Below are 108,743 nucleotides of genomic sequence, written 5' to 3'. Positions count from 1 at the left end.
CTCTCCAACAATGCTGTTGAAACAATCCCAGCAGACACTCACACAAACCCGAAAGTTTGGAGCGTCATACTCAAAGAAACCACCAACCAAAACCCTAAAGCTTTGGTCGGGGGCATAAAAGAACACTAACCAAAACAGTCCGCTGTTGAGTTCTCAAAGAACACACCCACACCATCACCCACAACCATTTTCAGGCCGTGAAGCTCCGGGGAGCATTTTCTTTCGCTTTCTTGTGTCGGTAACTCTAGCAGGCCCTGTTTTCGGGGTTTCAGGGGGGTGCCCCTCGCTGATCTCTCCGAAGATCGAGCCTTGCTTCAGTTATCAACGCGCCTGGTTTCCTATCGGATCCCTGGCAACTGCTTTACGTTACCCGGTGCGCTTCGCGGTGTCAAACCCGCGCGTCCCGGCCGGTGTGCGCTCCTCGGAGATCGTTTCCGTCCTCCGGGGCGCTCCCGCTGCCGTCCTCGCCGGGCTCTTGCGTCCCGGTCCGTTCGGCTTTCCGTGCGGCGAAGAGAAAGTTACGCACACTCTGCGTCAAAGTCAAATCGCCTGGTCAGCCGCTTGACTTCACTCGGACAGCGGATTACCGCTACTTGCTTTTCGGGCGCAGCCAGAGCTTCACGGTGCTCGCCGATCCGGCCGCGTTAATGGCTTCTAGCAGGTCAGACGCCTCGACCGGGCGGGTTCGACCGACCGGGATCAGCTCGTAGCCCCAGGTTCCGAACTCGCGGAGCGCCGCCGCAGGATCGTCCCCCAGTTGGCTGATCGCCGCCGGTGTGAAGGAGCACACGATCGATGGGCGATCCCTGCGGAGCAGGCGGACCAGACCGCCGAGCACCCGGTGCACCCGGGCACCGACGTCGACGTGCACCACGGACAGCTTCATGTCGCGCAGGGCTGCGTGGCCTTCCAGCTCTCGGTCCAGGCGGATGCCTCGCACTGAGGCTTCCTCGCCGTCTTCCGCCGGCGCGACCGAGAGGCCTCCGGCCAGCGAGGCTTCGGAAGTCATGTCGCACGGGGCGTCCCAGGCCGCGCCTTCCAGGAGCACCATGCGGTGGCCCCAGGCTGCCGGGACGTTGACCTCGACGTTGCGCTTGAGCAGTTCTGCACTGCGCGAGCACGGTTCCACCGCGACCACCGCCCCGCTGTTTCCGAGGCGGCTGAGCACTCGCACCGTTTGGTAGCCGACGTAGGCACCGATGTCGAGGAAGATGCCGTCCGGTTCCAGCAATGAGTCGATCAGCGCGGAGGCGTCGGTGTCCCAGGTCGGGTGCGAGGACAGCCACGGGAGCATGAAGCTGTCGTCGGTCGGCAAGCGCAGCAGGCCTGCGTCGCAAAGCACCGGTGTTGTGGTGCCGTCCCCGCCTCCGGTGTTGCGCTCGTGCTCGCGGAGCAGGATGCGCTGCAGGACGTCGGTGCGCTGCAGGGCGTTCGCGGCGTCGGTCGATGCGGCGCGCACGGAGGTTTCGACGCTCTGGCCGGAGGAGTGGCGCTTTTCCAGCGCGTCCATGCGGTCGAGGATCCGCTCGACCGCGCTGGTCAGGCTGTCCATGCGCTCGGCGAGAGCGTTCACCCTGGAGTCGTCGACCGTGCCGGTTTCGAGCTCCCGCAGCCGGCGGTGCTGCTCAGCCAGGTCGGCGCGGGCTCGGACCACTCCGTCCTCGGTGACCATGAGCTGGGCGCCGAGCTGGTCCTGGCGCTGGGAGAACTGGGCGAGCTCGGCGCGCATCGCTTCCACGTCGCCGTCGCCGTCCGCCTCGTACTGGCGGCGCAGGAGTTCCGACGCGGTCTGCTCGACGCCGTCGACCATCGAGCGCATGACGTCGCGGATGTGCTCGTCGTAGTGGCTCAGCGCCTTGAGCACCGCCTTGCGCAGGGCCGGGGCCATCGAATTGCGGCTGCCGACTCCCGTGTCCGGGGCGCGGTGCAGCGCGTGGCGGGCCACCAGGAGGGGGCGCAGCGGATCGTCGAACTGGCCGTGGCTGTCGGTCGACCATTTCGTCCGCCAGTTCCGGTAGGCGTGCTCGACCCGCTCGCGCAGGCGGGCACCGGCTCGGGCCACGGTGTGCGTGGCTAGCAGGTTCTCCCTCGCTGCCACGCCGAAAGCCGCGGTTGCCTCGGCATCGTCGGCGGCTTGGCGGAGCAGTTCTGCCGCCGCGTCGATGTCGGGCTCACCAGGGCCCTGGCAGGGAACGAGGCGGGCCGCTTCCGCTCCGAAGATCTCGGCGACCGCGCCGTGGTCCCCGGCGATCACCGGGATGCCGTGCGCGGCGACTTCGAGCAGCCTCAGCACGTGGTCGTCGGTTGCTCCGGCACGGTGCAGCGACGTGAAGCAGTCCGAGGCGGACAGCAGGGCTTGGAGGTCGAACTCGTCCTCGACGAGCTGGATGCGCGGGTCGGCCGCAGTGGCCAGGCGCAGGCGTTCGGCCGCTTCGGGGAACTTGTCCGCGCCGACCACACCGATCAGCAACCGCACGTCGTCGCGTTCCGGGAACGCGGCGAGGAATGCGCTGACCACGCCCAATGCGTTGTCCGCGCGCTCGGCTGCGTGATCCGCGCAGGAGGCGATGACGAACTCGTCGGACAGCTCGAACCGGGCGCGCGTGCCCTTGCGCGTCGGCAGGTCCACGAGCTCCCGCTCGGGTGCGGGCAGCGTGACCACTCGGGTTTTCGCACCGCTGCGGCGGGCCGCGGCCCGGCTGTTCTCGGAGAGCACCCAGGTTTCGGCGACGTCGTCGGAGCCGACCGTGCCGGTGTGCACGTCGATCACGTATCGGCCGACCGGCACCGGCAGATCGGGGTCGCAGCGCAGGACTACCGGGTAGTAGGCGGTGTCCGCGGACGGCAGGCCCGATGTGCCGACCGCGTCCCGCAGCAGTTCCGCGAGCGGTCCTTGGCCCAGGACCGCTACGCCGAGCTGGTCCACGAGGGCTGCGCGGTTGCCGGTCCTGCGGTGCACCGCCTCGGCCGGGACGCGGCCGCTGGCCACCCCGACTCCGACGCACCACTCGTGGAAGGCCTCCGCGTCGGCGCCGAACGGGTCCGGGTAGTCGCGGCGCAGGACCGGGTCGTCCGTCCACACCGCCGCTGTCCAGCGGGAACCGCCCGCGACGCGCTGCTGGTCGTCGGCCGGGGAGCAGGCCCACTCCTGGAACTCCGGCAGCGCGTCCTGCTCGAACGGGCTCGGCGGGGCTTCGCCGTCGAGCCAGGCACCGAGGTATTCGCGGCGAAGGGTGTTCGGGAGCACCGCGCCGTCCGGCAGAGCGTCGAACGGGTGCGGCTCCTCGCGCGTGTAGCCCGCCTCGACCAGCGCGTTCCGGTAGCCGGCGCACAATCCGGCGAGCGTCTGGTACTCGGAGAGCAGGATGCGCGGGCGGTCGGCGTAGGTCGTGGAGAGCAGCCAGGGCCGCTGCGGTTGGAAACCGTCGAAGTGCACGCTGCGCAGCACTGCGCCGTCGACCGTGTGCTTGCCTTCGCTGGAGACCGCGAGTTCGCGCTGCGCCGCGTTCCACACCGACAGGCCGACGCCGGGGTCGCGGATCACCTTGTGGTCGACGAGCGCCGGGGCGTCGTCGAGGACCGGCGTGACCATCGTCGGGTCGCTGCGCAGCTGTTCCACCCAGGTCTCGAGCAGCTGCTCGGCACCGGGCCGGACCGCGAACACGCTCGGATCGAAGGTTCCCGATTCGGCGAGGTCAGCCGGGCTGGGGCGCAGGCCGTCCACCGCGAGCGGGCGCAGCACGCGCGGCACCAGCGCGACCGGGCGATCCGGGGTCAGACCGGTCAGCAGGTCGTCGAAGCGGCCGAAGACCTGCACGGACGGCTCGAAGTACAGAGTCGTGTGACCGGTCTTGAGCAGGTGCTGCAGGAACCGCGGGCGCAGGACGTTGCGCAGCTGCTCCGCGGTGCACCCGGTGGCCAACCGGGCGAACTCCTGCGGGTCGAGGCCGATGTCGGTGACCGACAGCGCGTCCGCCTCCGCCTGGCCCAGCTGGTCCACCAGCAGAAGCGCGAACCTCGCGTCCGGGTGGTGGCGGCGGAAGGTGTCCCGCAGGACCCTGGCGGCCGGGAGCTGGTCCGGGCAGGCCAGGGTGCACCCGAGCAGCGTGCCCGCGGCCGGTTCTCCTGGCGTTTCCGCCGGCCACTCCGGTTCGAACAGCTCCGCCGACTGCTCCAGCACACCGGACTGCAGGGAGGACTCCTCGGAGCTGATCGGGTCATGCTTCGCCTGCGAATCAGTCACGGCCGCAACCTATCGCTACCCGAGCACCGATCAGAAGCCCAACCCCACGAGCCCCAGCGCCGGTGCCGAACTCCGTCCGCACGACGGCACTGGGACCTCGATGACCTCGGCAGATCCCGCCCGCTCCCCGATCGTTCCGACACGCCCCGGTGTGTCGGGCCTCAGAGCATCGGCATCAGGGTGCGGAGCTCGTAGGGCGTGACGTGGCTGCGGTAGGCGTTCCACTCCTCGCGCTTGTTGCGCAGGAAGAAGTCGAAGACGTGCTCGCCGAGGGTTTCGGCGACCAGCTCGGAGGACTCCAGCTCGCTCAGCGCCTCGTTGAGGTTCTGCGGCAGGTTGGCGTAGCCGGCGGCCTTGCGCTCGCGCTCGGTCAGCACCCACACGTCGTCCTCGGTGGCGGGCGGCAGCTCGTAGCCCTTGTCCACGCCGCGCAGGCCAGCCGCGAGGATCACCGCGTAAGCCAGGTACGGGTTGCAGGCCGAGTCCAGGTTGCGGACCTCGACGCGGCGCGAGGACGCTTTGCCCGGCGAGTACATCGGCACCCGGACCAGCGCCGAGCGGTTCGCGTGGCCCCAGCACACCGCGGTCGGGGCCTCGCCGCCGACGATCAGGCGCTTGTAGGAGTTGACCCACTGGTTGGTCACCGCGCTGATCTCACGGGCGTGGTGCAGGATGCCGGCCACGAACGCGCGGCCGACGTCGGAGAGCTCGAACGGGTTCTCCGGGTGGTAGAAGGCGTTCTGGTCGCCCTCGAAGAGGCTGAAGTGGGTGTGCATGCCCGAACCCGGCTGGGCGCTGAAGGGCTTCGGCATGAACGAGGCGTGCACGCCCTGAGTGATCGCGACCTCCTTGACCACGTACCGGAAGGTCATCACGTTGTCGGCCATGGTCAGCGCGTCGGCGTAGCGGAGGTCGATCTCCTGCTGGCCGGGCGCGCCCTCGTGATGGCTGAACTCCACCGAGATGCCCATCGCCTCGAGCGTTTCGATGGCGTTGCGCCGGAAGTGCGGGGCGGCGTCGTGGCTGGCCTGGTCGAAGTAGCCGCCGGAGTCGGCCGGCACCGGCTCGGAACCGTCGTCGGGCAGGTTCTTGAGCAGGAAGAACTCGATCTCGGGGTGCACGTAGCAGGTGAAGCCCGACTCGGTGGCCCGAGCCAGGGTGCGGCGCAGGACGTGCCGCGGGTCCGACCAGCACGGTGAGCCGTCGGGCATGTGGATGTCGCAGAACATCCGGGCCGAGTAGTGCTCGCCGTCGGGGGTCTCCCAGGGCAGCACCTGGAAGGTGGCCGGGTCTGGCTTGGCGACCATGTCCGATTCGTAGATCCGGGCGAAGCCCTCGATGGCCGAGCCGTCGAACCCGATGCCCTCGGCGAAGGCGCCTTCCAACTCGGCGGGCGAGATCGCTACCGACTTGAGCATGCCGAGGACGTCGGTGAACCACAGCCGCACGAAGCGGATGTCACGTTCCTCCAAGGTGCGGAGCACGAACTCCTGCTGGCGGTTCATGCTCGCAGCCTAAGAGTTCCAGCGCCGAATCGCGTAACTGGTCCATGAATGTCCGGCTACCCGGAGGTGGTGATCGTCCGCGCGGCGCTGCGACGGATCCTCGCTCAGACGTGAAGGAGGGCGCCTCCTCGGTCGGGAGACGCCCTTCTTAACGTTGGTCACTTCGCTGAGCAGCGAGCTCCTTCTGCTGGGACCTTCAGGTCGACCAGGTATCGCGTGCCCGCGTCGTCGACGCAGGAGGCGCCCTGCAGGAACACCGTGTGCTGGGTGCCCTCGTACGTGAGCAGGCGGCCGTGCAGCGCGGCGGCGAGCTTGACGCCCGCGTCGTAGGGCGTTGCCGGGTCACCGGTCGTGGAGATCACCAGCGTCGGGGGCAGCGCACCGACCTCGGGTTCGGTCGGTTCGCCGGTGACCGGGACTGGCCAGAAGGCGCACATGTCGCGCGCCGCGCTCGGCGGGTTGCCGTCGTCGAGGAACGGCGCGGCCTGGCGGTAGCGGAAGTCGGCTTCGCGGCGCTGGTTCGGATCCATCACGCGCTGGTCGTCGACGCAGTGCACGGCGTCGAAGGCGTCGTTGGTGTTGGAGTAGCGGCCGTCCTGCTCGCGGGTGAAGTAGCTGTCCGCGAGCGAGAGCAGGGTCCGGCCGCTGCCCTGGCGCAGCTCGGCGAGCCCGCCGTCCAGCTGGTTCCAGAGGCTGGGTGTGTAGAGCGCCTGGATCGCCCCCATCGTGGCGTCCTTGTAGGACAGCTCGCGGCCGTCACCGGCGCGCGCCGGTTGCTCCACCAGAGGGCGGGTGATCTGCTGGAACTGCGCCACCGCGGCCTTCGGGTCGCGCCCCAGCGAGCACTGCTGGCGCGCCGTGCACCAGGCCGCGAAGTCGTTGAAGGCGCGCTGGAACCCAGCGCCCTGCGCCACCAGCTGGTCGATGACCGACTGACCCGGGTCGATCGCTCCGTCGAGCACCATCGCCCGCACGTTGCCGGGGAACTGCTCGGCGAACTCCGCGCCGATTAGGGTGCCGTAGGAGTAGCCGACGTAGGTGAGCTTCTCGTCGCCGAGCGCCGAGCGGAGCACGTCCATGTCCCGAGCGACGTCGCGGGTGCCGACGTTGGCCAGCAGCTTGGGGTTGGTGCGCTCGGCGCACTTGTTCACGTAGTCACGCTCCTCGCTCTCGGTCTGCGCGATCCCGCTCGGCGAGGTGTCCGCGTCGGAGTCCAACCGCTCGGCGTCGCGCTCCTGGTCGGTCAGGCAGCGCACCGCCGGCTCTGAGGCGCCGATGCCTCGGGGGTCGAAGCCGATCAGGTCGAACCGCTCCCCCAGCTCGGTGTTGCGCAGCGATCCGGCCAAGCTCGCCGCCGTGCTCATCCCGGATGCACCCGGGCCACCGGGGTTGATCTGCAGCGAACCGATCTTCTGCTGCTGATCGGTGGCCGGGCTGCGCAGGACACCGATGGTGATCACCTCGCCCTGCGGGGCGGCGTAGTCCATCGGGACCTGCAGGCGCGCGCACTCGAGCCCGGGGCTGGCGTAAGCGGACCGATCGCTGTCAGTCCGGGTGTAAGGCGCGCAGGGCCCCCACGACAGCTCCTGGCCGTAGAAGCGCTCCAAGCCCGGCGGAACCGGTCCGACCGGCCCCTTCCTCTCGGTGTGCGGCTGCAGCGGTTGGGGGCTCTGCGTCGGCAGGCTGCACGCGGCGGCGCCCAGCACGACGACTGCGGAGAGCGCTGTCAGTAGGCGGTTCACCACTGGATCGTGACATGCATGAGGAGGTGTGAGCCGCGCCGGGCGGGACGACACCGCCCGGTCGGGTGCGCGAAGATGGGCGCATGCCCCAGTTGCGCATCGCACTCGCACAGGTCAACGCATGCGTCGGCGACATCGCCGGGAACAGCTCGATGGTCCTGGAGTGGACCCGTCGCGCCGTGCAGGAGGGCGCCCACCTGGTGGCGTTCCCCGAGATGGTGCTGTCCGGCTACCCGGTCGAGGACCTCGCGCTGCGCAAGTCGTTCGCGGCGGCCAACCTCTCCGAGGTCGAGCAGCTCGCCCGCCGGTTGCAGGAAGCCGGTTGCGGGGACGCGCTGGTGATCGTCGGGCACCTCGGCCGCGACGACCAGGGACCGCGCAACTCCGCGTCGCTGCTCTACGGCGGCGAGGTCGTGGCGACCTACCACAAGCACCACCTGCCGAACTACGGCGTGTTCGACGAGGCCCGCTACTTCGCGCCCGGCTTCGACCTGCCGATCGTGCGGTTCCACGGACTGGACGTCGGCGTGGTGATCTGCGAGGACATCTGGCAGAACGGCGGCCCGGTGGCCGCGCTGGGCCAGGTCGGCGTGGACCTCGTGGTGTGCCTCAACGGCTCGCCCTACGAGCGCGCCAAGGATGACGCCCGCACCCCGCTGGTCGTGCGGCGGGCAGCCGAAGCCGGGGCGCCGGTGGCCTACGTCAACCTGGTCGGCGCGCAGGACGAGCTGGTCTTCGACGGCGATTCGATGATCGCCGCGGTGGACGGCGAGATCACCGCACGGGCGCCGCAGTTCGCCGAGCACTTGCTGCTGCAGGACCTGGAGCTGACCGCCGGCGGCCACACCTCGACTACGGTGCCCGCCGAGCCTGGCCCGATTCGGATGCCGGCCTTCGACGTGCAGCGGATCGTGGTGCAGCCCGAGCCGCTGCCGAGCTACGAGCCGTTGCCGTCCGATCCCCCGGCCGAGCCGCTGGACGACGAGGCCGAGGTGTGGGGCGCGTTGGTCACCGGGTTGCGCGACTACGTGCACAAGAACGGTTTCCGGACGGTGACCTTCGGGTTCTCCGGCGGCATCGACTCGGCGGTCGTCGCGGCGCTGGCCGCTGACGCGCTCGGCGCGGACTCGGTGCACGGCGTTTCGATGCCGTCGAACTACTCCTCCGAGCACTCCCGGTCCGACGCCGCCGAGCTGGCCGAGCGCATCGGCTGCCACTTCGAGGTGCACCCGATCGCCGACATGGTCGACGTGTACGTGCGGCAGCTGGAGCTGGCCGGGCTGGCCGAGGAGAACGTGCAGGCGCGCGCCCGCGGCGTGCTGCTGATGGCGCTGTCCAACCAGCGCGGGCACCTGGTGCTGGCGACCGGGAACAAGACCGAGCTGGCGGTGGGCTACTCCACCATGTACGGCGACGCGGTGGGCGCCTTCGCGCCGATCAAGGACGTGCCGAAGACGCTGGTGTGGAAGCTGGCGCAGTGGCGCAACGCGGATGCGGAGAAGCGCGGCGAGGTGCCGCCGATCCCGGAGAACTCGATCATCAAGCCGCCGTCGGCGGAGCTGCGGCCGGACCAGGTGGACCAGGACTCGCTGCCCGAGTACGACGTGCTCGACGTGGTGCTGGACGGCTACGTGGAGAGCGACCGCAGCTACGCGGACCTGATCGCCGAGGGCTTCGACGCCGAGCTGGTCGAGCGGGTGCTGCAGATGGTGGACCGCGCTGAGTACAAGCGGCGGCAGTACCCGCCGGGGACCAAGATCACGTTCAAGGCGTTCGGCCGGGACCGGCGGCTGCCGCTGACCAACCGGTGGCGCGAGATCGCGCCGTGAACCCGAGTCGGCTGTAAGACGACAAACACCGTGCACGGGTTCCGGGTCGTGAGTGCGTAACAGTGTTCGAACACTGTTACGCACTCGCGATCCGCACTCATCGAAGGAGGATCATCCGGTGTGGGCCGTGCACGCGTTGTGCACTGTGGACGGACGTCTGGTGCTGTGGGCGGAGGATTCCGAGCTCCCGGCGCGGATTGCGGGGCGCGCACCCCGCGGTCCGCTGGCGCATCCGTTCGCGGTTTCCGGTGAGGCGTTGCGGGATGCTTTGTCCAACGAGCAGTTCAAGGTCGACTCCATCCCGATCCAGCTGCCGTCCTACGCTTCCGCGCCGGTCGCCTCGCCGGAACTGGTCCGGGATCCGCTGACCGCCGGGCCCGCGCCGCGCGGGAAGCTGCGGCTGCGGGAATGGCTGGTCCCCGCCGTGTCGTGCAATCCGGCGACGGTGGCCGAGCTGCTGGACGAGGGCGTGCCCGGCTGCCGGTTGGGGGTCTCGGCGCACTTCCTGCGCAGCCTCGCCGAGTGGGCGGAGCAGCTGGTGTCGCAGGGACGGGTGCTGCCCGCGCTGGTCGATGTCGCCGAGTGGCCGACCGCGCGGTGGCGACCGGCGTTGTCCAGCACGGATTCTGCGCACTTCGTGGCGCTGCGCGACGCCATGCCACCGGCGTTCCGCTGCGAGCGCGGCGATGCACCGGCCGATGTCCTGCGCAACGCGCTGAACGTGCTGGTCGACGGCATCGTGCGCAGTCGGGTCGCGGATCTCGAGCTGGCCGGAGGCCGAACCGCAGTGGCGGCGTGGCTGAAGGCGTTGACCGGCGAGCCGCGTTTCGACAGCGCCGAGAACCAGGTCCGCAAACTCGCGCGACAGCTGGAGACCTGGCGGGCCAGCGGCGGCCGGGAGAACCCGGTGCGGACCTGCTTCCGGTTGCACGCACCCGAGGACGACGAGGACTGGCGCCTGGAGTTCCTGCTGCAGGCAGTGGACGATCCGAGCGTGCTGGTGTCGGCCAACGAGGTGTGGCGCGCGGACAGCATGGTCCTGCAGCGCTGGACCGACGAGCCGGAGGAGCTGCTGCTCACCGATCTCGGCGAGGCCAGCCGGATCTTCCCCGCGCTGGACGCGGCGCTGCGCGTGCCGCACCCGAGCGAGCTGCTGCTGGACGCCACCGGCGCGTACGAATTCCTCACCAGCGCTGCGCTGCTGGATCAGGCGGGTTTCGGCGTCCTGCTGCCGTCCTGGTGGGGACGCACCGAGCAGCTCGGGTTGAAGCTGACCGCGTCGAGCACCGGGACCGCCGGTGCAGTGGCCAAGGAGTCCGGCGTCGGACTGGCCGACCTGGTCGACTACCGCTGGGACCTGGCGCTCGGCAACGAGCAGCTGACCGAGTCGGAGCTCGAAGAGCTTGCCGCCGCGAAGGTTCCGCTGGTTCGGTTGCGCGGCCGGTGGGTCCGGATCGATCGCAAGCGGCTCGCGGCCGGGCTGGCGTTCCTGGAGCAGTCCGGGTCCGGCCAGATGACCGCCGGTGAGGTGCTGCTGCAGGCTGGGCGCCCCGGGGAGGACGACGAACGGCCGATGCCGGTCGTGGAGGTCAGCGGGCGCGGTTGGGTCGGCGACCTGCTGTCCGGTCAGCTCGAGCAGCACTTGGAACCGGTGGAGCCGCCCGAGGGGTTCAACACGACCTTGCGCCCGTACCAGCGACGTGGTTTGGCCTGGTTGGCGTTCCTCGACCGGCTCGGCCTGGGCGCCTGCCTCGCCGACGACATGGGTCTGGGCAAGACCGTGCAGTTGCTGGCGCTGGAAGCGCTGGCGCGCGCCGACGGTTCGCGTGGGCCGACGCTGCTGGTCTGCCCGATGTCGCTCGTCGGCAACTGGCAGCGAGAGGCCGCGAAGTTCGCGCCGTCGCTGGACGTCCACATCCACCACGGTTCCGACCGGCTCACCGGCGAGGACTTGATGGAGGAGGTCGGCGGGCACGACCTGGTCATCACCACCTATCCCCTGGCGGCGCGGGATTCCGCCGTGCTGCGGGAGATCCGCTGGGAGCGGGTGGTGCTCGACGAGGCGCAGAACGTCAAGAACAGCAACTCCCGGCAGTCGCGGGCGGTGCGCGGGCTGTCCGCGCGGCAGCGGATCGCGCTGACCGGCACGCCGGTGGAGAACCGGCTCGCCGAGCTCTGGTCCATCATGGACTTCGCCAACCCGGGCGTCCTCGGCTCGCTGAGCACGTTCCGGGCGCGGTTCGCGGTGCCGATCGAGCGCGACGGCGACACCGAAGCCGCGGCGCGCTTGCGGCAGGTCACCGGGCCTTTCGTGCTGCGGCGGGTGAAGACCGATCCGGCGATCATCGACGACCTGCCGGACAAGATCGAGATGAAGCAGCTGTGCAACCTCACCGCCGAGCAGGCCTCGCTCTACCAGGCGGTGGTGGACGACATGCTGGCGCGCATCGCCGACAGCGAGGGCATGGAGCGGCGCGGCCTGGTGCTGGCGACCATGTCGAAGCTCAAGCAGGTGTGCAACCACCCGGCGCAGCTGCTCGGCGACGGCTCCCCGCTGCCCGACCGGTCCGGGAAGGTGGCGCGGCTGGAGGAGATCCTCGAATCGGTGCTGGCCGACGGCGACAAGGCGCTGTGCTTCACGCAGTTCGCGGGCTTCGCCGGGATGCTCGTGCCGCACCTGGCCGCCCGGTTCGACACCGAAGTGCTGTTCCTGCACGGCGGCACGTCGAAGAAGGCCCGCGACGAGATGGTCCGGCGGTTCCAGGAGACCGACGGGCCGGCGATCTTCCTGCTGTCGCTCAAGGCCGGCGGTACCGGGTTGACGCTGACCGCCGCCAACCACGTCATCCACCTCGACCGCTGGTGGAACCCGGCGGTCGAGGATCAGGCCACCGACCGGGCGTTCCGCATCGGGCAGCGCCGGGACGTGCAGGTCCGCAAGCTGACCTGCATCGGCACCCTGGAGGAGAAGATCGACCGGATGATGGCGGACAAGAAGGCGTTGGCGCAGCTGGTGGTCGGGTCCGGTGAGAACTGGCTGACCGAGCTGTCCACCAGCCAGCTGCGCGAGCTGGTCGCGCTGGAATCGGAGGCCATCGGTGAGTGACTGGTACGGAGGTTTTCCCAAGCCCAGCAAGCCGATTCGGGTCGAGGGCGGCATCAAGGCGCGCAGCAAGCGCGGCGAGATCGCGCAGACCTGGTGGTCGCGCCGGTTCATCGAAGTGCTGGAGTCGTTCGGCATGGGCGGACGGCTGCAGCGCGGCAAGAACTACGCGCGCGCAGGCCAGGTGCTGAACCTGTCGCTGTCGACGAGCGTGGTGGTCGGCCTGGTCCAGGGCTCCCGGCCCCAGCCGTACCGGGCGCGCATCGCCATCAAGGCGCTCTCGTCGGCGGAGTGGGACCAGGTCGAGCGGACGCTGGCCGGGCAGGCGCTGTACGCGGCGAAACTGCTGGCCGGGGAGATGCCGCAGGACATCGAGGACATCTTCGCCGAGCTCGGCCTGGAGCTGTTCCCGACGACCATGCGCGAGCTGACCATGGATTGCTCCTGCCCGGACTGGGAAATCCCGTGCAAGCACCTGGCGGCGACCTGCTACCTCCTGGCGGAGTCTTTCGACGCGGACCCGTTCCAAATCCTCGCCTGGCGAGGCCGCTCCCGCGAAGAACTCCTCGACCGCCTCCGCGCCCTCCGAGGCACGACCACCGGCCCCGCGACGGAAGAACCCACCGGCCCGGAACCGCTGTCGGCCTCCCTGGAAACCTTCTGGACAGCCCCGGAACCCCCAGCTCCCCCGCCGACCACGGGAACCACGGCGCCGGACGCAGTCCTCGACGAACTCGACCCGCTACCGGTGCAGATCGGCGGTACCTCCGCGGTGGACCTCCTCCGCCCCGCCTACCGAGCGATGGCCGCACCAACCACGACCGAACGCTGAGCGCTCCACGTGCCGCGAGCGGTGCGCAGATCTCTCCGACGTTCGCAGCGGGAACTACCGCAGTGGCCGTTACCAGGGAAAACGAATGGCCGGGTGTTCGGGTGCGTTGATAGCGTCGACCGCATGGCTCCTCCCGCACGTGATGCGTTTTCCGACGACCTCGAGGCTGCCGCGGACACCCTTGCCGCTGCCTTCGCCGACTACCCATTCACCCGGCACACGATCTCGGCCGACGACCACCTCGGTCGGGTCAGGCGCACCCAACGCATGTACCTGGAGCGGATCGGGCTCCCGCACGGTCAGGTGCACGTGTGCGGGGACGCCGAGGCCGTAGCCGTCTGGACCACTCCGGCCACCGACTTGGCCGCTTTCGCCGACCTGGCGGCGGAAGCCCAGGAGATCGCTGGAGACCGCGCCGAAGCGGCCGACGCCACCGAGCAGGCGATGCAACCGCACCGACCGACCGAACCCGTGTGGTTCCTCGCCACTGTCGGTGTCCGACCCGACCGGCAGGGCCGGGGACTCGGTCGTGCCGTCCTGGAGCCGGGCCTGCACGCGGCGGACGCCGCCGACGTCCCCTGCTTCCTCGAAACCTCGCTCGAGTCGAACCTGCACTTCTACCGCAAACTGGGCTTCGAAGTGACCGCAGAGGTCGACCTCCCCGATGGCGGCCCCCGAACCTGGGCGATGCGCCGCCCATCACCCACCGAACGCCAGTAAGCGTCCGACTTGACCTTGTCGCAGCGTCAACGTTTCTACTGTCGGCATGCGAATCGGTGAAATCGCCGCACTGGTCGGAGTGTCCACGCGGACCGTGCGCTACTACCACCACCAGGGTCTGCTCCCCGAACCGGAACGCCGGTCCAACGGCTACCGCCACTACGGCCTGCGCGACGCGATCACGCTGGCGCGCATCCGCCGCCTCACCGAACTCGGGCTTAGCCTCCAGGAGGTCCGCGACGCACTGACCGACGACAGCGGACGCGATCTGCGCGAGATCCTGGTCGACCTGGACCGCGAACTCGCTGAGCAGGAACAGCAGATCCGCGATCGCCGCGCCCGGCTGGGGAAGCTCATCGAACGCGCCGAACGTGGTGAGCTGGACGTGGACGGCACCGTTTCGCCGGAAACCGCTGAACTGCTGGCGGCGCTGAACCACGCCGAGCCCGAACCGCCGTCACCGATAGCCGCCCTGGAGCGGGAATTGTTCGCCCTGATGGACACCACCAACGGGGACCAGCGCGACCAGGTTCTCGCGGCAGTCCTCCCCGCCACCGCCCCGGACGCCCTCGCTCGCGGCCGTGAACTGCAACACCGGCTCGACGAACTGGCCGAAGCAGCCCCGGACGATGCCCGGGTGGTGCCGCTGGCCCAGGCGATGGCGGACAGCATGCCGGCCGAGGCCCTGGCGCTGGTCCGGGACAGCGGCGCCGAGCTCGCCCTCGAGCACGCCTTCAGCAAGGCGTTGTTCGACTCGATCGGGCCGGCTCAGGCGGAAGTGCTGCGCAGGGCGATCCGGCTGGCGTCCCACCGACCACGCGATCCCGGTGGTGCGCGGTGAGAAAGGTCCTGCGGCGGCTGGCGGTCGAACGCCGGGCCGCGAGCTTGTGGGCGTTCCTGCGGCGGCGGCGGATCGGCATCGGTCCGGACGACACCGAGCTGGGTTACGCCCGTGAGCAGGTTCCGCTGATGCTGACGCTGGCGTTCGTGCTGGCGCTGGAGACCGCAGTGGTCGGGCTCCTCGTGCCGTGGCCGATCGTGCACGTGCTGGACGTCTGCGCGGTGCTGCAAGTCGTGGTCGCGCTGGCCGCCCTGGTCACCCGACCCCACTTCGTGGGCCGGGGTCGGCTGGTGCTCCGCAACGGAGCCCGGTTCGAGCTGCAGCTGCCCCTACCGTCGATCACCGGCGTGTCGTCCGCCCGGAAGTCCCACGGGGGAGCCACATTCCAGTTCCACGACCAGGGTGGTGCCCCGGAACTGGCCATCGTGGTGGGAAACCAGACCAACGTGTGCGTGACGCTCTCCGAGCCGGTTCCCATCGTCCTGCCGAACGGCACGACCCATGAGGTCGAGCAGGTGCGGTTCCGAGCCGACGAACCAGCGCTCTCGGTGTCCGCGATCCGCAAGGCGATCGCCGAGGCGGCATCCGATCAGCCGAGGTCTGAGGCGATGCGGGGCGCGGGGTGCGGGAGGGAGGTACCCCCAGACCCCTCCCTCCCGCGTCCCACGCACTCCCCACCCCATTAGACGTTGAGATGGGGTTTTGGTTGCATCCTGTTTTTCACCGTTTTTCCCAAGGTGAAAATCGCAGGTAAGAGACGTTCTAGAAGACGGACGACGACCTCGTCGCCGGCCTGCTTGCCGATGAACAGGCGAGCCTCGACGCGCTGGCATCCCGCGAACACCAATGCGGCCAGGGGAACCAGGAAGAGGTTCAGCAGGATCGTGACCGGCAGGACCCCCAAGGTCAACGAGACGCCCGTGCTGGAACCGCTCATCTCGCATTTGCGCCACAGCGCGCCGATCATCCGCATGCCGAAGACGATCACCAGCAGCGCCAGCGCGAAGACCGCCAACGCCGCGATTCCGGCCCAGATGAGGCGGATCTGTTCTTCGTTCTCTTGGAGGTGCGAGGCAGGCCGCAGTTGCGCTGAAAACGATCAGATCTGGATTTTGTCGGGTTGGCGGGTTATGCATGGTCGTCGAAGATCGAAAGGTGGGCGCCATGCGGTGGAAGCGGTTCGGGGTCGGGTTGGTCGTGGCCGGGGTTGTCGCGGTGAGCGCGTCGTGCACCTCGGCGCCGGAGCCCGAAGCTGCCGCCAACCGGTTGGACGAGGTCGTGCAGCGCGGGGAGCTCCGGGTGTGCAGCACCGGGGACTACCGGCCGTTCACCTACCGGGATCAGGCCGGTGAGTGGAGCGGGATCGACATCGACATGGCGCACGACCTGGCCGAGCAGCTCGGGGTTCGGGCCTCCATCGTGCCCACCACCTGGAAGACGCTGGTCGAGGACTTCACCGGCAAGTGCGACATCGCCGTCGGCGGGGTGTCGATCACGATGGAGCGCGCTCGCGAGGCGTTCTTCACCAAGGCCTACGCCGTGGACGGCAAGGCGCCGATCACCCGCTGCGAGAACGCCGCGCGGTTCCAGACGCTGGAGCAGATCGACCAGCCCGGGGTTCGGGCCGTCGTCAATCCCGGTGGGACGAACGAGAAGTTCGCCCGGGAGCACCTCAAGCAGGCCACGATCGTCGACCACCCGGACAACAACACGATCTTCCAGCAGATCATCGACGGCAAGGCCGACCTGATGATGACCGACGCCGCCGAGACCCGCTGGCAGGCCAAGCAGCACCCCGAGCTGTGCTCGCTGCACCCGGACCAGCCGTTCACCTTCAGCGAGAAGGCCTACCTGCTACCGCAGGGCGACGTGGTGTTCCAGCAGTACGTCGACCAGTGGCTCAACCTCGCGATGCACGACGGCACCTACCAGCGCATCGCCGAGCCCTGGATCGGTTGACCGCTCACGCGCGGCGGGCTGTGACCTGCTCGAGCAGGCCCAGCTGGGCGAGCAAGGTCAACTGGTCGTAGTAGACCTCGCCGCCGATGACCCGGCCGTGCTCGTCGTAGCGCAGCGTCTCGCAGAAGGCCATGTCCATTTGGCGGCCGGTCGCCGCGTGTCGGCGGAATCGGCCGTCGTTCTGACCGCGGCCGTGGAAGTAGGCCACCGAGAAGCCGGGGCCGTCGACGTAGGACGCGCCGATCACCTGCGCATCCGAGAATGCGCTGATCCACTCCCCCAGCCACTCCTTGAACTGGGCCAGCGTGTGCATGGTGCCGCGCCGCGGATGGTCGATGTAGGCGAAATCGGCACCGATGTAGTGGTCGATCTCGTCGAGTTCGCGCTCGTTGAACAGCTCGTGCAGCTTGATATGGGTGTCCTGGTTGCGCATCGCCGATCCCTCCCGTCCCGAATGCTCCGCTCACACCGGGCAGCGGCCAGAGGAAAAAGCCTCCCGGTGTGACGTTGCTCCGACGGGTATCGGCGAAGCCGCCGGATCGTGCGACGCTTTCGGTGCAACCATCCGCAACGACCCGGGGACCTGCTCAGCAGGCCTCGAGGGAACAGGACGGTCAACGATGACTGCTGCCCAGAACCAGGGCGAAACGGCTGCCCCGTACGGCTCGACCCCCACCAAGCGCCGGGTCCGCATCCACCACCTGCAGCAGATGAAGGAGCGCGGCGAAGCCTGGCCGATGCTCACCTCCTACGACATGTACACGGCGCGGATCTTCGACGAAGCCGGGATCCCCGTGCTGCTGGTCGGCGACTCGGCGGCGAACAACGTCTACGGCTACGAGTCCTCGCTGCCGGTGACCGTGGACGAACTGCTGCCGCTGGTCCGCGCCGTAACCCGCTCCGCCGAGCACTCGCTGGTGGTGGCCGACCTGCCGTTCGGCTCCTACCAGGCCTCGCCGGAGCAGGCGCTGGCCACCGCGACGCGGTTCATGAAGGAAGGTCGCGCGCACGCGGTCAAGCTGGAGGGCGGGCGGCGCTACGCCCCGCAGATCGAAGCGCTGGTATCCGCCGGTATTCCGGTCATGGCGCACATCGGCTTCACGCCGCAGAGCGAGCACGGGCTCGGCGGGTACCGGGTGCAGGGACGCGGCGACAAGGCCGAGGAACTGATGGCCGACGCGCTGGCCGTACAGGAGGCCGGGGCGTTCGCCGTCGTGCTGGAGATGGTGGCCGCTGCTGCGGCCAAGCAGGTCACCGGTGAGCTGCGCATCCCGACGGTCGGCATCGGCGCCGGTCCGGACTGCGACGCGCAGGTGCTGGTGTGGACCGACATGTCGGGCATGAACACCGGTCGCACGGCGCGGTTCGTCAAGCGCTACGCCGATGTGGGCGGCATCCTCGCCGACGCCGCCACCCGCTTCGCAGAGGACGTGCGCGGGCACTCCTTCCCCACCGCGGAGCACTCCTTCAACTGATGCCCTGATTCCTGGGTGGCGATGGTGGCTCTAGCGACCATCGCCGCTCAGGCAGGCGGGGTTCCGTCGCCGAAGGGCTTGCCGCCCAAGGATTCCCGGCCGCGCGGGGTGCGCCAACCAGACGGATCCGGGCCCAGCGGAACGACGCCCGTCGGGTTGATCTGGTGGTGCGTGACGTAGTAGTGGCGCTTGATGTGGTCGAAGTCGACCGTGTCGCCGAAACCCGGGGTCTGGAACAGGTCTCGGGCGTAGGCCCACAGCGCCGGGAGCTCGGACAGCTTCTGCCGGTTGCACTTGAAGTGGCCGTGGTAGACCGCGTCGAAGCGGACCAACGTGGTGAACAGCCGGACGTCGGCCTCGGTGATCGTGTCTCCGACCAGGTAGCGGCGGTCGGTCAGCCGCTCGGAGAGCCAGTCCAGGCGGGCGAACAGCCGCTCGAAGGCTTGCTCGTAGGCCTGCTGAGAGGTGGCGAAGCCGCAGCGGTACACGCCGTTGTTGACGTCGGCGTAGACCAGGGCGTTGACCTCGTCGATCTCCGCGCGCAGGTGTTCGGGGTACAGCTGCGGGGCACCTTCGCGGTGGTAGGCGCGCCACTGCGTGGACAGGTCCAGGGTGATCTGCGGGTAGTCGTTGGTGACGACCTTGTGCTCGGCGAGGTCGAGGATGGCCGGGACCGTGTACCGCCCGGCGAACTCCGGGTCGGCGGCCAGGTACGCCTCGGATAGGTAGGAGATCCCAGTTGCCGGGTCGCGGCCGTCCGGGTCGAGGCTGAACCGCCAGCCGCGCCCGTCGCGGATCGGGTCCACGATGCCCAGTGACAGGACGTCCTCCAGGCCCAGCAGGCGGCGCACGATCACCGACCGGTGCGCCCACGGGCAGGCCAGGCTCACCACCAGCCGGTACCGGTCCGGCTCCACCGGCCACCCGGAGGAGCCGTCGGCGGTGATCCGGTCGGTGAACCGGTTCGCCTGCCGCACCCACTCGCCTCGCTTCGACGTCTCCGCCCCGAACTGCGCCTCAGGCATGTCCCCACGGTATGCCCCGGGCGGCCGGGATCACAGTTTCAATTGAAACTGTGGTCCGCCGTGGGTGGGATTTACAGCTTCAATTGAAACTGTGGTCTGGTGACCGTGCTGGGTTCCGGTGGCGGCCGCAGCTGCTTAGGGTTCCGGGCATGGATTTGGATCTTTCCGGGCGCTGCTTCATCGTCACCGGCGCCAGCAAGGGGCTCGGCTTCGCCACCGCTCGGACGTTGGCGGACGAGGGCGCCAACGTCGTCGTCTCGTCCTCGTCGGCGGAGAACACCTCGAAGGCGGTCGATGAGCTCGGCGACCGGGCACGTGGGCTCGCCGCGGACCTGACCGACCCCGGCGCGCCTCGTCGGCTGATCGACTACGCGCGGGAGCAGTTCGGGCGGCTGGACGGGCTCTTCGTCAGTCACGGCGGTCCGCCGGCCGGGATGCCGAGTGGGCTGGACGACGACATGCTGCGGCGGGGCCTGGAGATCGCCACCATCGCGCCGATCCGCATGGCGCGCGAAGTCGCCGCTGAACTCGGCGACGGCGGTTCTGTGGTCGTGCTGACCTCTACATCGGGTGCGGAGCCGCTGACCGGGCTGGCCAGCTCGAACGTCGCGCGCCCGGCCACCCAGGGTTTCGTCAAGGACCTGGCCAACGAGGTCGGTCCGCGCGGTGTCCGGATCAACGCGCTGCTGCCGGGTCGCTTCGACACCGAACGCGCCCGCGAGCTCGCCGCCGGGAACCCCAAGGCGCAGGAGGCCGCTGAGCAGGCGGCGGCGCTGCGCCGCTCCGGCGATCCGGCCGAACTCGCGGCCGTGGCGGCGTTCCTGCTCTCGCCCAAGGCCTCCTACGTCACTGGAGCCGCCTGGACGGTGGACGGCGGGCGTCGCGCCGAGATGTGACCGGCCCGGGCGCGATTTCGCGGGGCGGACTCCCGCGAAATCGCGCTCAGCCTGCTCGTTTGGCCAGGACGTCGGCGTGGCAGAGCTTCGGGGCGCACCAGCAGCCCAGAGCTCGGCCGGCGAGCTCGCCCTCGCGGAGCTTGGCCAGCAGGTTCGGTTGTTCGTCGAGCCACTGCTCGTAGTGCCGGACCATCGCCTCGCGGTCGACCTTGGCCTCCATGAGGAACGGGCTGGCGAACTCCGACTCCGGCCAGGAGTGCCGCGGGCCGGAGTGCCCCACGTAGGTCAGCAGGCCGGACTCCTCCAGCCACGGCACCAGGTGCTTGTGCGGACCGCCCTTGCGGACGTTGACCACGATGGCGTGGCCGTCGAGCAGGGCGTCGGCCCGCTCCCGCTCGTCGTCGCTCCAGGAACTCGCTTCCTCCGGCAGCACCGCCACCACCTCCGAAGCCCAGGGTCCCGCTCCCCCGACAACAACGCCCGTCACCCTAGGCCGTGCCAATTTCGCGAGAAATTGACGTTCACCCGAGTGACGGTCAATTTCTCGCGAAATTGACACCCCACCCTCCCTGACCAGGCGAGATCGCGTCGAGTCAGGGAGGGTTCCAAATTTAGGGAAATGTGGGTTCACCCAGGCGGGGGTCAGATGTCGGTGATGCGGAGGCCGGCGTGGGCCTTGTAGCGGCGGTTGATCGCGATGAGGTTCGCCGTGAACGCCTCCACCTGGTGGGCGTTGCGGAGGCGGCCGCCGTAGATGCCGCGCACGCCGGGGATCGTGTCCGCCAGGGCGCGGACCACGTCGGTGGCTTCGCGGTCGTCGCCGAGGACGAGGACGTCGAGGTCCACGTCGTTGACGGTCAGGTCCGCCAGGGTCACCGCCGAGACGTGGTGGAACGCCGCGGTCACCCGCGACTCCGGCAGCAGCTGCTCGGCCTGCTGCGCCGCGCTGCCCTCCTCCACCGGAAGCGCGTACGGGCCCTTCTTGTCGAAGCCCAGCGGGTTGACGCAGTCGATCACGATCTTGCCCGCCAGCTGCGCCTCCAGGGACTTCAGCGTTTCCGCGTGCCCCTCCCACGGCAGCGCCGCCAGCACGATGTCCGAGGCCGCCGCGCAGCCCGCGTTGTCCTGGCCGGTGACGTCACCGCCCGCGATCTCGACGATCTCCTTCGCCGCCTGCTCGGCGCGTTCGGCGTTGCGCGAGCCGATGACGACCTTCAGCCCTGCCTTCGCCCACCGGATCGCCAGCCCGCGACCCTGCGCCCCAGTCCCGCCGAGGACTCCGATGGTCATCTCCCGCACCTCAGCCACCTCTGGCCCCTTTCGTCACCATCGACCCTACTGTTGGGTCAACGATCGACCGGTGCGGCGGAATCCGCCACGGGGTGTGCGTCAGGCCACTTCGAACGCGACCTCCCGGCGTGTCGGATCGGCCACCACGAGCCGCACCCGAACCTTCTGCCCTTCGCCGAGACCATCACCGGTGCAGCGGGCGATGACCGGCGGATCCGCCACGAACACCTCGCCCGCCACGCCGTTGGCGGCGCGCAGCACGGTGGCCGGGAACTCCTCCCCGACCCGCGAGACCAGCGACCACGCCTGCGCCTGCGCGATGCAGGCCCGCTCCACCTGGCCCGCGATCCGGTCGGAGCTGCCCATCGCCGAGGGCAGCGCGGCCAACGCCTCCGCCACCCACCCGGGCACCTGGCGATCATCGGCCACCGCCAGGCACACCTCCGCGCTGTAGCGGTCAACCAGCCGTCGCAGCGGGGCTGTGACGTGCGCGTACGACGCGCCGATGCCTGCGTGGTTGGCCTTCGCGGGCGCGCCGTCGCCGAAGGCGGTGTAACCGGCTCCGCGCAGCAGTCGCGTCGCCGCGACGTGCACGGCGAGCGCTTCCGGCCGGATCGGGTCCAGTTCGGCCAGCGCCACCGCGGGCGGCAGGTCCACCGGCCAGTCCACGCCGAGCCGAGTCGCCGAACGACGCAGTCCCGCAACGGTTTCCGGCTCCGGATCAGGCACCGTGCGCAGCACCCCGATCCCGGCGGACAGCATCATCTCCGCCGCGCACATGCCGGTGAGCAGCGAGATCTCCGCGTTCCACGCCTCGATCATCAGTCGCGGCCGCAGCACCAGCTGCCAGCCGCCCGCGCCGTCGGACTCCACCTGCTGCTCGGGCAATCCGAGCTCGATCGCCCCACGCCGCATCGCCTGCTCCCGGCGCAACCGCCCGACGTCGGGCAGCAGTGCGATCGACGGGTGCGGAACGCCCTGCTCCAGCGACCGGTGCACCCCGTCGTAGTCCAGCTGCGCCACCGACCGGACCAGCGCGCGGCGGACGTCAACGCGCACCGGCAGCCCGTCCGAGTCGAGATCGATGGTCCACAGCACGGCCGCCCGCACTTGGCCCGGTAACAGGCTCGCGGCGTCCTCGGACAGCCGCGTCGGGTGCAGCGGAACGTTGCCGTCGGGCAGGTAGAGGGTCTGGCCGCGGCGCCGCGCCTCGACGTCGAGAGCACCGCCGGGGAGCACGAACGCCGCCACGTCGGCGATCGCGTAGTGGATCCGGTATCCGGTGTGACGGCGGTTGATCAGCACCGCCTGGTCGAGGTCCTTGGCGCCCTGCGGATCGACGGTGACCAGCGGCAGATCAGTCGCATCGGTCCGGATGCCGGTGGACACCGGCTGCGCCACGGTCTGCTCGACCTCCGCCAGCGCAGCGGGCGGGTAGTCCACGGGCAGGCCCAGCTCGGTCCGGACGGCCGAGAAGTCCATCGCGGCAGCGGCGACCCCGATGCCACCAGGTGGACCGCCCGCCGCCGCCACGAGGATCAGTCCTCGTCGTCTTTCCAGCGCGACTCGGCCTCATCGGCCGCCTTCGTGCGCTCCTGGGCTATCTCCAACGCTCGGGCCGCGGTCTCCTGGTCCGGGTACGGCCCCAAGCGCTCAGCAGCTCGGCAGCCGGCCTTGGGCTCGACCTGCCGGTGCTTCAAACAGAAGTACCAACCTCCGCGGGGCATGTTCCGAGCCTCGCACGACTGCGCGCACCTGTCACGCGCCCGGCTCCGACTCAACCGGGATGTCCGAACGCCGTCACCACGCGGGCGGTGGCGGGGCGGCCGGGGTCGGCTGCCAGCCGCCCGGGTCCTGCTTCGGAATCGGATCCAGGCACGACACCAGGACCTGGTGGGTCTCCGGGTTGTCGACCCGGCGCCCGTCGCGCATCCGGTACTCGAGCTCACCGTTGTCGTCGACTTCCACGGTGCAGCCGACCTCGGCGAGCTGGTCGTCGTCGAGGTCCACCAGCCGCTCGTAGCGCGACGGCACGACCCGGTAGACCGGCCACTGCAGGTGCCCGAAGGCCTGGTGGAACTCGGCGAGCAGGTTCTTCATCTGCTGCTGCCACGGCAGCGGCATCGCCTCGGCCAGCGACCGCGGCAGCACCGCGTAACCGGGGTCCGCCCCCGGACGCGGCTGAGCGAGGTAGTCGGCGAGCGGTGTGCTCGACGCGGGCGGACCGGACGGCCGCGGAATCGGATCTGGCGTGAACATCGTGCACCCTTTCCGAGAAGTCGCGCGGGCGGGTGGCGCCCCGACGGGTCCCCAGGCCCCCGCCGCGCCGACCATGCGCTCTCAACGTCAGCAGGCCGCCGTCATTCTTACCTAACGTTGACCATCTCCGGCAGGAACAGCGGCCTCCTGGGGTGGCGTGTCGGCCGCTGGGCGGACCACGTACGGCAGCAGTTCGCCGCCGTCCCACAGCTTCTCGATCTCGACCGCTTCGCCTGGTTGCGGCGCCTGCAGGACCTGCTCGTCGCCCAGGTACAGAGCCACGTGGTGGATGCCGTGCGGGTCCCGGCCGGTACCCCAGAAGACCAGGTCACCGGGCTGCGCCTGGTTCAGCGGCACGTGCACGCCGCCCTGGAAGTACTGCGTCTGCGAGTACTTCGGGATCTCCACCCCGGCGGCCTTCCACGCCTGCTGGGTCAGGCCCGAGCAGTCGAAGGAGTCCGGCCCGGCCGCGCCCCACACGTAGGGCTTGCCGAGCTGCGCGTTCGCGAACTGGATCGCCTGGCCGGCCAGCACGCCCGCGCTCGGCAGGTCGTCGCAGCCGCTGATGCCGGAGACGTCGCCCTGCACGCTGACCAGGTGCGCGGCCATCGGTTCCCACTTGTGGTAGCGCAGCGGGAACGCCGAGCGCTCCACCTTCTGGGCCGCGGTGCCAGGCCGCATGTCCTCCCAGCCGGGCACCTCCAGCAGCACGTCGTAGAACTTGTTGATCGCGTAGTCCACGTCGGTGACCTGCTGCGCGCTGCCCCAGCCCATCGACGGCCGCATCTGGAAGATGCCCAGCGAGTCCCGGTCGCCGTAGGAGACGTTGGTCAGGTTCGACTCGGTCTTGCCCGCCTGGATCGCGATCTGCCAGGCCCGCGGCGGCAGCCCGCGCTGCTGACCGATCTCGATGATGCGCTGGACGATCCCGATCGACTCCTGGGACAGCGTCGCGGCATCGCTCGCACCGCGCTCCGCGCCGTCGCCCCACGGACCGAGGTCCGAGCTGCAGCTGGACCAGTTCGCACGGCCGCCACCACCGGACAGCAGCATGGTCATCGCGCCAACGCCGATCAGACCTGCGAAACCCGCGAGCACGACGAACGCAACCACGAGCTTCCGCATGTCAACCTTCCTCGTCGTACTGGGCCACGCGCCAACCGGCGGCCGTCCGATTCACGGTTATCTGGAGCACTCCGATGTCGGTGGGCAGGCGCACCACCATCACGCCTTCGGTCGCGCTGATCGACGTGGGCGCACCGGTGATCACGTTGGCCGCGTTGGCCGGGTCCACCGATTCCATCTCGGTGATGAACTCGTCGGTGGTGAAGGGGCGCAGCTTGTCCAGCCACGCCTGCCGGTCGACGCCGACGGGGTGATCGACCCACGCCCTGCCCCACTCCTCGACGACGGCCAGCCCGGCCGGGTCAGGGGAGACCTGCGCGGGCGGGGCAGCGGGCACCGAGATCGTCGGCGGGGCCTTGGTGGGGCTCGGTGGCACCACCGCGGAATGCGCTGGCGGCCGGCTGGTGGACGTCTCCGCGACGTACTGGCTCGGCGGCGGTTTGGGGAGCAGGAAGCCGATCACCATCGCCACCGCGGCGACCGTGATCACCGCTGCAGCCAGGTGCTTGGGAGAGCGCAGCGGCCAGCCCCACAACCTGCGGTACACCGCGGCTCGTCCGCGGTGCGTCCGGATCGGCATCAGGCCCCCTTCTTCCGGCTGTCCTCGAAGCGGCGGTGCCCCTCACGAGTTCGGGACACCGTTGCCCTGTTGATCATCCCCTCATCCATCGGCGACTTCCAGGCCGCGGGAGGGGCGGTAGAGCACGTACACCGGGCGGCCCGCCACGACCTCCTTCTCGGCGCGGCGCGGACCTTGGGGTTCCGGCTGCCCGAAGATCGGGGAACCGGTCGTGCGGGACGGGATCAGCACCGGGTCCTCGTCGATGCCGTCCCACTTGGCTTCCGCCACCGGATTGGTGTCGACGACACGACTGGTGGTCCGGGCCTCGGGCAGCGCGGGCATTCCGCCAGGTCGGCGCGCCGCCGCGCCGCTGGGCAGCGCCGCGCTCGGCGGGCCCGCCACCGCGGGCGTCTCGCGGTCCAGCCGATGCGCGGTGGCCGCGACCGACGACGGGTGCTGCGCTTCTGGGCGAGCGCGCCAGCTCTGTCGCGGTGTCGCTCCGGACTCGGCGTACTCCGCGTCCGGATCCATGCCCCGCGCCCGCTCCCAGAAGTTGCCGGTCTCGTCGTCCTGAGGCCGCCCCCGCCGGAAGCGCGAGAAGATGCCCTGCGGTGGGCGCGGCACCGCTCGGCCGACGGTGCCCACCGACAGCTCGACCATCTGCCCGATCCGCCGGACCGGCTTGGCGACCATCAGGAACACGGCCGTCACCAGCGCGGCCAGCAGGATCTGGGTCAGCGCGGAGAACCCGCGCGGCGGGTCGAAGATCCAGGTCAGGATCAGGGTGTGCAGTCCGGCCATCGCCGCGATCATGACCACGTTGAGCACCGCCGCCCCGGCCACGCGGCCGATGGTGCGCAGCACCTGGTGGTAGAGCAACGCGACCAGACCGATCAGCGGCCCGGCCAGGATCAGCACCCGCAGCAGCACCTGCGCGAGCAGGATCGTCGCCTTGGCCAACAGCTGGAACGAGGCGTAGGCAAAGGCCTGCACCATGGCCAGCATCCCGGCGCCGACGCGGCTGCCGTCGATGCCCTGGAAGTAGCCGTAGGAGCTCGTGCCGCTCAGCCGACCTGCGACGTCCTGGAACTGCTGCTTCTTCGGCTCCGCCGAACCGGCGTCGGCCCCGTCGTTGACCTCCTGCCGGGTCCACGACTGGGCTCTCAGCAGGTCACGGCCGAGTTCGTTGGCCTGCGGCGAGTCGGGAGTGCCGAACTCCCCGCGTAGCCAGTTGCGGTAGATGACCTGGTCGTGCAGCAGCGTCGGCAGCGCATGTCGCTCGTCGACGCCCACTTCCTGCAAGAACCCAGCCTGCACCGCCGAAGTGCCGGTGATCAGGATGTCGTCGAGCGCGTGCGTGTAGACCAGCGGCGTCAGGTAGGTCGCGGAGGCGAACCAGAGACCGGCCAGCGCCCACATGGCTCGCTTGCCGATCGAGGCGAGGTCGCCCGTCCAGATGTAGCGGAACAGCACTATCGCCAGCACCAACGCGACCAGCCCGAACCACGGGGTGAACACGCTGTCGTAGAGCGCGATGGTGCCAGTGGCGACCAACTCGTCCAGCGGCGCGAGCAGGTTCCCGGTCAGCAGGGCGTAGTGCAGACCGTTGGTTGCGCCGACGAGGTTCTTGGCGACGTTGAACAGCTCGTTGCCGACCCAGGTGTCGACCACGGCGTTCGGGTTGGTCACGCCCTGCGGACCGCAGCCGAGGTCGTAGGTGTGCCAGACCAGACCCGAGTAGCCGACCTCGTTGTAGGGGCTGCCCGGGTAACCGGTGCCGAGCGAGCCGGGGTCCAGCGCGCCGACCATGCCGGAGCCTGGGCGCTCCGGGTTGGGTGCTTCCTTGCAGTCGAAGGGCTGGCCGAAGGCCGGGGCACCGATCAGCGCCTGGATCGCGATCAGTCCGGCGACCACCGCGAACGCCCGGCGCTTCGCGCTCCTAGGGCGCTTGCGGCGCCGCCGGAGCAGCACGACGAGCACCGCGGCCAGAGCGACCGCCAACAACGCGCCGCTCACCGGGCGTCTTCCCCACCCCGCTCGCCCACGGGGGTCGAGTGGTCGCTGCCGTCCTCGCCATATCCGATGCCGACGCTTTCGAGCTCGAACTCGTCGAAGGTCTCCTCGAGGTCTTCCGCGTAGTCCGCGGTAGGCCTCATCACGGGCGCGGCGGAATCGGAGTTCGCGCCGGCGGCCGGTTGCAGCGCCCGCGGTTTCACGGCCTCGTCCGCAGTCGGCGTGGTGTCCAGGACGTTGCGCAGGTGCTCCAGGTGCGGGCCGGAGAAGTCGATGCGGATCTTCTCCACACCGCCCGCGCCGTCGCCGAAGATGAACTGCCGCGGCGAGCGGTCCCGCTCCGTGCTGTTGCGCGCCGGACCGGGCCGGCGACCGAGGGCGGCCACCACCTGCTCGTACCCGGCGCCGACCGGCACCTTGAGCAGGCGCAGCGCGTCGGCCTGGGCGTTCTCGTCGTCCAGACGTCCGATGAACACCGAGTCCAGCAGCGACACGAAGCCCTGGATGCGCAGGAAGTCGTCCGGAATCTGGCTGGACAGCAGGACTCGGACGTTCCACTTGCGGGAGTCTCGGGCGAACCGGTTCATCAGCACGCGACCGGTCGGCACCTCGGAGAGGAAGAACGCCTCGTCGATCCAGACGCCCTTGCGCTCGTTCTTGGGCCGCTCGTAGATCGACCGCTGGGTCAACCAGGCAGCCAGGTTGAGCATCTCCACGCCGAGGGCTTCAGCGTCGGTCCAGTGCTCCCGCCCCACGCCGTCCTTGGGCAGCGCCAGCCCCGCCATGGTCAGCACGGTGAGCCGGTCCTCGCGGCGCTCGGAGTACGGGTCGGCGTTGGCCTCCGGGATCAGCAGCGACATCCGCTCCCGGATCTCGTCCAGGAAGTCGGCGACCACGACGGCGTGCTCGTGGTGCTCGCTGGCGTCGCGGCGCAGCGCCTCGAAGACCATGCCCGGGTGCGCATCGGGGCGACCACCGACCGCGCGGACCGCGCGCAGCAGCACGATCCGGGTCTGCGGCAGGCGCGCCACCTCGTAGGGCAGCAGGCCGGTCAGCACGTCGAGCACGAGGCGACGCCGGGTGGCGGCGGCCAGCGCGCGCTCGCGTCGCCAGCTGCGCTCCGGGTCGTCCTCGTCGACGAAGTGCTCGAGCTCCGGCTCGGCGACCACCCGGTACGGGTTGAGGATGCCGGGCTGGGCGTTGAGCAGGTTGATCGGTCGCGCGTAGGGCTTCAGCTCGGGCAGCTCGCACAGCGCGGCCAGCGGACCCGACGGGTCCAGCAGCGTCCAGTTGGCCCCGGACCGCAACGTCTTGTAGACGGTGCCGCCGCCCAGAAAGGACTTCCCGCCGCCCAAACCAGCGACGATGGCTGTCAGGCCGGAGGCGTCCCGGACTTCCTGCGCCATCCACGGGTCCCAGGCGACCGGGCGCCGGGTGGCGGTGCAGGTCTCGCCGAGCAGGATGCCGCGCCGGTCGCCGACCTCCGCGGTGGCCTGCGGAACCGCCGAAGCCGCCCACACCACCGATCCGCGGCGCAGGTAGGCGCTGTTGGCCAGCGGCTCGCCCGGGATGAACTCGCGGGCCATCGCGTACTGCGCTTCGGGGTGTTCGATGGCGATCTTCGGCTTGTACAGGTCGAGGATCTGCTGGGCCAGGCGCAGCGCGTCGCGCTCGGTCGGACCGGACACCGCGAGCCGCCACCAGGACTTGACGCGGGTGGCCAGCGCGGTGAACCCGGAGGTCATCTCGTCGTCGACCTCGAGCACCCGGTTGGCCTGGCGGGCCAGCGAGGTCGGCGGCTCGAGGCCGTGCTCCTCGGTGTAGTGCCGGACCTGCGAGCGCACCTTGTTCATCTGGCGCTGCAGCTCACCGCCCACGTCCTCGGGGCGGCGCACGTAGATCCGCGCGGACCACTCCACGGGCGCGGGCATCCGGTCGGAGTGCTGCATCCACGGGTCGTCGATCTCGGGGATCTGCAGGCCGTGGCTCTGCCCGACGGTGAGCACCGCGAGGTGTCGGGTGACGCCCGCGTTGGACCCGGTGCGGCCGCGGACGGTCACCGTCGGCGCGTACGGGTCCTGGTGCATGTCGGAGGCGTCGGTGAACGACGCGAGGTCCTCGGGCTCCCACGGCGCACCGGGCACCGCGGGCAGGTTGCGCGGCGCGGGCAGGCCCAGCGAGCACGAGCGGTGCATCAGCCAGGAGATCTCCTCGGCGGTCACCGGACGTCCGTCCAGCCCGGCCGAGCCGATGACCTGGTCGAGGTGCTCGATCTCGCTGTCCAGCGCGATGAGTTCGGCGTCCACCGCTTCCGGGAACACCTTGCGCAGCAGCGGGGCGGCGCGCTCGACGGCGCGGTCCACCACGTTGCGGGTCTGCACCTGGACCCCCAGGTAGACTTCCTTCTCCGCCATGGAGCGGCCCATCAGCTGCTGCTGCTCGCCGACCATGTAGTCGTCGAAGCTCAGCGCGCCGGGGGTGTCCGGGACGGGGTTGCGCGAGTTGTGCACGTGCGCTTCGGCCCACATCCGGATCGGGTAGGGCCGGTTGGTCACGCGCAGGTGCATCCAGCGGCCCTGCAGCTCGGCGTACTGGCCGGCGATCGCGGCGATCAGGTCCTGGCGCTGGGAGTCCGAGCGGAACGACCAGCGCTGCGGGGAGAGCCGGTACCAGGCGAACACGTCTTGACCGGTGCGCAGCAGGTGGCCGTCGATGGACCTCGCCGCGATGGACGGCGTGTAGGTCGGGATCGACTGCTCGGCACCCGGGGTCCGGCCGCGTTTGCCGGGATTGCCCTTGGCGCTGCGGACCTTGCCGTGCGAACCGCGGGGACCCGGAACTTGTTGCATGTTGCGCTCACGGCCTCGCCGGCGACCGAACACCGCGAACCTCCTTGCTACGCGCGCGCCTGCTGGGAACCGTGCTGCGGGCCGCCGGTTTCGACCGGGCGGTCCGCTGCTGCCGCTGGGGGTGGCCGCGTTGGGCCTGCTGCTTCGGGGCCTTGCGGCGTGGGGCCTTCTGCTTCGGGTGCGGACGCTCGGTGCGCACCCTGATCCGCGCGGCGCTGGCCGCACCGCCCTCCCCGGACGCCTTCTCCCGGGGGGCGGTGAGTTCGCGCATCCACATCGCCATCACCGCGCCCAGCGGTCGCTCGTGCCCGATCTTCGAGCAGACGATCTTGGTCACGACGATCGTGATGATTACCGCCCACGCAGTGGAGAAGAAGCCGAAGCCGATGTTCATCCGGCGTTCGATGGCGAGCACGATCAGGAACACGACGATTCCCACGCCCCAGGCGACGTAGCGAGCCCGCCACGGGAAAGTCGCATTGGGCGGCCCGAGCCAGACCGCGTCAACCCGGTAGATCTCGTCGTCGGTGCGTATTCGCACTGGTCAGCCCCCAGTGCTGAACAGGCTGGCGATGAACGTGCCGATGTCCACACCTGCGTTGGTGACCGCGAGTCCGACTATGGCGAGCGCGACGACGACACCACCGAGACGACGCATCACGCCGGCGTTGTCACCCTTGCCGCCACCCAGCCAGAGCAGGAGGATCGCGACGGTCAGCAGCAGCAGTGGGAGCAGGTTGTCGAGGATCCAGCCCTGAATGCCTTCTGTGCCCAGTTCCGTCTGCTGCGCCAGTACGTTCATTTGCGCCAGTGTGTCCAGCGACGTGGCGATCATCTCTTTACCCCTGAGTGCGCGGAGTGTCGTCGGGCCGGTACCTCAGCGCGCCGGGAATGATCCGGCACGCAGGTACGAGTAGAACATGACATGGTCACCAGAAGTAGTGGTTGCGAGTTCCGGTGTGGCGGAAGCGGTGTTGCCGACGAAGCGCCGTCACGCCGCGAATAGGCCGTTCGGGGATGCCGCTTTCGGTTTACCACCGGGAAAAATGCGCTCACCTGGCCGGTTCCCAACTGGAATCTCGTGGCTGTTCACCCGCTTGCGAACCCCTTCGTAACGCACCGTGCACAACTCGGTCATCCAGTGGATTTCCGCACATCGCGTCATGATGCACCCGACCGGATCACGCGAATGTGAAGTCGTGGCCCAGATTCGGGATGAGTTGATCAAGACGCCCTGCCTCAGCGTAGCGGCTCGTGTACAGCGACCGACGGGCAGCCCCATCCTCGGAGCGAACCCCGAAGTACACAGTGGACGATCCACCAGCCACGATCGGACAGACCAACGAACGCCCCGACCACCGGCCGGGGCGTTCGTCGTGGGATCTCCGCAAATCAGGCGCTCACTGCACGGCCCAGTAGGTGTAGGACGAGTAGTCCGGGTACGGGCCGAGGAAATCCTGGAGCGGGCCGAGTTCGACGGTCAGCGTCGGCTCGGTGACCAGCTCCGCCGGGATGGTGAAGGTGGTCTCGGCCCAGCCCCGCGCGTCGGCGTCGAAGTGCCAGGTACCGACGAGCTCGTCGTTCGCCCGGACCTGCACAGCGCGGGATCCGGTCGGTTCGCCGTCTTGCGGTTCGGTCGGGTCGATCCGGCCGAGGATCGTCAGCTCCTGGTTCGGGACCAGATCGTGGAAGGTGAACGACTCGCCGCCGACGACGTGCCGACCGCTGTCCACCACGTCCCCGCCGTCCGGGCCGGTGACCGTGCGGAGATGGGTCCGCGGCTGGAATCCCTGGTGTGCCGGGATGACCTGGTAGTCGTGCCGTTCCTCGTCGCGCAGGTCGGCGATGTTGAGGCGGTCGCGGATCTGCCCGGTCGGCTGCTGCAGCGGCTGGTCGCCGGAGTCCAGCGAGTTCCAGTCGGCCTCGTAAACGGTCACCTTGTTGCAGGTCCGCGCCGCCTGGCAGGCGGACTCGCCGCCGAGCGTGGTGTGCGAGAACTGCGGCGACTTCAACTCGAAGGTGATCAGTTCGCGACCGAACAGGCCTCCTTCGCCGAGGCCGTGCACGCTCCACGAGTCGAAGATGACGAAGTAGTCCGGCCGGCGCTGCTCGGGCAGCCGCTTCAGCTCCTCGTAGAGGCTGCCGGGACCGTGTCGGCTCGGGGTGGTCAACCCGGTGGTGGCCAGGCCGATCAGGTCGACGACGTAGCGGTCGGAGAAGTAGGCGGGGGCTCCGACGTCGTTGACCGCGACCTTGGCATCCGGCGGCAGGTGGCCCTTGATCCAGTGGCTGATGGTGACCTGCTGGTCCCGGATGCCGGCGGCCTGCTGGGCCTGCCGCAGGCTCCAGGCCGGCAGCTGGGAGGCGCTGAACAGCAGCGCCACCACGACGCCGCCGACCAGCACGGCACGCCGCGCGGTCGGGAACAGCTGCGCCGCGGAGTGGATCCCGATGACGCTGAACAGCAGCAGGACCGGCAGCAGCGGCTGCACGTAACGCATGTGGTGGACGTCGGCGACCTCCTGCGTGGAGACCGACGCCAGCACCAGCACCACACCGATGCCAACGGCCAGCGCCAGGCCACGCCACTGCGGAGCGCGGCGGAACAGGCCGAACACGCCGAGGACCGCGAGCAGCAGCGCACCGGGGAAGACGTAGTCCTGCGTGGACAATCCGGTGAGCGCGGTCAGGAAGATGCGGAAATTGCTGAGCACCTTGTCCGCGACTTCCAGCGGGTACACCGCGGGCAGGTGCAGCAGCGACTTGGCCAGCACGCCGTTCTGCTCCGCCGAACCGGTCGCGATCCGGTAGAAGGCGAACTGAGCAGCGGCGGCGTACGCCGGCAGGCCGATCCACAGGATCCGGCCGAGCACGCGTGGCCACGGGGCGCGGGTGCCGCGCGCGTGCGCGACGACGTGCCAGATCATCGCCAGGCCGAGCACACAGGCGAACACCAGCAGTTCGGTCCGGGTCAGAGCCGCGGCCACCGCGACCACGGGAGTCCACCGGAAGCGGTTCTCCGCACGCTCACCGGTGAACACCAGCAGCAGGGCCACGAGCAGGAAGGCGACGAACGCGATCTCCATGCCGCTGGTGGCGCCCCAGGACAATGGACCGCTCAGCGCGACCAGCAGTCCGGCGCTGATACCGACGCCGCGGCCGGCCAGCCGGGTGCCGAGGCGGTAGGTCAGCGCGGCGGTCAGCGCCAGGCACAGCGCGCCGAAGAACATCGCGAACGGCAGGAAGGCCGAGCCCGTCACGCCCAGCGCGTAGACGCCGCCGAGGATCAGCACGTAGAGCAGGCTGCTCGCGCCGGTGCTGATCGGGTCGCCGGTGTTGTACTGCAGGAAGTGCCCGGAGCCGATCTGGCGCGCGTACTGCAGGTGGATGTAGGCGTCGTCGACCGGCGGGATGAAGTTCCACTGGTTGTAGGCCAGATTCACCACCAGGAACAACGTGGTGATCAGCAGTGAAAGCCCACCGATCAGCCATGCCATGGCGTCCCGGAACGGACGTCCGGCCGGTCGCGGACCGGCGGTGGTCCCGGCCGGTATCTCGTCGTGCTCCCCGGCGCTGGGCGCCGCGAATCTCGTCATGCTTGCTCCGAAAAAGAGGGGGATCAGCGCGCGTTCCGACCGCGCGCGAAAAGAGAGGTGCGCCTACGGGGTGGCGAAAAACCGGTGCGGCGTTGCAGGTTCGGCGAGGACGATGCGGCGGTCCGACATCGATCGCCCCGATGTCAAGAACCCAACGCCGCCACCTTCCGCATCCGAGCGAACACGATGAGGAAATTCACAAACCACCCACCGCGCGCAGCAACAGATTAACCCTTCCGAGCTAACCAAGATCCCCAGGGGCGACCAAGTTCGCAAACCCCGAAAACCGGGCCCCTACCCCGAAACCACCGATCCACCCCACCCGAACCCGTTCAGATCGGTTGATGCCCGTGAGTTCTTCGGCCTGCTATGACAGCCCAAAAAGACTCACGGGCCATGACCAGGCAAAACAATCCCCAGACCGAACCACGAGCAGCGAGACGAGCGGCCGCCGTGCATTGGGATGCATGAAGTTGGGCACCCGCAGTCCGGGCGGGCGCTGAGGTTCCGCTACCCGCACCGCCACAAGACAAACAAGAAGGGGCGGATGAGTCGGCCTTTAAGCCGGATTCTGTTCTTGGGGGCCTTGCGGCCTTCCCAGTCGGTGACCATCCATCTTGGCTCGCCGTTGCCGACGGGCTCGTGCGGCCTACCCGCGAACTCGGGCGGGCCGCCCTCGATCGTTCGCGCAGACGCCTGGTGGGGCGTCCTCTTGGCCTTGCTCCGGGTGGGGTTTACCTAGCCACCCCGGTCACCCGGGGTGCTGGTGGTCTCTTACACCACCGTTTCACCCTTACCCGGCGGTGTCCGCCGGGCGGTCTGCTTTCTGTGGCACTGTCCCGCGGGTCGCCCCGGGTTGCCGTTAGCAACCACCCTGCCCTGTGGAGTCCGGACTTTCCTCGACGGGATCGCTCCCGCCGCGGTCACCCAGCCGACTCATCCGCACCGTCAAGTCTAGAACGCTTCGGGCGCACGTCGAGGTCCGGCCCCGGCCAGGTCGGCTCGGCTCAGGCGGTCCCGCGCGGCTCGCTCGGCGCCGATGCGGTCCAGGCCGAGCAGCCCGGCGCCGATCACCGGGGGCGCTTCGACCAGGCGGACCTGCACTTCGGGGGCGACCTTCGCGCACCGGCGCCGGATGTCGGGCAGCAGCCGCCGCCCGGCTCCGGCCAGCACTCCGCCGCCGAGGACGACCGTCGGCGCGTTGAGGAGGTCCAGCCGACGCAGGGACACCGCGGCCAGCAGCCCGATCTCCTCGGCCTGCCGGTCGACGAGTTCGGTGGCGACCGCGTCCCCGGCCTCGGCGACCTCGAACAGCAGCGGGCACAGCTCGTGCAGCACGTCCCGGTGCAGTTCGCCGAAGTGCAGCGCCTCGACGACCTCGGCCGCGCTGCGCATCCCGAAGTGGGCCACGACGGCGGGCAGCAGTTCAGTCGGCACACCGCGGCCGTCTTCCGCCCGCACCGCCCACCACAGGGCTTCCTGACCGAGGAAGGCCCCGCCGCCCCAGTCCCCGGAGATCCGGCCGATCGCCGGGAAGCGGGAGGTGCGGCCGTCGGCGGCGACTCCGACGCTGTTGATCCCGGCTCCGCACACCACCGCCACCCCGACTCCGTCGTCGGTTCCGGCGCGCAGCAGCGCGAAGGTGTCGTTGTCCACCGACAGCGTCTCCGACCAGCCGCGTTCGGCCATGGCCCGGCGCAGCTCGTCCTCCTCGCGCGGCAGGTCCGCCCCGGCCAGGCAGGCCGCGGTGTGCTGGGCGAACGGCGGGCCCGAAGGCAGCCCGGCCCGGGCGGTGGCCTCGACGGCGAGTTCGGCGAGGGCGTCCATGCAGCGCTGGACGCCGACGTGCTGCGGCGACGCTCCGGCGCCGCGCACCGAGGCCAGCACCGAGCCGTCGGCGGCGATGAGCAGGACGTCGGTCTTGCTGTTGCCGCCGTCGATGGCCAGCACCGCGGGCTTCATCGGGCCCACGGCAGGAACTGGGCGTTGCGCTGCACGAGCTCGTCGGCCAGCCGGTCGGCGATCGCGTGCTGGCCGATCAGCGGGTGCGCGAGCAGCGCGTCGGCGACCCGGTCCCGGCCGCCGCGCAGCGCCGCGTCCAGCGCCAGCTGCTCGTAGCCCGCGACGTGGCCGATCAGCCCGGCCAGCGCAGGCTCCACCGGTCGCACCGGGAGCGGTCGGGCGCCGTCGGAGTCCACAGTGGAGTTCGTCTCGACCACCATGTCGTCCGGCAGGAACGGGAGCGCACCGTCGTTGCGCACGTTCACGACGTGCTCCTCCGGTCCCCCGGAGGTCAACGAGTGCACGAGCTGCACTGCCGCCTCCGAGTAGTAGGCGCCGCCGCGCTTGGACAGCTCCTCCGGCTTGGTCTTGAGCGCGGGATCGGCGTAGCGCTTGAGCAGGGCCCGTTCCACGTCGGCGACCACCGTTGCCCGAGGTGGCGATTTCCGTTGCTGGGCAAGCACTTCGTTGTGCGCGTAGAAGTACTTCAGGTAGTACGACGGCACCGCTCCCAGCCGCCGGAACAACTCCGGCGGCAGCCCGATGTGCTCCGACATCGCCTCGGCGTGCTCGCCGAGCAGATCCGGCAGGACGTCCCGGCCCTCGACCTGCACACCACGCACCCAGGTCAGGTGGTTGAGCCCGGTGTGCTCCAGCTGCACCGAATCCGGCATGGCGTCGAGGAGTTGCGCGACCCAGCGGCTGAAGGTGATCGCGACGTTGCACAGTCCCACCGCACGATGCCCTTCGCCGAGCAGCGCACGGGTCACGATGCCGACCGGGTTGGTGAAGTTGACGATCCACGCCTGCGGCGCGACCTCCCGCACGCGCTCGGCGATGTCGAGCACCACGGGCACCGTGCGCAGTGCCTTGGCCAAACCTCCCGCGCCAGTGGTCTCCTGGCCGATGCAGCCGCAGTCCAGCGGGAACGTCTCGTCGCCGTACCGCGCCTGCTGACCACCGACGCGCAGCTGCAGCAGGACCGCCGAAGCACCGGTCGCCGCCTCGACCACGTCGGACGTCGTGCGCAGCCGCGCCGGATGGCCGGCCTCACGCAGGAGTCGGCGGCTGAAGTCGGCCACCACGGCCAGCCGTTCGGCGTCCGGGTCGACCAGCACGATCTCCTCGATCGCCGGTTCGCGGCGCCGGGCCAGTCCGTCGATCAGTTCGGGCGTGTAGGTGGAGCCACCGCCCACCACCGTCAGTTTCATGGTCACCCCTTGACTCCGGTGAAGGTGATGCCGCGGACGAAAGCGCGTTGGGCGAACAGGAAGAGCACGATGACCGGCAGCATGACCAGGACCGTGGCGGCCATCGTCAGGTTCCACTCCACGCGGTGCATGCCGCGGAACGAGGCCAGCCCGACCGACAGCGTCCAGGACTGCTGGTTCTCCCCGGCGTAGAGCAGCGGGCCGAAGAAGTCGTTCCAGGTGTAGAGGAAGCAGAACATCGCCGCGGCCGCGATGCCCGGCCGGGCCATCGGCAGCACGATCCGCAGCATCGCGGTGAACTCCGAGCAGCCGTCCACCTTCGCTGCGTCCACATAGGACCTCGGGATCGTCAGGAAGAACTGCCGCAGCAGGAAGATGCTGAAGGCGTCGCCGAACAGGTTCGGGATGATCAGCGGCCACAACGTGCCGGTGAGCTCGAAGCGGGTCCACAGGATGTACAGCGGCACCGCGGTCACCTGCGGCGGCAGCATCATCGCCGCGATCACCAGCACGAACGACGCACCGCGACCGCGCCAGCGCAGCTTGGCCAGCGCGTAGGCCACCGGGATGCTGGAGATCAGCATGAACGCGGTGGCCAGCACCGAGTACAGCAGGCTGTTGAGCAGGAATCGCAGCATCGGCGCCTGGACGAAGACCTGGGCGAAGTTCTCCCAGTGCCACTCCTGCGGCCACAGGTTCGCGGTCAGCGCCTGCTGGTCGGACATCACCGCGGTGAGGAACACGAACACCAGCGGCAGCAGGAACATCACCCCGAGCGCGAGCCCGAGGCTGTGCACCGCGATCCAGTTCAACTGGTGATTTCGGCGGTACCGCACGAAATCAGCGCGATTGGGACTCAGCACGGCGGCCACTCAGCCCACCTCCTCGGCGTTGGTGCCGCCGCGCATCCGGCGGATCAGCAGGGCGGTGAAGCCGAGCGAGAACGCGAACAGCACGACGGCCATCGCCGCGGCGTAACCCATGTTGTAGTAGTGGAATCCCTGCTGGTAGAGCCAGGCCGGGAAGGTCAGCGTCGCGTTGTCCGGATAGCCCAGGACCCTGCTGCTGCCCACCACCTCGGCCTGCCCGGAGGCCACCGAGCCGGCCACCACCGCCTGTGTGAAGTACTGCAGCGAGAAGATGATCGAGTTGACCACGCCGAACAGCAGCACTGGCGCGATCGACGGGATCGTGACGTGGCGGAAGCGGCTGACCGGACCGGCGCCGTCCAGCGCCGCCGCCTCGTGCAGCTCCTGCGGCACGTCCAGCAGCGCGGCCAGCATGATGATCATCAGCTCGCCGCTGCCCCACAACGTCAGCAGCGTCAGCGCCGGTTTGGCCCACGCCGGGTCGTTGAACCACAGCGGCCCGTCGATGCCCAGCAGGCCGAGCAGCCCGTTCACCGGCCCGGTTCCGGGGTTGAACAGGAAGGTGAACGCGAGCGTGGCGGCGACCGGCGGGGCCAGTGCGGGCAGGTAGCACAGCGTGCGGACCAGTCCGACCCCGCGGCGCAGCCGGGCGATCACCGCCGCCACCCCGAGGGCGAACACCACGCGCAGCACGGTGAGGACCGCCACCAGCCACAGCGTGTTGGCGGCCGCGATGCGCACCACCGGGTCGCCGAACAGCAGGTAGGCGTAGTTGCGCAGGCCCACCCACTGCGGCGGGCTGAGCAGGTCGTACCCGGTGAACGAGAAGTAGCCGGTGGCCAGCAGCGGGTACGCGAAGAACACGGTGAACCCGATGATCCACGGCGACATGAAGGCCAGCACCTGCAAGCGGCGACGCGTTCTGCGGGCGCGGGCCGCGCGCTCGAGCGTCACGGACATCAGTTGCCGCCGAGCGCCTTGGCCGCGTCGATCTGGCCGTCCAGCTCCCGCAGCGCGGCACCCAGGTCGCCGACCTGACCGCTCTGCCACTTCACCGAGAAGTCCTCAGTGGACTTCATGTAGGCGCTGCCGTTCGGGCTCGGCGGGCTGGGCACCAGCTGCGGGTTGTCGAACAGGTCGAGGAAGGTCTGGTACTGCTCGGTGGTCTCCACCCGCGGGTCGTGCAGCGCTTCGGTCGTGGTCGGCACGTTCTTCAGACCGTTGGCCAGCTCCACCAGCGCATTCGTGTCGGTGGTCAGGTAGCGGACCAGTTCCCAGGCCGCGCCGGAGTTCTCCGCGCCGCGCGGGATGCCGATGATGGTGCCGGTGACGAATCCGGTCCCGTAGAGCTCGGGTTCGCCATCGGCGACCGGGAACGGCGCAGTGGCGTAGCGCAGGTCCGGCGAGGTTTCCTCGATGAAGCCGGTGCGGTACTCACCGTCGATCATCATCGCGATCTTGCCGCTCTGGAAGGCGTTGTCGGCGGAGTACTGCTGGCCGAGCCCGGAGGTGAACTGCACCAGCTTGTCCCAGCCGTAGAAGTCGACGAGCTCCTGCTGCCACCGGTACATCTCCTGCCAGGCCGGGTCCTGGCCCAGCGCCGACTTGCCCTGCTGGTCCATCCACTCCGCGCCGAAGTGCGGCGCCCAGTTCCACGGGTGGTTGGCCTGCGAGCCCAGCACCGGCAGGAAGCCGGCGACCTTGATCGAGCCGTCCGGGTTGAACTCGGTGAGGCGCTTGGCCATGTCTGTCAGCTCTGACATGGTCTTCGGCGGCTGGGTGATGCCCGCGCGGGCGAAGGCGTCGGTGTTGTAGAAGAGGCCGTAGACGTCGGCCAGCAGCGGCATCGCGCAGCGCTGGCCGTCGAACTCCGTGTACTTCTGGGACACCTCGACGATCTGGTTCAGATCGACCCGGTCGCGCTGCAGGTAGGGGCCGAGGTCCTGCCAGGCGCCGCTGGAGCAGAACTGGCCGAGGTTGATGGTCTCCGCCGAGATCGCCACGTCCGGCGGGTTGCCGCCGCGGATGGCCTGGGTGATCTTGTCGTCGTCCTGGTTGCCCTGGCTGTTGATGGTGATGTTGGGGTGCTGGGCGTGGAATCCGTCGAGGACCTGGTTGAGCACGTCCAGCTCGCGGTCGGTGAACTGGCTGGACACGGTGATGGTGACCTGCTCGTCGGGGCCCGGCGCGGGTTGCGGACCGTCCGATGTGGACCCCGCGGTGCAGGATGCGGCCACCAGGGCGGCCGCCGCGGTCGCGAGGGCTAACAGCCCGCGTCTGCTCGCGCGGGCGGGGAACCTCGATCTCATCGCGCCTCCTACTCGACTTGGTCGTGCGGGATAGACCGGACTCCCACCGCCGTGACGGGCAGTCCGAAGAGCTGCTCCCGAGCCATCCCGAGAGCGACTTGCAGCGCACCCGCGCGCACCGCGTCGTCGGTGCACTGCGCGAGTTCGACGGGGGTTCGCGGCACCACCAGGCGGTGCAGTTCCCCGGTCACCAAGTTCGTGAGTTCCGGGCCGCCGACCTTCGCGATCTCAGCGGTCAGCAGCACGAGTTCGGGGTCCAGGACGCTGACCACGCCAGCGACACCGGTGGCCACCCGGCGTGCCAGGTCCGCCAGGAACTCCTGTCCGGCAGGACCACCGGTGCGGGCTTCCTGGACCGCAGCGACGGCGTTGCGGGCATTGATCCCGTGCGCGCGGGCGAGCTTGTTGATCGAGCGGTAGCTGAGGAGCCGGCCCAGGCGGTCGCCGGTCCGGTCGACGCCGGTGTCCTGATGAGCCCGGTCGGGCACCCGGATCCAGTCGATCTCGCCGGCACCACCGGTGGCGCCGCGGTGCAGGACGCGGTCGATCACCACCGCCGCGCCGAGCCCGTCGCCGAACCAGACGAGCACGAAGTCGCGGACGTCACGAGCACGACCGGTGGTCATCTCCACCAGCGCAACGAGGTTGACGTCGTTGTCGACGAGGACATCGGTTCCCAGCGACTCGCGCAGCCTGCCAGGCACGTCGAAGCCCTCCCAACCGGGCAGGTGCGGGGCGAAACCGAGATGACCGGTCGCCGGGTCCACGCCACCCTGCGCGCCGACGACGACCTTGGCCAGCTGATCAGTGCGCAATCCGATGCGCCCGGCGGCCTCGACCATCGCCGCGGCGAAAGCCTCGGGCGCACCAGCACCGGACGGCAGAGCACCGCGGTGCTCCACGCGAACTTCGCCGGTGATGTCGGCGATCACCACGTCGACCTCATCAGGAGTCAGGCTGACGCCCGCGACATGCCCGAGATCGCCGTTGACCGACCACATCTGCGCAGCCGGACCGCGATTCCCACCGCGCATCTCGCCGCGCCGCACCATCCCGGCCTTCTCCAGCCGGGCCAGCAGCGAGACGGTAGCGGGCTTCGAAAGTCCAATGACAGCTTCGAGTTCGGCCCGGGTGAGCGCACCGCGCCGCAGCATCGCCTCGATCGCAGCCCGATCGTTGATCTCCCGCAGCAACCGAGGACTGCCGTCCCGCCCTGCGCCTGCGTCCCGAGCCACCAGCACCCCTAACCGTTAACTTCCCATACGGTTTCAGGGACGCTAGTAACCCAAGTCACAGGTGTCAATGGTCCATACCGGCGGTCCAGCACACGGATCACCGCAATTTCCATTGAAATCAGACGTGCGATTTCAATGGGGTTGTTTCATCCTGTCCGGCTGGTGACCGCGAAGCACGACCGCCACCGAGCGTCGCGGGTCGCATGCGCCGCAGGCGCATAGCCCACCCCCGCAACCGGCACCACCGCGGGTTCTCAGACGCCGCCTGGCGAGAACAGCCCGTTCGCCGTGTATTGGACATACATAAAAACGGGATCCCGCAGCCAGGCGACGTCTGAGGTTCCGCCACCCGCACCGCCACGCAAAACGAGCCTGGAAAGACCTCAATGGAAATTGCGGTGGAACGAGGGGGTCTACTGCCAGTGGGAGATGTCGTTGACCAGGCGGACGGAGGAGTGGCCGTCCGGGTAGAACTCCACGATGGACAGCGAGGCCAGGTCCAGGTGGAGGCTGTAGAACATCTCCGGTCCCACGCCCAGACCGAGGCGGAGCAGCGACTTGATCGGGGTCACGTGGCTGACCACGATGATCGTGCGGCCCGCGTAGCGCGTCACCAGGTCGTCGCGGGCCGCCTGAACCCGCTGGTAGACCGAGTTGAGGCTCTCCCCGCCGGGCGGCACGACGCTCGGGTCGCCGAGCCACTTGCCGTGCAGCTGCGGGAACTGCTCGGAGGCCTCCTTGAAGGACAGGCCCTCCCACTCGCCGAAATCGGTCTCCAGCAGACCATCGTGGAAGTGCAGCTCGCTGCCTGTCGCGTCGACGATCGCCTGCGCGGTCTGCCGGGTGCGGGTCAGCGGCGACGCGATCACCGGGGCCACGCCGTCCGGGGTGATCACCCCGTCCATCGCGGCCAGCCGCTTGCCCGCCGCGCGCACCTGCCGCTCCCCCAGCTCGGTCAGCGAGACATCGCCGCGCCCGGAGTAGCGCCGTTCCACCGACATCGGGGTCTGGCCGTGCCTGAGCAGTAACATCCGCGTGGGCGTGCCGTTGGCGCCGAGCCAGCCAGCCGGCCGGGTGCGAGCGCTCGACGCGGGTTCCTCGGACTTGGGCGAGCCGCCCTCCTGCTGGTCCATCGCCTCGTTTGCCAGCCGGTCCGCGTGCGAGTTCTCCGCGCGCGGGATCCACTCGAAGCTCACCCGCCCGAACCCGGCGACCAGGCCGCGAGCCTCCTCGGCAAGCGGCTGCAGGTTCGCGTGCTTGACCTTCCAGCGGCCGGCCATCTGCTCGATGACCAGCTTGGAGTCCATCCGCACGTCGACCTCGGCGGCGCCCAGCTCGGCCGCCGCGCGCAGCCCGGCGATCAGGCCCTGGTACTCGGCGACGTTGTTGGTCGTGACGCCCAGACCGATCGAGCGTTCCGCCAGCACCGCGCCGGAGGCGGCGTCGCGCACCACGGCCCCGCAGCCCGCGGGACCGGGGTTGCCGCGCGAACCGCCGTCCGCCTCGACCAGCACGGCCGAGATCACGCAGACTCCCCGGCGCGCACCATGATCGCGCCGCACTCCTCGCACCGGACCACGTCGTCGGCCGCCGCCTCGCGCACCTCGTTCAGCGCCGAGCGATCCAGCTCGATCCGGCACGCACCGCACCGGGCGCCCTGCAGCAGCCCGGCCGCGACACCGCCCTTCGCGCGGATGCGGTCGTAGAGCGCGAGGAGGTTCTCCGGCAGTCCCCTGGCGATCAGGTCGCGCTCGCCCTGGAGCCGGGCCTGCGAGGACTCGAACCCGGCGAGGGCTTCGTCGCGGCGCTCCTGCACCTCGCGCAGCTTGCCCTCGGCCTCGGTCAGCGCCTCGCGGGACTTGGTCACGTTGGTCTCGAGCGCTTCGCGCTGCTCCATGACCTCGAGCTGCTCGTCTTCCAGGACCCCCTGGCGACGGGCCAGGGTCTGCAGCTCGTGCTCGAGGTCCTCCAGCTGCTTGGCCGAGGCGCCCGCGGCCATCAGGTCGCGGTCGCGCTGCTCGCGCTTGCGGACCTGCTCGACCTCGTTCTCCAGGCGCTTGACCTCGCGGTCCAGGTCAGTGAACGCGGTCTCGGCAACCACCAGCTCGTCGCGCTTGGTCCGCACCTCGCGCTCGGCATCGCCGATCAGTTCCAGCTCGGGCAGCGACCGGCGGCGGTGCTGAACGCGGTTGAGCTCCGCGTCCGCGTCCGCGAGATCGAGCAGCCGTCGTTGCACGGCGGGGTCGGCTTTCACGCCAGCGCCCTCCCTGGGTCTGATGCCGCACCGGCGTGGAGCGTCCACGGGTCGGTTCGGCGGGTGGAAACGAGGACTTCGACTGTATCCGGCAGCGCGGCGGCCACGATGTCCGCGGCCTGCTGGCACCACGGCCACTCGCTGGCCCAGTGCGCCACGTCGACCAGCGCAGGCACCTCGGTGCCCGGCACGTCGGCGCGGGAGATGTGCTCACCGGCCGGGTGGTGCCGCAGGTCAGCGGTCACGTAGGCATCGACCCCGGCCGCCGCGGCGGTGGCCAGGTACGAGTCGCCGGCGCCGCCGCACACCGCCACGGTGCGGATCGGGCGCTCCGGGTCACCGGCGCCGCGCACGCCCCACGCCGTAGTCGGCAGGTTGTGGCCGACGCGGGCGACGAAGTCGCGGAACGGCTCGGCCTCGGGCAGCTCGCCGATGCGCCCCAGGCCGGTGTCCGCACCTTCGGCGTGCGGAGCCAGCGGGCGGGTCACGGTCAGGCCGATCGCTTCGGCCAGCGCGTCGGACACGCCCTGGACCGCGCTGTCGGCGTTGGTGTGCGCGCAGTACAGGCCGATGCCACCGCGGATCAGCCGGTGCACGATGCGGCCCTTGGGGTCGTTCGCGGGCACTCCGTGCACGCCGCGCAGCAGCAGCGGGTGGTGCGAAACCAGCAGCTGCGCACCGAAACCCACCGCTTCGTCCACAGTGGCCTCGACCGGGTCGACGCAGAACAGCACCCGCTGCACCACGGCGTCCGGGTCACCGCACGCCAGACCGACCGCGTCCCAGCTCTCCGCCAGACCGACCGGGTAGGCCGCTTCCAGGGCCTCGATCACATCCCGAATCCGAACCGCCACCGGTTCACCCCCATCCCAGAACATCACGAAAAGCCTTGACCAACAAGGCGTTCTGCTCCGGATCGCGCACCGCGACCCGGAGGTGGTCAGCAGTCAGGCCGGGGAAGGTGTCGCCGCGCCGCACGGCCACTCCCCGCGCCCGGAGCTCTTCCCGGACCTGCTCGCCACCGTCCACCCGCAGCAGCAGGAACGGCGCCCGCGCGGGCTCGGCGACCTGCAACCCCGGGATCGCGGCCAGCTCGGTCACCAGCCCGGCCCGGTGCTCCTCGAACTCGGCCGCGGCCCGCTCCGACTCGGCCAGCGCGGACGGCTCGCAGCAGGCGATCACCGCTTCCAGCACCAGCGAGTTGATCGGCCAGTGCGGGCGGGTCCGGCCCAGCTCGGCGAGCAGCTCCGGCGCGCCCAGCGCGTACCCGGCGCGCAGCCCGGGCAGGCCCCACATCTTGGTCAGACTGCGCAGCACCAGCAGCCCCGGTTCACAGCAGCCCGCCAGCGACTCCGGCTCGCCCGGCGTCGTGTCGGCGAACGCCTCGTCGACGACCACGATCCGGCCCGGCTGCAGCAGCCGCTTGATCTCCGCTGCCGGGTGCAGCACGGACGTCGGGTTGGTCGGATTGCCCAGCACCACCATGTCCGCCTGCTCGGGCACGGCGTCGGCGTCCAGCCGGTAGCCGTCGGCCGGATCCAGCTGGACCCGGGTGACCTCGACACCGGCCGTGCGCAGCGCCAGCTCCGGCTCGGTGAACGACGGATGCACCAGCGCGGCCAAGCGGGGGCGCAGCGACGGCAGGAGCGCGAAGCCCTCCGCGGCGCCCGCGAGCAGCAGGACCTCGTCCGCGTCGCGGCCGTGGCGGGCGGCGGCAGCCGCGCGAGCGGCGAGGTCGTCGGCGGCCGACGGGTAGCGGCCGAGGCCGTCCAGCGCCGCCGCGAGGCGTTGGCGGAGCCACGGCGGCGGGCGGTCCAGCCGGACGTTGACCGCGAAGTCGAGCAGCCCGCTCTCGGCGTCCACATCGCCGTGGTGGCGCAACAAATCCCGATCGTGCCCGCTGCTCATCGACGGCAGTCTAAGTGCCTGCCTTCGGACTCGTTCTGCGTGGCGGTGCAAGCGCCGAGGGTGGGCTAGGCGCCTGCCGGCGCATCAAAGACCAAAAAACCAGGATCAGGGACAGGCTCCAACCAGGACTCGACATCGACCGCGCGCCCTTCGCCCTCGCCACCCGAGCTGTCCGTACCCTCGGTGGACGTGCACATCTCCTTCATCTGCTCCGGCAACATCTGCCGGTCACCCATGGCCGAGCTGGTGTTCCGGGAACAGCTGCGCCGGGCCGGGTTGGACGGGCAGGTCGAGGTCTCCAGCGCCGGGACCGGACCGTGGCACGCCGGGGAACCGGCCGACCCGCGAACCGCGAAGGTGCTCGCGGACAACGGCTACCCCACCGAGCACGTCGCCGCGCAGATCGACGACCACCACCTGGACGCGGACCTGCTGCTGGCGATGGACGCCGGGCACCTGCGCGCGGTGCGGGGCCTGGCCGAGGACCCGTCGAAGGTGCGGTTGATGCGTTCGTTCGACCCCGCTTCCGAGGACGGTGCCGAGGTCCCGGACCCGTACTACGGCGGGCCGAACGGCTTCGACGACGTGCTGGCCATGGTCGAGGCCGCGATGCCCGGCCTGCTCGACTGGGTGCGCGAACGGCTGTGATGCGCGACGAAGCCAGGTCGGTGGTAGCGGCCATCACCGGCCGGGCACCGGTGGAGGTGCGGCAGCTCGGCGGCGGAGACACCGCGGCGGCGTTCGCGGTGCGCCTCGACGACGGCACGGCGGTGTTCGCCAAGACCGCGCCTGCGACGATGCCCGGCGCCATCGAGGCCGAGGCAGCATCGTTGGCCTGGCTCGCCGAACCCGGCGTGGTCGCGGTGCCCGAGGTGTTCGGGAGCACCGAGCGCTGGCTGGTCACCGAGCTCATCGCGGAGTCAGCACCGACGGCAGCAGCAGCCGAGCAGCTCGGGCGCGGACTCGCTGAGCTGCACGCAACCGGGGCACCGGCCTTCGGCTCCGCGCCACCGGGCGGCCCTGCGGACGCCTGGATCGGCCTCGCGCCGATGCGCAACGAGCCCGAGTCGGACTGGCCGACCTTCTACGCCCAGCACCGAATCGAGCCCTACCTCCGGAGGGCAGTGGACTCCGGCACGCTGAACGCGGCGGACGGCGCGGTGATCTCGCGGGTCTGCTCGAACATCGACCATCTGGCCGGGCCAGCCGAACCGCCCGCGCGCCTGCACGGCGACCTGTGGAGCGGCAACGTCCACTGGGCCGAGCAACAGGCGTGGCTCATCGACCCGGCGGCGCACGGCGGCCACCGCGAGACCGACCTGGCGATGCTGCACCTGTTCGGCTGCCCGCACCTGGACCGCGTCCTAGCGGCCTACCAGGAATCCCACCCGCTCGCGGACGGCTGGCGCGACCGAATCGCCCTCCACCAGCTGTTCCCCCTCCTGGTCCACGCGGTCCTCTTCGGCTCCGGCTACGCAGCCCAAGCCACCGGCGCAGCCCGCTCGACCCTCCGAGCAGGCTGAGCCCTTCGCAGGGTGACCTCCTGCCGGGGATTCTGGGCAGACAAGTGGTCGTGGAGATGCGGAGAACTACTGAATGCGTTCACGTGGGGACCAGCAGGCGCCTTCGAACATTTCGACCACAGCGGAATCGGGCACCGGCTGACCTGCTAGGACGCAGGCGCGAGCCGTCGTTCACCGCAGGGTGATGGCATCCGGAAACCGCAGGTCAGAGTAGCTCGGTTACCGTAGGGACGTGCGCCTGAAGTTCTTGTTGCGACCCGGCTGGCTCGGACTGATCGCGCTGGTCGCGGTCTTCACCACGCTGTGCCTGACCGTGCTGGCCCCCTGGCAGTTCAGCCGCAACGATGAGGCCAAGGCCCGGAACAACGCGATCTCCGAGTCCTTCGACTCCCCGCCGCGCCAGCTGGCCGAGGTACTGCCCGCCGGGCAGGCACCGGACCGGCGCACCGAGTGGTCGCAGGTGCTGCTGCACGGCCAGTACCTACCCGAAGGCGAAACGCTGGGCTGGCAGCGAACCGTGCTCGGCGAGCCCGCGTTCGAGGTGCTGACCCCGTTCCGACTGGACGACGGCACGGCAGTCCTGGTCAACCGTGGGTACATCCGCCCGGTCGACGGCACCCGGGCCCCGGCCTACGACGCGCCGCCGCCCGGCGAACAGACCCTTACCGCCCGGGTCCGCAGCGACGAGGTCGACAGCAAGGACCGACCGGTGTTCGACCACGACGGGCACCGCTGGGTGTACGCGGTGAACGCCGAGACCGTCTCCGAAGGCACCGGCATCGCCATCCGGCCCGGCTACTTCTCCCTCAACGAGAACCAGCCCGGCGTCCTCGAGCCCCTGCCTCTGCCCCGCCTGGAGTCCGGCCCGTACCTCTCCTACGCGCTGCAGTGGATCGCCTTCGGCATCATGGCGGTCATCGCGGTCGGCTACCTGATCTACTCGGAATTCCGCCCCAGCGCCCGCCCGGCCTGGCAAAACGCGGACAACGCAGACACCGCGGACGCCGAACCGGCCGAGAAGCCGACCCGCCGCAAGAAGAGGTCGGTCGCCGCGGCAATCGCCGAGGACGAACGTCGCGAACGAGAAGCAGCCGAACGCGAAGCAATGTCCTCAACCGAGGACACCGAGGACCACGCCACCAAGAGCTGACACCCTCGACCTGAGCCGTCCGTCGCCTGGTCTCACCACAGTTTCAATTGAAACTGTGATCCGCCGTGGGTGGGATTTACAGTTTCAATTGAAACTGTGTTCAGCCGTGACTGAAATCCACAGTTGCAATGAGCCTTTTCATCCTGCCCGGCCCGTGACTACGAAGCACGACCAGCGGTTGTACAGGGCGGACGGACGCCGGAGGGGTCAGCGGCGGTTTCGGCGGATTGCTCGGGCTAGGGCGAACCCGGCCGTCAGGACGCCCGTCACGGTGCCGATGACTCGGGACAGCTCGACGCTCCGGGTCACGTCGCCGGCGTCGGCCGTGCGGCCTTCGCCGAGGACCGGGCGCTGTTCCACGACGTAGCCGTAGACCGTCCGGCCGCCTAGGCGGATCTGGAGCGCTCCGGCGAAGGCCGCCTCGATCTGCCCGGCGTTCGGGCTCGGGTGCGCCGAGGCGTCGCGGCGCCAGGTGTGCCACGCGCCCTTGGCCGAGCCACCGACCACCGGCGCGCATGCCGAGGTCAGCACCGCCGCCAGGCGCGACGGCACCAGGTTGAGCAGGTCGTCCAGCCGCGCGGACGCCCAGCCGAAGTGGCGGTATCGGGCGGAGCGGTGACCCACCATCGCGTCCAGCGTGTTCGCCGCGCGGTAGGCGAGCAGCCCGGGGACACCCGCGATCGCGCCCCACACCAGCGGGGCGACTACGGCGTCGGAGGTGTTCTCCGCCACGGATTCGACGGTCGCGCGCGCCAGGCCTTGGCCGTCGAGCAAGGCCGAGTCGCGTCCGCACAGGTTGCCCAGCCGCTCGCGGGCCGCTTCGATCTCGCCCGCGTCGAGCAGGCGGGCCATCGCGGTGCCCTCGTCGGCCAGCGACGCGCCGCCGAGCACCACCCAGGTCGCCAGGCCGGTCGCCGCCGCCTCCAACACCGGGCTGCGCTGCGACAGTCGCTGCGCGACCACGCCGAGCCCGACGGTCCCGCCGACCAGCACGCCGGTGTAGATCACCCCGGCGAAGCGCTGGTCTCGGTGCAGGAGCCGCTCGGCGGCCTGCGCGGCCTTGCCGAAAGCGGCGACCGGATGTCCGCGCTTCGGGTCGCCGAGAGCCGCGTCCGCAGCCACGCCCAGCAGTAGTCCGACCGCCCGTCCCGCGCTCACCGGTGCCGTCCCCTCCAGATCGATCAGCCGGGGCCTCCCCCGCGCACAAAGCTGCCCCGAAACGCTACCCCGCGGCCGGTGCGCGCGATCACCGCATGGCAGGTGACCGGCCGTGTCCGCCCCACGGGATATCGTGGCGGACCGTGACGGCCCCGGACCACGAAGCCGATGTGCTGCGCGCGGGCGTCGCGGGTACCGCGGCGGACGTGCCTGCGCACGCTCTCGAGCAGACCCCCGACGACGGACAGCGCCTGCAGCTGTTCGCCTACCTGCAGGCGCCCGAGCATCGCACCTACCTGGCGATCATGCGGCTGTTCACCTCGACGCTGCTGGCAGACCTGTCCGCGGGCGAGGTGGGCGCGGCGCTGGCCGCTGCCGAGCGGGAGGGCCGGGTGGCGCCCGGCGAGTCCGATGTGGACACCGTCATCGACCGCCTCAAGCGGCTGGTGAAGTGGGGCAACCTGGTGGTGGGCCGGCGCGAGACGATCGCGTCGAGCATCGCCGAGTTCCAGCACGGCAGCGTGCGCTACCAGGTCAGCAAGCTCGCGGTCCGCGTGCAGCGGGACGTCGACGCGCTGCTGCGGGTGCCCGAGGGCGCGCGCGAGGTGTCCCGCGAGCTGCTGCCCGCCATCGACCGCGGGCTGGCCGGGATCGGCACCGCGCTGTCCGACGCGCTGACCGCAGAGAGCCGCGATCCGCGAGCGAAGGCCGCGCGGGTGGCTCGGGAGCGGCTCGCCGAGCAGGTCACCACGGTGTTCCTGCAGCACGCGGAGCTGGCCGCCACGGTTCGCGACTTCTACGCCTACCTGGGCCAGGTGGTGACCCGTCACCAGCTGGCGCCGGACGAGATCTCCGGATTCCGCAACCTGCTGGTCGAGTACATCCAGATGGTGGTCGAGGACGTGCTGCGGCACACCGAGACCATCGCCGGGTCGCTGGCCGGGCTGGCCGGGGTCCGCAGCGAGCTGCTGCGCCTGCTCGGACCGGCCGACCAGCTGGGCACCGACGTGGAGCGGGCGCGCGGGCGCACCGCGGCGGACTGGCAGGAGCTCACCGACTGGTTCGTGGACTCGCCCGGCCGCCCCAGCCAGGTCGCCGCGCTGCGCGAGGCCACCGCCCGCGCCATCGGCTCGCTGCTGGCCAGCGTGAAACGGGCCACCTCCGGCGGTGGGCTGGTTCCCGGTCGCCGGGGCGAGCTGCTGAAGCTGGCGAAGTGGTTCGACGGTGCCGACGAGGCCACCGCGCACCGGCTGTACTCGTCGGCGTTCGGGCTGCACTCGGCCCGCCACCTGCAGCCCGCACCGGACTACGACACCGACAACGACAAGGTCTCCTGGCGCGACGGCCCGGTGCTCGACGTCACGGTCAGCGTGCGCAGCCGCGGCGACCGCGGCGCCCGGGGCCGGACGTCGCGGGTCCTCGACGACCCGATGACCGAGGAAACCCTGCTGGCCCAGGCCCGCGAGGCCGACCAGAAGCGCAGCGCGGCGGTCGCCGAGCTCGCCTCGGCCGGTACGCGGCTGGCCGAGCAGCAGCTCTCCTCCGACGCGCTGGGCGTGCTGTGCGAGCTGCTGACGCTGGCGATGGCGCAGCGCGAAGGTTCCGACGAGCAGGGCACCGCGCTCGACCCGGTGCACCGGCTGCGCGTCACCGTGCGCCCGGTGGAGGGGCAGCACACCGAGATCACCAGTGCGTCCGGTGTGCTGGTGCTGCGCGACACGGTGCTGGAACTCGCCGGGGACGGCGCGATCCCGGAAGAGCAGGAGACCGCCCGATGAGCACGACGACCTTCGACGAGTTCCCGGACATCGACGCGGCGAACGTGGTCCGCTGCGCGCGCGTGCTGCTGCGCCGTCCGCTGCTGCGCGCCGACGGCACGGACGGCGCCCTGCTGCCGATGATCTACCGGCAGCGCGCGGTGCTCCAGGAGGTGTTCTCCTCGCTGCTGGGCTACCGGCTGGTGGTGGAGCGCCGCTTCGCCCGGCTGTACAAGACGGGCACCGGTGAGGACGCCACCCGCGGCGAGGCGTCGCTGACCCCGCGCGGCTACGCCTACCTGGCGCTGACGCTGGCCGCGCTGACCGGCATTGGCCGCCAGGTGCTGCTCTCGCGCCTGGTCAGCGATGTACGCGCCGCGGCGGCTGAGGCCGAGATCCCGGTCGTCGACGATCCGGCGGACCGGCGCGCGCTGACCGCAGCGCTGCGGCAGCTGGTGGCGCTGGGCGTGATCACCGAGACCGAGGGCTCGGTCACCGCCGAGTCGTCGGCGGAAGCGCTGATCACCATCGACACCGACATGCTCGGGCAGCTCGTCGCCGGCCCGCTGGCCGAGGCCGAGAGCCCCGAGCAGCTGATCGAGCTGGCCTGCGCGGCCGGGCCCCGCAACCTGGAGCACGCGGTGCGGCGGCGGCTGGTCGAGGACCCGGTCGTGCTCTACAGCGACCTCCCGCCCGAGCAGTCCAGCTGGTTGCGCGAGCGCGTGACCCGCGAATCCCGGCTGCTGGAGCGGTTCTTCGGGCTGGTCAGCGAGTGCCGCGCGGAAGGCGTGGTGGTCTGCGACCCGGAGGACTACCTGAGCGACCTGGCCTTCCCCGGCCCCGGCACGGTGGCCCGCATCGCGCTGCTGGCGCTGCCCGAGCTGCTGTCCACATCGGACCCGGACGCCGCAGGCAAGCACCCGGTGACCTGGCAGGACCTCACCGGCGTGTGCCGGGAGCTGATCGAGGCCTACCCGGCCGCGTGGTCCCGGCAGGCCACCGAGGACCACCAGGACCTGGTGCACTCGGTGGTCGGGCTGCTGCAGCGGCTCGGCCTGCTGCAGAAAGCCGACGGGAGCTGGCTGCTCAGCCCGGCCGCGCACCGATGGCTGCCGCAGCCGGACGCCACTCCGGCGACCAACCGGGAACCGGAGCCGCCACCCGCCCCCGAGCCGGAGGGCTGGTCCCTGTTTGACGAGATGTTCGACGAGATGCGAGGGGAACAGCGGTGAGCCACGAAAGCACGGAGCCCGCGGCGAACCGCTGGCGGCTGCACCGCGGCGGGATCGTCAACATCTGGCAGTACGCCGAGACGACCTTCGACCTCGACGGCGGGCGGGCGATCTTCCAGGGCACCAACGGTTCCGGCAAGTCCCGGACCCTGGAGCTGCTGCTGCCGCTGTGCCTGGATGGCGACCTGCGGCAGCTGGGTTCCAAGGGCTTCGACACGGTCAGCATCCGGCGGCTGATGCTCGACGAGTACCCGGGCGGGCCGAACCGGATCGGCTACGCCTGGATCGAGCTGCGCCGCGAAACCCCTTACGGCGGCGAGGAATTCCTGACCTGCGGGGTCGGAGTGAAGGCGTCCAAGACCTCGCAGTCGATCAGCGACTCGTGGCGGTTCATCACCAGCCGCCGGGTCGGCATCAACCTGTACCTGGTCGGCGCGGACCGGGTGCCGCTGGGTTCGGCACAGCTGCGCGACCTGCTCGGCGCCGACTGCGTGCTGGACGACCAGGCGTTCCGCGCCAAGGTCGCGGCCACCGTCTACGGCGTGCCCGCCGCCCGCTACGGCGACCTGCTGCACTTGCAGCGCACGCTGCGCAACCCCGACGTCGGGCTGAAGGTGCTGGAGGGGCAGCTGGAGCAGATCCTCTCCGACGCGCTGCCGCCGCTGGACCCGGGCCTGATCGAGCGGCTGGCCACCTCCTTCGACGATCTGGAGTCCATCCGGGAGAACATCGTCCGGCTCACCGGCGCGGACAAGGCGCTCACCGCGTTCCTGTCGACCTACTCCGGCTACGCGTTCGGCGCGCTGCGCGACCGGGCCGAGGCGATGCGCACCGCCCAGCAGAAGCTCCGGTCGCTGCGCAAGGAGCTGGCCACCCTGGAGAAGCAGGTCGCCGGCAAGCAGCACGACCGCGAGGTCGCGCAGCAGACGATCGCCGAGCTGGAGCAGCGCGAGGCCGAGCTGGAATCCAGCATCGACGCCCTGCGCTCGCATCCCGCCTACTCCGAGCTGCAGAACCTTCGCGACCGCGAGCAGCTGGTGGAAAGCGCCCGCAGCTCGGCGGTTTCCGCGCTGGACACCGCGGCCAAGCACCGCGCGCAGGAACACCGGTCGGCGGAGTCGGTCGTGGGTGTGCTGCGGCGGTTGTCCGCTGACACCGAAGCGGCCGGTCAGGCGGCGGCGCGGGCAGCTCAGCAGCTGTCCACCGCTGGTCTGGACGGTTCGCTGGTGCCGGGGCCGCCGACGATTCCGGCCGCGGAGGTGCGCGCCGAGCAGGCCGAGGTGCGCACCTCGCCGGAGCCCGACGCGGTGCCGCAGGCCGTGCAGCGCGCCGTCGCACCGCAGCTCGACGCCGATTCGCTGGCCGCGGAATTTCGCGCTGTGGTGGACAATTCGCAGCACATCGCCGCCGAATCCCGACAGCGTTCGGCGCTCACGCTGGCACTGCACCAGCAGGCCGTGGAGCTGGACACCGAACAGGACAAGGTCACCGAGCTGCAGCGGCAAGCCCGGCAGGCGCAGCTGACCTCGACCGAAGCGGCCGGGCGGCGCAACCAGGCCCAGCAGGAGCTCGCCGACGCGGCCGCGGTCTGGGTGGAGCGCGCGCAGAAGTGGACCGCCGAGTGGCCGTCCACTGTGGAGGAACCGGCGCCGGAACCGCCCGCCGCCGACGAACTCTCCGAAAACCGGACCGCGACCCGGCAGGCCCGCGAGGAGGCTCGACGCTGGGCGCGGCCGCAGCTGCACGAAGCGCGCCGTCAGGTCTCCGCCGTCGAGCAGGAGATCTCCCAACTGCGTGCGGATTCCCGCATCCGCGAGAAGGAACTGGCCGAGCTGCGCGCCGGTCACGAGCAGACCCCGACCCGCCCAGACTGGGCCGACGCCGATCGGGATCCGAGCCAGGGCCGCGCCTTCTACGAGCTGGTCGACTTCCAGCCGTCCGTGAGCGCCGACGACCGGGCCGGGCTGGAAGCAGCGCTGCAGTCCAGCGGCCTGCTCAACGCGTGGGTCACCGCCGACGGCGCGGTGCCCGGCCTGGCCGACCTGCTCGCCGAACCCGCGGACCCGAGCACCGGTGGCACCCTCGCCGACCTGCTCACCCCCGCCACCGTGACCGACTGCCCGATCCCGCCGGAGCGGGTCGCCGCGCTGCTGTCCTCGGTGTCGACCGATGGCAGCGCAGGACTGTCGGTGTCGGTCACCGGAACCTGGCGCACCGGTGTGCTGTCCGGCTCGTGGTGCAAGGACGCCGCCGAGTACGTCGGAGCGGGCGCCCGCGAAGCGGCCCGCGCGCGGCGCATCGCGGAGCTGGAGGAAGACCTGTCACGGCTGCGCGCCGAGGTCGGCGACGGCGAGCGGCGGCACCGCGAAGCGAGCGAGCACGCGGCGCAGCTGGAGCAGTACTTGGAGTCCTACCCGGAAGACGGCGACCTGCTCACCGCGCACGCGAAGCTGACCACCGCGATCGAGGCGGCAGCCGACAGCGAGCACAAGGTCGTGCAGCTGCGCGAACAACACGAAAGCGCCGACCAGCGCTGGCAGGCCGCGCACTCCGAGCTGGTTCGTTCGGCCGGCGAGGCCGACCTGCCCGCCGACACGCGGGCCCTCGACGCCGCGCACCGGGCGGCCATCGACGCCCGCAGCGGGATCGATGCGCTGCGCGATGCGATCGAGTCGCGCTGCCTGCCGACGTTGGCGGACCTGCAGGGCATCTCGCTGCACCACGACGTCGCCATCGCCGACCGGATGGAAGCCGAGACGCAGGCCGAGCAGCGCTGCGCCGTGTACGCCGAGCAGGCCACCGGCCTGGCCGAGCTGACCGAGGCCGTCGGCGGCGAGGCGCAGGAGATCTCCGACAAGGTGAGCGCGTTCGAGCGCGAACGTGCCGGGCTGCGAAAGCAGCTGCCGCAGGCGCGGGAGCAGATCAGCTCGCTGCGCGAGGCCGCGGCGCGGCTGGAAACCCAGCTGGAGAACAAGCAGTCCCAACTGTCGGGCCGCGAGCAGGACGCGTCCTCGGCCACCGAAATCTTCCAGCAGGCCCTGCGCATCCCCGGTCTGTGGTCGGCGGCCGAGGTCGCCGAGGAGATGCCGACCGACCTCGGCGAAGCCGCCGGGCTGCTCACCGACGCCGAGCGGCGCGGATCGTCGGAGGCCACTGTGCTCAACCGGCTGCAGACCCTGCAGCACTCGCTGAGCGGCAACTACGACATCACCGCCGCCGACCAGCACGGCCTGCTCACTGTGACCGTCACCGGCGAGGAAGGCCCGCAGCCGGTAGCGGAAGCGGCTCGCCGGGTCGGCGAACGGCTGGGCGAGCAGCGCGGCTACCTCAACGAGCGCTACCAGTCGATCTTCGCCGACTACCTGATCCGCGACCTGGCCGAACGCCTGCGCGGGCAGATGTCCATCGCCGAGGACCTGTGCAAGCGGATGAACGAGGTGCTCGACGGAGCCCGCTCGAGCCAGGGCGTGCACGTCCAGTTGGACTGGCAGCCGTCGGCGGCGCTGGGCGAGGACATCAAGCAGGCCATCGACCTGGTGCGCACCCCGTTCGCCGACCGCAGCGACGACCAGGACGCCCTGCTGCGGCGGGTGTTCACCAACCTCATCGAGGCCGAGCGGGACAGCACTTCAGGCGGCTACGCGGAAATCCTGGCCCGCGCGCTGGACTACCGCTCGTGGTTCGCGTTCACCGTGCGGGTCCGCGACACCGGCCCGGACGGCAAGCCGCGGGTGCGACGCCTGCGCCAGCTGTCCTCCGGTGAAACACGCCTGATCTCCTACGTGACGCTGTTCGCAGCCGCGGCGGCGTTCTACGACGCGGTCAGCGTGTCCTCCGACGGTCGAGGCCCGCTGCGCCTGGTCCTGCTGGACGAAGCGTTCGAGCGCCTGGACGACCCGACGATCGCGCGCATGCTGGGCCTGCTGGTGGACCTGGACATGGACTGGCTGATCACCTGGCCCAGCGGCTGGGGAGTCTCGCCGAAGATCCCGAAGATGCACATCTACGATGTCCTCCGCCCCCGAAGCGGCCACGGCATCGCCTGCACCCACACGACGTGGACCGGAACAACGTTGGACCGCAGCGACGTCTAGAAGAAGTCTCCGTTTCTGCAGGTCATTGCTCGTGAGTACTTTGGGGTGCTACAGCGCCTCGAAGTACTCACGTGCGTTTACCAGGGCGAACAGTGCTCTGAGCTAGATCGTAGGAGGATTTTCCGTGGGGGTTGCGGACGACGTTCGTGCTGTGTGGGGCGTCGATGCCTTGCGCGGGTTGTGGGAGCAGGCGCGGGAAGCGTTGGAGGCGCCGAAGCCTGCGGCGACGTTCCGGTTGGAACTGCCCGACGCTGAGGCGCAGCGGGCCGTGGGTGAGGTTTACGGGCGTCCGATGATGGGAATGGGCACCCGGATCAATGTGTCCAAATTGGACGCTGCTGTTCGACAGCGCGGATTCGGGTTGGGGCTCGAGGAAGTTCTGGAGATCTTGCACGGGCGGCCCGTGGTCCAGCGCGAGTCGAGCTCTCGGGATGAGCTGCAGGAGCAGACAGTCGGGACGCTGCGAGCCGCGCTGGACGAGCAGGGGCTTGCTGACGCGGATTGGGTTGCGCCGTGGATGCAGTGGATTCACCAGTACGGCCGGGTCGCCGCGGACGAACTGCCGACCGTCGCGCGGCACGCGGCCGGCGTGCTCGCCCGGATCTCCTTGGGCCGCGCGCCCGAGGTGTGGACTTCGCGCGGTGAACTCGCGGCGCGCGTCAATGCCGCATACCAGCTGGACAACGGCACGACCTTGAGCCGGGTCGTGCTCAAAGCCGCCGCGCTGGCGCACGGGGTCGAATCGCCGAGCAACGAGCGGGAACGGCGCGCGCTGTGGGAGCGCTGCGGCGTCACCCTCGACGCGGTGTCCTCGACCGTGCTCAGCTGGGCTTTGCCGCTGATCGGCCCGGATGCCTGGTCGAGCATCGTCCGGCAGCGGTCCGAGCTCGGCCTGCCGACGCACTTGACCCACCTCGACCTGCGCACCGCTCCGCCCCGGCTGGTCGAACCCGGTACCGCCGTCGCGGTGTGCGAGAACCCGCGAGTGCTGGAGTCCGCTGCGGCAGAACGCATCGAACACCCCGTGGTGTGCGTGTCGGGACACCCGTCGCCGGTCGCGCTGACCTTGCTGGGCCGGCTCATCTCCGACGGCGCGACGTTGCACCACCACGGCGACTTCGACTGGGCGGGCATCGGCATCACGCGGTCGCTCTGGGAGCACCACGACGTCCAGCCCTGGCGGATGTCAGCCGGTGACTACCGCCAGGCCGTCGACCGGGCGGCCGCGGAGCGCACCGACCTGCCGAACCTCGTCGGAACTCCGGTGCCGACCCCGTGGGATCCGGCACTGGCCGAGCTCATGTCCACCGCGGCCCGCGCCGTCGAGGAAGAAGTCGTGCTGCCGACCCTCCTCGACGACCTCCGAACCGGGCTCACAGCAGCTGGTACATGACGCGCAGGCCGACGTAGCCGTGCACGGGGTGGTGGAAGGCCTGCGGGAGCGTTGCGACGATCTCCATGCCCAGGGACTGCCACAGGGCTACGGCTCTGGTGTTGGTCTCCACCACGGCGTTGAACTGCATGGCGCGGAATCCGTCGGCCCTCGCCTGATCCAGCACGTGGCGCCCCAGCGCACGCCCGGCACCGCGCCCGGCGTGCGCCGGGTCGACCATGAAGCTCGCAGTCGCGACATGCGCGGCCGGGCCCTCGTGGTTCGGCCCGGACACCGCGGTGCCGAGCACTGAATCGCCCTCGACCGCGACCACCGTGCGTCCCGGCAGCTCCGGGAACCACCGCTCCCGGGCGCTCTGCTCGGAGATGTCGCGGTCCCAGGAGAACGTCTCCCCGGCCGCCGCGATGTCCCGCATGAACGGCCAGATCGCCGACCAGTCGTCCGGGCGCGCGTCACGAATCAGCATGACCAACAGCGTCGCCCACCGGGACCGAAGTCCGCCAACTCTTTTTCACCGCTCCCCGCACGCGGCGCTGAGGTAGCTTTCGAATATGGCGTCGGTCGTCGTGGAGTTCTCGGCGCGGGAGCCGCAGCGGCTCGCGCGTTGGTGGGCTGACGTCCTCGACTGGCACCTCGACGCGGACAACTCCGTGCACCCTTCTGGTGCCGGCGTCGAACTGCGGTTCGTGCCCAGCTCGACCACCAAGGTCGGCAAGAACGGCGTGCACCTGGACCTGCGCAGCGAATCGCACAACGACCAGAACAAGATCGTCGAGCGGCTGTTCAACGCCGGCGCCCACTTCGCCGACATCGACCAGAGCAGCGACGTGCCCTGGGTGGTGATGGCCGACGTCGAGGGCAACGAACTGTGCGTGCTCGAACCCCGCAAGGCTTACGCGCGCACCGGCCCGGTTGCCGCGATCGTGGTCGACACCGCCAACCCGCGCGCGCAGGCCCGCGCCTGGGCCGAAACCACCGGTATGGACCTCGTCGGTGACCGGGACGAATTCGCCTCCCTGCAACCAACCTCCGGCGAAGGCCCCCACCTCGAATTCCTAGCAGCCGAGGCCGCCCCCACAGGAATGCTCCGCCTCCTCCCCACCTGACCCCGGGCCGCGACGGGAGGTGGCCAATTTCTCGCGAAATTGACCGCCCCTGGGGTGACGGAGCGGTCAGCTGCGGGCTGGTTCGATGATTCGGATTCCGTGCAGGCGGCGGATGAAGTCCGGGCCGAAGGCCGTGGACGGCGTGTGGGCACCGGGTGCCGGCGGTTCGGATTGCAGGGCGTTGACCGCGCGCAGGACCGAGTCGGCCGTGAGGTCGTAGGTGTCCGGGCCGATCAGCGCCGCTGAGACGCTGCGCCCGGCGTCGTCGGTGACCTCGGCGTACACCTCGACCCAGCTGCGCGACCTGGCGCTCTTGCCGGGACCGCTCACGACAGCGCTGATCGCCGCCTTGCCCAGCCGCTGCACCACGGAATTGCTTATCAGCGCTTGGGACAACCGACTCGACCGGCGCCCCGCCCGGTCCAGTCCGGGCAGGTGGGCGAACGTGGTGATGTTGGCGATTCCGGTGCTGCGGTAGGCCGTGCTCACATCGCCCCAAGGCAGCGAGGTGACCCGCCGCGGACCGGACGGGAACAGCACCTCCCGTCGCCGCCACGCCATCGGCACCTCCCGCACCTCACCGTCGATGCGGGCGCGACCGCCCAGCGCCGCTCCCTCCAGCGCGCTCTTCAAGGTGCCGCCGCTGATCCCGCCGCTGGTCTGGAAAGCCAGGTCCAAGTGCGTCGCGGTGGGCAGTTCGGCGACGACCATCGCGGCCAGGCAATCGGTTGGCACCACGTCGAAACCGGCACCGGGCAGCAGCACGACTCCGGCGCTGCGGGCGCGCTCGTGGTTCGCGAACACCGACTCGAAAACGTCGATCTCGCCGGTGATGTCCAGGTAGTGCGCACCAGCGCGCAGGCAGCCGTCGACCATCGCCGCCGACGTCGCCGAGAACGGCCCGGCGCAGTGCGCGACGACGTCGATGCCCTTCAGACCCGCATCCACCGCGTCCGGATCCGCGAGGTCGAAGGCCCGGTAGGGCAACCCGCGCGGAGTGGCCACTTCAGCGACCTTCGCCGGGTCCCGACCGGCCAGCACCGGGCGTTCGCCGCGGTCGATCGCCAGGTCTGCGACCAGTCGGCCGGTGTAGCCGCTCGCGCCGTAGATCATCCAGCTCATCGCGATTCCTCTCCCGGGTAGCACCGATCATCCTGCTAACGAACACCGTTTTCCGGGGTCACGGGTTGCCGGGAGTTTCCCTCGATCACTCGAGCGCCTCAGAGCCTGTTGGTGGTTGCGTTGCTCAGGTGGTCGCTTAGCGGAACCTGAGAGGTTCCCTGGACTGCCGGTGCCCCTCCTGATGTATGTCCAACACACGGCGGAGGGGCCGTCCTCGCCAGGAAACCGCTCAGAACCCGCGGTCACCCTGCATAGGTGGTCCAAGCGGCTGACGCCGCCTCTCAAAACGCGGACGGCATTCGCCAACAGACTCTCAGCTCAGCGGTCGGCCGAGCGCGGTGGCGATCGCGTTGACCGCCTCCCGCATTCGGTGGAGCGGGTTGTCCACCGCAGGTTGGTCGGCCGCGGCCCGGACGGTGGTCAGCGAGATCGCCGCGCCCAGCTGCCCGGTCGAATCCGGGATCGCAACCCCGGTGCAGTGCACCAGCGGTCCGAACTCGGCCTGGTCGGGTCGGTGATGGTGCGCTCGGTGAAGCGGGTGAAGGTGTGCACGCCCAGTTCCCGGGCCAGCTCCGCGATCGTCTTGGCCACCGTCTTGGACATCCGCATCCCCATCGACCGACGCGCAAGAGTAACAGAGCTGTTGCAGATTTTGCAGCGAGGCTAGGACATGATCAGGATTCATATTTTTCTGTCTCGAACAATGCACAGAACCTAAACGGGCGACAACACGCCGAATGACCTTACTCGGCCGGGTGAAAAATTCCGCTCCAATCGACCTCGAATTGACAGCGATCAAGCCGGGTGATCGACTCCTCGATGCCCCCTGCTGGCAATTTCAACAGTCAGAAAGAAGGCATCGGAATGCGACGTTCACCCGTCATGTTCGGCGTTGCGGCCGCGCTCTCCGCGTTCGCGCTCGCGCCCGCTGTTCCGGCGATCGCCGCCGCCCCGGAACAGTTCCCGGCGTGCGCGCTCTTCGCCAACCACCCGACACGCGAAGGCGACAACCTGGTCGCCACGGGCGGGCGCACCGGCTGCACCAACACGGCGACGGTCAACGTTCGCATCGTCGTGGCCCAGAAGGACGCGACGCCCAAGGTGATCGGTGAGCTGGCGCAGAGCGGCACCGAGGTCCAGCTGATCACGAAGGCTCCGTGCAACACCGGCGGCACCGTCCAGGTCTACACTGAGACGACCAGCTCCACCGGAGCCATCTACCGCTCCGCCCCCAGCACCTTCGAGAAGTGCTGAACGTCGCCACCAGGAGCACTGCTCTTCCTGATTAGCAGTACGAGCAGCTGAATCCGGAAAAGCGGGTGCGATGCCGATCGGCGTCGCACCCGCTTTTCACGTTCAACCCCGCATCGTCGACGGGAAAGACCTCAATGGACGTTCCCGGCCCGGAAAGGAGCCGGCGTCATGCGAGAACGAGCGCGGCGTCGATGATCAGCCAGACACCGAAGATCGCGAAGAGAGCCGCTGCGCCGCAGCGGATCACCGATCAGCGCCTGCCACGCGCGATAGCGGGTCTCGAAGGTCATTGCCATCAATTGGGATTCGTCCCCGGGTTCGGCTACGGAGATCGCCACGGAACTCAGCGCAAGACCGCCCAGCACGATGAACGTCCACCTCACATCACGGCCAGGACGAAGGCGCGCAGCATCTTCGGCCCGGCATGCCATTGCCGGGCCGAAGGTCTCGCCCACCTCGAATCCAAGGCCCCGCGACCGGGTGCGCACCGAACGGGCACCAGCATGTCGACCGCGATATTGCGGACTACTCCCCTTCTCCGATCCGGAACAACATCTCCTTTCTCCGAGAAATCAAAACCGCATCTCGAACGCCGAAGTTCAATTCATTATTCCCATTCTCCAAACAAAGCTTCCGTCGCGCCGCAAACCGATCATTCGCCGAACCAATCGATGTTTCCCCGATTGCGAACCGCTGAAATTCGGAATTCGGCAGGGTCGGCCATGACCTGCGCCGATGTCAGGTCTGCCCGAGAGGCCGCCCCGGCACGTCCGGGTCGCAGCCCAGCCGGGGCAGCTGGGCGCGCACCGCAGCACGGGTGCGGCCGAGCTCCTCGGCGAGCTCCCCGGCCAACCGCGCCGCCGACTCACCGAGCGCGCTCAACCACCGCTCGCGCAGCAGTTCGCCGTCGGCATCGGTCCACGGCCGCCCGGCGTTCGGTGGGCGTGGTCGACTTCGAGAGCGCCCCGGCGGAGCGTGCAACGCCGCCAGAGCGTCCAGGGTCCGGGTCAAAAACGCGCTGGCATCACCCAAGCCGTCGATAGCGATCAGCAGGTTGCCCTCCGCCACCACGCGGCCGTCGGCGTCCGCGCCGGTGAACTCCACCGCCACGCTGGCCGGCTGGTCCTCGCCAGCGGATTCACCCTTCGCGTTGATGCCGTAGGTGTGCTGTCCGACTCGAATCTCGTCGTGAAAATCCATGCCCCGAAGCTAGGATCGGCCGCGGCGCGAACCCGGCAGTCAAGGATCGAACCGTCGCGTGTCGGGAGGTCTCGACCGGGTGAGGGGCGGCTCACAGCGGAGGTCGGAACACCAGACCCCACCCGCCCGTTGAACGGTCTGGTCGATGCGCCCGTGTCCCCCGGGCCTCAACTAACGCCTTCGCGGAACACCGTTCGGCTGGAGCCGCGTCGCGCCACTCGCCGCAGAGGCGACCGGCGCGTCGACCCCAACGAAGAAGTCCCCCGTCCCTCTCCTCGGGCGGGGGACTTTTCGTCCAATACACGGCGAACGGGCTGTCCTCGCCAGACGACGTCTGAGAACCCGCGGCGGTGCCAGCTGCTCAGGTGGGCCCGAAAGCGCCTACCGGCGCTTGGCGACACCCTGACTCGCCCGCCTGGTCAGGGTGTCGCGGATGCGGTCACCGATCAGGCCGAAAAGGCTCAGCTGAAGGGCTGCTTGTTCGGCTGGCAGACCTGGCCGGGCTCCGGAACTTCCAGGTTGATCAGGTAGTTCGTCGCGAACGCGTCCGCGCAGGCGCTGCGCCCCAGGATGCAGTGGCCGTACGCGTCGACGGTGACCAGACGCGCATTGCCCAGCTGCTGCTCCATCCGGCGGGCGAACTCGTAGCGGGTCGCCGGGTCGTAGCGGTTGCCGAACAGCAGCACCGGGTTCTCCGCCTGGTGCGTCCACGGCCCGCGGTAGACGTCCTGTCTCGTCTCCGGCCACAGCGAGCAGCCCGCCAGGTCGCTGAAGGCCTGAGAGCGGCCGAAGGTCGAGGACTCCGCTTCCCACTTCGCCGCAATGCCCGGCACCTGCTCGGGCTCGTGCGGGAACGGCTTGTCCGTGCAGTTCACCGCGAAGTAGCTGTCATCGACGTAGTCCGAGGCGGCGTCCGGCGGCGCATCGAGCTTGCCCAGCTGCGTCGGCACGTTCAGCACCGTCAGCAGTTCCGGGACCAGCCCCGGCTTCGGGTGCAGCTGGCGGTACATCGACTCGAGGTCGCTGGCGACCTGCTTGTACTTCTCCGGGTCGTACAGCGCGCTTCCGGTGCTGTCGTTGAACTGGTCGAGCGTGATCTCCGTGCCGTCGGGCATGGTGATCGGCTCTTCGCGCAGGTGGTCGCGGATCTCGTCGAACTTCGCCCGCGGATCGCCGTCGCCGAACGCGCACTTGTCCGGGTTCTCGGCGCAGCGCTGCAAGAATCCGTCCAGCGTGATCTCGAAGCCCTGCGCGCGTTCGCGGTCGTGCTCGATGCCGTCGGAGGTCCGCAGGCCGGGGTCGACGTTGCCGTCGAGCACGATCGCGCGGCTGCGCTCCGGGAACAGGTTGACGTAGGTCGCGCCCAGCAGGGTGCCGTAGGAGAAGCCGACGTAGTTGAGCTTCTCGTCGCCCACGCCCTGCCGCATCAGGTCCAGGTCCCGCGCGACGTCCTTGGTCGACATGCGCCGCAGCAGCTCGCCGGCGTTCTTCTCGCAGGACTGGCCGTAGTCCTGGTAGGCGCCCATGGTGGTGTCGATCTGCTCGACGGTAACCGGCACCGACGAGATCCGGCTCATCACGTCATCGGCCTTATTGGCTGAGTTGAAGCAGCGCAGCGGAGTGCTGCGGTTCACCCCGCGCGGGTCGAATCCGATGATGTCGAAGCGCTCCAGCACCTGGGAGCTCAAGCGGTTGCCCGCCGTCGTCGGCCGGTTGTACCCGCTGCCGCCGGGACCGCCCGGGTTCATGAACAGCGACCCGATGCGCTCGTCCGGCTTGGTCGCCGCGCGCCGCATCATCGCCAGCTCGACGGTGCCCTTGCTCGGGTCGTCGTGGTCGATCGGCACCGGATAGGTGGCGCACGTGAACAGGTGCCACTGCGTGATCGGCACCCCGCTCAGGTCCTTGGTCTTGCACTTCTTCCAGGAAACCGGTGGGGCGCTGGCAGGTTGAGCCGCGGCGGGTACCGCCAGCAACCCGGCGCCCACCAGCAGCGCGCTCACCGCGACCGCCAACTTCCGGCCCAATCGCCCCGAATGCGCCACCGCGCGAACCTCCTCGTTCCGCCTGCCAGCTCCGCATCAGGAGTCAACAGCCGGAACGGCGGCTGCCACACCGCAGAATGCACGAACCTCGAAGCACCGGAAACGCGGTATTCGGCCGAGTCCCGAGAATTCAGTCCAGTTCGGACGGTTGTGCCCGGCGAACGTGGTGCACGACAACCGACACCGCCGCCGTCAGGAGGACGACCTGCGTCAACGTGCGCGGCAACAACGCGTCCGAGGTGCCGACGAGTGCTTTGTGGACGTTCGCCGGGAACATCACCACCAGCAGCACGGCGAGCCCTCCAGCCGCCCCATCCCGCTACGGCACGAGGTAGCGGCTGTCCCGGGAGTCCGTGATGGCCATGTGGCCCGGGGCGTGGCCGATCGCGAACGGCGGCTTGGACTGCATCACCGCTGCTTGCGGGGTCACGCCGCAGGCCCAGAACACCGGGATCTCACCTGGGCGGATCTCCACCGCGTCGCCGAAGTCCGGCCGGTCGATGTCGGCGATGCCCAGCGCTTCCGGGGCTCCGACGTGCACCGGCGCGCCATGCACGGACGGGTAGCGGGAGGTCACGCGGACGGCGTCGGGCACGAGCTCGGCCGGGACCGGGCGCATCGAGACCACCAGCGGCCCGGACAGCCGACCGGCCGGGCGGCACTCGCGGTTCGTCCGGTACATCGGCACGTTGCTGCCGGCCTCGATGTGGCGCACCGGGACCTCTGCCTCCAGTAGCGCGGCCTCGAAGGTGAAGCTGCAGCCGATCAGGAACGACACCAAGTCGTCCCGCCACAGGTCGGTGACCTCCGTCCGCTCCTCGACCAGTTCGCCGTCCCGGTAGACGGTGTAGGCGGGCAGGTCGGTGCGCAGGTCCCCGGCGAAGATCCCGGCGCTGGTCTCACCGGGCTCGGTCACGTCCAGCACCGGGCAGGATCGCGGATTGCGCTGCGCGAACAGCAGGAAGTCGTAGGCGAACTCGCGCGGTAGGGCAATCAGGTTCGCCTGGGTCCACCCGGCGCTGTAGCCCGAGGTGGGCACGCGCAGTCCGGCGCGGAACGCGGCGCGGGCCTGCTCCGGGGACATCTCCTGCGGGTTCGTCATCGCAGAACTCCTCGTCATCATGCGGGCCGGATCTCACGAAACCCCGGCTGGAAGACCATCAGCTGCGGCGGAAGCGGATTCGCTGTCCGGGACGGGCTTGAGCGGCCTTGTCCAGGTCAGCGGCGACGACCACGGCGATCACCGGGTACCCGCCGGTCACCGGGTGGTCGGCCAGGAACAGGGTTGGCCGCGCCGACGGCGGCACCTGCAGTGCGCCGGGAACCATGCCCTCGCTGGGCAGCTCGTCGGTGCGGCTGCGCTCCAGCGCCGGTCCGGCCAGCCGCATGCCGACCCGGTTGCTGTCCGCGGTGACCTCGTAAGGGCTGTTGACCAGGGCCGTCAGCGCGTCCTCGGTGAACCAGTCGTGCCGCGGTCCGAACGCCACGCGCAGCGTGATCTCGTCAGCCGCGCACGCCGCCACCGGCGCCAGGTCCACCCGCGGGAACTGCTGCGGCGCCGGGCCCACCGGCAGCACCGCACCCGGTGACAGCGGTTCCGGTCCCAGCCCGGCCAGCACGTCGGTGGCCCGCGAACCCAGCACCGGTTCGACGTCGATGCCCCCGCGCACGGCGAGGTAGCTGCGCAAACCCCGGTCGGGCAGACCCAGTTTCAGGACCGCACCCGAGCGAACCCGCACGACCGAGTTCGCCGCAGCGCCACGGCCGTCCACTGTGATCGGACACGGCGCACCGGTCAGCGCGACGGTCAGATCCCGGGTGGCGCGCACCTCGAGCCCGCCGAAGGTCACCTCGATCGCCGCCGCGCCCTCGTCGTTGCCCACCAGCCGGTTGGCCAGCCGGAATGCGCCGCCGTCGGCCGCGCCGGACGGGCCGACGCCGATCCCCGCCAGCCCCGGCCGCCCCAGGTCCTGGACGGTTGCGAGCGGTCCGGTGGCGAGCACCTCCATGCAGCTCATCGGACCTCCTGGAAACGCACCCGCACACCCGGGCGCAGCAGGGCGGGCGGATTGCGGTCCGTCCGCCAGATCTCGAGATCGGTGCGCCCGATCAGCTGCCAGCCGCCGGGCGATTCACGCGGGTAGATGCCGCTGAACGCACCGGCCAGCCCTACCGATCCGGGCGGCACCTTGGTCCGCGACTCGGTCCGACGCGGCACCGCGAGTTCCGGCGGGCCACCGGCGAGGTAGCCGAAACCCGGTGCGAAGCCGCCGAAGGCGACCGTCCACACCGCACTCTTGTGACGGTGCACCACCTCGCGCTCGGTGAGTCCGGTCAGCTTCGCGACCTCCGCGAGGTCCGCGCCGTCGTAGACGACAGGCACCTCGACCAAAGAACCGTCACCACCAGCGGTTCCGTGCGGCTCCACCTCGCGCACCGCGGCCTCGATCGAGGCCACGTTGGCGCGCTGCGGATCCAGGTGCAGCAGCAACGTCCGCGCTGCCGGGACCAGGTCCTTGACCCCCTCGGGCGGCGCCTCGGCGAGCGCGGCGTAGAGCGCCTGCACGGCTTCGAGGTCGGCCAGTTCGACGAGCAGGCCCGAGTCAGCGCACCGCAAGAACCTCATCACAGACCTCGCAAGACGAACGGCCGCAGCTCGACACCACCGGCGACCAACTGGTCCCGAACGGATTCGGCGATGACCACCGCGCCCGGGCTGTCGCCGTGCACGCAGATCGAGTCGGCTTCGACGCGGATCAGCGATCCGTCGACGGCCTCGATCGGCTCCCCGGCCGCCAACCGCAGGCAGCGCTGCGCGATCAGCTCGGGGTCGTGCAGCACCGCACCGGGCTCGCGCCGCGGCACCAGCGTGCCCTCCGGTGTGTAGGCGCGGTCGGCGAAGGCCTCGCGGAACACCTGCAACCCGGCCCGTTCGGCCTGCTCCAGCCACTGCGAGCCCGGCAGCCCGAGCACCGCCAGCGACGGGTCGTAGGCGCGCACCGCCTCGACCACCGCGGCGGCCTGGTCGGCGTGGTGCACGATCGCGTTGTAGAGCGCACCGTGCGGCTTGACGTAGCCGACCTCGGTCCCGGCGATGCGGGCGAACCCGGCCAGCGCACCGATCTGGTAGATCACGTCGTTGGCCAGCTCGCGCGGCGGGACGTCGATGAAGCGGCGGCCGAACCCGGCCAGGTCGCGGTAGCTGACCTGCGCGCCGACGACCACGCCCTGCTTGGCGGCCTGCTCGACCGCGTCGCGGATCACCGTGGCGTCCCCGGCGTGGAAACCGCAGGCGACGTTCGCACTGGTCACGATGCGCAGCAGCGCCTCGTCATCGCTGAGTTCCCAGCGTCCGAAGCCCTCCGCGAGGTCCGAGTTGAGGTCCATGCCCATCTCACTTCCACAGCGCGGCGATGCCGCCGAGCGAGTTGTATCCCAAGTACAGAGTCAGCAGCCAGGCGACCGCACCGATGATCAGCAGCCACTTCGGGTAGCGGTATCCCCCAAGCAGGTCGCGGCGGCGGGCGGCGACCCACATCAGCACGCCGAAGCCGACCGGCAGGATCAGCCCGTTGAGCGCTCCGGCCAGCACCAGCAGCGTGGTCGGGGCCTGGTTGAGCAGCAGGAACGCCACCGCGGAGATCGCGACGAAGCCCACCACGAGCCAGCTGCGGGCGCGCGCCAGCTTCGGCGAGAAGGTCACCAGGAACGACACCGAGGTGTAGGCGGCGCCGACGACCGAGGTGATGCTGGCGGCCCAGAGGATCATGCCGAACAGCCGCATGCCGATCTCACCGGAAGCGTGCTGGAACGCCTCAGCGGTCGGGTTGTCCGAGGTCAGCGCCACGCCGCCGGCGACCACGCCGAGCACTGCGAGGAACAGCACCGTCCGCATCACGCCGGTCACCAGCAGCGAGACGACCGAGCTGCGGCTGACGTCGACGATCCGCTCCGGGCCGGTCACGCCGGCATCGACCAGGCGGTGCGCGCCGGCGTAGGTGATGTAGCCGCCGACGGTGCCGCCGATGAGCGTGGTGATGGCCAGGAAGTCGACGTCGCTGGGCAGCACGGCTTCCTTCAGCGCCTGCCCGACCGGCGGCGCGGAGGTGAACGCGACGAACGCGGTCAGCACGATCATCACCACGCCGAGGACCACGACGATGCGGTCCATGGCCGCGCCGGCCTTCTTGCTCAGGAAGATGCCGATGGCGATGATCGCGGACAGCGTGCCGCCGATCTTGGCGTCCATGCCGATCAGCGCGTCCAGGCCGAGCGAGGTGCCGGCGATGTTGCCGACGTTGAACACCAGCCCGCCGAAGACGACCAGCGCAGCCATCACGTAGCCGAGGCCGGGCACCACCTTGTTGCCCAGGTCCTGCGCCCGCATGCCGGAGACACCGATGACGCGCCAGACGTTCAGCTGCACGGCGACGTCGACCAGGATCGACACCAGGATCGCGAAGGCGAACGCGGCACCGAGCTGGATGGTGAACTCAGTGGTCTGGGTGATGAAGCCGGGCCCGATCGCACTGGTGGCCATCAGGAACACCGCGCCGAGCAGGGTGCTCCGCTTGGCGGCCGAGGATCCCTTCTCGACCGTCGTCGTTTCAGCCATGGCACTCCGATCAGCTGTGCACCGACCGGGGCCGGTTGGGGGAACGTCGACTTTGAGACCGCACGAGTAGGCGGTTCGAGACAACATAGAGAATTGTTCAACAATCCGGCAATACCCTGCGTGAAAATTTTCTCGTTACACTCGAGATCAACTGAACCGGCGTCATGGGGAGCTGGATTGCCAACGGTGGATCCCTGGGCGGACCTCCTGGCGGCCGACCGGTCGCTGCTCGACCGCACGAGCACGGCCGAGCGCGTCGCCGATCTGCTGCGCCAGCGGGTCATCGACGGCGCACTCGCGCCGGGCACCCGGCTGTCCGAGGAAAGCGCAGGCCGTGCGCTCGCCGTATCGCGCAACACGCTGCGCGAAGCGTTCCGGCTGCTGGTGCACGAGCGGCTGCTGGTGCACGAGTTCCACCGCGGCGTGTTCGTGCGGGTGCTCAGCGACGAGGACGTGATCGACCTCTACCGCATCCGCCGACTGCTGGAGATCAGCACGGTGCGCCGGGCGGCTGAGGCACGGCCGGAACTGGTAGCTGCGGTGGATCAGGCGGTCACCGAGGGTGAGCGCGCGGCCGCGGAAGAGCGTTGGTGGGACGTGGGAACCGCGAACATGCGATTCCACGAAGCGCTGGCGGCGCTGGCTGAGAGCCCGCGGGTCAACGAGACGATGCGTCGGTTGCTCGCCGAGCTGCGGCTGGCGTTCCACCGCATGTCCCGGCCGCGCGAGCTCCACGAGCCGTACCTGAAACCGCACCGGGAGATCGCGGACCTGATCAGCGCTGGGCAGGTACAGGAGGCGGCCGACCGCTTGGAGGGCTACTTCGACGCCGCCGAGGCTCAGCTCGTCGCCGCCTACCGCAGCTACACGCCGGAGTGATCCCGGCTCGCGGCAGCGGGGTCTAGGATCGCCGCGCGTGAGGCTTCCGCTCAGCGCCGTCGTCGAGGGTCACCAGTACCTCCTCGAGGCCATCTCCGCCCTGACCGACGAACAGGTCGCCGCTCCGTCGCTGCTCCCCGGCTGGAGCCGCGGGCACGTGCTGGCGCACCTGACGGACAACGCGCGGGCCTTCGCACGGGTCTCCGCGCACGCGCTGCGCGGCGAGCTCGTCGACGCCTACGACGGCGGCCAGCAGGAACGCGACGCGATCATCGAAGGACTCGCTGGCAACAACGCCGAGGAGCACCGCGCCCGGCTCGCCCGGCACAGCACGGCGCTGGAGGCGGTCTGGTCGCAGGCGGCGGAGTCGGACTGGAAGCGCCCGGTGCGGTTCCGCAACGGCGACCTCGCCGGGATCGTGCGGATGCGCTGGCGCGAGGTCTGGATCCACCTGGTCGACCTGGACGTCGGAGTCGGCCCGGACCGGTGGACCCCGGAGTTCGCCCACCACGCCATCGACTTCCTGCTCCCCCGCCTCCCCGACGGATTCACCCTCCGCGACGGTGATCGGACGTGGTCGACCGGCCCCACCGAGATCGCCGGCCGAGCCCACGACCTGGCAGCCTGGCTAGCAGGCCGAACCCCGCAAGAAACCCCGTCCGGCCCCCTCCCCGAACTCGGCCCCTGGCCCCCGCACCCGATCCCCGCCCAACGCCCGGCCAACAACTGAGCAAGGCGGTCGCCATGTCGTGAGTGGCGATGGCCGCCACTGCCACTCACGAGCCGTCAGGAGAGGCCGGCGAAGAGGTCTGGTTCCCAGTTGTGGGGGCCGGTGCCGGGGCCTCGGTCGCCTCGGACCAGGAGGTAGTGCTCCAGGGCGAACTCCGGGCGCAGGACCAGCTTGGCGAAGAACTCGCCGTCGTCGAGGTTGACCTGGCTGCGGTAGTGGCGCAGCGCAGCGATCTTGGCCGCGTGGAAGTCGCGGCCGTCGACCATCGCGGTCAGCTCCTCGTCCGGCACCGTGTACGGCTCGAACCCCTCCACGCCCGCTTCCTCGACCTGCTTGAGGATCGAACGCGGCAGCGTCGTCCAGTACACCTTCGGCGCCTCCCACGGTTCGCCGAGCTCCGGGGCGTAGTCCGGGTCGGCGGCCGGTTCGAGGGAGGTCATGACGGCGCGGTGCGCGGCGATGTGGTCCGGGTGCCCGTAACCGCCGTTCTCGTCGTAGGTGACCACCACGTGCGGCCGCTCGGCGCGCAGGATCTCGACCATGGCACGGGTGACCTCGGCCGGGTCGGCCGCGGCGAACGCACCAGATGCGGTGTTGCCGTCCTCGCCGACCATCCCGCTGTCCCGGAAGCGGCCCGGTCCGCCCAGCCAGTGGTGCCGGACCTCGCCGAACTCGGCCAGCGCAGCACTGATCTCACCGCGCCGGTACTCGCCCAGCGCTTCGGGGTTCCCGCGCAGGTGCGCGAGGTCGTCGGCGATGACCTCGCCGAGCTCACCGCTGGTGCAGGTCACCAGCGCAACCGAGGCGCCTTCCGCGCAGTAGCGGGCCATGGTGGCGCCGGTGGCGGTGGCCTCGTCATCGGGATGGGCGTGCACCAGCAGAAGACGACGATCGCTCATGGTGACCGAGCTTAGCCACCCCCACCGACAGCCAACGCGAAATATCCAGGCGCCGGGGAAATTCGGACGATGTTCGCCATCCGGTCAACGAAAACTGGACCGGCCCGCGAGAGGATCTTCAGAAGCAAACGAAGGAGGCGTTGTGTCAGGAGTTTCCCGACGAGGTGTGCTCGGTCTGGCCGGAGCCGCTGCGGTGGCCGGCGCGCTCGGCACCGGTCAGGCGGCGGCCGCACCGGCCGGCAAGGCGCTGATCGGCCCGGCCAAGGGCCAGCAGCTGCACGTGATGACCTTCAACATCCGCTTCGACAAGAAGGCCGCACCGCCGGACCCGGATTCGTGGCGCATCCGCCGCCCGATCCTCGCCGAGCTGATCGGCACCGAGCAGCCCACCGTGTTCGGCGTGCAGGAAGCGTTGTTCAGCCAGGTCAAGGACGTTCTGCAAGACGTCCCGCCGTTCTACGACTGGATCGGGCTGGGCCGCGAGGGCGGTGGCCGCGGCGAGTTCATGTCGATCTACTACGACACCCGCCGCCTGGAACCGCTGGACTACGACCACTTCTGGCTCTCGGACACCCCGTCGATGATCGGCTCGAAGTCGTGGGGCAACAACGTGGTCCGGATGGTCACCTGGGTGCGCTTCCACGACCGCCACAGCGGGCGCGAGTTCACCCACGTCAACACCCACTTCGACCACCAGTCGGAGCCGTCCCGCCAGCGCAGCGCGCAGCTGGTGGCCGAGCGCATCGCCGGGTTCGACGCCAAGCTGCCGGTGGTGCTCACCGGCGACTTCAACACCGCGGCGGGCAGCTCGGAGTCCTTCCGGATCCTCACCGAAGGCGGCCTGGCCGACGCCTGGACGACCGCGGACCACCAGCTCACCCCGGCCTGGGGCACCTTCGCCGGGTACGGCGATCCGGTCGAGGGCAAGGAGCGCATCGACTGGATCCTGCACAACGACAAGGTCTCGGTGCACCAAGCGGCGATCAACGACTTCCGCCGCGACGGCTACTTCCCCTCCGACCACCTCCCGGTCCAAGCCCTGATCGACCTCACCTGATCCGCCCCCTGGGTGAACACCGATACCCGTGAGCACTTTCTGGCGCTATACCCCACAAAGTGCTCACGGGCCACCACCTGTGGAAAGGACGCCCGGCTACTGCGTCGGGACGAGGGCGATCCAGACTTGGCCTGGGGCGAAGGGGATCGGGGTTCCGGTCGGGGTTGTGTAGGTGGTGCCGAGGTCTGGGGCCGGGCGGTTCCAGCGGGCTTCGAAGGCCTGGCCGTCGCGGAGCACCACAGCGCGGCCCGATCCGACGGTCTCCGCCAATGGCGAGACATTGCCCACCACGTCCTTGAACGGCGAGTCCGATACCGGAACTTCTTGCAGCACAACGGTGCTCGCCGCGAGACGTCCGCTGTCGGTCGCCACGTGCGGACGGCCGTCCATCGACACCAACCACTGCTGATCCCCCGGTGACCAGGTGAAACCCACCCGCGCCGACCGATAAGCGACCTCCTCGCCGCTCGTCGGAACCCCATCACCCGGCGCCGGACCGAACGTCAACGCCGCGCTCGGCGACCACCCCTCGCCCGCCGGCAGCTTCGACGGCCGCACGTAGAGGTTGTGCGGCGCCTGCCCCGGACCGCGGTAGAACGCACCGGGCACCGACGCCTGCGAAGCACTGACCACCGGCGCCCGGTCGATCTCCGGCAGGAGTTCCGGCGCAGCACCGGAGAACGCCAGCACGGGGCGGCCGAACTGTGGCAACAGGCGCAGATCGGTCTGCCGGGCGCTGCGCACCGGCCCGACCACCAGCGGCTTCCGGGTGCCGAAAACCGCTATCAGCCTGCTGATTCCGGCTTCCACGGGTTCGACGAACACGACGTCGGCCGCACCGATGCCGGTCGGCGGACGGGCCGGCGGTGAGTTGTCCACCTTCACCGCGAGCACCGGCGGTCCGACCGGCGGCGGCGCGGGCGGCGGTTCAGGTGGTGGCGGCTGCGGTTGCGCGATCGGCACCGAGCTCGTTCCCGCTGGCTGCAGGGCCAATCCGCCGAGCAGCACGACGACGGTGGCGACCAACGTGCCGAACGCGCGCAACCACCACATCGCCCCTCCCCCGGCGAGCATCCCCGGGTGTAGCTTCGCCCGCTACCACGGCGGCGACAAGGGGCCGACTGGCGCAGTTCAACGGTACGGACGCCGGATCCGCGCCTCCGATGTCGCCCGCGCCCACCACACGAGCTGGTCCAGCAGCACCTTCGCCGCAGCCGCCGGACCGCTGGTGTCCTCGGGGTTTCCCGTCGCGTCGAAGCACGCGCTGGCACCGTGGAAGCTGACCGTTTCGCGAACGGTCACCGCATGCAGTTCGGCGAAGACCTGCCGCAGCTGCTCCACCGCCCGCAACCCACCGGAAATGCCGCCGTAGCTGACGAATCCGACGGGCTTGGTGTGCCACTCCGCGTTCGCCAGGTCGATGGCGGACTTCAACGGCGCCGGGTAGCCGTGGTTGTACTCCGGCGTGATCACCACGAACCCGTCGGCGGCGTCCAGCCGAGCGGCGAAGTCGCGCACCTGCGGGGTTTTCGCCCCCGGCATCACCGCGGGCAGGTCGGCCTCGGCCAGGTCGATGAAGTCGACCTGCAGTTCCGGGTGCTGCCGGGCCTGCTCGGCGAACCAGTCGGCCACGGTCCGGGCGAACCGCCCTTCCCGAGTGCTGCCGACGATGATGCCCACGCGCAGTCGACTCTCGGACATCGTTTCCTCCCATGTTGATCGAGCTGTCCCGAACATCATGGAACTTCCACCTTACTCGAAGTCAACTCCGATCCACTGTGGATTTCAAAACCCGCCGAAGCGCCTCGATCTCCTGCTCCGGCAACGAGATCCCCAGCTCCCGCAACACGTCCCCGATCTGCTCCGGCGCCACCTTCACGACCTCGACCTCGCCAGATGCGCACTCCACGGTCAGCTCGTCACCGACCAGCTTCCGGCTCACCCCGGGCGCCAGCCGGAACACCACCGGCTGGCCGACGAACGGAGACCTCGGGTGCGTGGCGGTGTAGTGGTGCGCCACCTCGTAGTCCGGGAACCGCTGCGGCTGCTCGTCGGAGGCGTGCAGCGCCTCCCAGCCCGACTCCCCCGCCTTCTCCAGAATCCACAGTGGACCACGCCGGACCAACCGGTGCGGCCAGCCCGCCTGGTCCACCACCGCGCCGTCCTCGAACGGCATCGGCGACAGCACCCCCGCGCCGAAGCCCACGTCGGCCAGGTAGTCGGCACCCCCGACTCGGACGCGCAGCATCATGTGCGTCCGCTGGCCGGGGCGGTCGGGCTGGACCCGCGCCATCCGCCGCTCGACGTCGAACCCCAGCTTCTCCAGCACCGCCGCGAACAGCAGCGCGTGCTCGAAGCAGTAGCCGCCGCGCTGCCGGTCCACGAGCTTGTCGTAGATGGTGGCCAGCTCGATGCCGGGGTGCTGACCGAGCACGACGTCGATGGCCTCGAACGGGATGGCCTGGACATGTGCCTCGTGCAGCGAGCGCAGCACCGCAGCGGACGGGCCCGCGACCGCGGGGTGTCCGATCCGCTTCAAGTAACCGTCGAGGTCGACGTCCTCGATCCGCCATTCGTCGTTCGCGTGTTTTCCCATGCTCCCAACCTGGCAGCTCGAGGGCACTGGAAGTCAAGTCTGCGACGTCAGTTGCGCAGGTGCTCGCACTCGTCGGGTTCGGCGCGCAAGTCGTCGAGGGAGTGCCAGAAGCCGAGCGCCTCGGTCGTCAGCTCGAACGGACCAGCGCTCCACCGGTAGTCCGACCAGGAACTGCGCAGCAGGCCGACGGCCAAGGTAGCCAGCCCCCGCCGACGACACCGCCGGTCGACGCGAACGTGCTCGAGCACGACGACCCGGCAACCGTGGCAGACCCGCAGCTCCAACTCGCCCACGACGAGCCCGTCCAACCGGATCTCGACGCCCGGCGGCCCGGCGGGCAGCAGCGCCGGGACCGCGGCCAACTCCAGATCACCGAACATGCGCCCAGCATGTCGGTTCCGGGCGGGTTTGTCCTGCCGAAAACGATCAGCGCTGCCAGAGCCCGACTCACGAGCACTGACCGCACTCAGCCTCCAAGCCACGTATACGCAGGTCAAAACCCGTGAGCCCGGCCCCGGAAAAGGCTCACGGCCCCTTGACGCCGCGCTGCCAGGAGTCCAGGGCGATCAGCGTCTTGGTGCTGGTCACGCGGTGGCTGCGGCGGATCTCGTCGATGGTGCGCTGCAGGTGCGCCATGTCCCGGACCCGCAGCCAGACCAGCGCGTCCGGGTCACCGGCGATGGTGAACACCGCTTGCGCCTCCGGCATCCGGGTGGTCGTCTGGACGATGTCCTCCACCCCGCTGGTGCCGAGGAAGCGCAGCTCGATGAAGGCCTCCACCGCCCAGCCGAGCTTCGCGTGGTCGAGCTGGACGGTGTAGCCGAGGATCACGCCGAGCTCCTGCAGCCGGTCGATCCGCCGCTTCACCGCGGCCGTCGACAAGGTCACCCGCGTGGCGATGTCCGAAAGCGTGCGGCGAGCGTCCTCGCGCAGCAGCGCAAGGATTTCGTGATCCGTCGCATCGAGCGTCTGATCGGCCATGCGTAAGCATGCTACGCAAAATTCAGCGGCGCGGAAGGCACAGAACGACCGAAGTTTGCGCGGTCGTCACCGTTTCGGGTCGCAGTGTTGTGCGCCACACGGTTTTGGGCTGAAGTGGCGGCAATCACGACGCACCCCGGTGAGAAGGAGTTCGACATGGCCGCGTTCACGCTGGACGACCGCTACCTCCGGGACGCGGGCACGGTCTACGTGACCGGGGTGCAGGCCCTGGTGCGGATGCTGTTCGACCGGATCCGACTGGACCGCCGCGCGGGCTCCAACACCGCCGCGTTCGTCTCCGGCTACGAGGGTTCACCGCTGGCCGGGTTCGACCTGGAGCTGGCCCGCCGCGCGAAGCTGCTCGCCGAGCACGACGTGGTGCACCGCCCCGGCCTGAACGAGGAACTGGCCGCGACCTCGGTGCTGGGCAGCCAGCTCGCCGAGCGGCTCGGCACGCAGCGCCCGGACGGCGTCCTCGGCGTCTGGTACGGCAAGGCCCCCGGCCTGGACCGGGCCGGCGACGCCCTGCGGCACGCCAACATCGCCGGCACCGACCCCCGCGGCGGCGCGGTCGCGCTGGTCGGCGACGACCCGAACGCCAAGTCCTCCACTGTCCCAGCCCATTCCGAAGCCGCCCTCGCCGACCTGCAGATCCCGACGTTCTTCCCGGCGGATTCCCAAGACCTGCTGGACTTCGGGCGGCACGCGGTCGAGCTGTCGCGAGCGAGCGGCCTGTGGTCGGCGCTGAAGGTGGTCGCCAACGTCGCGGACGCGGCCGGGACCGCGGTCGTCGACCCGGACTGGACTCCGCCGGAAATGCGCCCGGAGGCCTACTCCCACCGCCCCAGCGCGCGACTGCTGGGCGCCGAGCTCGCCGGGTTGGAGAGCAGCCTGTACAACGTGCGGGTCCCGCTGGCGCTGGAATACCTGCGGGCCAGCGGCGTCAACCGGATCACGCACTCCAGCAGCTCGGACCGGATCGGCATCGTGACCGCCGGGAAGTCCTATTTGGACCTCCGCCAGGCGCTGCGCACCATCGGCCTCGACGAGCAGGACCTCGCGCACTTCGGCATCCGGGTGCTCAAGCTCGGCGCGATCCACCCGGTGGAGCCCACCATCATCCGGGAGTTCGCCGAGGGGCTGACCGAGATCGTGGTCGTCGAGGAGAAGCGGGCGTTCCTGGAGCCGGTGATCAAGGAGGTCCTCTACGGCCGCCCGGACGCGCCGCAGGTGCACGGCAAGAAGACGCCCGACGGCCGGACCCTGTTCACCGAGCTCGGCGAACTCGACCCGGACCGGATCGCCCGCGGCCTGGCCGACCGGCTGACCGCGCACGGCGAGGTCCCGCAGATCGACGCCTGGCGCCAGCGCCGCCGCCGCGAGCGGATCTCGGTCCCGTTGCTGGCCCGCACTCCGTACTTCTGCTCCGGCTGCCCGCACAACTCCTCGACCAAGGTGCCCGACGGGACCGTGGTGGGCGCGGGCATCGGCTGCCACACGATGGCGCTGTTCATGGAGCCCGACCAGGTCGGCGACGTCGTCGGCATCACGCAGATGGGCGGAGAGGGCGCGCAGTGGATCGGCATGGCTCCGTTCGTCAGCACCGAGCACTTCGTGCAGAACATCGGTGACGGCACCTTCACCCACTCCGGCAGCCTGGCGGTGCGCGCGGCGGCCGCGGCCGGCGTGAACATCACCTACAAGCTGCTGCACAACTCCGCGGTGGCGATGACCGGCGGGCAGGACGCGGTCGGCGCGCTGCCGGTCGGCAAGATCGCCGAACTCCTGCTGCTGGAAGGCGCTTCGAAGGTCGTCGTCACCAGCGACGCGCCAAAGCAGTTGAGCGGCAAGCTTCCTCGCGGCGTGACCGTCCGCCACCGCGACGAACTGCTTGACGCGCAAGCGGAACTGGCGAAGGTACCGGGCGTCACGGTGCTCATCCACGACCAGGAGTGCGCGGCGGAGAAGCGCCGCAAGCGCCGCCGCGGCAAGCAGGAGACCCCGGCGGAGAAGGTGCTGATCAACGAGCGGGTGTGCGAGGGCTGCGGGGACTGCGGCGCAAAGTCCAACTGCCTGTCGGTGCAGCCGGTGTCCACCGAGTTCGGCCGCAAGACCCAGATCCACCAGTCGTCCTGCAACGTCGACTACTCCTGCCTGTCCGGCGACTGCCCGTCGTTCCTGACCGTGGTGCCCAGCGGCCGCAAGCAGCGCCGCAAGATCAGCGAACTGCCCATCGGCGAGCTGCCCGAACCGCAGCGCGGCAACGACGACTTCACCGTCCGCATCACCGGTGTCGGCGGCACCGGCGTGGTCACGGTGACCCAGATCCTGGCCACCGCCGCGGTGATCGACGGCCGCCAGGTGCGCACCGTGGACCAGATCGGTCTCGCGCAGAAGGGCGGCGCGGTGGTCTCCGACCTCAAGATCACCTCCGAGACGATCGAGCAGGCGCCGAAGCTGGCCGCCGGTGAGTGCGACCTCTACCTGGGCTGCGACCTGCTGGTGGCCGCCGATCCGGTGCACCTGGCCGCAGCCGATGTGGACCGCACGACCGCGGTGGTGTCCACGACCGAGGTCCCGACCGGCCGGATGGTGGTGGACACCGAGGTCGCGTTCCCGCAGCAGTCCAGCATCCGCTCGACCCTCGACGACGCCACTGCCCGGGCGTACTACCTGGACGCGCGCGGCCTGGCGGAGGAACTGTTCGACGACGACCAGTTCGCCAACATCCTCCAGCTCGGCGCGGCGTACCAGTGCGGCACGCTGCAGTTGTCGGCCGAGAGCATCGAGCAGGCGATCGAGCTCAACGGCGCCGCGGTTGCGGCCAACATCCAGGCGTTCCGCCGCGGCCGCCAGGCCATCGCCGACCCGGACGCGCTGCAGGCCGAGATCACCCCGGCGCCGGTCGAAGCACCGGCGCCGAGCCCGGCCGCGCGACGGGTGCGAGCGAGGGTGAAGGCCGCCGAAGGGTCGGAACTGGCCCGCCTGCTGGACATCCGGATCCCGGACCTCGTCGACTACCAGGACGAGGAGTACGCCCGGAGCTACGCGGAGTTCGTCGAGCGGGTGCGGCGCGAGAGCACTTCCGCGGTGGCCGAGGCGGTGGCCCACAACCTGCACAAGCTGATGGCGTACAAGGACGAGTACGAGGTGGCCCGCTTGTCGCTGGACGAGCGTCTGCTGGCCGACATCGAAGCCCAGTTCGGCGCGGGTTCCCGCTACTCGTTCCGTCTGCACCCGCCGGTGCTGCGCGCGCTGGGCATGAACCGCAAGATCAGCCTCGGCCCGTGGTTCCGCCAGGTCCTCCGGCTGCTGCGCACGATGCGCAAGGTGCGCGGCACCCGTCTGGACCCGTTCGGCTACGCCAAGGTCCGCCGCGTGGAGCGCGAACTGGTCGAGCAGTACCGCGGTGTCATCGAGCAGGCCCTGGCCACCGACCACCCGGCCCTGCTGGAGCTGGCCGAGCTGCCGGACGTGATCCGCGGCTACGAGGACATCAAGCTGTCCAACGTGAAGGACTACCGCAAGAAGCAGACCGAACTGCTCAAGTCCCCGACGGCCGAGCGGGTCGGCGCGGTCTGACGCCGAAACCCCTGACGGTGTCAGGAAAGACTGCTGAAGAGGTCGAGGGCCTGGGTTCCGCGGAAACCAGGCCCTCGTCCGTTCAGTTCGGTCGGCGGATGCTGAGCACTTCGACCTCGGCTTGCCCGTCCGGCGTCGGATACCGGACCGTCTCGCCCTGCTGGCTGTGCACCAACGCCAGTCCCAGCGGGCTTTCGGAGGTCACCGTGATGTCCTCCTCACCGGCCAGGACTTCCTCGGGGATCGCCACGACCTTGTAGGTCTGCGTCGAACCGTCGGCCGAGCGCAGCACCACCTCGGTGCCCGGCGCCACGCCCTGCACATCGATCCCACCGGCCAGCAGGTTCTCCAGCTCGGCGATGCGGTCGTCGATCGTGACGATCTCGTCCCCGCCCTGCAACTCCTGCGAGGCGTCGCCGCTGTCGCCCGGCCCGGCGCTCTGCACCAGCTCGTCCACCAGCCGCTTCCGCCGCTCTCGCAGCGAGCGGATCTCCTCCGCCAACCGCTCCCGGGTGGTCGATTCCGCACCGCCCATCGCCGCTCCTCCCCCGAAGTTTCCGCAGCTCATGCTCAACTTCGCCGACCGGGAGCACAACTCGATCAGCTCACTCCGCGAGCTTCCCGGCGATCTCGGCCAGCGCGGCGGCGATGCTCCCCTCGCAAGCGGCCTTCTCGATCCCGAGCCCGGAGAGCACGCCGGCCCCGGCCTCGTTCTCCAGCAGCGCCAGAAGCACGTGCTCGGTCCCGATGTAGTTGTGCCCGAGCCGCAGGGCCTCCCGGAAGGTCAGCTCCAGCACCTTCTTCGCCGCACCGTCGAACGGAATGAGATGCGGCACCTCGTCGACCGGTTCCGGCAGCGCCCCGAGCATCTCCTGCCGGACGGCGTCGAGCGAAACGCCCTGCGCAACGATGGCCTTGGCGCCCAGCCCGTCGGATTCCGCGAGCAGCCCCAGCACCAAGTGCTCCGGCCGGATCTCGACGTTCCCGGCCTCGCGAGCCTCTTTCTGCGACAGCACCACGACGTTGCGAGCGCGCGGGGTGAACCGGCTGAACCCTTGACTCGGGTCGAGGTCGGAGATCTCGCCCGGCCCCTTCGGCACGAACCGCTTCTGCGCGGCCTGCTTGCTGACGCCCATGCTCTTGCCGATGTCGGTCCAGGAAGCCCCGGACCGCCGAGCCTGATCGACGAAGTGCCCGATCAGATGATCGGCGACCTCTCCGAGGTGCTCCCCAGCAACGACAGCGCTGGAAAGCTGCTCGAGCGCATCGCCGTGCACCTTCTTGATGGCGGCGATCAACTGGTCCAACGAAACGTGGTCGGAAATCTTCACCTCATCCATACGTCAACCATAGGTTGACGTTCATCTGCCGTCAACCGCAAGTTGACGATCACTCGGGAAGTCGCTCCCCCAACGCCCGGGCAAACGCAAGAGCCGCCGGATCAACGGGCTCCTGCTGAGCAGCCGACCTCAGCCAGCCGGCGAGCGGCGCCGCGAGAGCGGGCGAGAAAGCAGCGATCCACCGAGCGCTCTTGGCCCGAGCCTCGGCAACGTGCTCGGTCGACCCACCGCCGAGATCGGCGATCACCTCCGGCCGCGTGGCGAGCAACCCACCAACGCGCCAATCCCCACCGGTGGAAACGGCAGCAAGCCGCTCCAACGCCACCGCAACCTCGACGAGCTCATCCCGCTGCCCCATACCCACATCATCCGCACACCCCGGCCCACCCCCGCACCACCCGGTCGGAACGCACTTGCATCCAGCGAAACTTGCGCTGCCGATCCCAAGCAGGCCCTAGGCTCCACTGATGCAGATCTCGACCTCGGTGCCCTACGACGAGCAGTGCCTGCGTCCCACCTTGCGCTTCCTCGTCAACCGCCAGATGAAGCCCTTCCGCATCCTGGGCGTGGTCTTCCTCGTTCTGGGCGCCGCGATAATCGCGCTCGACCCGACGTCATCCGCCGGATACGGCTTCATCGGCGGCGGCCTGGCGCTGTTGTTCGCGGTCGTCCCGATCATGGTGGCCTCGGGCATGCGCCTCCAGTCCGAAGTGACCAAACAGGGCTATCACCTGTCCCTGACCGACGAATGGGTCCAGATCACCTACCCCCTGGCGGAATCCCGCTTCCGCTGGCAAGGCCTGAACCGAGTAATCGAAACCTCAGAAGCCTGGTACGCGATGTTCGGCAAAGCCCAAGCCCTGACAATCCCCAAAAACGCCCTGACCCCAGAACAGCAGTCGGAGTTCACCGCTTTCGCAGCGAACCTGCCGAAGTAGCGGCGCTGCTCGACGATCCGCTTCCGTTGGCAGCGCTGAGAATCCTGCGCACCATGCCGCCGAAGACCAACCCGTGGAACGGCGCCACCGCCCACCAGTAGAGGTGCCCCAGCAGCCCGCGCGGGATGAACACCGCACGCTGCCGGTAGCATGCACCGCCCTCTGCAGGTTCGACGGACAACTCCAGCCAAGCCCTGCCCGGCACCTTCATCTCGGCGCGCAACCGGAGGAAACGTCCCTCCACCAACTCCTCGACCCGCCACCAGTCCAGTGCGTCACCGATGCGCAGCCGATGCGGATCACGCCGTCCGCGACGGAGCCCGACCCCGCCCAGCAGCCGGTCGATCCACCCCCGAACCGCCCAGGCCAGCGGGAACGAATACCACCCGTTGCGGCCGCCGATGCCTTCGACGACGCGCCAGAGCGCTTCCGGAGACGCGCTGGTGATGCGCTCGCGCACGTCCCGGTAGACGGTGCCGCCGGCCCACTCGGGGTCGGACGGGATCGGCTCCCACGGGGCGCTGACCGGCGACGCGTCCGACCACCGCGTCTCCACTTCGCCGCGCTGGATCTTGCGCAACGCCAACGCGACCGCGTCCCGGAAGCTGGTCGGCCCGCTCTCGGGAGGCGCGATGTGGTCGTCGATGTCGTGCTCGGCGCAGATCGCCTCGTTGATCAGCGATTCGATGAGCGGCATGCCGATGCTGCGCGGCACCGGGGTCACGATGTTGATCCACAGCGAGCTGAGCTTCGGCGACAGAACCCGGACCGGCACCATCAGCCGCCGCGGCAGTCCGGCCACCGCGGCGTAGGTGCGCATCATCTGCGCGTAGGTGAGGACGTCCGGGCCTCCGATGTCGAAGGACCGGTTGACGTCGGAGGGCAGGTCCGCCGCTTCGACCAGGTAGTGCAGCACGTCGCGCACGGCGATCGGCTGGACCCGGTTGCTCACCCACCGCGGCGTGACCATCGCAGGCAGCCGCTCGGTGAGGTACCGCAACATCTCGAAGCTGGCCGAGCCGGATCCGATGATCACCGCTGCCTGCAGGACCGCAGTCGGCACACCGCTGCGCAGCAGCGTCTCCCCCACCTCGGCCCGCGACCGCAGGTGCTCCGACAACTGCCCGGAAGCGGGATGCACGCCCCCGAGGTAGACGATCCGCGACACCCCGGCCTGCTGCGCAGCGCGGCCCGCGACGTTCGCCGCGCGCCGGTCCAGATCGCCGAACCCCTTCTGCTGCAAGGAATGCACCAGGTAGTACAGGACGTCCACGCCCTCGCAAGCGTCCCGCACCGCATCGGCGTCGAGCAGGTCTCCCCGCACCACCTCGACCTGGTCGCGCCACGGCACGTCGCGGAGCTTCTCCGGCGTCCGGACCAAGCAGCGCACCCGGTGCCCGCCGGCGAGCAACCGCGGCACGAGCCGCCCACCCACGTAACCAGTAGCACCGGTCACCAAGCACAACTTCGAACCCTCAGTCCCCATCCGCGCCGGATACCCGAATTCCGCACTGGCCACGCAGAACCCGTTCCACGATCGGGTTGAAAATCTTCGCCCCGAGCGGAAACCGTCCGCGACCTGTGGACGAACAGGAGGTCGCCGCTGAGCTGTCCCTGGCGCTCGGCACGGTCAAGACCCACCTCGGGAGGATCCAGGACGAGCTGCTCCTGCGGAACAGGGTCGAGATCGCGGCCTGAGTGCGGGAGCACGGCATCGTCGCTTGTACCAGCGCGGCGCGCGGTCCGCAGCTTCGCCGACTGATAGCGTCGACCGAATTCCCGTGAGACGAGGGCGAAATCATTGCGCACCGCGATCTGCCTGTTCACCCGCGACCTCCGGGTCCACGACAACCCGGTCCTGCAGCACGCCGCACGGGCTGATCGAGTGGTCCCCCTGTTCGTGCTCGACGAAGCAGTGCTCCGGGGGCCCTTCACCCGGCCGAACCGCACCGCTTTCCTGCTGGACTGCCTCCGAGATCTCCGCAGTTCACTCGGTGAGCTAGGCGGCGGTTTGGTCCTGCGAAACGGCAATCCCGCGACCGAAGTCGCGAATCTGGCGGACGAGGTCGGTGCGACCGAAGTCCACGTGGCCGCAGACGTCAGCGCCTACGCGCACACCCGCGAGGACAGCCTGCGGCACGCCCTGAGCACCCGCGATTGCGCACTGCACGTCCACGACGCCGTGGTGACCGCGCAGCCATCGGGCGACATCGTCCCGGGCGGCAAGGACCACTTCGCCGTGTTCACCCCGTACTTCCGCCGCTGGGCCGCAGCGCCCCTACGGCCGACCGCGGCCGTGCCGGAGGCGTTGCGGATGCCGCGGCTGCGGACGGGGAAGCTGCCCGCCCGCGAGGAGCTCTGCGCCGGCGAGCTGTCGCCGGAGCTGCCGACCGGCGGGGAGTCCGCAGGCCGGCGGCGCGTGCAGCAGTGGTTCGCCGAGGGGATCGCGGATTACGAGCGCGGGCACGACGACCTCGCAGGCGACGCGACGTCACGGCTGTCGCCGTACCTGCACTTCGGCTGCGTGTCCCCGGTCGAACTCGTGAACCGCGCCGGGAACAGCGAACCCGAGCGCGCGTTCGTCCGCCAACTCGCCTGGCGGGACTTCCACCACCAGGTGCTCGCCGCCCGCCCCGCCTCCGGCCACCGCGACTACCGCCCGAGGGGCGATCGGTGGCGCGACGATCCGGAGGCCTTCCGAGCGTGGTGCGACGGCCGCACCGGCATCCCGATCGTCGACGCCGGAATGCGCCAGCTCGCGGCGGAGGGCTGGATGCACAACAGAGCGCGGATGATCACGGCCGGCTTCCTGGCGAAGACGCTCCACCTCGACTGGCGCCTCGGCGCCCAGCACTTCCTCGACCTGCTGGTGGACGGCGACATCGCCAACAACACCATGAACTGGCAGTGGATGGCGGGCACCGGAACCGACACCCGCCCCAACCGCGTCCTCAACCCGGTGCGCCAAGCCGAACGGTACGACCCGGCCGGCGAGTACATCCGCCGCTACGTGCCAGAACTGCGCGACCTGCCCGCGAAAGCCCTGCACGACCCGAAGCGCATCGACCCCTCTGACCTCGACCGGCTCGGCTACCCCGCCCCAATCGTCGACGTCAACGCGGCCAACGCCCAGTTCCGCACCAACCGCGAAAAACCGTGACGGTCAGTCCAACACGACGATCGGCAAGCCCGGAAAATCTCAAAACAAGCGGCTGTCAGAGGTGATCGCTGTTCGCCATCGGTGCGGGAAGACCGCGCGCCCGACGCTGGCGCGCTGCAACCGCAGCACGAATGACGAGGATGAGGCACCACGACCACAGCGCCCCTACCAAGATCAGCGGAAACACGAATAGCGCGCCTTCACCGGCCTCGGCGTTCACCGCCATGCCGATGAAGAGCCCCAACAAGGCGGTCAACATCCCGAACAAGAGCAGGATCCCGCCGGGGGAGAAGACCGCACGCGACGAACTCGTCCGAGACCAGGCCAACCCCGCCTCGGATTTCGTGTAGATCCGCAATTGCCGATCCGTCACGCCCCGCAAAGCCCGAACGTCGTCACCCCGTGCGCGCCGCGCAGCGGCTTCGTCCAAGATCGCCTGGTCGCGCTGTTGCTGAAGGGTGAGCACAGGCCGCACCCGGGGCTGATCCACCACCATCACCGCTGGGTTCGGGTCCTGTGCGATTGGTGGGCGCAGTAGGGTTCGAACCTACGACCCCTTGCTTGTAAGGCAAGTGCTCTTCCGCTGAGCTATGCGCCCTGGGTGGTGGCCGGGCCGGGGGCTCGGCTGATCACCGCCGACACCTTACCCGTGGGGCTGGGCGATCCGGACACCCGGTCGGCCACCTCCAGCGCTGGATCAGGCCGTGAGTTCGGCCAGAGCCTTCTTCCAGACGTTCTGGTCGCGGGCCTCGCCCGGCTGGTTCACCTCGGCGAAGCGGACCTTGCCCTCGGTGTCGATCAGGAACGTGCCGCGGTTGGCCATGCCGGCCGCCTCGTTGAACACGCCGTAGGCCTTGGCGATCTCGCCGTGCGGCCAGAAGTCCGACAGCAGCGGGAAGGTGTAGCCCTCCTTGTCCGCCCACGCCTTCAGCGCGAACGGGGAGTCGACCGACACGCCGAGCACCTGGACGTCGTCGTTCTGGAAATCGCTGAGGTCGTCCCGGACCTGGCAGAGCTCGCCCTGGCAGACTCCGCTGAACGCGAACGGGTAGAAGACCAGCAGGACGTTCTTCTTGCCGCGGAAGTCGGCCAGCGAGACCTTCTCCTTGTTGTAGTCCGGCAGAGTGAAGTCCGGCGCCTGCGCACCGACCTCGACCGTCATGGGCGCACCCTCCTGTTCGACGTGACCTTGTCATCGCCGAACCTACACCGATCAGACGCACGTGGGCACCAATGGAGTCCATCGGCGCCCACGTGCTGGAACTCGTCGATCGTCAGCGCTTGGCCTTGCTCGACCGGTAGGCCAGTCTGGTGGCCTTCCAGCTGTCGCTGACGGTCACGTTGGCCGTCTGGGCCAGGTTCGCCGTCGACGCAGCCTCCGTGATGTCGGCCGGGTCGACCGATCCATCCCGGCCGGTCTTCGGGGTCAGCACCCAGATGACCCCATCGTCGGACAGCGGCGTCATGACGTCGAGAAGCGTGTCCGTCAGGTCGCCGTCGTCTTCGCGCCACCACAGCAGCACGACATCGACCACTTCGTCGGCATCCTCGTCGAGGAGTTCGCTCCCGCAACGCTCCTCGATCGCGGCCCGGACATCATCGTCGACATCCTCTTCCCAGCCGATTTCCTGAACAACCATCTCGGGCTCGATGTCGAGCCTCTCGGCGACGTCGGCTTCGCCTTTACCGGCGTCTCCCGCGGCGACCACGGTTTGCTCACTCCTCCAATGCGCAGGTGCGACACCCACATGGTGCCGCACGTCTTCCAGATATGGCCGATAGCGAACACTGCCAACCGCCATCGGCGCAACTGCTGGCGGCGCGACACGCCGCAGCAGCGGTCAGGCCATGACTGTAGACCTGGAAATCCACCACCAAAAGCCTGGTTCGCGGCACGGCCGCCGCAGGCGTGCGCATCGGTGGCCGAAATGGGGGACGATGACAGTGTTCGAAGTCACTGTTCGAACACCCCGCCACCGCCACGACGCAGTCGAGGAGTTCCCTTTGTCCCCGCTCAACAACGACTCCGGTGCCGTCCCCACCCAGCGGGTTCGGGTCATCCGGGACGGTCTCGCCTCCCACCTGCCGGACATCGATCCGGAGGAGACCCAGGAGTGGCTGCAGTCCTTCGACTCGGTGCTGTCGGGCCACGGGCAGCAACGGGCGCGCTACCTGATGCTCCGGCTGCTGCAGCGAGCCCGCGAGAGCGGCGTCGGCGTCCCGTCGCTGACCAGCACCGACTACGTCAACAGCATCGCCACCGAGCAGGAACCGTGGTTCCCCGGCGACGAGGAGACCGAACGCCGCTACCGGGCCTGGATGCGGTGGAACGCGGCGATGATGGTGCACCGCGCGCAGCGGCCGGGTGTTGGCGTGGGCGGCCACATCTCGTCGTTCGCGTCCTCGGCCAGCCTCTACGAGGTCGGGTTCAACTGGTTCTTCCGCGGCAAGGACCACCCGGGCGGCGGTGACCACCTCTACATCCAGGGCCACGCCTCCCCCGGCATCTACGCCCGCGCCTTCCTCGAAGGCCGGCTGTCCGCCGATCAGCTCGACGGATTCCGCCAGGAGTACTCGCACGCCGGTCCGGGCGGCGGATTGCCGTCCTACCCGCACCCTCGGCTGATGCAGGACTTCTGGGAGTTCCCCACCGTTTCCATGGGCCTGGGCCCGATGAACGCGATCTACCAGGCCCGGTTCGACCGCTACCTGCACGATCGCGGCATCAAGGACACCAGCCAGCAGCGGGTGTGGGCGTTCCTCGGCGACGGCGAGATGAACGAACCCGAATCGCGCGGACTGCTCCAGGTGGCCGCCAACGACGGGCTGGACAACCTCACCTTCGTGATCAACTGCAACCTGCAGCAGCTGGACGGGCCGGTGCGCGGCAACGGCAAGATCATCCAGGAGCTGGAGGCGTTCTTCCGCGGCGCCGGGTGGAACGTGATCAAGGTGATCTGGGGCCGCGAGTGGGACGCGCTGCTGCACGCCGACCGCGACGGCGCGCTGGTCAACCTGATGAACACCACCCCGGACGGCGACTACCAGACCTACAAGGCCAACGACGGGGCGTTCGTCCGGGAGCACTTCTTCGGTCGCGATCCGCGCACCAAGGACATGGTCAAGCACCTCTCCGATGACGAAATCTGGGGCCTGCGCCGCGGCGGGCACGACTACCGCAAGATCTACGCGGCCTACAAGGCGGCCACCGAGCACCACGGCCAGCCGACCGTCATCCTGGCCAAGACGATCAAGGGCTACGGCCTCGGCCCGCACTTCGAGGGCCGCAACGCCACCCACCAGATGAAGAAGCTGACCCTGGACGACCTGAAGCTGTTCCGGGACAGCTTGCGGATCCCGATCTCCGACGACCAGCTCGACCCCTACCTGCCGCCGTACTACCACCCCGGCAAGAAGTCGCCGGAGGTCCAGTACCTGCAGGACCGGCGTCGTCAGCTGGGCGGGTACCTGCCGGAGCGGCGGGTCAAGTCCAAGCCGCTGGTGCTGCCCGGCGACAAGGTCTACGAGGTGATCAAGCGGGGTTCGGGCAAGCAGGAGGTCGCCACCACGATGGCGTTCGTCCGGCTGCTCAAGGACCTCGCCAAGGACCCCGAGATCGGGCCGCGGATCGTGCCGATCATCCCGGACGAGGCGCGGACGTTCGGCATGGACTCGATGTTCCCGTTGCAGAAGATCTACAACCCGCTCGGCCAGCTCTACACGCCGGTGGACTACCAGCTGATGCTGGCCTACCGGGAGAGCGAGCAGGGGCAGATCCTGCACGAGGGCATCAACGAGGCCGGGTCGACCTCGTCGTTCACCGCGGCGGGCACCAGCTACGCCACGCACGGCGAGCCGATGATCCCGATCTACATCTTCTACTCGATGTTCGGCTTCCAACGCACCGGTGACGGATTCTGGGCCGCCGCCGACCAGATGGCCCGCGGGTTCGTGCTCGGCGCGACTGCCGGGCGAACCACGCTGACCGGTGAGGGCCTGCAGCACGCCGACGGGCACTCGCATCTGATCGCGGCGACGAACCCGGCGGTGGTCGCCTACGACCCGGCGTGGGCGTTCGAGGTGGCGCACATCGTCAAGGACGGCCTGCGGCGGATGTACGGCGAGGACGCCGAGAACGTCTTCTACTACCTGACCATCTACAACGAGCCGTACCAGCAGCCGGCCGAGCCGTCCGGTCTGGACGTCGACGGGCTGCTGCGCGGCCTGTACCGCTACCAGGTCGCTCCCGGCGGGGCGGGACCGAAGGCCCAGATCCTCACCTCGGGCGTGACCATGCCGCTGGCGCTGAAGGCGCAGCAGATGCTCGCCGAGGAGTGGGGCGTGCAGGCCGATGTGTGGTCGGCGACGTCCTGGTCGCAGCTGCGGCGCGAAGCCGAGGCCGCGGACCGGCACAACCTGCTGCACCCGGAGGCCGAACCGCAGGTGCCGCACGTGACGCGAGCGCTGTCGCAGGCCGAAGGGCCGGTCGTCGCGGTCAGCGACTGGATGCGCGCGGTGCCGGACCTGATCCGGCCGTGGGTGCCGGGCCACATGGTGAGCCTGGGCGCGGACGGGTTCGGGTTCTCCGACACCCGCCCGGCCGCGCGACGGGTGTTCCTGGTCGACGCGGAGTCCACTGTGGTCGCGACGCTGGCCGCACTGGCGCGCGTCGGCCAGGTGGACAAGTCCGAGGTGGTCGAGGCGACCCGCCGCTACCGCCTGGACGACGTCAAGGCCGCCGGACCGCAGACGTCGGACTCCGGCGTCGCCTGATCGAGTTCGAGGGCCCCTCCGACCGGCTGAGCCGGTCGGAGGGACGTCGGTGCCACCGCTACCGCACGGCGGATAGAGGCGGCGGTGGAAGCCGCCTATGCCGAAGGTGCCGTCCGACTGCGTCCGGACGGCACCCCCGAATGCGGCACCGAAGGTGCCACCAAAGCCGTCATCGACCGGCTCTGACGGAACATCGACCGGCTCAGCAGGACACCGGTTGTCCTTCGGCGATGTGGAACTGTGCGCGGGAGTCGAGCAGCAGGGCGACCAGCGAGCGGGCCTCTTGGCGCATCAGCACCACTCGCCCGCCGTCCGGGCTGGGCGTGCTGCGCACGCCGTGCAGGTCGAGCTTGTCGCGCACCGCACCAAACTGGTCAGCCGTCAGGCGGTACGCGCACGGCGGGTTCTCGTCGACCTGGCCCGGAGGCTCGTTGTCCGCACCGCTGAAGTAGATCGGCCCCTGGTCGCGCAGACCGGCTTGCCGGGCATGGGCGGTCGCGGTCGCGATCTCGCCGCGGCGCTCGGACATCATCCGCAGCGTGGCCGCGACCCCGGCGAGTTGGGAGTCGACGCGGCGGCGGTTGTTCACCGCCGGATCGGCCTTCTCCTCGTCGGTCAGCGGGTCGACACGGGTCTCCACCAGCAGACCGAGGGCGTTCTTGACGCCTATGGTGTTGCGCAAGATCCGCTCCTGCCCGTCGCCGGCGACCTGCTCGATCGGCTCACCGGTCTCCGGGTCCGTCCAGATGCCGTAGATGCCGGTGGAGAACCCGGCGTCCTCGACCGCGGGCCGGACGTACTCCTCGGACAACCTCTCCGACTCACCGTGCACGCCTTCGGCGGCGTTGAGGTTGCGCGGCCACAGCGCGAGGAAGTCCTTCACGTAGTACGGCGGTTTGGCGCCGTATTCGTGCAGGTCGTGCAGCACATCGGGTCGCTCGTCGCGGATCACCTCCGCCACGGCCTGCGCTTCCAGCGAGTCCAACGCGATGTGGTCGCGGTTGATGTCCACGCCATCGGCGTTGCCGCGGGTGTTGGCGACGTTGCCGTCCGGGTTGACGTTCGGCACGAACAGGACGCTCGTCGTGCTCAGGAACTTGCGCACCTCCGGGTCTTCGGACAAACCGAGATCGCGGATGGTGCTCAGGCAGGCCTCACGACCGGAGGGCTCGTTGCCGTGCTGCGAACAGGTGAACAGCACTGCGGCGCGCGCTCCCGGGGCGCCGACGTGGACCAGCCGCAGCGGGCGGTCCTGCGAGGTCTTGCCGATCTGCTCGACCGAAACCTGCTTGCTGGCCTCGTCAACGGCCTGCAGGAACTCGGTCTCCTCCTCCGGTGTCGTCCACCGGCTGCCATCGGTCTGCTCGAAACCCGTTGTCGGTGCAGCGGTCCGCTCCAGCGCGGACGCCATCGGCGTCACCAGCAGAGCACTGACCGCCATCGGAACTACCGCGCTGCGCGCGAGACGCCCCATTTCGACCCCTCTCGGCGATGTGCGACCACCTCGCATCCACCATCGCCGAACATCGGAAGTCAAGCGGTGAAGGCACCTTCGAGTAACCCAGACGGTGCCCTTCGCCACGTCAGACCTCGACGGCGACGCTCTGCTGAGCGCGCTGCACGCGGGCCGTGCGGTTCCAGCTCCACCAGCCGTGGATCACAAGGGCCGCGAAGATCACGTAGATCGCCGCGCTGAAGTGCAGGCCGGACGCGATCTGCAGCGGGACGCCCACCGCGTCCACGGCCAACCAGACCAGCCAGAACTCGACGAGACCGCGGCCCTGCGCCCAGAACGCGACCAGGGTGCCGATGAAGATCCAGGAGTCCGGCCACGGCGCCCACGAGGCCTCCAGCGCGGACAGCAGCAGCGCGAACGCGGATGTGCCGATGGCCAGCGCGCCGACCAGCACGAGCCGCTCCACAGCGGAGGCCTTGCGCACCACGACGCCGAAGACGGGGTCGCTGCGGCGGTTCCACGCCCACCAGCCGTAGACGGAGATCAGCAGGATCATCACCTGCCGGATGGCCAACCCGCCCAGGTGCGCCGAGGCGTAGACGGCGAACAGCAGCACCGTCGCCGAGACCTGCACCGGCCAGGTCGCCAGTGTCCTGCGCTGGGCGAGGAAGACCACTGCCAGAGCGCACAGCTGCCCGACGAGTTCCGCCCACGAGATCTGCTGGCCCAGCACGGTGATCCCGTTGCCTAGCACCCATTCCGCGACAGTCTGCACGCCCGCTCCTCCCACCAGCGACGTGCACACCGGGGTATGCGGGCAGCCCGGAGCGGACACCTGTCGACACCGACAGTCCTACCCCGGTCAACCCGTGCGCTGCCTCTCATCCGGACTTTCACCGTCGGTTCCGGAGTTCCACCGGATCGGCCGACACCTCGCTGGGCGAGACGCCGGTTCGCGGACTGTTACCGCCGGTTCGGATTTTCACCGAGCCCCGGAGCGCACGACTTCGTTCGTTCTGCGCAACATCGTGCGCCTGCTGATCTGTTCCTGCGCCAATACGTGGGCCGCATCACACCAACTCCTGGCACGGAAACGACGGTGTGAGCAACGCCTCGGATGGCCGATCGAACAGGCGTGCAGTCGCCGGTAGACTCGATCACCAGCTCGAGGAGGGGACGCTGGATGAATGACACCGATCACGCCATCCTCAAGTTCGAGCTCGAGCACTGGCAGTACCAGGGCAACAAGGAACGGGTCATTCAGGAGCGCTTCGGGTTCTCCCCGAACCGCTACTACCAGCGGCTGAACCGGCTGCTGGACGAACCCGAAGCCCTGAAGCAGCAGCCCGCGCTGGTCAAGCGCCTGCTGGATCAACGCGACAAGCGCGCCCAACGCCGCACAGTCCGGGACGCCTGATCCGCTGGGCGGCTCCCAAATTTCCCTAAAATTGGAGACCTGCCGCAACGACCGGCGGAGCGTCCAGGGGTCTTCCGAATTTCCCTGAACTTGGGCGGCTGATCGCCTCGGCGGGCCGCTTCTGCACCGGATTCCTACTGCTGGGGTTGCTGGGCAGCGTGCTGTTCCGGGGTGAGCTGGCGGTCTTGCTGGATTCGGACCAGCTCCGCCAACAGCGGTGCTGCCTGCTCCGGCGGCATCGCCTGGAACGCCTTCTTGATCGCCTCCGGGTCCGCGGCACCCGCCTGCCCCGGGATCTCCGGTGCTTGCTGCTTGGCCACCACGGTGTTCACCAGATCGACGAGCATCGCGACGACGGTGCGCGGCCCGACCTCGGTGTGCCAGCCCTGGATCTCGCCGTTCGGTCCGCGCGGGCCGAGCAGCTCCTGCTCCAGTCGTCGGAGGATCGCGTCCTGGTTCGGGGTCATCTGGTCCTCCCGGTCCTTGTTCCCGAGATCGGCGCGGAACCGGTCCATGTCGACGTGACCGGGGTCGATCTTGCCGGTGACGCTGGTTTCCTTGTGGCCGCGCGCGGCGTCCATCGGGCGGCCCAGGTGATCGAGCACCGCGCGGGTCGCCTTCAGCGCCGCCGAGTACTGCTCGGGGCTCGGCCCCTGGTCAACGCCGTCGTAGTCCCACTCGAAGCCGACGTAGAGGGTGTTGCCGTCGCCTTCCGGGTTGGGGCCGGAGGCCTTCGCCTCGCCCGCGTGGTTGGCGCGGCCGGCGGCGATCATGTGCACCACCCCGTCGAAGCCGATCACCGCGTGGCAGAGCGGTCCGGCGAGGTCGGGGCGGCCGTCGATGCAGAGTTGAACGCTGGGTGCTGGGTCTTCACGAGAAGCAGGCGTGGCGGTGTGGTGCTCGAGCACGCCGACCGGTGCTGGCTGCGGCCCCGAGGTGGCGGTGCGCTCCCGCCAGCCGTCGGTTTCGACCACCGTCAGCCCGGCCGCGCGCAGCGCGTCCGCCAGCCAGACGAGGGGCAATGCCAACCTGATCACTCTCCTGGCTTGATCTGTTCCCCCATGGTGTCGCCATCGAATCCGAGCGACCACGGCCAAGTGCGTGAAAATGGTCGAGACCCACCCAACGGGTGAGTCTCGAACATTCAGCTGTCCGGCGGATCAGAGTCCGCTGGTGTGCGGATTCGCCGGCTCCGCGGCCGGCGCCGCGCCGTTCTTATTGGTCCCGTTGGTGGTGCTGAACTGCGCTTCCACGCCGGTCAGCCACTTCCCCCAGCGCTGCTGCATCGGTCCGATCAGGCCACCGCCGACGCCGACGCCGATCACGCCGCCGATGGTGGCCAGCACGGTCACAGGATCGGGGTCGTCACGGTGAGCGCGATGCCCACCTGGTTCAGCGCGGCGATCACGCCGAGGGCGACGAGAGCAGCCGGTTGAACCCGAGCCGCACGAAGAGCACCTGAATGGCCTTCGAAATCGCCTTGGCGATCAGCCACCCGATGAGCAGGACGATCAGGAACATGAAGAGCTTTGGCACGAATGTGGCGATGGCGGCCCATGCCTGGGCCAGCCCTGTTCGCAAGTATCCACGATTTCACCTCGGAAAAGCCGACGGGCGACGTTAGTGGATGATCGTTTCCCCTAGTCGGCGAATCGACAACCCGAAAGCCCGCCCCGAAAGAGGAATTGAATCCCCGAATGGATTAAACAAAATCACCCCGGGTCAGCACAGGCAGGAATGTGAGCCCGCCCGCACCGGCGAACCGGTGCCCGCCGCCGCTGATCGACGGCGTGCGATTCTGGAGTCATGAGTGCCGAACGCGCAGGTGAGCGGGATACCGGTACGCAGCGGCAGATATCGGCGGCCACGCTCCGCCGTCTGGAACGCGCTTCGGGTGGGCTGGCCGGGTCCAGCATCAGCGCGATGGAGCAGCGGCTGCCGTGGTTCCGTCGGTTGCCCGCCGACCAGCGCGCCAGCGTGCTGCTGGTGACCCAGACCGGCGTGACCAACTTCGTGGCCTGGCTGCAGGACCCGACCGAGGCGATCCGGCTGACCGCCGAGGCCTTCCGCGCCGCCCCGCGCGACCTGTCCCGCTGGGTCAGCCTGCGGCAGACCCTGGAGCTGGTGCGGGTTGCGATCGACGTGTTCGAGCAGCAGCTCCCGGAGCTGGCCGACGAGCAGTACGAACGCACCCTGCTGACCGAGTCGATCCTGCGCTACACCCGCGAGATCGCCTTCGCCGCCGCGACGTCCTACGCAGCTGCCGCCGAGGCGCGCGGTGCGTGGGACGCGCGACTGGAGGCGCTGGTCGTCGACGGGATCGTGCGTGGCGATGCCGAGGAATCGCTGCTGTCGCGCGCCGCGGCGCTGGGCTGGGAGCCCTCCTCGGAGGCGACCGTGCTGGTCGGCAATGCCCCGTCCGATGACCCGCCGACCATCGTCTACCAGGTGCGCAGCCGCGCGGCGCGGGTCGGCTGCCCGGTGCTGCTCGGCGTGCAGGGCTCCCGGCTGGTGCTCGTCTTCGGCAGCACCGACGACGGGCGCTCCACCCAGGAGACGGCGCTGCGGCTGACCGAGGCGTTCGACGACGGTCCGGTGGTCATCGGACCGACCGCGCCGAGCCTGGGCGAGGCGCACCGCTCAGCCGCGGACGCGCTGTCCGCACTGCGGGCTGTGGTCGCCTGGCCGACCGCACCGCGCCCGGTGCCCTCCGGCGACCTGCTGCCAGAACGGGCGCTGGCCGGCGACCCGGAGGCCGAGCGGCAGCTGGTCGAGCGGATCGTGCTGCCGCTGGTGGACGCCGGCGGCTCGCTGATGGAGACCGTCGACACCTACCTCGAGGTCGGCGGGGTGCTGGAGAACTGCGCGCGGCAGCTGTACGTGCACCCCAACACCGTCCGGTACCGGCTGCGCAGGGTGGCGGAACTCACCGGTCGCACGCCCTCCAACGCCCGCGACGCGCACGTGCTTCGGGTGGGGTTGGCGGTCGGCAGGCTGGCCAAGGCGCACGGCCTCTGGTGACATCGCGGTCACGCCCGGTACCAGGGGTTTACCGCCGTTGACCGGCTGATCACCGACCGGACACGGCCGACAACGATTCACCTACCCATCGGGCCGGGCGCGTTCGCCGCTTGTAGACACCCCACAACTTTGCGGTCAGGACTTCGTCCGTCCCGGCATCACTCCGATCGCACCGCGGCGTGTTCAGTAGCAAGGGTGATCGCGCTTCTTGCCCCTGGACAGGGGTCCCAGACCCCAGGGATGTTCAACCCGTGGCTAGAGCTGGACGGTGTCGCCGAGCGCCTCGGCAGCTGGTCCGAGCTGACCGGCCTGGACCTGATCCGACTCGGCACCACTGCGGAGGCCGAGGAGATCAAGGACACCGCGGTCACCCAGCCGCTGGTGGTGGCGCTGTCGCTGATCGCCGCCGAGGAGCTGCGCCGCCGCGTAACCGTGCCGGAGGGCACCCCGGTCGCCGGGCACTCCGTCGGCGAGCTGGCCGCCGCAGCGGTCGCCGGTGCGCTTAGCTCCGATGACGCGGTGGCGCTGGCCGCAGTCCGCGGCCGGGAGATGGCTGCGGCGTGCGCGCTGGAGCCGACCGGCATGTCCGCGGTGCTCGGTGGCGAAGCCGACGACGTGGTGACCCACCTGGAGCACCTCGGCCTGGACCCGGCCAACCGCAACGGCGCAGGTCAGATCGTGGCCGCCGGACGTCTGCCCGCGCTCGAGCAGCTCGCCGCCGAACCGCCCGCTGGGGCCCGCGTCCGGCCGCTGCCGGTCGCCGGTGCTTTCCACACCCGCTTCATGGCGCCCGCGCAGGACACCCTGGCCAAGCACGCCGAGCAGGTCAGCGCGAACGGCGCTGCGCTGCCGCTGCTGTCCAACGCCGACGGCGCGGTCGTCACCGACGCGGCCGAGATCGTGCGCCGCCTGGTCTCCCAGGTGACGAGCCCGGTCCGCTGGGACAGCTGCATGGCGACGCTGGCCGAGCAAGGTGTCCAGGCCGTCGTGGAGCTCCCGCCCGCAGGCACCCTCAGCGGCCTGGTGCGCCGCGAACTCAAGGGCGTCAAGACCGTCGCTCTGAAGACCCCCGCCGACCTGGACAAGGTCGCCGAACTGCTCGGGAGCGACGAGTGACCAAGCCCCGCATCGCCCAGAACGCCACCCCGGCGGGCACCCGCCTGCTCGGCTTCGGCAGCGCCCAGGGCAACAGGATCGTCACCAACCACGACATCGCCAAGCTGGTCGACACCAACGACGAGTGGATCCGCCAGCGCGTCGGGATCATCCACCGCCGCCTCGGCGACGAGAACCAGACCGTGGTGAACATGGCCGTCGAGTCCGGTTCCAAGGCCGTCGCCGACGCAGGTCTGACTCCCGCCGACATCGACCAGGTGATCGTGGCGACCTGCACCATGCCAGGCGGCATTCCCAACGCCGCGGCCCAGGTCGCCGACCAGATCGGCATCAAGGCCCCGGGTGCCTTCGACGTCAACGTCGCCTGCGCCGGGTTCGTCTACGCGCTGTCCGTCGCCTCGGACGCGGTTCGCGCCGGTTCTGCCCGGAACGTGCTGGTGATCGGTGCCGAGCGGTTCCAGGAGTGGATCGACTGGGAGGACCGCGTGAACTGCATCATCTTCGCCGACGGCGCGGGTGCGACCGTGGTCGGTCCGTCCGACGAGCCCGAGATCGGCCCCAGCACGCTGGGCACCGCCGGTGACCTGGTCGACACCATCTACCTGCGCGACAACAAGTACATCTACCAGGAAGGCCAGGCGGTCTTCCGGTGGGCGACCACCCAGATCGCTCCGGTCGCGGCTCGTGCGGTCGAAGCCGCTGGTCTGCAGCTGTCCGATGTGGACGTCCTGGTGCCACACCAGGCGAACCTGCGGATCGTGGAGGCCATCGCCAAGAAGCTGCAGAGCCAGGGTGCGCGTGAAGACCTCGTGCTCGCGCGTGACATCGTCTACTCGGGCAACACGTCGTCCGCGTCCATCCCGCTGGCCATCGACCACATGCGGGGTGCTGGGGAGATCTCCAGCGGGGACGTGATGCTGCTCGTGGGCTTCGGGGCCGGGCTGTCGTACTCCGCCCAGGTCGCCGTCTGCCCCTGACACCCAGCTGCCGCGGGCCGCAGGTCGGCGGTGAGGAACGCAAGTACCAGGAAGGAAACATCCGTGTCCAACGAGGAAATCACCAAGGGTCTGGCCGGCATCGTCGAAGAGGTCGCCGGTGTCGACGCCGCTGACGTGTCCGTCGACAAGTCCTTCGTCGACGACCTGGACATCGACTCGCTGTCCATGGTCGAGATCGCCGTGCAGGCCGAGGACAAGTTCGGTGTGAAGATCCCGGACGACGAGCTGGCCAACCTCAAGACCGTCGGTGATGCGGTGGACTACATCGCCAAGAACGCATGACGACCGAAGTCGTCATCACCGGGCTGGGCGCGACGACGCCGCTGGGCGGCGACGTCGCGTCCACTTGGGACGGGTTGCTGACCGGCGCGACCGGCATCAAGCGCCTCGAGGAGGAGTGGCTCGACCGCTTCGAGCTGCCCGCCAAGATCGGCGCGCCGCTGGCGGTGGAGCCGGCTGACGTCCTGCCGCGCGTGCAGCTGCGACGGATGGACCGCTGCGAGGCGATCGCCATCATCGCCGCCCGCGAAGCGTGGGCGGACGCCGGTTTCGAGCGACCCACCGACGAGTCCGAGTCGGTCGACCCGGATCGGCTCGGGGTGGCGCTGGGCACCGGCATCGGCGGCCCGCTGACGCTGCTGCAGCAGGACGACCTGCTGGAGGAGCACGGGCTGCGGAAGGTCTCGCCGCTGACCGTCCCGATGCTGATGCCCAACGGTCCGGCCGCGATGGTCAGCCTGGACCTGCGGGCCCGCGCCGGGGTGCACTCCCCCGCGTCGGCCTGCGCCTCGGGCGCCGAAGGCCTGGCCAAGGGCTTCGACATGATCCAGCAGGGGCACGCCGACGTGGTGGTCGCCGGTGGCGCGGAGTCCTGCATCCACCCGGTCACCATCGCCGGGTTCGCCCAGGCCCGGACCCTGAGCACCCGCAACGACGACCCGGACCGGGCTTCCCGCCCGTTCGACGTCGACCGCGACGGGTTCGTGATGGGCGAGGGCGCCGGAGTGGTCGTCCTGGAGAGCGCGGAGCACGCCAAGGCGCGCGGCGCGCGGATCTACGCCCGGTTGGCGGGTGTGGGCATCACCTCCGACGCCTACCACATCACCGGCAGCCCGCCGGACGGTCGCGGCCAGATCGCGGCGATGCGCAAGGCGATGAACACCGGCGGCCTGGAGCCGTCGGACATCGGGCACGTCAACGCGCACGCGACGTCGACCGTGGTCGGCGACATCGGCGAGGCCAACTCGGTGCGCAACGCCATCGGCGAGGGCGCTGTGGTGACTGCGCCGAAGGGCTCCCTCGGCCACCTGGTCGGCGGCGCCGGCGCGGTGGAGAGCATCGCGACGATCCTCTCGCTGCAGAGCGGTGTCATCCCGGCTACTCGGAACCTCGAGAAGCTCGACCCGAAGGTCGAGGTGGACGTGGTCGCCGACAAGCCGCGGCACGTGGAGCAGACCGCTGCGATCAACAACGCCTTCGGCTTCGGCGGGCACAACGTGGCCCTCGCCTTCACCAAGGCCTGACGCAGACTCGACGAGGCGGGCTGAGCACTGCTCAGCCCGCCTTCTGCTTTCCACGGCAGGCCTCGAGTTTCTGCAGTTTCAATTGAAACTGTGGATCTCCGTGCCTGGGGATCACAGTTTCAATTGAAACTGTGGTTCCCGGTGCTCAGGTGAGCGGGTTCCAGACACCGGTGAAAGCGGTTCGGCACCAGCCCGCAGGAGTACCGCCGGCGCGAGTCACCCGTCGCAGGGCTCGCGCAGGGCGCTGTTGGGCAACTTGCTGGTGTCCAGGCGCAGTGACTGCCCCGAGTCGTCGACGACCATCGGGTACACCAGGTTCCAGTCCAAGCACCCCACCGGCATGTCCGGCGGCGCGGCGTCGGGCGCCTGGTAGCTCTTGAAGGTCAGCAGCGCCAGCAGCGATCCGTCCGGACCGGGGTCGATCCGGTGCACGACGATGTCGAGGTCATCGGTGGTGCCGTAGGCGCTGATCCACTTGGCCTTGGGCAGCTCGTCCCACTTGCTCCGGACCACTGTGGACTTCCACAGGTCGTAGTTGCGGGTGTTGATCGACCGGAAGTGGGCGTCCAGCAACCGCTGGACCTCCCGCTGATCGGGGTGCTCGAGCGCGCCCGGCGTGTAGACCACGCCCTCCGGACTCTCGACCGACTGGACCTCAGCATCCGCCGGCTGGTCCGCTTGCAGCTGCGCCGACTCGCGGTAGTACGTCTCGGCGAGCACCACCCCGCCACCGGCACCGGCCAGCAGCGCGAGAACCGAGACAGGAAGACCCCACTTCACCCAAGAGCGCACGACCACAAGCTTCGCACAACCCGATCAGGGCCGAGACCGGTTCCGATCGGATCGGTGCTCAGCCGACGCGGTGCAGCCAGGTGACCGGGGCGCCGTCTCCAGCTCGGCGGAACGGTTCGAGCGCGTCGTCCCACGCCGCGCCCAGCAGCTGCTCCACGCGGTGCGCGAACGCTTCCGACCCCTTGACGTTGGCCGCGAGGGTGCGCAGCTGGTCCTCGCTGACCACGATGTCGCCGTTGGCGCTCGTGCTGGCACGCCACAGGCCCAGTCCGGGGGCGTGGCAGAAGCGCTGCCCGTCCATCCCGGGACTGGGATCTTCGGTGATTTCGAAGCGCAGCATCGGCCACGCTCGCAGCGCGGTCACCAAGTGCGCGCCAGTACCCGGCTCACCTGTCCAGTTGCACTCCGCGCGGAGTTGCCCTGGGGCTGCCGGTTGTGCCGTCCAGCGGAGTTCCGTCCGCATGCCGAGTGCGCCAGAGATCGCCCACTCGACATGCGGGCAGACCGCAGACGGCGACGAGTGGACGTAGACCACACCAGCGGTGTGGTTACGGTCGCTGCCACGGGTGCTCACTGCTGACCTCCGCTGTTCGACGAGGGACGTCTTCCCCTACGACCTCGCGAACCCGACGATCACCAGATTGCGGCGCCATTCTGCAACGCCCGTCGTGCGCCGCGCCACCAGAACACCGCATTCAGCTGAGCCCCACGGCGGTTCGAGTCGCGGGCGTCCGACCGGCGCACGCTGCTCCGATCAGGCGTAACCGCAGATCCCGGCGGTCTCCTCGAGTTCCGGCAGCGCTCGGTGGCAGCACCGGAGCAACGTCGACCACGTGGCGGATACCACTCGATTGGACGAATCTTGAATCTCCGCGACACCCACTGGATCACCCGACTAACGTCTGGGACGCGAACAGGTGCGCGCTCGCCGGACTGCGGGATGGGAGTTCCTCATGCGACATGTGCGGCTCGGTGCGGATCCGACCGAGGTCGGCGCCGACATCCGGGCGGCCATCTCCGCGTGGGGTGCTGGCAGCTCGGTTCTGGGCGGTGCCGCCGTGTTCGGCGCCCGACCGCCGGGCGCTCCCCGTCCGCTGGATGCGGTGATAGTGCTGCCGCGCGGCATCGTCGTGGTGCTCGGGGTGGATCTGGCCGAACCGGCGCTGAAGGTCGAAGCCCCGCTGCAGACACCGTGGACTGTGGACGGTTGGCCGCTGGTTCGCGCGGAAGGCGCGGTCAACCCCGGGTTGGAAGGTCTCGAGTCCGCCGCGGCGTTGGCGCGCAGCTTGCAGTCCCGCGGGCTGGAACCGCTGCCGGTCGCCGCCGTCGTGGTCGTCGGCCCGTACGCCGGGCAGGTCACCCAGCCGACCACCGACCTGCACCGCGGCGTCCGGGTGGTCTCGCCGAACACCACCGCGATCCTCGCTGCCGCCCGTGAGCTGGCCAACTACGAGCGGTCCTGCCCGGTCGAACCAGCTCAGCAGTTGCTGCAGGTGCTCGCCGGGAACAGTCCGATCAGCCCCGACGAGCTCGTCGAGGAGGGCTTCCCGGAATCGCCGGTGATCGATCTGGCCACGGCGGACACGATGCTGATCCCGAAGCTCACCGAACCGTCGGCCGCGCGCCGGATCTCCCGGCGCACCGGGCTGATCGCGGCCGCGTCGGTGCTGGTCGTGCTGTGCGGCACGCTGATCGCGTGGTTGGTGGTCGGCGGCTCGGCCGCCGAGCCGCCGCAGCCCGCCGCAGCGGTCCAGCGGGTCGACGGCGTGGAGTTCGCGCAGCGGGTGACCGATCGAGAGCAGACCTGCGCCCCGCACGCCTTCGGCGACGTCCAGCAATGGTTCGAGCAGCAGCCCTGCCGGAACCTGACCCGCGCGGTGTTCGACACCGAGGTGTCCGGCCGACCGGCCGCGATGTCGGTTGCCATCGTCGAGCTGCCGGACGAGCAGGCTGCGGGCGAACTCCGGGCGCTGGCCGACGAACCCGGCACCGGCGGGGTCACCGACCTGGTGGCCGAGGGCCGGGGTTGGCCGGGCGGACCGGAGAGCTTCGACGACGCCGCGCAGGTCGTGCAGCAGAGCGGGAACGAAGTCCGAATCGTGCAAACCATCTGGCGGCACCGCGATTCCACCCCGGAGGACGTGGGTCTGCGCGCCTTGGCCGAGCGCGGCCTGCGCCTCACTCCCCGCCCTTGAGCTCCGGTTCGCGGGCTTCTGCGGCTTCTGCGGGCGTTGCCTGCTCGGGGATGCGGGAGTCGGGGAAGAGACGGCGCGGGGGTTTCGTAACGTATGGGCTGCCCAGCCGGTTGAGGAAGAAGGCCGGGGCGAACAGCGGCACCACAGCGGACAGCGCCGCCGCCGTGACCCCCGCGCGCACGACGTCGCGGGGAAGCAGCACCACGTGCCGGTCGACGAACCGTCCGCCGGTCAGCGCCGCCACCCACAGCACGACCACAAAGCAGACCATCGTCGCCACGGCCAGCAACACCGCGGGCTGGTAGCCGAGGCGTTCCGCACCGATCATCACCGCGACCCAGCCGAGCAGCGCGGGCACCTGGCCGCGCTCGGTGGTCGCCGCCCACAACAGACCGCCGAGCACCGCGAGCGCGCCGCCACCGCTCTGCCACGCCGCCGACAGGCGCTCGGCCCACTCACCGGTGGTCATGCCCAGTCGCGTGACGAAGTGGCCGAGGACCTCCAGCGCGCTCGGGCTCTCCTCCGCGAGGACGAACTGGCCGAGGATCCAGACCAGTGCCCAAAGCGACACGGCGAACGCGAGCACCTGCTGCCACCGGGGGCGGTCCAGCGCTGCTCGGTACAACCGCGCCAGTTCCTCTTGTCGCGCTTGCACATCCACCCCTGTCGTCGGTGTCGGCGGCGGAACCGATGGTCGGTCAGCGATGATCGGGCGACCGGGTATTGATCAGAACAGGGGCGTGTCCGGATCGCGGAGCGTGATCAGCTCCAGAACGTGCCCGGTCCGTCGACACAGGCCCCGTCGGCACTGCACGCCGGTGGGATCGGACGCACCTCGGAACCGTCCACCAGCCACTGCCCGTGACCGCTGGTGGAGACCAGGAACCGACCCAGCGGATCGGCGGACAACCGGGCAGTACCCGCGGCCAGCTCCGGGGCCTGGAACGGCACTCCGGCGCCGAGCTTGCGGCCGTTGGCGTCGAAGGTGGCCACCCGAGCCTGTCCGGCGTCGCAGGTCGGCGACTCCAGCGCGGCGAGGTCGTGCCCCGTCCAGGCGATCGCCACCGGGCCGCAGCCGTCGGTCACCGCTTCGACGTGCCCGTCCAGCGAGGTCGCCTCGGGTGCGAGCACCAGGACACCGGCCTGGTCGCGGCCCGGTTCGGCGGCCAGCAGGGCCAGCCGACCGTCGTCGGACAGCGCGAGGTCGTCCACCCGCATTCCGGCGGGCAGCGCGATGCGTTGCTGCTGCTGACCGCGCAGCACGACGACGGCGTCACCGTCCCGGTAGGCGATCTTCCCGCCACCGGCGGTCAGCAGCCGTACGTCGCCGATCCGCACCGGCAGCACCCGCTGCTCGCCGCCCGGGACCACTTCGACGAGCCGCTTGCCGTCCTCAGTGGACATCGCCGCGAGCACCCGGTTCCGGTCGGTGGCCAGCACCGCCGGATCCACCCCGGCGACGTCGTCGGAGAGCACGCCGTTCTGCCGACCGGAGAAGATGTCGAACGAGGCGATCACGCCGGGCTCCGGCACCGCCAGGTAGCTGTTCGGGTGCGCGCTGACCTGCGTGGTCTGCTGACCCGTTAGGACCAACACCGCCACGAGGAGCACCACCGCCGCCGTGGCCACCAGGCCGATCGCCGCGAACCACGGACGTCTGGGGGATGTCTGCCGTCGCCGCGCGCTGGCGAGCATCTTGGGCAGCGCGTCGGGCTTGGGCTCGACGTCGTCGACCAACCGGTGCAGCTGCGCGCGCACCAAATCCACGTCCCGCGTGCTGTTGCCGTCGTTCACACCCGCTCCCCCAACAGCTCGGACAGTCGTGAAACGCCCCGCGAGCAGTACGACTTCACCGCTCCCTGGCTGCATCCCATCACTTCGGCGGTGCGGGACTCGCTGAGGTCGGAGTAGTAGCGCAGCACCACGGCCTCCCGCTGTCGGCGCGGGAGCTTCGCCAGCGCCGCGGCCAGCACCGCGCGGTCGACACCTCGTCCGGTGTCGTCCGGCTGCCGGTCCTCGGTCGCGATCTTGGGCTGGTACTTCTTGGCGACCAGCCGCCGCCGCAGCATCGAGCGCGCGCGGTTGAGCACCGCCTGCCGCAGGAACGCCAGCGCCTTGTCGGGGTCGCGCAACCTCGTTCGCGAGTCGAACACCCGCACGTAGGCGTCCTGGACGATGTCCTCCGCGGAGGCCCGGTCGTCCACCAGCAGAACAGCGATGCGCAGCAGTTGCTTGTAATGCTGCTGGTACAGATCGGTCAGCTTGCTCGTCAGTTCATCCATTGCCGCCAGCCCGTCGCCCGGCCAGGCGGTCACGGGCAATGCGATCGACACCGTCACATCTCTGCACGACGCGCAAGACCCCCTCCATGGTTGCGGCCGGGTTCCCACTTGTTACCGACTCGGCTGCACCCCAACGGCGGCGGAGTTTACCGATGGAACCGTCGAAGATCATCTCGTGGCGTTTTCCCGCAGGTCACCGACCCGGATGGATCAACGCCGACGCCGCCGGCCGCACTCCCACCCCGCAGTGACAAGGCGTCGCTTACATCCTGGTTACTTCCGGGCCACGGACTGGACATTCCGCACTCGCGCGCAGATCCTCGTTCGTGCTGCGCACCTTTCACTCGCGGGGCGAAACCGCAGGAATGGAGTCCGAGGACGGTGGCAACGAACACGGCGCCGAGCGGTGGCACAGCTCGGAAACGCAGGATGACTCCCAAGGAGATCGCCATCTGGGTGGTGGTGGCGATCGTCGGTGCGGTCGCCTGGGGCATCATCGCGCTCGGCCGGGGCGAGGAGATCTCCGCGGCCTGGCTGGTCTTCGCGGCCCTGGCCTCGTACGCGATCGGTTACCGCTTCTACGCCCGGTTCCTCACCTACAAGGTGCTCAAGGCCGACGACACCCGCGCGACCCCGGCCGAGCGGCTGAACGACGGCGCCGACTTCCAGCCCACCGACCGCCGGGTGCTGTTCGGCCACCACTTCGCCGCGATCGCCGGAGCGGGCCCGCTGGTCGGCCCGGTGCTGGCAGCGCAGATGGGTTACCTGCCGGGCACCGTCTGGATCATCGTCGGCGTCATCTTCGCCGGTGCCGTGCAGGACATGGTGGTGCTGTTCTTCTCCACCCGCCGCAACGGCCGCAGCCTCGGGCAGATGGCCCGCGAGGAGATCGGACCGGTGGGCGGTGTCGCGGCGCTGATCGCGGTGCTCGCCATCATGATCATCCTGCTGGCGGTGCTGGCGCTGGTCGTGGTCGGCGCGCTGAAGGGCTCCCCGTGGGGCACCTTCTCCATCGGCATGACCATCCCGATCGCCCTGTTCATGGGCTTCTACCTGCGCTACCTGCGGCCGGGCAAGATCGTCGAGACCTCGATCATCGGCGTCGCCCTGCTGCTGCTGAGCATCGTCGCGGGCAGCTGGGTGGCCGACTCGGCGCTGGCCGGGTTCTTCACCCTCTCCGGCAACGAGCTGACCTTCGCGCTGATCATCTACGGCTTCATCGCCTCGGTGCTGCCGGTGTGGATGCTGCTGGCGCCGCGCGACTACCTGAGCACGTTCATGAAGGTCGGCGTCGTGGCGATGCTGGCGGTGTCGATCCTGATCGCGCTGCCGGCGATGAAGACCGAGGCGGTCACCGACTTCGCGCTCAACGGCCAGGGCCCGGTGTTCACCGGTTCGCTGTTCCCGTTCGTGTTCATCACGATTGCCTGCGGTGCGCTGTCCGGCTTCCACGCGCTGGTGTCCTCGGGCACCACGCCGAAGATGCTGGAGAAGGAGTCGCAGGTCCGGATCATCGGCTACGGCGCCATGCTCACGGAGTCGTTCGTGGCGATCATGGCGCTGGCCGCGGCCTGCATCATCGACCCGGGCCTGTACTTCGCGATGAACATGCCCGCCAACGCGCTCGGCGAGACGCTGGAGTCGGCTTCGCAGGCGGTGGCCGGGCTGGGCTTCCAGATCACCCCCGAGCAGCTGGCGGCGGCCGCGACCGCGGTGGACGAGGAGACGCTGGTCGGCCGCAGCGGCGGCGCACCGACCCTCGCCGTCGGGTTGTCCGAGGTGTTCTCGCAGGTCATCGGCGGGGACTCGATGAAGGCGTTCTGGTACCACTTCGCGGTGATGTTCGAGGCGCTGTTCATCCTGACCACTGTGGACGCCGGCACCCGAGTCGGCCGGTTCATGCTGCAGGACACCGTGGGCAACGTCTGGAAGCGCTTCGGCGACGTGAGCTGGCGGCCGGGCAACTGGATCGCCAGCGCGGTGATCGTCGGCGCCTGGGGCTACTTCCTGTGGGCCGGCGTGAACGACCCGCTGGGTGGCATCAACCAGCTGTTCCCGCTGTTCGGCATCGCCAACCAGCTGCTCGCGGCGGTGGCGCTGGCGGTGGCCACCACCCTGCTGATCAAGTCGGGGCGGGCGAAGTACGCGTGGGTCACGCTGGTCCCGCTGGCCTGGGACGTGGCGGTCACGTTGACCGCGAGCTGGCAGAAGATCTTCTCCGCCGACCCGAAGATCGGCTTCTTCGCGCAGCGCGCGGCCTACCAGGCGGCCCTGGACGCCGGGGAGACCAGCAAGGGCACGGCGCACACCGTCGAGGAGATGCAGAAGGTCGTCGTGAACTCGACGGTGGACGGGGTGCTGAGCATCCTGTTCGCGGTGCTGATCGTGATCGTGCTGGTGGACGCGGTCCGCGTCTGGATCAAGGCGCTGCGCGCGACCGAACTGCTGCCCACCACCGAGGCCCCGTACGTCAAGTCGGAGCTGTGGGCCCCGTCCGGTCTGATCCCGACGGCCGAGGAACGCCGCATCCAGCAGGAGCTGGAAGCGGAGAAGGCCGGAGCGAGCACATGACGCCGACGATCGTGACCAGGCTGCGCGGCACGGCCCGCACGGCCTGGCAGATCGTGCGCGGCGTGGTCGGCGAGAACGCCTACGAGCGCTACCTCGACCACCACCGCCGCAACCACCCTGGCGAAGAACCGCTCGGCGAGCGGGAGTTCTGGCGCCGCCACGTCGACCGCCAGGACGCCACCCCCGGCTCCCGCTGCTGCTGACCCGATCAGGTGAAGGGCACCTTCAGGGGCGACTCAGTTGCCTGAAGGTGCCCTTTATATCGGGGGCCTGGCGGGACGTGGGCGAATGCCCGTGAATGTGCTCTGACCAGCACGAACAGTGCTGAGGAGTGCCGACGTGTTCGGACAGTTTCCGACCTTTGGACGGCCTGGAGACGGCCTGACGTGGCCTGGCGGCGAACCGGTTCCCACCTTGCAAGACTGCGACTTCCTACCTGGTGATCACGCGGTGATCGCTGTTGGCGGCGCGATCGTGGCCGAGGCGGTGTCGCACGTCTGGTCGCTCCGGATGGTCACGGGCCAGTGGGACGTGCTCGGCAGTCCAGCGGAAGAGCTGGCGCGAGTGGAAGCGACGTTGGCGCTTCTGGAAACCGCGGTGAATGAGGCTCGCCGGACGATCGGCCCGGTGGCTCTGGCTGCTCGGCAACGGGGACGTGACGGGAAGAACGGCTAGAGCTGGGTAGCTCGGCGGGGCAGGTCATGTGTGGTCTGCCCCGCCCACTTCGTCGGCGGGTGGTCTCCACCGCAAGGGAGGGGCTGTGTCCTCTTCCCGTCGACCTGGCGCAGCCCTGATCAGATCGTGTCAAGGGGGCACCTCCGAGGCCTCCGGGAGGGTGACTGGCGCCTGCCCCCTTGACTCGATCTGATAGCCCTCGTGGAGGTCGATGGGAAGAGGACACTGTCCCCGAACGAACCGCAGCGCTGCGGCCTCACCTCATCCCAGAGACCTGCCAGGGGTCTGGGGGCGGCGAGCACCCCAGGGACGCTTCTATGTGTTGTCAAGTCCGTTGGGGGCGTTCAGTGCACGGAAGAGCTCGCGAGTGACGTAGCGCTTGAGCGATCGGCGGATTTCGCGGTCTGTACGGCCTTCGGCTCGTCGGCGGGCGATGTAGTCCTGTGTTCGTGGGCAGATGCG

Annotated in this window: 100 protein-coding genes, 1 tRNA gene, 1 other RNA gene and 1 riboswitch; of the genes, 36 read left to right on the top strand and 66 right to left on the bottom strand. The window is 69.7% G+C overall.

All coding sequences use genetic code 11. The features are described 5' to 3' along the window. Nucleotides 1–589: 589 nt before the first annotated feature. The 3 genes from ACWCO2_RS16190 to ACWCO2_RS16180 all read right to left on the bottom strand — a co-directional run bounded on the left by ACWCO2_RS16190 (nt 590) and on the right by ACWCO2_RS16180 (nt 7,490). Nucleotides 590–4,243: a glycosyltransferase family protein gene (locus tag ACWCO2_RS16190; RefSeq protein WP_450128523.1), complete on the bottom strand. Its 3,654-nt coding sequence runs from the start codon at nt 4,241–4,243 to the stop codon at nt 590–592. A gap of 161 nt (nt 4,244–4,404) precedes the next feature. Then, nucleotides 4,405–5,748: a type I glutamate--ammonia ligase gene (glnA, locus tag ACWCO2_RS16185; RefSeq protein ID WP_450128522.1), complete on the bottom strand. Its 1,344-nt coding sequence runs from the start codon at nt 5,746–5,748 to the stop codon at nt 4,405–4,407. 158 nt (nt 5,749–5,906) lie between these two features. Continuing rightward, nucleotides 5,907–7,490: an alpha/beta hydrolase gene (locus tag ACWCO2_RS16180; RefSeq protein ID WP_450128521.1), complete on the bottom strand. Its 1,584-nt coding sequence runs from the start codon at nt 7,488–7,490 to the stop codon at nt 5,907–5,909. Between the two features lie 83 nt (nt 7,491–7,573). On the opposite strand from ACWCO2_RS16180, the gene ACWCO2_RS16175 reads away from it, so the two are divergent. From ACWCO2_RS16175 to ACWCO2_RS16150, 6 genes are all read left to right on the top strand, one after another. Next, nucleotides 7,574–9,319, top strand: a complete 1,746-nt coding sequence (locus tag ACWCO2_RS16175; RefSeq protein WP_450128520.1) for an NAD+ synthase — start codon at nt 7,574–7,576, stop codon at nt 9,317–9,319. A gap of 118 nt (nt 9,320–9,437) precedes the next feature. Next, nucleotides 9,438–12,425, top strand: a complete 2,988-nt coding sequence (locus ACWCO2_RS16170) for a DEAD/DEAH box helicase (protein WP_450128519.1) — start codon at nt 9,438–9,440, stop codon at nt 12,423–12,425. Then, nucleotides 12,418–13,254 (top strand): SWIM zinc finger family protein, encoded by an 837-nt coding sequence (locus ACWCO2_RS16165; protein ID WP_450128518.1) that lies wholly within the window; start codon nt 12,418–12,420, stop codon nt 13,252–13,254. The genes ACWCO2_RS16170 and ACWCO2_RS16165 overlap by 8 nt, the downstream gene beginning before the upstream one ends. A gap of 123 nt (nt 13,255–13,377) precedes the next feature. Next, nucleotides 13,378–13,974 (top strand): GNAT family N-acetyltransferase, encoded by a 597-nt coding sequence (locus tag ACWCO2_RS16160; protein ID WP_450128517.1) that lies wholly within the window; start codon nt 13,378–13,380, stop codon nt 13,972–13,974. Between the two features lie 46 nt (nt 13,975–14,020). After that, nucleotides 14,021–14,815, top strand: coding sequence for a MerR family transcriptional regulator (locus ACWCO2_RS16155; protein ID WP_450128516.1), 795 nt, complete (start codon nt 14,021–14,023; stop codon nt 14,813–14,815). Then, the gene (locus tag ACWCO2_RS16150) at nt 14,812–15,501 is read left to right on the top strand and encodes a hypothetical protein (RefSeq protein WP_450128515.1); all 690 of its coding nucleotides are present in this window, start codon (nt 14,812–14,814) and stop codon (nt 15,499–15,501) included. The genes ACWCO2_RS16155 and ACWCO2_RS16150 overlap by 4 nt, the downstream gene beginning before the upstream one ends. On the opposite strand, the gene ACWCO2_RS16145 is transcribed toward ACWCO2_RS16150, so the two are convergent. Next, complete coding sequence (locus ACWCO2_RS16145; protein WP_450128514.1) at nt 15,498–15,830, bottom strand: hypothetical protein; 333 nt, start codon at nt 15,828–15,830, stop codon at nt 15,498–15,500. The genes ACWCO2_RS16150 and ACWCO2_RS16145 overlap by 4 nt on opposite strands. Nucleotides 15,831–15,979: 149 nt before the next feature. Here ACWCO2_RS16145 and ACWCO2_RS16140 point away from each other — a divergent pair, with 149 nt between their 5' ends. Next, a complete protein-coding gene (locus ACWCO2_RS16140; protein WP_450128513.1) occupies nt 15,980–16,774 on the top strand; it encodes a transporter substrate-binding domain-containing protein in 795 nt (264 codons plus the stop codon). 4 nt (nt 16,775–16,778) lie between these two features. Here ACWCO2_RS16140 and ACWCO2_RS16135 read toward each other — a convergent pair whose 3' ends face one another. Then, nucleotides 16,779–17,207 (bottom strand): ester cyclase, encoded by a 429-nt coding sequence (locus ACWCO2_RS16135; RefSeq protein WP_450128512.1) that lies wholly within the window; start codon nt 17,205–17,207, stop codon nt 16,779–16,781. Nucleotides 17,208–17,394: 187 nt separating this feature from the next. Here ACWCO2_RS16135 and panB point away from each other — a divergent pair, with 187 nt between their 5' ends. Continuing rightward, on the top strand, nt 17,395–18,249 hold the full coding sequence (gene panB / locus ACWCO2_RS16130) for a 3-methyl-2-oxobutanoate hydroxymethyltransferase (protein ID WP_450128511.1): 855 nt from the start codon (nt 17,395–17,397) through the stop codon (nt 18,247–18,249). Between the two features lie 47 nt (nt 18,250–18,296). Here panB and ACWCO2_RS16125 read toward each other — a convergent pair whose 3' ends face one another. Then, nucleotides 18,297–19,274, bottom strand: a complete 978-nt coding sequence (locus ACWCO2_RS16125) for a glutathione S-transferase family protein (protein WP_450128510.1) — start codon at nt 19,272–19,274, stop codon at nt 18,297–18,299. A 149-nt stretch (nt 19,275–19,423) separates the two neighbouring features. Here ACWCO2_RS16125 and ACWCO2_RS16120 point away from each other — a divergent pair, with 149 nt between their 5' ends. Further along, a complete protein-coding gene (locus ACWCO2_RS16120) occupies nt 19,424–20,170 on the top strand; it encodes an SDR family NAD(P)-dependent oxidoreductase (RefSeq protein ID WP_450128509.1) in 747 nt (248 codons plus the stop codon). 46 nt (nt 20,171–20,216) lie between these two features. Here ACWCO2_RS16120 and ACWCO2_RS16115 read toward each other — a convergent pair whose 3' ends face one another. The 23 genes from ACWCO2_RS16115 to cobC all read right to left on the bottom strand — a co-directional run bounded on the left by ACWCO2_RS16115 (nt 20,217) and on the right by cobC (nt 45,651). After that, nucleotides 20,217–20,603 carry a DUF4326 domain-containing protein gene (locus ACWCO2_RS16115; protein ID WP_450128508.1) on the bottom strand — a complete coding sequence of 129 codons (387 nt, stop codon included), beginning with the start codon at nt 20,601–20,603 and terminating at the stop codon, nt 20,217–20,219. A 209-nt stretch (nt 20,604–20,812) separates the two neighbouring features. Continuing rightward, nucleotides 20,813–21,478, bottom strand: coding sequence for an NADPH-dependent F420 reductase (gene npdG / locus ACWCO2_RS16110; RefSeq protein ID WP_450128507.1), 666 nt, complete (start codon nt 21,476–21,478; stop codon nt 20,813–20,815). Between the two features lie 81 nt (nt 21,479–21,559). Beyond that, entirely contained in the window at nt 21,560–22,993 is a 1,434-nt protein-coding gene (locus tag ACWCO2_RS16105; RefSeq protein ID WP_450128506.1) for an RNB domain-containing ribonuclease, read from the bottom strand. A gap of 5 nt (nt 22,994–22,998) precedes the next feature. Further along, nucleotides 22,999–23,187 (bottom strand): hypothetical protein, encoded by a 189-nt coding sequence (locus ACWCO2_RS16100; RefSeq protein WP_450128505.1) that lies wholly within the window; start codon nt 23,185–23,187, stop codon nt 22,999–23,001. Between the two features lie 73 nt (nt 23,188–23,260). Further along, nucleotides 23,261–23,719 carry a hypothetical protein gene (locus ACWCO2_RS16095; protein ID WP_450128504.1) on the bottom strand — a complete coding sequence of 153 codons (459 nt, stop codon included), beginning with the start codon at nt 23,717–23,719 and terminating at the stop codon, nt 23,261–23,263. Between the two features lie 111 nt (nt 23,720–23,830). Further along, on the bottom strand, nt 23,831–24,844 hold the full coding sequence (locus ACWCO2_RS16090) for a C40 family peptidase (RefSeq protein WP_450128503.1): 1,014 nt from the start codon (nt 24,842–24,844) through the stop codon (nt 23,831–23,833). A gap of 1 nt (nt 24,845) precedes the next feature. Further along, entirely contained in the window at nt 24,846–25,424 is a 579-nt protein-coding gene (locus ACWCO2_RS16085; protein ID WP_450128502.1) for a hypothetical protein, read from the bottom strand. A gap of 81 nt (nt 25,425–25,505) precedes the next feature. Continuing rightward, nucleotides 25,506–27,422 (bottom strand): hypothetical protein, encoded by a 1,917-nt coding sequence (locus ACWCO2_RS16080; protein ID WP_450128501.1) that lies wholly within the window; start codon nt 27,420–27,422, stop codon nt 25,506–25,508. After that, the gene (locus ACWCO2_RS16075) at nt 27,419–30,301 is read right to left on the bottom strand and encodes an ATP-binding protein (RefSeq protein ID WP_450128500.1); all 2,883 of its coding nucleotides are present in this window, start codon (nt 30,299–30,301) and stop codon (nt 27,419–27,421) included. Before ACWCO2_RS16075 ends, ACWCO2_RS16080 begins: the two co-directional genes overlap by 4 nt. After that, nucleotides 30,276–30,809 carry a hypothetical protein gene (locus ACWCO2_RS16070; RefSeq protein ID WP_450128499.1) on the bottom strand — a complete coding sequence of 178 codons (534 nt, stop codon included), beginning with the start codon at nt 30,807–30,809 and terminating at the stop codon, nt 30,276–30,278. Before ACWCO2_RS16070 ends, ACWCO2_RS16075 begins: the two co-directional genes overlap by 26 nt. Before the next feature lie 3 nt (nt 30,810–30,812). Next, the gene (locus tag ACWCO2_RS16065) at nt 30,813–31,103 is read right to left on the bottom strand and encodes a hypothetical protein (protein ID WP_450128498.1); all 291 of its coding nucleotides are present in this window, start codon (nt 31,101–31,103) and stop codon (nt 30,813–30,815) included. 565 nt (nt 31,104–31,668) lie between these two features. Further along, nucleotides 31,669–33,864 carry a hypothetical protein gene (locus tag ACWCO2_RS16060; RefSeq protein WP_450128497.1) on the bottom strand — a complete coding sequence of 732 codons (2,196 nt, stop codon included), beginning with the start codon at nt 33,862–33,864 and terminating at the stop codon, nt 31,669–31,671. Between the two features lie 544 nt (nt 33,865–34,408). Then, nucleotides 34,409–34,803: RNase P RNA component class A (rnpB, locus tag ACWCO2_RS16055), an RNA gene on the bottom strand. 15 nt (nt 34,804–34,818) lie between these two features. Beyond that, complete coding sequence (locus ACWCO2_RS16050) at nt 34,819–35,826, bottom strand: N-acetylglucosamine kinase (RefSeq protein WP_450128496.1); 1,008 nt, start codon at nt 35,824–35,826, stop codon at nt 34,819–34,821. Then, nucleotides 35,823–37,076, bottom strand: coding sequence for a 6-phospho-beta-glucosidase (locus ACWCO2_RS16045; protein WP_450128526.1), 1,254 nt, complete (start codon nt 37,074–37,076; stop codon nt 35,823–35,825). The genes ACWCO2_RS16050 and ACWCO2_RS16045 overlap by 4 nt, the downstream gene beginning before the upstream one ends. A 2-nt stretch (nt 37,077–37,078) precedes the next feature. Further along, complete coding sequence (locus tag ACWCO2_RS16040) at nt 37,079–37,948, bottom strand: carbohydrate ABC transporter permease (RefSeq protein WP_450128495.1); 870 nt, start codon at nt 37,946–37,948, stop codon at nt 37,079–37,081. Beyond that, on the bottom strand, nt 37,949–38,905 hold the full coding sequence (locus tag ACWCO2_RS16035) for a carbohydrate ABC transporter permease (RefSeq protein ID WP_450128494.1): 957 nt from the start codon (nt 38,903–38,905) through the stop codon (nt 37,949–37,951). It lies immediately after the preceding gene. Beyond that, the gene (locus tag ACWCO2_RS16030; protein WP_450128493.1) at nt 38,905–40,254 is read right to left on the bottom strand and encodes an extracellular solute-binding protein; all 1,350 of its coding nucleotides are present in this window, start codon (nt 40,252–40,254) and stop codon (nt 38,905–38,907) included. The genes ACWCO2_RS16035 and ACWCO2_RS16030 overlap by 1 nt, the downstream gene beginning before the upstream one ends. Nucleotides 40,255–40,262: 8 nt before the next feature. Then, on the bottom strand, nt 40,263–41,489 hold the full coding sequence (locus tag ACWCO2_RS16025; protein WP_450128492.1) for an ROK family transcriptional regulator: 1,227 nt from the start codon (nt 41,487–41,489) through the stop codon (nt 40,263–40,265). A 413-nt stretch (nt 41,490–41,902) separates the two neighbouring features. Next, nucleotides 41,903–43,015 carry a bifunctional RNase H/acid phosphatase gene (locus ACWCO2_RS16020; RefSeq protein ID WP_450128491.1) on the bottom strand — a complete coding sequence of 371 codons (1,113 nt, stop codon included), beginning with the start codon at nt 43,013–43,015 and terminating at the stop codon, nt 41,903–41,905. After that, complete coding sequence (locus ACWCO2_RS16015) at nt 43,012–43,743, bottom strand: zinc ribbon domain-containing protein (protein WP_450128490.1); 732 nt, start codon at nt 43,741–43,743, stop codon at nt 43,012–43,014. The genes ACWCO2_RS16020 and ACWCO2_RS16015 overlap by 4 nt, the downstream gene beginning before the upstream one ends. Further along, complete coding sequence (locus tag ACWCO2_RS16010; RefSeq protein ID WP_450128489.1) at nt 43,740–44,621, bottom strand: Nif3-like dinuclear metal center hexameric protein; 882 nt, start codon at nt 44,619–44,621, stop codon at nt 43,740–43,742. The genes ACWCO2_RS16015 and ACWCO2_RS16010 overlap by 4 nt, the downstream gene beginning before the upstream one ends. Then, entirely contained in the window at nt 44,602–45,651 is a 1,050-nt protein-coding gene (gene cobC / locus ACWCO2_RS16005) for an Rv2231c family pyridoxal phosphate-dependent protein CobC (RefSeq protein ID WP_450128488.1), read from the bottom strand. The genes ACWCO2_RS16010 and cobC overlap by 20 nt, the downstream gene beginning before the upstream one ends. A gap of 189 nt (nt 45,652–45,840) precedes the next feature. Here cobC and ACWCO2_RS16000 point away from each other — a divergent pair, with 189 nt between their 5' ends. The 3 genes from ACWCO2_RS16000 to ACWCO2_RS15990 all read left to right on the top strand — a co-directional run bounded on the left by ACWCO2_RS16000 (nt 45,841) and on the right by ACWCO2_RS15990 (nt 48,324). Then, a complete protein-coding gene (locus ACWCO2_RS16000; protein WP_450128487.1) occupies nt 45,841–46,299 on the top strand; it encodes a low molecular weight protein-tyrosine-phosphatase in 459 nt (152 codons plus the stop codon). Next, nucleotides 46,299–47,174, top strand: coding sequence for a fructosamine kinase family protein (locus ACWCO2_RS15995; protein ID WP_450128486.1), 876 nt, complete (start codon nt 46,299–46,301; stop codon nt 47,172–47,174). Before ACWCO2_RS16000 ends, ACWCO2_RS15995 begins: the two co-directional genes overlap by 1 nt. Nucleotides 47,175–47,406: 232 nt before the next feature. Beyond that, a complete protein-coding gene (locus ACWCO2_RS15990) occupies nt 47,407–48,324 on the top strand; it encodes an SURF1 family cytochrome oxidase biogenesis protein (protein WP_450128485.1) in 918 nt (305 codons plus the stop codon). A gap of 207 nt (nt 48,325–48,531) precedes the next feature. Here the strand turns inward: ACWCO2_RS15990 and ACWCO2_RS15985 are convergent, their stop codons facing one another. Beyond that, complete coding sequence (locus ACWCO2_RS15985) at nt 48,532–49,482, bottom strand: cobalamin biosynthesis protein (protein WP_450128484.1); 951 nt, start codon at nt 49,480–49,482, stop codon at nt 48,532–48,534. Between the two features lie 143 nt (nt 49,483–49,625). Between ACWCO2_RS15985 and ACWCO2_RS15980 the strand changes: the two genes are divergently transcribed. From ACWCO2_RS15980 to ACWCO2_RS15965, 4 genes are all read left to right on the top strand, one after another. Further along, nucleotides 49,626–51,260, top strand: a complete 1,635-nt coding sequence (locus ACWCO2_RS15980; protein WP_450128483.1) for a TIGR02677 family protein — start codon at nt 49,626–49,628, stop codon at nt 51,258–51,260. Beyond that, complete coding sequence (locus tag ACWCO2_RS15975; protein ID WP_450128482.1) at nt 51,257–52,471, top strand: TIGR02678 family protein; 1,215 nt, start codon at nt 51,257–51,259, stop codon at nt 52,469–52,471. Before ACWCO2_RS15980 ends, ACWCO2_RS15975 begins: the two co-directional genes overlap by 4 nt. After that, the gene (locus ACWCO2_RS15970; protein WP_450128481.1) at nt 52,468–56,565 is read left to right on the top strand and encodes a TIGR02680 family protein; all 4,098 of its coding nucleotides are present in this window, start codon (nt 52,468–52,470) and stop codon (nt 56,563–56,565) included. Before ACWCO2_RS15975 ends, ACWCO2_RS15970 begins: the two co-directional genes overlap by 4 nt. Nucleotides 56,566–56,689: 124 nt before the next feature. Further along, nucleotides 56,690–57,958 carry a TIGR02679 family protein gene (locus ACWCO2_RS15965; protein ID WP_450128480.1) on the top strand — a complete coding sequence of 423 codons (1,269 nt, stop codon included), beginning with the start codon at nt 56,690–56,692 and terminating at the stop codon, nt 57,956–57,958. Here ACWCO2_RS15965 and ACWCO2_RS15960 read toward each other — a convergent pair. Then, complete coding sequence (locus tag ACWCO2_RS15960; RefSeq protein WP_450128479.1) at nt 57,939–58,424, bottom strand: N-acetyltransferase family protein; 486 nt, start codon at nt 58,422–58,424, stop codon at nt 57,939–57,941. The genes ACWCO2_RS15965 and ACWCO2_RS15960 overlap by 20 nt on opposite strands. An 85-nt stretch (nt 58,425–58,509) precedes the next feature. Between ACWCO2_RS15960 and ACWCO2_RS15955 the strand changes: the two genes are divergently transcribed. Next, the gene (locus ACWCO2_RS15955; RefSeq protein ID WP_450128478.1) at nt 58,510–59,064 is read left to right on the top strand and encodes a VOC family protein; all 555 of its coding nucleotides are present in this window, start codon (nt 58,510–58,512) and stop codon (nt 59,062–59,064) included. Nucleotides 59,065–59,130: 66 nt separating this feature from the next. Here ACWCO2_RS15955 and ACWCO2_RS15950 read toward each other — a convergent pair whose 3' ends face one another. After that, nucleotides 59,131–60,186 carry a saccharopine dehydrogenase family protein gene (locus ACWCO2_RS15950; RefSeq protein WP_450128477.1) on the bottom strand — a complete coding sequence of 352 codons (1,056 nt, stop codon included), beginning with the start codon at nt 60,184–60,186 and terminating at the stop codon, nt 59,131–59,133. 313 nt (nt 60,187–60,499) lie between these two features. Beyond that, nucleotides 60,500–60,670 (bottom strand): hypothetical protein, encoded by a 171-nt coding sequence (locus tag ACWCO2_RS15945; protein WP_450128476.1) that lies wholly within the window; start codon nt 60,668–60,670, stop codon nt 60,500–60,502. Between the two features lie 320 nt (nt 60,671–60,990). Here ACWCO2_RS15945 and ACWCO2_RS15940 point away from each other — a divergent pair, with 320 nt between their 5' ends. Beyond that, nucleotides 60,991–61,440: a hypothetical protein gene (locus tag ACWCO2_RS15940; RefSeq protein WP_450128475.1), complete on the top strand. Its 450-nt coding sequence runs from the start codon at nt 60,991–60,993 to the stop codon at nt 61,438–61,440. A gap of 131 nt (nt 61,441–61,571) precedes the next feature. On the opposite strand, the gene ACWCO2_RS15935 is transcribed toward ACWCO2_RS15940, so the two are convergent. From ACWCO2_RS15935 to ACWCO2_RS15895, 9 genes are all read right to left on the bottom strand, one after another. Further along, nucleotides 61,572–61,895, bottom strand: a complete 324-nt coding sequence (locus ACWCO2_RS15935) for a hypothetical protein (RefSeq protein ID WP_450128474.1) — start codon at nt 61,893–61,895, stop codon at nt 61,572–61,574. Nucleotides 61,896–62,178: 283 nt separating this feature from the next. Beyond that, nucleotides 62,179–62,640, bottom strand: coding sequence for a hypothetical protein (locus tag ACWCO2_RS15930; protein ID WP_450128473.1), 462 nt, complete (start codon nt 62,638–62,640; stop codon nt 62,179–62,181). A gap of 461 nt (nt 62,641–63,101) precedes the next feature. After that, nucleotides 63,102–64,685: an alpha/beta hydrolase gene (locus ACWCO2_RS15925; RefSeq protein WP_450128472.1), complete on the bottom strand. Its 1,584-nt coding sequence runs from the start codon at nt 64,683–64,685 to the stop codon at nt 63,102–63,104. Nucleotides 64,686–64,815: 130 nt separating this feature from the next. Next, nucleotides 64,816–64,977, bottom strand: coding sequence for a hypothetical protein (locus ACWCO2_RS15920; RefSeq protein ID WP_450128471.1), 162 nt, complete (start codon nt 64,975–64,977; stop codon nt 64,816–64,818). A gap of 27 nt (nt 64,978–65,004) precedes the next feature. Beyond that, a complete protein-coding gene (locus ACWCO2_RS15915) occupies nt 65,005–65,787 on the bottom strand; it encodes a putative hydro-lyase (RefSeq protein ID WP_450128470.1) in 783 nt (260 codons plus the stop codon). A gap of 58 nt (nt 65,788–65,845) precedes the next feature. After that, complete coding sequence (locus ACWCO2_RS15910; RefSeq protein WP_450128469.1) at nt 65,846–66,703, bottom strand: 5-oxoprolinase subunit C family protein; 858 nt, start codon at nt 66,701–66,703, stop codon at nt 65,846–65,848. Further along, on the bottom strand, nt 66,700–67,311 hold the full coding sequence (locus ACWCO2_RS15905) for a 5-oxoprolinase subunit B family protein (RefSeq protein ID WP_450128468.1): 612 nt from the start codon (nt 67,309–67,311) through the stop codon (nt 66,700–66,702). Before ACWCO2_RS15905 ends, ACWCO2_RS15910 begins: the two co-directional genes overlap by 4 nt. Then, complete coding sequence (locus ACWCO2_RS15900; RefSeq protein WP_450128525.1) at nt 67,311–68,072, bottom strand: LamB/YcsF family protein; 762 nt, start codon at nt 68,070–68,072, stop codon at nt 67,311–67,313. Before ACWCO2_RS15900 ends, ACWCO2_RS15905 begins: the two co-directional genes overlap by 1 nt. A gap of 7 nt (nt 68,073–68,079) precedes the next feature. Then, nucleotides 68,080–69,300: an NRAMP family divalent metal transporter gene (locus tag ACWCO2_RS15895; protein WP_450128467.1), complete on the bottom strand. Its 1,221-nt coding sequence runs from the start codon at nt 69,298–69,300 to the stop codon at nt 68,080–68,082. Nucleotides 69,301–69,477: 177 nt separating this feature from the next. Between ACWCO2_RS15895 and ACWCO2_RS15890 the strand changes: the two genes are divergently transcribed. Together ACWCO2_RS15890 and ACWCO2_RS15885 are read left to right on the top strand one after the other, a co-directional pair. Then, entirely contained in the window at nt 69,478–70,179 is a 702-nt protein-coding gene (locus tag ACWCO2_RS15890; RefSeq protein WP_450128466.1) for a GntR family transcriptional regulator, read from the top strand. A gap of 37 nt (nt 70,180–70,216) precedes the next feature. Beyond that, nucleotides 70,217–70,909, top strand: coding sequence for a maleylpyruvate isomerase family mycothiol-dependent enzyme (locus ACWCO2_RS15885; RefSeq protein ID WP_450128465.1), 693 nt, complete (start codon nt 70,217–70,219; stop codon nt 70,907–70,909). 56 nt (nt 70,910–70,965) lie between these two features. Here ACWCO2_RS15885 and mshB read toward each other — a convergent pair whose 3' ends face one another. Next, complete coding sequence (gene mshB, locus ACWCO2_RS15880; protein WP_450128524.1) at nt 70,966–71,790, bottom strand: N-acetyl-1-D-myo-inositol-2-amino-2-deoxy-alpha-D-glucopyranoside deacetylase; 825 nt, start codon at nt 71,788–71,790, stop codon at nt 70,966–70,968. 160 nt (nt 71,791–71,950) lie between these two features. Here mshB and ACWCO2_RS15875 point away from each other — a divergent pair, with 160 nt between their 5' ends. Further along, a complete protein-coding gene (locus ACWCO2_RS15875) occupies nt 71,951–72,865 on the top strand; it encodes an endonuclease/exonuclease/phosphatase family protein (protein ID WP_450128464.1) in 915 nt (304 codons plus the stop codon). Between the two features lie 96 nt (nt 72,866–72,961). Here the strand turns inward: ACWCO2_RS15875 and ACWCO2_RS15870 are convergent, their stop codons facing one another. The 5 genes from ACWCO2_RS15870 to ACWCO2_RS15850 all read right to left on the bottom strand — a co-directional run bounded on the left by ACWCO2_RS15870 (nt 72,962) and on the right by ACWCO2_RS15850 (nt 76,442). After that, nucleotides 72,962–73,918 carry a DUF3048 domain-containing protein gene (locus ACWCO2_RS15870; RefSeq protein ID WP_450128463.1) on the bottom strand — a complete coding sequence of 319 codons (957 nt, stop codon included), beginning with the start codon at nt 73,916–73,918 and terminating at the stop codon, nt 72,962–72,964. A gap of 78 nt (nt 73,919–73,996) precedes the next feature. Further along, nucleotides 73,997–74,566, bottom strand: coding sequence for an NADPH-dependent FMN reductase (locus tag ACWCO2_RS15865; protein ID WP_450128462.1), 570 nt, complete (start codon nt 74,564–74,566; stop codon nt 73,997–73,999). A gap of 61 nt (nt 74,567–74,627) precedes the next feature. Next, the gene (locus ACWCO2_RS15860) at nt 74,628–75,461 is read right to left on the bottom strand and encodes an arylamine N-acetyltransferase family protein (RefSeq protein WP_450128461.1); all 834 of its coding nucleotides are present in this window, start codon (nt 75,459–75,461) and stop codon (nt 74,628–74,630) included. 47 nt (nt 75,462–75,508) lie between these two features. Next, nucleotides 75,509–75,841, bottom strand: coding sequence for a hypothetical protein (locus tag ACWCO2_RS15855; RefSeq protein WP_450128460.1), 333 nt, complete (start codon nt 75,839–75,841; stop codon nt 75,509–75,511). Nucleotides 75,842–75,986: 145 nt separating this feature from the next. After that, nucleotides 75,987–76,442 carry an Lrp/AsnC family transcriptional regulator gene (locus ACWCO2_RS15850; RefSeq protein ID WP_450128459.1) on the bottom strand — a complete coding sequence of 152 codons (456 nt, stop codon included), beginning with the start codon at nt 76,440–76,442 and terminating at the stop codon, nt 75,987–75,989. 156 nt (nt 76,443–76,598) lie between these two features. On the opposite strand from ACWCO2_RS15850, the gene ACWCO2_RS15845 reads away from it, so the two are divergent. Beyond that, on the top strand, nt 76,599–80,024 hold the full coding sequence (locus ACWCO2_RS15845) for an indolepyruvate ferredoxin oxidoreductase family protein (RefSeq protein WP_450128458.1): 3,426 nt from the start codon (nt 76,599–76,601) through the stop codon (nt 80,022–80,024). Between the two features lie 82 nt (nt 80,025–80,106). Here ACWCO2_RS15845 and ACWCO2_RS15840 read toward each other — a convergent pair whose 3' ends face one another. The 3 genes from ACWCO2_RS15840 to ACWCO2_RS15830 all read right to left on the bottom strand — a co-directional run bounded on the left by ACWCO2_RS15840 (nt 80,107) and on the right by ACWCO2_RS15830 (nt 81,722). Continuing rightward, on the bottom strand, nt 80,107–80,559 hold the full coding sequence (locus ACWCO2_RS15840; RefSeq protein WP_450128457.1) for a GreA/GreB family elongation factor: 453 nt from the start codon (nt 80,557–80,559) through the stop codon (nt 80,107–80,109). Between the two features lie 70 nt (nt 80,560–80,629). Continuing rightward, entirely contained in the window at nt 80,630–81,364 is a 735-nt protein-coding gene (locus ACWCO2_RS15835; protein ID WP_450128456.1) for a Clp protease N-terminal domain-containing protein, read from the bottom strand. A gap of 49 nt (nt 81,365–81,413) precedes the next feature. After that, on the bottom strand, nt 81,414–81,722 hold the full coding sequence (locus ACWCO2_RS15830) for a hypothetical protein (protein ID WP_450128455.1): 309 nt from the start codon (nt 81,720–81,722) through the stop codon (nt 81,414–81,416). 109 nt (nt 81,723–81,831) lie between these two features. On the opposite strand from ACWCO2_RS15830, the gene ACWCO2_RS15825 reads away from it, so the two are divergent. Beyond that, nucleotides 81,832–82,302: a YcxB family protein gene (locus tag ACWCO2_RS15825; RefSeq protein ID WP_450128454.1), complete on the top strand. Its 471-nt coding sequence runs from the start codon at nt 81,832–81,834 to the stop codon at nt 82,300–82,302. Here the strand turns inward: ACWCO2_RS15825 and ACWCO2_RS15820 are convergent. After that, nucleotides 82,271–83,788: an SDR family oxidoreductase gene (locus tag ACWCO2_RS15820; protein ID WP_450128453.1), complete on the bottom strand. Its 1,518-nt coding sequence runs from the start codon at nt 83,786–83,788 to the stop codon at nt 82,271–82,273. The two genes, ACWCO2_RS15825 and ACWCO2_RS15820, sit on opposite strands and share 32 nt — an antisense overlap. A 95-nt stretch (nt 83,789–83,883) precedes the next feature. On the opposite strand from ACWCO2_RS15820, the gene ACWCO2_RS15815 reads away from it, so the two are divergent. Then, nucleotides 83,884–84,000 (top strand): LuxR C-terminal-related transcriptional regulator, encoded by a 117-nt coding sequence (locus tag ACWCO2_RS15815; RefSeq protein ID WP_450128452.1) that lies wholly within the window; start codon nt 83,884–83,886, stop codon nt 83,998–84,000. A gap of 103 nt (nt 84,001–84,103) precedes the next feature. Beyond that, nucleotides 84,104–85,462, top strand: coding sequence for a cryptochrome/photolyase family protein (locus ACWCO2_RS15810; RefSeq protein ID WP_450128451.1), 1,359 nt, complete (start codon nt 84,104–84,106; stop codon nt 85,460–85,462). A gap of 55 nt (nt 85,463–85,517) precedes the next feature. Here the strand turns inward: ACWCO2_RS15810 and ACWCO2_RS15805 are convergent, their stop codons facing one another. The 4 genes from ACWCO2_RS15805 to ACWCO2_RS15790 form a co-directional block, all read right to left on the bottom strand. Further along, entirely contained in the window at nt 85,518–85,958 is a 441-nt protein-coding gene (locus tag ACWCO2_RS15805) for a hypothetical protein (RefSeq protein ID WP_450128450.1), read from the bottom strand. A gap of 27 nt (nt 85,959–85,985) precedes the next feature. Then, a tRNA-Val gene (locus ACWCO2_RS15800) sits at nt 85,986–86,060 on the bottom strand. Between the two features lie 99 nt (nt 86,061–86,159). Next, nucleotides 86,160–86,624 carry a peroxiredoxin gene (locus ACWCO2_RS15795; RefSeq protein WP_270952524.1) on the bottom strand — a complete coding sequence of 155 codons (465 nt, stop codon included), beginning with the start codon at nt 86,622–86,624 and terminating at the stop codon, nt 86,160–86,162. Nucleotides 86,625–86,736: 112 nt separating this feature from the next. Next, nucleotides 86,737–87,171, bottom strand: a complete 435-nt coding sequence (locus ACWCO2_RS15790; protein ID WP_270952525.1) for a DUF3052 domain-containing protein — start codon at nt 87,169–87,171, stop codon at nt 86,737–86,739. Nucleotides 87,172–87,466: 295 nt separating this feature from the next. Here ACWCO2_RS15790 and aceE point away from each other — a divergent pair, with 295 nt between their 5' ends. After that, complete coding sequence (aceE, locus tag ACWCO2_RS15785; protein WP_450128449.1) at nt 87,467–90,235, top strand: pyruvate dehydrogenase (acetyl-transferring), homodimeric type; 2,769 nt, start codon at nt 87,467–87,469, stop codon at nt 90,233–90,235. A gap of 202 nt (nt 90,236–90,437) precedes the next feature. Here aceE and ACWCO2_RS15780 read toward each other — a convergent pair whose 3' ends face one another. Together ACWCO2_RS15780 and ACWCO2_RS15775 are read right to left on the bottom strand one after the other, a co-directional pair. Then, entirely contained in the window at nt 90,438–91,676 is a 1,239-nt protein-coding gene (locus tag ACWCO2_RS15780; protein ID WP_450128448.1) for a M14 family metallopeptidase, read from the bottom strand. 142 nt (nt 91,677–91,818) lie between these two features. Further along, a complete protein-coding gene (locus ACWCO2_RS15775; RefSeq protein WP_450128447.1) occupies nt 91,819–92,466 on the bottom strand; it encodes a nicotinamide mononucleotide transporter family protein in 648 nt (215 codons plus the stop codon). Nucleotides 92,467–92,560: 94 nt separating this feature from the next. Further along, nucleotides 92,561–92,694, bottom strand: a riboswitch (FMN riboswitch). Nucleotides 92,695–92,874: 180 nt separating this feature from the next. On the opposite strand from ACWCO2_RS15775, the gene ACWCO2_RS15770 reads away from it, so the two are divergent. Next, entirely contained in the window at nt 92,875–93,108 is a 234-nt protein-coding gene (locus ACWCO2_RS15770) for a DUF3263 domain-containing protein (protein ID WP_450128446.1), read from the top strand. 134 nt (nt 93,109–93,242) lie between these two features. Here ACWCO2_RS15770 and ACWCO2_RS15765 read toward each other — a convergent pair whose 3' ends face one another. The 3 genes from ACWCO2_RS15765 to ACWCO2_RS15755 form a co-directional block, all read right to left on the bottom strand. Next, on the bottom strand, nt 93,243–94,136 hold the full coding sequence (locus ACWCO2_RS15765; RefSeq protein WP_450128445.1) for a peptidoglycan recognition protein family protein: 894 nt from the start codon (nt 94,134–94,136) through the stop codon (nt 93,243–93,245). A gap of 132 nt (nt 94,137–94,268) precedes the next feature. Further along, a complete protein-coding gene (locus ACWCO2_RS15760) occupies nt 94,269–94,454 on the bottom strand; it encodes a hypothetical protein (protein WP_450128444.1) in 186 nt (61 codons plus the stop codon). Between the two features lie 58 nt (nt 94,455–94,512). Next, entirely contained in the window at nt 94,513–94,689 is a 177-nt protein-coding gene (locus ACWCO2_RS15755; RefSeq protein WP_450128443.1) for a membrane protein, read from the bottom strand. Nucleotides 94,690–94,914: 225 nt separating this feature from the next. On the opposite strand from ACWCO2_RS15755, the gene ACWCO2_RS15750 reads away from it, so the two are divergent. From ACWCO2_RS15750 to ACWCO2_RS15730, 5 genes are all read left to right on the top strand, one after another. Beyond that, nucleotides 94,915–96,129, top strand: a complete 1,215-nt coding sequence (locus tag ACWCO2_RS15750) for a PucR family transcriptional regulator (protein WP_450128442.1) — start codon at nt 94,915–94,917, stop codon at nt 96,127–96,129. Between the two features lie 195 nt (nt 96,130–96,324). After that, entirely contained in the window at nt 96,325–97,245 is a 921-nt protein-coding gene (locus ACWCO2_RS15745; protein ID WP_450128441.1) for an ACP S-malonyltransferase, read from the top strand. Further along, nucleotides 97,242–98,222, top strand: a complete 981-nt coding sequence (locus ACWCO2_RS15740; RefSeq protein WP_450128440.1) for a beta-ketoacyl-ACP synthase III — start codon at nt 97,242–97,244, stop codon at nt 98,220–98,222. The genes ACWCO2_RS15745 and ACWCO2_RS15740 overlap by 4 nt, the downstream gene beginning before the upstream one ends. A 63-nt stretch (nt 98,223–98,285) precedes the next feature. After that, complete coding sequence (locus ACWCO2_RS15735; protein ID WP_270952537.1) at nt 98,286–98,525, top strand: acyl carrier protein; 240 nt, start codon at nt 98,286–98,288, stop codon at nt 98,523–98,525. Beyond that, nucleotides 98,522–99,766 carry a beta-ketoacyl-[acyl-carrier-protein] synthase family protein gene (locus ACWCO2_RS15730; protein ID WP_450128439.1) on the top strand — a complete coding sequence of 415 codons (1,245 nt, stop codon included), beginning with the start codon at nt 98,522–98,524 and terminating at the stop codon, nt 99,764–99,766. Before ACWCO2_RS15735 ends, ACWCO2_RS15730 begins: the two co-directional genes overlap by 4 nt. 216 nt (nt 99,767–99,982) lie before the next feature. Here the strand turns inward: ACWCO2_RS15730 and ACWCO2_RS15725 are convergent, their stop codons facing one another. Together ACWCO2_RS15725 and ACWCO2_RS15720 are read right to left on the bottom strand one after the other, a co-directional pair. Then, nucleotides 99,983–100,558, bottom strand: a complete 576-nt coding sequence (locus ACWCO2_RS15725) for a hypothetical protein (RefSeq protein ID WP_450128438.1) — start codon at nt 100,556–100,558, stop codon at nt 99,983–99,985. 58 nt (nt 100,559–100,616) lie between these two features. Next, a complete protein-coding gene (locus ACWCO2_RS15720) occupies nt 100,617–101,132 on the bottom strand; it encodes a DUF3145 domain-containing protein (RefSeq protein ID WP_450128437.1) in 516 nt (171 codons plus the stop codon). Nucleotides 101,133–101,511: 379 nt separating this feature from the next. Between ACWCO2_RS15720 and ACWCO2_RS15715 the strand changes: the two genes are divergently transcribed. After that, nucleotides 101,512–102,753, top strand: coding sequence for a hypothetical protein (locus ACWCO2_RS15715; RefSeq protein ID WP_450128436.1), 1,242 nt, complete (start codon nt 101,512–101,514; stop codon nt 102,751–102,753). Here the strand turns inward: ACWCO2_RS15715 and ACWCO2_RS15710 are convergent. The 3 genes from ACWCO2_RS15710 to ACWCO2_RS15700 form a co-directional block, all read right to left on the bottom strand. After that, complete coding sequence (locus ACWCO2_RS15710) at nt 102,737–103,408, bottom strand: hypothetical protein (RefSeq protein ID WP_450128435.1); 672 nt, start codon at nt 103,406–103,408, stop codon at nt 102,737–102,739. The genes ACWCO2_RS15715 and ACWCO2_RS15710 overlap by 17 nt on opposite strands. Before the next feature lie 107 nt (nt 103,409–103,515). Beyond that, nucleotides 103,516–104,547 carry a hypothetical protein gene (locus tag ACWCO2_RS15705; protein ID WP_450128434.1) on the bottom strand — a complete coding sequence of 344 codons (1,032 nt, stop codon included), beginning with the start codon at nt 104,545–104,547 and terminating at the stop codon, nt 103,516–103,518. Further along, nucleotides 104,544–105,086 (bottom strand): SigE family RNA polymerase sigma factor, encoded by a 543-nt coding sequence (locus ACWCO2_RS15700; protein ID WP_450128433.1) that lies wholly within the window; start codon nt 105,084–105,086, stop codon nt 104,544–104,546. Before ACWCO2_RS15700 ends, ACWCO2_RS15705 begins: the two co-directional genes overlap by 4 nt. A 378-nt stretch (nt 105,087–105,464) precedes the next feature. Between ACWCO2_RS15700 and ACWCO2_RS15695 the strand changes: the two genes are divergently transcribed. The 3 genes from ACWCO2_RS15695 (at nt 105,465) to ACWCO2_RS15685 (ending at nt 108,281) form a co-directional block, all read left to right on the top strand. Continuing rightward, a complete protein-coding gene (locus tag ACWCO2_RS15695; RefSeq protein ID WP_450128432.1) occupies nt 105,465–107,606 on the top strand; it encodes a carbon starvation CstA family protein in 2,142 nt (713 codons plus the stop codon). Further along, nucleotides 107,603–107,809, top strand: coding sequence for a YbdD/YjiX family protein (locus ACWCO2_RS15690; protein ID WP_450128431.1), 207 nt, complete (start codon nt 107,603–107,605; stop codon nt 107,807–107,809). Before ACWCO2_RS15695 ends, ACWCO2_RS15690 begins: the two co-directional genes overlap by 4 nt. A 247-nt stretch (nt 107,810–108,056) precedes the next feature. Beyond that, nucleotides 108,057–108,281 carry a hypothetical protein gene (locus ACWCO2_RS15685; RefSeq protein ID WP_450128430.1) on the top strand — a complete coding sequence of 75 codons (225 nt, stop codon included), beginning with the start codon at nt 108,057–108,059 and terminating at the stop codon, nt 108,279–108,281. Nucleotides 108,282–108,743 lie beyond the last annotated feature (462 nt).

Source organism: Saccharopolyspora sp. NPDC002376 (assembly GCF_053593195.1).
Note: the sequence above shows the minus strand (reverse complement) of the source record. Positions and strands in the feature narration are given on the sequence as shown.

Coding starts and splice junctions, on each gene's coding strand:
- glnA (WP_450128522.1), bottom strand. CDS start 5,748: ATGAACCGCCAGCAGGAGTTCGTGCTCCGCACCTTGGAGGAACGTGAC.
- ACWCO2_RS16175 (WP_450128520.1), top strand. CDS start 7,574: ATGCCCCAGTTGCGCATCGCACTCGCACAGGTCAACGCATGCGTCGGC.
- ACWCO2_RS16160 (WP_450128517.1), top strand. CDS start 13,378: ATGGCTCCTCCCGCACGTGATGCGTTTTCCGACGACCTCGAGGCTGCC.
- ACWCO2_RS16155 (WP_450128516.1), top strand. CDS start 14,021: ATGCGAATCGGTGAAATCGCCGCACTGGTCGGAGTGTCCACGCGGACC.
- ACWCO2_RS16140 (WP_450128513.1), top strand. CDS start 15,980: ATGCGGTGGAAGCGGTTCGGGGTCGGGTTGGTCGTGGCCGGGGTTGTC.
- ACWCO2_RS16135 (WP_450128512.1), bottom strand. CDS start 17,207: ATGCGCAACCAGGACACCCATATCAAGCTGCACGAGCTGTTCAACGAG.
- panB (WP_450128511.1), top strand. CDS start 17,395: ATGACTGCTGCCCAGAACCAGGGCGAAACGGCTGCCCCGTACGGCTCG.
- ACWCO2_RS16125 (WP_450128510.1), bottom strand. CDS start 19,274: ATGCCTGAGGCGCAGTTCGGGGCGGAGACGTCGAAGCGAGGCGAGTGG.
- ACWCO2_RS16120 (WP_450128509.1), top strand. CDS start 19,424: ATGGATTTGGATCTTTCCGGGCGCTGCTTCATCGTCACCGGCGCCAGC.
- ACWCO2_RS16100 (WP_450128505.1), bottom strand. CDS start 23,187: ATGCCCCGCGGAGGTTGGTACTTCTGTTTGAAGCACCGGCAGGTCGAG.
- ACWCO2_RS16095 (WP_450128504.1), bottom strand. CDS start 23,719: ATGTTCACGCCAGATCCGATTCCGCGGCCGTCCGGTCCGCCCGCGTCG.
- ACWCO2_RS16090 (WP_450128503.1), bottom strand. CDS start 24,844: ATGCGGAAGCTCGTGGTTGCGTTCGTCGTGCTCGCGGGTTTCGCAGGT.
- ACWCO2_RS16085 (WP_450128502.1), bottom strand. CDS start 25,424: ATGCCGATCCGGACGCACCGCGGACGAGCCGCGGTGTACCGCAGGTTG.
- ACWCO2_RS16065 (WP_450128498.1), bottom strand. CDS start 31,103: ATGATCGCCACGTCGCTGGACACACTGGCGCAAATGAACGTACTGGCG.
- ACWCO2_RS16060 (WP_450128497.1), bottom strand. CDS start 33,864: ATGACGAGATTCGCGGCGCCCAGCGCCGGGGAGCACGACGAGATACCG.
- ACWCO2_RS16050 (WP_450128496.1), bottom strand. CDS start 35,826: ATGAAGCCCGCGGTGCTGGCCATCGACGGCGGCAACAGCAAGACCGAC.
- ACWCO2_RS16045 (WP_450128526.1), bottom strand. CDS start 37,076: ATGAAACTGACGGTGGTGGGCGGTGGCTCCACCTACACGCCCGAACTG.
- ACWCO2_RS16035 (WP_450128494.1), bottom strand. CDS start 38,905: ATGTCCGTGACGCTCGAGCGCGCGGCCCGCGCCCGCAGAACGCGTCGC.
- ACWCO2_RS16030 (WP_450128493.1), bottom strand. CDS start 40,254: ATGAGATCGAGGTTCCCCGCCCGCGCGAGCAGACGCGGGCTGTTAGCC.
- ACWCO2_RS16010 (WP_450128489.1), bottom strand. CDS start 44,621: ATGTTCTGGGATGGGGGTGAACCGGTGGCGGTTCGGATTCGGGATGTG.
- cobC (WP_450128488.1), bottom strand. CDS start 45,651: ATGAGCAGCGGGCACGATCGGGATTTGTTGCGCCACCACGGCGATGTG.
- ACWCO2_RS15995 (WP_450128486.1), top strand. CDS start 46,299: ATGCGCGACGAAGCCAGGTCGGTGGTAGCGGCCATCACCGGCCGGGCA.
- ACWCO2_RS15975 (WP_450128482.1), top strand. CDS start 51,257: ATGAGCACGACGACCTTCGACGAGTTCCCGGACATCGACGCGGCGAAC.
- ACWCO2_RS15960 (WP_450128479.1), bottom strand. CDS start 58,424: ATGCTGATTCGTGACGCGCGCCCGGACGACTGGTCGGCGATCTGGCCG.
- ACWCO2_RS15955 (WP_450128478.1), top strand. CDS start 58,510: ATGGCGTCGGTCGTCGTGGAGTTCTCGGCGCGGGAGCCGCAGCGGCTC.
- ACWCO2_RS15950 (WP_450128477.1), bottom strand. CDS start 60,186: ATGAGCTGGATGATCTACGGCGCGAGCGGCTACACCGGCCGACTGGTC.
- ACWCO2_RS15930 (WP_450128473.1), bottom strand. CDS start 62,640: ATGGATTTTCACGACGAGATTCGAGTCGGACAGCACACCTACGGCATC.
- ACWCO2_RS15915 (WP_450128470.1), bottom strand. CDS start 65,787: ATGACGAACCCGCAGGAGATGTCCCCGGAGCAGGCCCGCGCCGCGTTC.
- ACWCO2_RS15910 (WP_450128469.1), bottom strand. CDS start 66,703: ATGAGCTGCATGGAGGTGCTCGCCACCGGACCGCTCGCAACCGTCCAG.
- ACWCO2_RS15905 (WP_450128468.1), bottom strand. CDS start 67,311: ATGAGGTTCTTGCGGTGCGCTGACTCGGGCCTGCTCGTCGAACTGGCC.
- ACWCO2_RS15900 (WP_450128525.1), bottom strand. CDS start 68,072: ATGGACCTCAACTCGGACCTCGCGGAGGGCTTCGGACGCTGGGAACTC.
- ACWCO2_RS15895 (WP_450128467.1), bottom strand. CDS start 69,300: ATGGCTGAAACGACGACGGTCGAGAAGGGATCCTCGGCCGCCAAGCGG.
- ACWCO2_RS15870 (WP_450128463.1), bottom strand. CDS start 73,918: ATGTGGTGGTTGCGCGCGTTCGGCACGTTGGTCGCCACCGTCGTCGTG.
- ACWCO2_RS15865 (WP_450128462.1), bottom strand. CDS start 74,566: ATGTCCGAGAGTCGACTGCGCGTGGGCATCATCGTCGGCAGCACTCGG.
- ACWCO2_RS15860 (WP_450128461.1), bottom strand. CDS start 75,461: ATGGGAAAACACGCGAACGACGAATGGCGGATCGAGGACGTCGACCTC.
- ACWCO2_RS15855 (WP_450128460.1), bottom strand. CDS start 75,841: ATGTTCGGTGATCTGGAGTTGGCCGCGGTCCCGGCGCTGCTGCCCGCC.
- ACWCO2_RS15850 (WP_450128459.1), bottom strand. CDS start 76,442: ATGGCCGATCAGACGCTCGATGCGACGGATCACGAAATCCTTGCGCTG.
- ACWCO2_RS15845 (WP_450128458.1), top strand. CDS start 76,599: ATGGCCGCGTTCACGCTGGACGACCGCTACCTCCGGGACGCGGGCACG.
- ACWCO2_RS15840 (WP_450128457.1), bottom strand. CDS start 80,559: ATGGGCGGTGCGGAATCGACCACCCGGGAGCGGTTGGCGGAGGAGATC.
- ACWCO2_RS15835 (WP_450128456.1), bottom strand. CDS start 81,364: ATGGATGAGGTGAAGATTTCCGACCACGTTTCGTTGGACCAGTTGATC.
- ACWCO2_RS15830 (WP_450128455.1), bottom strand. CDS start 81,722: ATGGGGCAGCGGGATGAGCTCGTCGAGGTTGCGGTGGCGTTGGAGCGG.
- ACWCO2_RS15825 (WP_450128454.1), top strand. CDS start 81,832: ATGCAGATCTCGACCTCGGTGCCCTACGACGAGCAGTGCCTGCGTCCC.
- ACWCO2_RS15820 (WP_450128453.1), bottom strand. CDS start 83,788: ATGGGGACTGAGGGTTCGAAGTTGTGCTTGGTGACCGGTGCTACTGGT.
- ACWCO2_RS15805 (WP_450128450.1), bottom strand. CDS start 85,958: ATGGTGGTGGATCAGCCCCGGGTGCGGCCTGTGCTCACCCTTCAGCAA.
- ACWCO2_RS15795 (WP_270952524.1), bottom strand. CDS start 86,624: ATGACGGTCGAGGTCGGTGCGCAGGCGCCGGACTTCACTCTGCCGGAC.
- ACWCO2_RS15780 (WP_450128448.1), bottom strand. CDS start 91,676: ATGGCGGTCAGTGCTCTGCTGGTGACGCCGATGGCGTCCGCGCTGGAG.
- ACWCO2_RS15770 (WP_450128446.1), top strand. CDS start 92,875: ATGAATGACACCGATCACGCCATCCTCAAGTTCGAGCTCGAGCACTGG.
- ACWCO2_RS15750 (WP_450128442.1), top strand. CDS start 94,915: ATGAGTGCCGAACGCGCAGGTGAGCGGGATACCGGTACGCAGCGGCAG.
- ACWCO2_RS15730 (WP_450128439.1), top strand. CDS start 98,522: ATGACGACCGAAGTCGTCATCACCGGGCTGGGCGCGACGACGCCGCTG.
- ACWCO2_RS15715 (WP_450128436.1), top strand. CDS start 101,512: ATGCGACATGTGCGGCTCGGTGCGGATCCGACCGAGGTCGGCGCCGAC.
- ACWCO2_RS15695 (WP_450128432.1), top strand. CDS start 105,465: ATGACTCCCAAGGAGATCGCCATCTGGGTGGTGGTGGCGATCGTCGGT.
- ACWCO2_RS15690 (WP_450128431.1), top strand. CDS start 107,603: ATGACGCCGACGATCGTGACCAGGCTGCGCGGCACGGCCCGCACGGCC.